Raw genomic sequence first — 115,343 nt, 5'->3', positions numbered from 1 at the left:
GTATATCCATTTCCACCATTTCCACCATTACAGGTAGCAATAGCTCCTAAGTTTATAGTTGCATCGACGCCCATGTTTTCGCCAGCTTCTGCACCAGCACCACCACCACCACCGTATGATCCACTTACGCCGTTTGCACCATTTCCACCTCTTGATGTAACATCTCCGATACAGCCTGCAACACTACCACCGGCACCACCGGCAACGGCATTATCAAGTGCGGTAGTACCACCTTTGGCAAGGAAAGTTGAAGTATCAATAAACCAAGAGTCTCCACCATTAGTAGCATTAGTAGCTCCTAATCCGACATTTACCGTATAAGTTGATCCCGGTACAACAGCGACAGATTTTAAAGCATAAGCGCCACCGCCACCGCCACCGCCAACTTTACCTACGTTCAATCCATCTCCACCTTTTCCACCGCCGCCCCAAGCTTCAACAGTTACCTGGTAAACTCCTGCAGGAACAGTAAAAGTACCTGAAGACGTAAATGTTTGTGAAGTGATTGCCAGCATTTTTGTGGAAATAGTAGAAGAACAAGGAGAACTTCCGGTTGCTGTTAATGTCAATGTAATACCTCCCTGAGTTAAACTGGTTGTAATATCAGCCGCACTTGGAGTATAAGTACAAGCAGTTAATGAAGTAGGATTTGTAAATGTTCCTGTTCCGCTTGATGTCCAAACGATAGAGGTATAATTTGAAGCACTTGAATTGGCTGTTATATTTACTGTACCACAAGTAGAACAAGTAGCAATATCAGAACCAGCATCCACTGATGGAGCAATTGTGAAAGTTAAGGTTTTAGTTGAAGTTACGTTTGGACAGCTCACATTTGAAGCAGTAAGTGTTAAAATTACATTTCCGGCAGTTATATCTGCAATACTTGGCGTATAGGTACAAGTTGTTAAAGAATTTTCATTAGTAAAAGTACCAGTTCCATTAGATGTCCAAGTTACAAGCGTTTGATTAGTAGCACTAGAACCAGTTGTAACTGAAATTGCAGTATTTGCAGAACAAGCGGTAAATGATGGTCCTGCGACAGCAGTCATTATTCTGCTTATATTTAATACTTTAGTATCGGTAACCGCAGCACATGGAGCATTTCCATTAGCCGTAAGCGTTAATGTTACAGTACCGGCAGTAATATCAGCCGCGCTTGGATTGTAAGTACAAGTTGTTAATGAATTGGCATTGGCAAAAGTACCAGTTCCGCTTGATGTCCAAGCCACAGAAGTATAATTTGTAGCACTAGAACCAGCAGTAATGTTTACTGCACCTGCAGTAGCACAAGTGTTAATTGCAATTCCGGCAATTGCTGTTGGAAGTGAGCTGATAGTTAGGATTTTAGTTGAAGTAGCATTAGCACAACCGGCATTTGAAGCAGTAAGTGTAAAAGTTACATTTCCTGTTGTTATATCGGCAGCACTTGGGGTATAAGTACAAGTTGTTAAAGAATTGGCATTAGCCAAAGTACCGGTTCCGTTTGATGTCCAAACCACACTTGTTTGATTAGTCGCACTAGAACCCGCAGTAATACTGATTGCACCCGTTGTATAACAAGTTGAAAAGTTTGCACCTGCTACAGCAGTTGGGCCAACACTAATAACCATGTTTTTTGTTGAAGTAACTGCAGCACATGGAGCATTTCCATTAGCGGTAAGCGTTAATGTTACACTTCCGGCAGTTATGTCGGCCGCACTTGGATTGTAAGTACAAGTTGTTAAAGAATTTGGATTGGCAAAAGTACCCGTTCCGCTTGACGTCCAAGCGATAGAAGTATAGTTGGTCGCACTAGAACCCGCAGTAATGTTTACTGCACCATTGCTAGAACAAGTGTTTACTACAGTTCCGGCAACAGCTGTAGGAAGTATACTAATAGTTACTGTTTTTGTATCGATGGCATTAGCACAACCGGCATTTGAAGCCGTAAGTGTGAAAGTCACACTTCCAGCGGTAATATCGGCCGCGCTTGGCGTATAAGTACAAGTTGTTAACGAATTGGCATTAGCCAAAGTACCGGTTCCGTTTGATGTCCAAATCACACTTGTTTGATTAGCAGCACTAGAACCTGCAGTAATATTGATTGCGCCAGCTGAATAACAAGTTGAAAAACTTGAACCTGCTACAGCTGTTGGTCCTAATTCAATAATCATGTTTTTTGTTGAAGTAACATCGCTACATGGAGCATTTCCGGTCGCTGTAAGCGTTAATACTACACTTCCGGCAGTTATGTCAGCAGCACTTGGAGTATAAGAAGCTAAAGTTAGCGAGTTGGCATCTGTAAAGGTACCAGTTCCGCTTGAAGTCCAGGCAATAGAAGTATAGTTAGTCGCACTAGAACCAGCAGTAATGTTTACTGCACCTGCAGTAGAACAAGTGTTTATCACTGTTCCGGCAACAGCTGTTTGAAGCGGAGCAATAGTCATCGTTTTTGTAGAGATCGCATCGCTACAACCGCTATTTGAAGCAGTAAGTGTAAAAATCACACTTCCGGCTGTTAAATCAGCAGCACTAGGAGTATAAGTACAGGTTGTTATTGAATTGGCATTAGCCAAAGTTCCGGTTCCATTTGAGGTCCAAACAACATTTGTTTGGTTAGTAGCGCTAGCATCTGCACCAATGTTGATTGATCCCGCAGCATGACAAACAGAAAAATCTGCACCAGCTACAGCAGTAGACTGGCTGCTTATTGTCAATGTTTTTGTTGAAATTACATTTGAACACGGAGTGTTTCCGGTTGCTGTCAATGTTAAAATTACGCTTCCTGCTGTAATATCATCGGCACTTGGTGTATAAGTTGCAAATGTTAATGAATCACCATCACTAAAGTCACCTGTTCCATTTGAGCTCCAAGCTATAGATGTATAGTTAGCAGCACTAGAACCTGCAGTAATATTAACCATTCCGTCTGCAGCACAAACGGTTAAAGCAGGTCCTGCAGTAGCAGTTGCGTCAGTTACAAATGTCAATACTTTAGTTGATGTAGCATCTGCACAACCTGAATTTGAAGCGGTAAGTGTCAGAATTACACTTCCGGCTGTTATGTCAGCCGCACTTGGAGTATAGGTGCAAGTTGTTAATGAATCAGCATTAGCGAATGTTCCTGTTCCGTTTGAGGTCCAGGTTACAGTGACATGATTAGTAGCACTTGAACCATCAGTAACATTAATAGCTGTTGCAGTTGAACAAGCAATAAAATCAGCACCGGCAACAGCAGTAGCAGGATTTCTAAAAATTAATCCTTTTTTTGAAGTTACACTTGAACATGGAGCTATTCCATGTGCAGTCAATGATATGGTAACACTTCCGTGTGCAATATCTAAAGCACTTGGAGTATAGGTTGCTAAAGTTAATGAATCAGCATCAGAAAAAGTACCGGTTCCGTTTGATGACCATTCGATTGTGTCGTAATTTGATGCCGAGGCTCCGGCAGTAACGTTAACTGGGTTGGAAGCTACATCAGAGCAAACATTTACAACTGTTCCTGAATTTGCTATAGGATCAACAGCAAATATTAACATTTTGGTTGAAGAAACGCTTGTACATCCTGCATTTGAAGCAGTAAGGGTTAGTATAACACTTCCGGCAGATAAATCTGCTGCGCTCGGTTGATAGGTACAAGTCGTCATTGAATTGGCATCTGTAAAAAATCCTGTTCCGTTTGAGGTCCATGTTACAGTAGTGTAATTTGTAGCTGTTGAATCTCCAACAATGTTGATTGCGCCGGACGAAGAACATACAGTAGTGTTATCACCAGCTGACACGTTCATTGGGCTGCTTATAGTCAATATTTTTGTAGAGGTTGCATTTCCACAAGGAGTGTTTCCTATCGCTGTTAATGTTAAAATTACGCTTCCCGCTGCAATATCAGCTGCACTTGGTGTGTAGGTACAGGTGGTTAATGAACCTGCATTGGCAAAAGTACCGGTACCACTTGAGGTCCAGGCTACAGAGGCATAATTAGCGGCGCTTGAACCCGCTGTAATGTTTTGAGTTCCATTGGTTGCACAAGTTGTTATGGCCGTTCCTGCAACTGCATTAGTCGCTGTAACCAATGTTAAGGTTTTAGATGACATTGCATTGCTACATCCTGGATTGGATGCCGTTAAAGTTAAAGTTACACTTCCTGCAGCTATATCAGCTGCACTTGGATTGTAAGTACACGTTGTTAATGAATTCGCATTGGTAAACGTACCAGTTCCGCTTGAAGTCCATGTAACCGTTGTATAATTTGTAGCACTTGAACCTGCTGTTATTGCAATCGCCGTATTAGAAGAACATGCAGTAACTGCGGTTCCTGAAACAGCTGTAGGTGCTGAGTTGGCAGTAATACTTGTGGTATTAAAAGCACTAATACTATTATTACAGTATGAAGAGGTTAAGTTTGTTATTGTTACCGTTGTGGATCCAAGATTTAATGTTGATGTAGAAAAAGTTCCTGTTCCGGGACTACCAGCGGTAAAGTTCATTGTTGCTGTACTTCCGGTAGCGGTTGTTGCGCCACTAAGGTTATAAGTTACAGTATAAGGTCCGGTAGCTAAAGAAGAAGAGTTAAGAGTAACTGTAGCCGCTGAAGCACCACATAAAGGACTATTCGAAGTAGTAGCACTAGTTAAAGCATAGGTTGAACATGTATAAGTGATTTTAAGATATCCAGGCGCACCATTTCCTCCGGCAGAGTTTTTGGTACCGCCACCACCACCACCACCATAATTGGTAAGTGAAGATGAACCTGCACCACTCGTAGCAGTTGTACCATTACCTCCGGCACCTGCATTACCACCACCAGCTGTTCCACCAGTTGGTACAGAACCAATGCCTCCATTATTTGTAGGACCGGCAGCACCACCGCCACCGCCACTACCAACACCATTCAGTCCGGCACCACCAGCACCACCATTAAAGGTTGAGCCTGTACCACCTGATCCTCCGGCGCCACCATTGGTATAACCAAAACCTCCAACACCACCATAAGCAGTTATTGTTGTTGCACCAAATACAGCAGTAGTATTACCTCCACTTGTACCATTTGGGGTTGCACTCGATGTAGAACCTGCTCCAAGAGCACCTATGGTTATGGTATAAGTTGTTCCTGCAGTTACAGCTACAGCAGTATTTTTAGAGTAGCCACCGCCACCGCCACCGCCACCGCCGTCTTTGTTTGAGGTTCCACCATAACCACCACCACCACCGGCACCATAAGCTTCTACTTGGATTGTAGTTACTCCAGCTGGCGCAGTAAAAGTTCCTGAATTGGTATAGATAATTTGTGATTGTCCATAACCGAGACTAATTACAAAGAATGCAATTAGCGTTATGTATTTTTTTCCTAATTTAATTTGTGCTTTTTCCATGACTTATTTTTTTAAGTATGTGACTTGCTTTATTTTGACATTTCAAATTTAGAGTTATTGTTCAATAAATCGATAAAAAGCACAAAATAATCGATGAAATGCATATTTGTAAATGTATTAAGTATAAAAAACCTACAAAAATTATATTTGCCTTACGTTTTATTTGCAATTGATTAAGAGCCGTTTAGCAAAAAAAGTAAGAGGGAATAGATCTGTTTAAGAGCTGTTTTAAAAAGAATTGAGGGTTTTTTGTCGGATATAAATAAAAAAAACTCCCTGTTATGGGAGTTTCTTTTTGAATATAATTTATTTAACTATTTAATTATGATTTTCTTGCTGGTACTGCCTTTGTCTGTGTTCACTTTTACAATGTAAGCACCGGAATCTAAATCGTTCACCGGTAATTGTAAATTACTTTGATTTTGATTTTCTAATTTCCATTGGGTTACATTTTGTCCAATCAAATTGTATATGGACACAGATTTAACATTCACTTCCAACGATTCATTGTGGATAGTAATCATCTCATTAGATTGAGAATGAATCACAGTAATGTTGTTTTGTAATTCGTTTTGATTTGTTCCTAAAGCATTGGTGTTTAGGAAACGCAGTGAGAATCGACTATCATAAGTTCCCGCAGGCAATTCAATTTCAAAATTCTCTGTTCTGATGTTATGGTATTCATTGGTTACATTGTCATAGATAAAAACGTCCTGACTTTCATCCAAATTCTCTGAGCTGTCAATGCCAAATTTCACAATTCCGGCAGTTGCATTTTTAATCCCAAGCGGATAAATGTTACTCGTATTGAAAAAACCATCACCTTGAATATTCCATCTGGTCTCATTGTTTAAGAAATACATGTCGTTAGTAAGCATCTCAATACTCATTCCGTCGTAACCATTATCATAACCTGAAGTAGCATATTGGTTCATAAATCCAAGCAAAATTTGTCTGTGATAATTATCTGCAGAGTCAAAACCTAAATGCAGCTTGATAAATTGTTCATCAACAGGATTATCATCTCCCGATGCATCAGAATCTGCTACTGCCGGGTTAGAAGTTGATCTGAACAATTGATTAGATCTGGCATGGTCTTCCTTGACAAATACTCTTTGGTTATTTCTAAAGGTAATGGTTCCAGCTGTAGCACTCCCGGTTACAAAGAAACCTTGTCCAACCGGAATGTATCTTTTCGGTACTCTGCTGCTTGAACCTAAACCGCTAACTGATACTGGGGCAGTTCCACCTGTTTTGGTATAAGTTGCATATCCGCCTTGATATTGTGCAGTATTGTGAGTGTTATTCGTAGAGAAATGTTCCCAGAAATATAAAGTTCCTACAATACTTGATGCATTATCATCAATAAATAAGTTTGCATCAATAGAGGAAGGATAAGGATTACCAGCAAGGTTTAGATTGTTTGGAGAAACAGTTGAGGTAATGTTGCCATTATTTGGTTTTCCAACAAAAGTATAGTTCTGTTTTGGTGTAGCAGCTCCCGAACCTTTCAAAGTAAAACCTTGTCCCGGTAAAAGTGATCCACTTTCTCCTACGGCACCCCAATTGGCAACGCCACCACCTAATTCCTGGAAGTTAAAAACCCAATAGCTAGCCAAGGTGATTGGGCTGGTTGGTGATCCGTCTATTCCCGGAGACCAGGTTATATCCTGAGGCGTAGATGTTGTTCCATCTTTCATGACTTCAGCAACAGTAAAAGAAGCATTGTTTTGTGAACTGTTTATACTGCTTACCGGTGATGACCAATAATTATAGTTGTAGATATTAGACTGACCTTGTTGGTCTCTTTCAATAGATCCTGAGCTGGTCTCGTCTAGATCACTTCCGGCAGTTTGAAGCAATTGTGATTTACCGACTAAGTCAATTTTTCCGTCTAATTTTAAATAATGTGATACTTCAATTTTTGAGTCAACAGTAGCTGATAGTGTATTGCTGTCTACAAAAAGGGCTAATAAAGTAGCTCCCAAATTAGAATTTATATTGTGACTGGTTTTTACAATATTCCAAACTATTTTGGTCGATGCACTTACTATAGAAGCATCATTCGGTAAAGGTTGTATCGAACCGTTAGCCCAAGTTGAAGCACTGTTCCAAAGACCATCTGCGACAGATTGATAGGGCATTGGGGCCGTTTGTTGAGAAAAATTAACTTGATTCGTTGATAATAAGCTACCTCTGAAATTGTTAAAGGAATCGTCATTGATTGTCGAACCTATGAAGTTGTTCATCGAATAATAGGCCACAAGACTTTTCCATTTTAAACCTGAAATATCATTTTTGGCTATTGAAGATGGAATAACTGCGCCAATCGTTTCAAGTCCGCTTCCAAGTATCTCCTGATTGATTATAAATCTTAATTGTGATAAATTTAAAGTTTTGTTCCAAAGCCTAAACTCATCCAATTCTCCTTTGAAGTAATTTCTAATGTCCGATTTGCTTCTGTATTCAGCACCCAAAGAAAAGGTATTGGTATTTACAGCAGCAGCAGCAGTAGTAGCCGAAGAATCTAAAACACCATCAATATATAACTTTGTCGAATTTGTATTAGATATAATGGCAATATTATGCCATTCATTATTTGGTAATACGGTTGTTGAAGTCAATGATGCTCCGGTCCAAGTTACATTTAGTTTGTTATTGGCTGATAAAAACACTCTGTATCCTGTTGTCCCATTGTACTTAGATACGATTGTTCTGTCGGTTGCCAACCCATTTTGACCGGTTGGTCTCATCCAAAACATCATAGTGAAATTTGGAGTCAGATTGTTAACAGCATCAAACTTGATAACATCGTCCAATCCGTCTAAAGTAGCGTGTCTTGAGAAAGTACTTTGATGTGCAATTCCAAAAGTGAAAAATTTTGTACCATCAAAATCATAAATAGCCTCTTGTCTTGATCCGTTTACGGAAAGAAATACGGTTTCTACATTTGAAGTAAATGACGCATCATTCGCCACAATCAAAACATAGGCATCATTTCCGGATAAAGCTGGTAAGCCGCTAAAGTCTGTAGTTGGCAAAGACAATTTAGTGCTGGTAACATCACCACCAGTTTCAACTATTTTCCATACTTTGTTTGGAAGATCAACAAGAGTTGTTACACCTGTCCCGCCTGCGAAAGTGATTGTAGCGTCAGTTCCCGAATCATTCATCGAACTTCCGTTATCACCCCAAACGAGGTATCTTCTGTCACCACCAAAAGTATTGGTATTGGCAGCATTGGAAAGGGCAATTGTGCCCAGACCAACATAAGGGTTACTTGTAGTATTTTGCTTTTGGTTTAAGCTAATACTGTCATCTCTACCAATGAAGCGAACACTGTTATTGTAGCCGCTGTTTGTGGTAGCATTCCAAATTACCGTTCCGTTTGAATCGAATAAATCCTGACCAAATGTAATTGACGTTATTAATAACGCAATTAGAACGAAATAGTTTCTGTGTAGGTTAAGTACTGTATTCTTCATAACTTTTTGGGATTAGTTAATGATTGTTAAAATGAAGCTGAACTTCATCTGTTTATTTGACATTTCAAAATTAGGAAAAAACTATACACAATCGACAAAAAGCTTTAAATAATCGATGAAATACACAATATTAAATATATTTAATATAAAAAACTTACAAAATTAAAAATGAAATTAATCTTCCCATTGCTCTTGATTATCAATGGACTTTAAAAAAATGTAAGGTGAATGTTGAGGTGTTTTTGTAATAAACTTAGTTCGGAAGAATAAAAAAGGCTCGGAAATTTCCGAGCCTTTAAATTTTGTAGCGAGAGAGAGATTTGAACTCTCGACCTCAGGGTTATGAATTTGATATTTAAACCAATATAATCCTTTTTTTACTTGATTTGTAGAAAATCGTGTACTGTTTTGTGTACTAAATTAGTTTGCTAATATAATTATTTTTTTAAATTATCCTAATTTCACTTCCTTTCACTTTGAAGTCAAGTAAACTATCCAAATCTCTTAAATCTTCAACGGTTTTCATATTGTTCTTATCTGACAGTATTAATACACAGCGATAAATTTACAATAACAGCACCTAAATATGTAATAAAGTACACCAACGTCTAAACGGTGTTAAATTGTTAATATCTTTCATTGGTTTTCGGGTTGTTAAGTCTTGCTATTAAAAGGATTAACGGTAAAAAGCACAAAAATTTAACATTGTTAAAAACTTATTTGCACCCAATTGCAAGACAATAGAATTTCAATGTAATTTAGTAAAAATCAAAGTTAACATTTTAATACTTAATCATTATGACTGAAAACCTAAAAACATCTCAAACAACTCTGAGTAAGACAGTTCGTCTTGAACAGACAACGGTGCAGGACATTAATAGACTTGCAAAGGAAGAAAATAGGAATTTCAACAATTCAGTGGAAACATTGTTGAAATGGGCTATCGCAAATAGAAAAGTCACGGTTGATATTAATAATAACAATGCAAACAATGTGTCTATGTCATATTAAGTAAAATAAAAAAGAGGTACTCGTAATACCTCTTTTTTTCGGTGGCGCGCCGACTGCGCAAAAAATAATGTTTAATTCTAATTTCTTTAAATTATGCGATCCATAACAAGAACCATTAGAATTCCAGTTAAAATCACAGTTCGTAGAACGGTGACGATAACAAGAACCAGGTAATTACCTGGAGGGTAGACGCAAAAAGCACAAACAGATATGCCGGCTTTGTTTAATACAACCCCCATTAAGTTTGAGAACATAGCCTAAGCGTCGATTGAAAAGGGACAACGGGACGTTGTCCCTTTCTTTTTCAAATGTATGATATTTTTATGCATTTCAAAATTTAGACCGTTTTTCACATATTAACAACTTTATCAACAGTAGTACCTAAAATTGTTCATTAGTAAAAATTTACTGAACATTTAAATCTATAGAATAAAATTTGTGTTGCAAAATAAACACGACAAACGCTCTATAAAATCGTTCAACGTATATCATTAAAACGTAAGTTCTTAAAATTTATTGTTTCAACCCGATCTTTTCGGTTTTTTTATTTAAAACAGTTTTTGCAAAAAGTATGCCTTCTGTCTTTATTAATAAAATACAAAACATTTTTTTTAATATTAATCTCGTTTTTGTTGCTCTATAAATGACTGATTGTCAGTAACTTTTTTGTTATATTTGATAAGTAAAAATAAAATAACAATGGAAGAAGTAATTGTCAAAGACAAAGAAAAATACCTTAACGAGAATCATCCTTGTCAAAGCTTTTTAAACCTTGAAATTGAAGTTGTCTGTATTCATTGTAATACTATTTTCAAAGTAGGTAAATATAAAGTTTTCAAAGATGAAGACGGAGATGAATGGATTTGCTGTGCAAATGCTCCTGATTGTGACGGAACTGCTATTGACTGGATACCGTTAGAGTAAATAAGTTACACAAGTATGTATTGGCATATTTATCTATTAAAAATGTCACGAAACTGATATAGTAAGCGGTGAATTAGTCTTAAATCTTCTGTAACAATATCAGCACTACCACTCATCTCTTGTTGGAAAGCAATTTTCTTTTTATAGGAAGTTTGCAGCCCTTTAGGTAAATCAACATCAATTAATAAATTACCATCTTTGTCTGGGGTTAAAGAAATAGCTTTAATTTTTCCTTCAATTATCCCAAATTCTCTATCTGGATAATTAGCCAATCGGACATTTACTTTTTGTCCAATTTTTATTTTTCCAGAATTTTGTGCCGGTGCTTTAGCTTTTCCAATGTAACCATTCTCATTACTTGGTATAATAGCAAAAACATTATCTCCCTCACCTACAGTTTGATTTTTAGCCCAAAGTTGTAGATAAGAAACTTTACCATCTATTGAGGAGCGTAAAACATAATTTAACTCCCAATCTTTAATTGCTTTTTTAAGTGCATAAAAAGCTTGTATTACATTGCGCTCTAAATTTACAGTCTCTTTATTCTCGTTGATTAGTGTTGTTTTGCTATTCTTATTCAAATCATTTAATGATGATTTTAGCTGAGAGATAGAACTCAATAAACTTTTATAATTTCGTTCGGTTTGTAAATAACTCAATCTATGTTTTTCAATTTCTTGCGCTGCAATTATTCCTTTTTTAAACAAAGTTTCATAGCGGTCTAAATCTAATTTTTGAAGTTCAATCTCGTTTTGATTGATGCTTTTTTGTGATTCCAATAAACTTAAACGTTCCTTTAGCTGTATAGCTTCATAAATTTGAGCAGTTCCCTCAACTTTATAAGGTTGTAGTTTTGTGTTTAATTCAGATACACTATATTCTTTTTGAAATACTGCAAAACTACTTTCAATGTCTCCCAGTTGGACATTGCTTAATTTTTCAAATGGGAAACTATTTTTGTTAATATTAATGCTGTCAACGATACTTTTCAATAGAAACACATCTTTGTAATTGGCTGTGTTTTCAATTATGGCTAATGGTGTGTTATTTAAAATAGTTGCTTTATCTTCTACAAGAATCACTTCTATTTTTCCAGAAGTATTGGCGACTAATTTTTGTGGCGGTACATTAGTTGTGATTACAATTTGAGTTGAAATTGTATCAGGGTATTTAACAAGCCATGATACAAAGAAAAGTAATAGTAGAACACTTAAAATAACCGCTGAACCCCATCGGATTAACCAACTGGGAACACGAGTAAGTATTTCTTGTACTTCCTCACTTCTTAAGTCAAAAGAGATGCTTTTATCTTCCATACTAACTTCCTAGTTGTAATTGATTTTTGACTAATTTAAAATAACTCCCTTTTAATTCCACAAGTTCCTTATGATTACCAATTTCCACAATCTTACCTTTTTCTAAAACTACGATTTGATCGGCATTCATAACAGTACTTAATCGGTGTGCAATAACGACAACAGTCTTGTTTTTAAAGAAAACATCTAGTTTTTCCATTATCTCTTTTTCGTTATTGGCATCTAAGGCAGAAGTAGCCTCGTCAAAGAATAACATTTCTGGATTTTTATACACAGCTCTGGCAATTAACAATCTTTGTTTTTGACCAGTACTCATTCCAATGCCTTCCATACCAATTTTAGTATTATAACCAAGTGGATAATCTTGTATAAACTCTTTTATATTAGCAACGTCAGAAGCATAAACCAATCTCTTTTTATCAATTATGTCAACTCCAATGGCAATATTATTGGCAATGGTATCACTAAAAATATACCCTTCCTGCATAACAGAACCAATATGGTTACGCCAAGATTTTTGTGCAATGTTTTTTAAGGATGTTTTGCCTATAGAAATTTCACCATTAATCGGGTCATAGAACTTCAATAATAATTTCATTAGAGTGGTTTTACCGCTTCCGCTAGTTCCAACAATAGCTGTTATCTTATTGGTAGGAATAGTTAGGTTTAAATTTTCTAAGACCATTGTATCAGAACCAATATATCTAAAGGATAAATCTTTAATTATGATATCACTGTTTTGAGGTATTTCATGGGTTTGATTATATTCTTGTTGGGTTTCATCTTCTTTTTCGTGAATTTCAGATAAACGAGCCAATGATATTTTGGCATCTTGTGCTTCTCTGATAAAACCGATTAATTGCAAGACAGGTGCATTTAAACTCCCTACAATACTGCTAATCGCCATCATCATACCGAGTGTAATTTGACCGTCAATAACTAGTTTGGCAGAGAGAAAGATGATGATAATATTTTTCAATTCATTAATAAAATTGGAGCCGATGCTTTGAGTTTGCTCCAAAACCAAACCTTTCATTGATACTTTGAATAATCTTGCTTGAATGTATTCCCAGCCCCAACGTTTTTGTTTTTCAGCGTTATGCAATTTAATTTCCTGCATGCCATTGATAAGCTCTATTACTTTGCTTTGTTCTTGAGAGACTTCTGAAAAACGCTTATAATCCAGTTCTTTTCGTCTTTTCAAAAATAGGGTAACCCAAATAAAATATAATACACTTCCAATAAAGAAAACAGCAAATATTTTAAGGTTATAATAAGCGAGAACCCCACCCATAATAAACATATTAATAACTGAAAACAATATACTTAAGGAAGAAGTCGTTAGGATTCTTTCAATCCTGTGATGGTCATTGATGCGTTGCATAATATCTCCGGTCATTCTTACATCAAAAAATGAAATAGGTAAGTTCATTAATTTTATAAAGAAATCAGAAATAAGAGAAATATTAATTCGAGTTGATAGATTTAGTAAAATCCAGCTTCTTATTAGTTCCAAAGCTGTACTTCCAAAAAACAAAAATAATTGAGCAAACAATATCAAATAAATAAAATGGATATTTTGATTTTGAATACCAACATCAACTATGCTTTGAGTTAAAAAAGGGAAAACAAGTTGTAATAAGCTACCTGCCAGTAATCCTATTGCTAATTGAATTACATAGGATTTATAAGGGATTAAGTATTTAAACAATAAAGCAAAACCAAATGATTTGTTATCTTCTTTGTCGTATTCTGTTTGATTAAATTTTGCTGTAGGCTCTAATAATAGTGCAATTCCTTCTTCAGTAGTCTCGTTAGCATTATTACCAATCCAAAATTTGATAAATTCCTCTTTTGAGTACTCAATTAACCCAATTGCTGGATCAGAAATATAAAATATTTCTTTTCGTATTTTGTATAGTACTACATAATGATTTTTATTCCAATGTATAATACAAGGTAAAGGCGCTTCGAGTAGTTTATCCAAGTTGACTTTAACTCCTAAAGTTTTAAAGCCTATGGTTTCCGCAGCATCAGAAATATTCATTAACGTACTTCCTTCTCTTGTGGTCTCAGAGAGTTTTCTTAAAGTTTGAATGTTGAGGGTTTTGCCGTAATGCTTTGCAATAATTTTTAGGCTAGTTGCACCACAGTCCTTAGAGTCAGCTTGTATGTAATTAGGAAATTTTTTCAATTAAAATATATCTTCGATTAAATCGTTTATAAAAAACTCTAAATCTCCTCTATCATAAATCTGAGGATATTCATAACCATTTACGAAAATTGTTGGTGTAAATTGAATTTTATTCTCCGAACACCATTTGTGCCAATCATTTAAGGTAGTGTCAATTGGACTAAGTTCAGATTTATTCAAAACATGATGAGATTCTAACCACTTCTGAGTATTTCTAACTTGGTACCAATTTTTTATTGCTTCATTGAATTTTAATTCACCTTCTTGATGATAAATATCTAATAATGTCCTAAATACATTTTTGTTTTCATCAGATTCGAAATTAAAATTAGTTTTAAGAATAATTTGCACACAAATTTTAAACTTGCTTTTTATTAATAATTTTTCAATGTTTTGATGTGCCTCTTTACAATGTCCACAAAAAGGGTTGGAAATTAAAGTAATGATGGTTTTACTCTCAATGTCGCCAAGTTGCATTGCATTATGTGGTAACTCGATTTTCTTTTTTGAAATTAAGTTGGTTTTGAAAAGGTCATAATTTTTTTTAAACCTTAATGCCTTATATTGGAATTCTTTTAATTCTTTAATTTTAAGCAATTGATTTTTAATAAAGAACCAAGTTGTACTTACAAATAAGCCTGTACCTATTAAAACTAATAAATCTTTTATTAATATCTGATTTTCAAAGTCAACAATAAAAAAGTACAATACTTCAAAAATTAATAAAAGCGAAATCGATATGCAAATAGGGCACCATTTTTTTTCAACAAATTTTTGATAATATAGAGATATTAAAATTAGTGGAATACTAATAATTACTAGATTTTTTTGAAGCAACATATATCCTGATTGTTCAGAAAATATTAAAAAAAGAATATTATAGATAAATTGAGATGCAAAAAAAACAATACTCAAATCTGAAAATTTCAAATAGTTGAAAACCTTCCATTTTGATGAATTTATAATTTCTTTACAACTTGTTGAAGTAGTTATATTGCAAAAACTATCTACTAATTTATTATCAATCCCAAATAATTCTTTAAAAACTGACGTTGAAAAGATAATCCCAATAAATGGAATTAAGACGAATAATTTATCTGAGGAGTTTCTTTCCGATAAAATTATACATAAAAAAATTATTGCAAAACTGACAACAGGTATTAGCCACGAAAAAGAATTCCTTTTTTTTATTGGAAAATCATTATTACTGTTTGCTAATAATACTATCCTAGTCCATCTTTCCTCAAGGAAAGATTCAGATTTTGTCTGAGGATTATTTTTATTTAAAATATATCTATCATTTTCAATTTTTTCGATATGATTTAATTCTACTCCTTTTCTCTCTTTATGAAGTAGAGCTAAAAAATTATTAGGTAATTCTTCTAAATTGGAAAAATCAACTCTAGTTACAACATTTTCTATATTGAAGAAATTCAATGCATCAGATATTGCTAAAATGGAGTCAGGCTCTGGATGTGAAAGGATTTGAAATTCTAATTCAACTTCATCAATAATAATATTTTCTTTTTTTAAATAAGATGAGAGTGCGCTAAAAGTTTTGTTCATGAAATTTTAATAGATTATTTTAAATACTCTTTAATTTGAGCGAATGTTTCAATTGAACCTCTGAGGATAATTTTCCCTTTTGAATCGACTAAAATAAAAGTAGGGTAATAAGTAATATTTAATTGGTTTTTGATTGAATATGCACTTTGTTTTCCCATCATTATAAAACCGTTTGTCCAATTCATATCATTTTTAGTAATGTATTTTTGAACAGCTTCTTTATCTCTATCAACAGCAAAACTTAAAATGCTCAATTTATTTGAATTTTGGGTAAAAAGTTCATGTATTTGAGGAGTCATTTTAATACATGGTCCACACCAAGTTCCCCAAAATTCTATTAAGGTATATTTTTTCTTTTTAAATATGTCAATAAGATTTATGTCTTTTTCTTGAATATCTTTGAATTGAATGTTTTTAATATAATTATTAATTGAACTACCATAATTATCTTTTTTCTTTTTGATAAAAGACAGATATAGTTTTGAAATATCATTACTCAGACTATCTATTTTAAAGAGCTTATTGTTTAGGGAAACAGTATCTCCAAATTTATATTGAAATTGGTCATTATATGTGTAATCAGTTAAACTATACATTATTTCGTTTGGTTTAATATAAATTGCACCAAATGTGTTGTCTAATCCATCAAAAATAAAATTAATTTTTTTATTGCCAATTTTAGCTTCACCTTCCCACATGTCTGAAAATCTTATGATAGAAAGATATTCTTGGGCTGTTTTACTATAATTTAAATATTTTTCATTGTATCTATCTGGATACAAAATAAATTCCCTAGTATGCTTTTGCGTTATACCTTTAAGAGTGCTTTCATAAGTATATTTTGAAACTTGTAATTTACTTAATGTTTCTTCAATTGGTTTCTTTCTGAAATCAATATCATATTCATATTTTACATCATCACTAAAATCTTTATTATGGTTTGAATCAGCTATGATGAACTGTTTGTTTTCATTAAAGCCTACAACAACAATCAAACCTCTTTTTTGTTTTATTTTAGAGAGATTTAATGTGTCTATTTTATATTCTTCAATTGCTTTTAAATATTCTTCTTTTGTTAAATCTCCGGATTCATATAAGTCAAAAAACAACAACGAATCATAAAGCTCTCCATAAAACTGAATAGAATCATTAATTGGGATTCCAATAGAATTATCAATTATTTTTTTCTTATACTTTGGATTTTCGTCAAGGCTTCTAAGAATAAACTTGTTGTAACGATTTTTAATTGTTGAATTTTTCTTTGGTATTTGTTTTAATTCAACAATCAAATTTTCATTTACTTTTTTCTGAGAGGATAATGTAAATACGGTGAATATGATTAAGAAAATGCATGTGTGTTTTTTCATATATGATTTATATAAATAAAAGAGAATGCTAAGTTATAACATTCTCTCTTATTCTTCTTTAATTTAACAATCACAAGATTTGTAAGAAGATGTTGGCTGACCTGAGTCTTGGCATACAGTAGTTGCGCAGTAGGACTTTACTCCAGGTCTGTTGCAAGCTGTCCCACAATCCGCATCACTTTGGCAAGTGTCTTCTGTACATGGTCCATAGCCATCGCCAAGCTCAGGAGGTGTTCCACCTGAAACATTTCTCATTTCTGTTCTGCTAAGAGGTGTTCCGATAAATTTAAAATTTCCCATTTTTTTGTTTTAAAAGGTTAATAATTATTAATGAAACGAAAATAAATAAAAAATCATTTGATTTATAAAAAAAAACAAAAAAAATATTACAATTATTGTCAAGTAATAAAATGTAATGTTATCTTTTTAGTGATTTAATTTTGAGACATCAAAAAATGTATTGTAAAATTCAAAGAGGAAAATGCAAGTTTAAAAGAGCTTTTGAAGAAAACTTCTCCTTAAGGTAATAAGCAACTATCTCAATAATAAGAATGATTGTTTACGATGTTATCAAATTTTTCTAATACCATTTCCTTTTTCATCAATTAATTCAAAAGTTTCAACAAGTGAAATTAAACAGGGATTGATTTTTGAAAGTCGTTGAACTTTTTTTTCTGTTTCTGACAAAACTATTTCAGGATTCTTTTCTTTAGAAGCATATTTAATCGCAAAATATATGTCAGCTAAGTCAGTTCCTATCTCAAATTTTGAGTTTTCGATTAGTGAGCTACATTTGATTTTAAAGCCTAGTTGTTTAAGTTCTGTTACTTTATTATTCCACTTTGTAAACTCACCTTTATCAGGATAAATAACTATATTTTCATTTTTTAAGGGTTCTAATAATGGTAGTTTTAGGTTTTGCAATCCTCCACTTGCAAGCCATATATATTCTGGTAAAAATATACTCATAATGATTGCAGTCTTCTCTGATTCCACTATAGCAACAGTATCTATAGGTCTTGCAATACCTTGCAACGGTATTGCAAGTCTAGGATTAACTAAATGCAAACCAAATAAACATTGTTTGAGATTGAAATCAGGTTTCTTAATTTTCTTATGAACCCAATTGATGTGTGGGAATGGATTTTTTACTCGTTTACCGGTATTTTCGTCAAATAAAATTATTTTGCCTGTATGGACTTTTTGAGTTTGATTTATTTGCCAAAAGATAGTTGCACCATCCCAAAGTTTAGAAGTTCCTATTTTATACCTTGTAATGCAATTTTCAACTTCATCTTTAGAAAAATGCTTTTTGAGAAATTTAATAAAATTGTTATTATCATATTTTTTTAAAGATTGTGTTACCAAGAGAGGGTTAATGTAATTGGGAGTAACCATGATCGGTGCAATATTAGGTATTGCAATACACTCATTTTGCTTTGGATTTTTATGATACCCACAACTAGTCTCTCTATCGCATCTACCTATAGTTTCATGCAGATATTCGCCAGTGATTTTATCTATATACCTAACAAATCGTTTTTTACCACAAAGAGGGCAAATAAACTTTTTGCTGGAATTGTCTAATGAATATTTAAATTCACTCATAACTATTCGTAATGTTCGTAATACTCGTAGTCATTACGACCTTTACGAGGATTGCGATTTTAAGTTTTGGGTTTGAAAACTGTAGCCAACAAATACTCAATTGCATCTTGTTTTGTAAATTTTACTTTTTTGGATTTCTTCATCCTGACATCAATAAATACTTTTTTATGATGCTTATCAAGCAGTACAATAAATTTCTCCCTTTCCTCCTGAGGAAGAGCAAGAAAAACATCATATACTGTACTTGCATTCATTATTAAAGATTATTTTTCTTTAAAATGACTCTTACCATACTTTCAGAAATAGCTAATTGATTTCCAATTTGAACGTTTGAAATACCTTGTTTTTTTAGTTCAATCACCTTGTTGTTACGTTCACTTTTATCTTCACCAGTCATTTGACGTAAATGGTCAAATTCACTGCCGAATTCAATAAAACTGAACTGTAAAAAGCTGTTCACTTTTTCAATTCTACAAACAATAATGTTTTCTGAATCATAAATATGTTCACAATTACGCTGTTTGATTTGCTTGATATATCGTAATCCAACTTCCTGATTACTTTCTCCGATTGCAAAGCTACTGTCACAGAAGTTCATAAGCATTTTGCTTCCAGATAAATGGTTTTTGGTTATTGGTTTGCAAGTGTCTATTTTAGGAGTATGTGCTATAACTAAAATTGATAAGCCATATTTGTTTTTCAAATCCTTTAGAAATTTCATCAATGGCAATGCATCTTTTGCTTTTTCATTATCAGTTTTTAAATAGGTAATATTGTCGACTATTAAAACTTTAACACAATAATCAATAATTGATTTTTCAAGAGAATAAAAAAGAAACTCTTCAAAGGTTTTAAATCTTTTATCTTCAAAATAATCTGGATTAATTTCAGCTCGTAGGAAGTTTGAACTAAATGAAAAATGATTTGTAAAATTTTCAGAATATCTGTTTTCAAACTGTTTGTCTGAAAGTTCAAAATCAAAATATATAATTGGAGTGGGAGGACATTCTAACTTTAAACCACAAGTAGAAACACCAGTACTAATACTGTTTGCAATCTGTACCGCCAAAATTGACTTGCCTAAATTAGTGTCGGCAAACAAAATACATATTTCCCCTTCAAACCAAAATTCACCAAATAACATTCTGGGGATTGGTCTATTTTTGGCAATCTCAATAAACTGATTAGCTGATTTGATTTCAAAAATGGAGTTTGAATCAGGAACCAATTCGTTTCTTAACTCTTCCTTGAAAACATCGAGATTATCATTCATAACATTTAGATTTTCTACAAATCTATTTTGTTAAAACGATGTAATACTGTATGCTAAGTTTTTAAAACTTTAATTAAAGTATTTTAAACTTTAATTAAAAAAGGGAAATACGAATTTAAAGTCTCTTTGAATTTTATATATTCTTTGTTTGGTTTTGAAAACCAATTTCCAAATATTGATTGATGGGTTCCAATCTCCCAATTAAAACTATTTTTCATAGCACTATATATCTTGGTTCTGTCTCCGTGAACCAAAGAGATTATTTCAAGTTCATTAAAATATTCAATTAGATATCTTAATTTTTTTCCTTTTTCATTTTGAAATTTTTCTGAAATTATTTTTTCAATTTCTTTGTTTCTTTCGTGGGAAATAAAATCTCTAAAGTATTTTTCTCTCGGTGTTAGATTAACAGAAAACTTCTTAAATACATTTGTTTCATTTACTTCTTGAATAAAATTTTGAGGATTAAAATTTTGAGCTTTTAGACCTGTTATTTTTTCAACTTCTACTAAATGATTATTAAAATTAAAATTTTGGCAATTAAATAATGCTAGTGTTTGAGTGTTTTTAACTGGTGATTTTTTTTGAAAATAAAAAGATAATTGATTTGAAAAATAAGTGTAGGTTTCAACTTCTTTTAGGTATTTTTCAGAGAGGTAATTAAAACTATTACCATCCAAAGACACTTTATATTCAATTAGTTTAAAACAATTATCTTGCAATTTAGTGGATTTTAATAAGAGTGTTGTTAATTCAATACTACTGTTGTTAATCCAATTAAAATCATTATCTATTTGAACTATTTTATCAAGCCAATTATATACAAAATTTGTGTCATCTGCCAAACTTTTAAATTCATTTATATCAAGAATTGACTTGGGTATATAGAAAATAAAGTTTCTAAATACCTCATTTGCTAATTCGTAATATTTTGAACTTAAATCAGACATCTTCAATTATAAAATAGGGTTTGCCATTGATGTTCTACCATTAGAAAATTTGCCTGTTCTATGACAGTATTTTTCGGGATAATCCCAGTTTTCAAAAATCACCCATGATTGATAGGCTTCATAACAAAACGGTCTTGTTGGGTCAAAAGGGATTCTATTTCCTGTTCTTATGCAATAACCTAAATCTGAATTGTTGTTTTTGTTATAGTTTTGATTTCTTCCTTTCGGTTCATTAACTGATTGAAATTCTTCTCTAGTTGGTTTTGTGTCATTTTGAAATAATTCATAGTCAAAATCATTATAAAACTTTTGCTCAAAATTTCTGTTTCTATATAATGCGTTTGTCTCATCAAATAATACCACATGACCGAGATGCTTTTTTGAAAGCCCTAAATTGGTTTTTTTATACAAAGGTCTCTTTACAAAAACGCAAGGATTACTTTTTATAACCTCATTAGTTGAGTTCATCGAATCAGAATACAATTTATCAATTGTCAATTTTGAATTAGGAAATGAAATTCCATATTCAACATTTCCAGTCATTGATTTACCTAGCAAGTTTAACGAAGTCAATAATGCTTCGTTTTCATTGGAATAATACTTTGCATGAAGATTATTGCAATAGATAATGACTATGTTTTCAAAGTCTTTAAAAAACTCCAAATCATCTTGATTTAAGCTTCGTTGAGTTTCTCCCTCATTTTTGCCAAAAACTAATATTATTTCTAGTTCAGGACTGTTTTTAAGTTTGCTAAATATCTTTTTGCAATACTCATCTAATCTTATAAAAGGAGAAAGTATGATAAGTTCTTTATTAGCTTTCCAGATAATATCTGTTAGCTTTTCATCTAATGCTTTTCCTGTAAAAAAATCTGCCATTTTTAATAAACTTCTTTAAATCAATTAATTTTCCAATTGTAGCTTGTTTTCCCACAGCCACACCTAATTGTTTTTAAAACCGGCTCATAATTTTTTAGTGATACTTTGGGTCTTTTGCAATCTGTTTCTTGGCAATAAAATATTTTTTCAAACTCTATAATATCTGACCAGATAGCTCTTAAATCTCCAATTTTTGAGTCAAGTTTATTATCATGTGATAATGTATTCCCGATTTGAGCAGAATTCTCTATTCTATCAATTACTGGAAAACTAACGAGTAAATCTTTATTTGCAATTTTTATTGTGGATTTTAAACTGGTAATTAATTCATAACACATTCTATGTTCATTAATTTCATTGAATTTAAAAACCACTTTGGTTTCTGTATTTAAAGCAATATCCTTTAATTTTTGCTCCATATATCTTCTAATTGGATTCCCCATATTATTAGATACTCCTTGAGATAAATTATGTTCTATGAAATCTTTTAATTCACTTGGTGTTTCGTCAAAATGAGTTCCTTTGTCCTCCGACCATTTTATTTCATTAATATACCAACCGTTCTTTTTTGCCAAAGGTTTAATCATATTGTCAAACCATTCTCTTTCATGCGTTAATACAATAAATTGATAGTCATTAAATTTTTCGATAATCAGATCTGCAAACTTTTTTCTGTGAGTTGAATCAAAACTTGAAATAACATCATCAAGGACTACAAACTTACTTTCTTTATTAAATGCAATTACTGACGCTAAAAAGAATGATAATCCAAAACAATTGAGATGTGATTCACTAAAATATTTTTGAGGTGGAGACACCCAATTTCCTTCATACTTGTATTCAATGGTCAAACCATTTAATTCATCGTCTTCACCAATTGTTACAATTTTTAATTCTTGAAAAGGTTCATTCGGATTCATAAATTGGTAAAATTCATTTATTTTTCCGGAAAATGTAGTGATGAAGTTTTCAAGTCCTTCCTTTTGCTTTTTTATAAATTCATCGTATATTATTTTCAATGAATTTTGTTGATTTTCAAGAATGCTTTTTTGTTTTTCAATTAAACGAATATTCAAAAAAGCTTCTTTAGAAGATGAAATTTCATTGTAAAGTATAGTTGAATTGTTTTTTAGTGCTTCTTTTATTTTAGTTATTCTTTCCGAAATTTTCGCCTGAAAATTGAAATCGTCTTCAATTAGATTAATTTTTTCTGGTTCAGATATTTTTTCTCCAGAAGTTACTTTAATTGTACTAGCAGTTTGGAAAGCACCTATTTTATCTTTGATTTTCTGAATTTCAATTTTTAATGCTTCATTTTCATTACTGTTTATATCTGGATTCTGTAATAAGGTATCTATTCTTTTGGTTCTTTCCAATGTAATTTCAGAAACTAAAGTTTTGGATTTATTAAAATCATTTAGCTTCTTTGAAGATTCCTCAATTTCCTCTAATCTTTTACTTATTTCAGATTGTAACTCTTCAATATTCTTAGGTTGCAAGCATAAAGGACAACTATCTTCTTTATGATATTTTGTGATGACGTTTTTACCAGAATTGAGTAATTCTTTGAAAAATGTTTGCATAATGCTTTGTACATCCAATGCAATTTTTTCAAATTCCAGATAGTACTTGCCATATTCTGAATTAATAAATCCAATTTCAGATTTTAATAGATTCAAGTTATTTTGAATATTTTCTAAAAAAGCTAATTCTAAATTGAGTTTATTGTTTTCTGGACTAGTAAGGTGAGTTAATACTTTATCAATATCCTCTAAAGCTTTTATTTCAAAACCAATATTTAATGGTTTAATTTTTTCATTGAGCTTATCAATGAAATTTTGTTCTTGACTTATTGAAGCTCCAATTTTTTCAATTAAGATTCTTTGCAAATTGCTTTTTTGACCTTCAAAATTTTGCTTTGTTATTTCTGATTTAATTGCATTATAGCATTTTTGTAAAACTTCTTTCTTTTTAGATACTTCTGAGAAGCCAATAATTTCAGAAAGATATTTTAGTTTTTCCGTCTTCGTATTGTCAACAAAATTGGTTAAATTTTTAAACCTTAAAATGAGGTTTTCATTTTTTGTATTGGTATAGAATTTGGTGAAATCTTCGGATGTATTATTAAAATCAGCAACTAGTTTTGTTTTTTTATAATAAATGTTTTTTGTTGCATCAACTTTATTGTTTGTAAAAGACAGGGATACTTCGGATGTTATAGAGTCATCAATCTTTGCATTTCTTAGAGCTTCTTTTAAATCTATCTCAAGACTGTTTAAATGCTCTACTTTATCAGTAAAAAACCATTCCAATGAATCTGAAATGCTGCTTTTCCCTGTTCCATTGTCGCCATACAATAGGGCAGACTTTCCATTTAAAGGAAGTCTTAATGTATCTTTTGTTCCTCGAATCCCCTTTAAATTAATTTCATTAATCTTTGTTGCCATCTTGCTCTCTTAATTTTTGAAGTTCGTTTTTCACATTTATATCGGTCAATTTCCCCTCTTTATAAAGTGTTGCTAACATCTTTGCAATATTTGCATCAACGCCTTTAATTTCTTCAATTGAATTGAAAAAATCATTAACTATCTCTTCACCTGATTTTACATTCTCTTCCATACTTTTTTATTTAAAATATTTCCAATCTATTTTTAAATTACCTGACTGCTTTTTGTCTAAAACTGTTAGTCCAGTTTTATTATTGCAAATAGGGTAAACACCATAATTTTCAACAAAGTTTGAGATAAAATGGCTTTCCAAGTCCTCAATTCTGAATTTCCATACATTTTGCAATATTTCAAAATTTATGTAGGTAAAATATAATGGTTCTATTCTTCTATAATTTGTTAAACCAATGTTCTTCGATTTACCATCAAAATGACTAAGTAATCTACTCCCGATGCTGTTAGTTTTTCTTTCGCTCATGCCAATATATAATAATTTGGATTTTGCAAAAGGGTATTGAATATCAATTGATTCACTAAATATGAAATATAAGCCAGCTAAACCATTTAAAGGTCTAATATTAGATGCTTCAAATTTTTTTGGTTCATCGAAATAAATTGTAATTTCATTTTCCATACTTAATGCTTGAAGGAAATTAAAGCTTTCATAATTTCTCCTCTTTTATAATAAACACGATTACCAATACCGTAGGCTGTAATCTTTCCTTTTTTTGTCCAACTCCATAAAGTTGTCAACTCAACTTTTAAAATCTTTGCAGTTTCAGTTCTTGTTAGTAATTCCTCATTGTTTTGACTAGAAATAAGGGTTGCAATCCTCATTTCTAACTTAGCAACTAATTTTTCCGAAATGATTTCCGTTAACTCTTCAACGGAAACATTTTCAATCTGTATTATCTCTTTTTTAATCATTATCTTAAATTGTAATTAAAAGATTCTGAAAATATCAGAAGTCAAACTTTAATAACTTAGCGTTAATTATTTTTAATTTCAAATCTTCGCTAAATTCATCTTCATAAATAAATGAAGATATAATTTCAAATAACAAATCTCTATCTATTATATTATCAGCTACATCAACAGCAATATTTTCAATTTCCCTCATAAATCGACCTACTATGAAACCTAAACCATTTATTTGAAAAAAGTAAGCAGTTAGAATAATTGAAGACCTTTTATTTCCATCATTAAATGTGTGGTTTTTATTCAGAGCATAGAAAAGGTAGGTTGCTTTTTCCTCAATAGTTGGGTAATAATCATCGCTTTTGACAAAATCTAAAGTTGCCTCTAAATGACCTCTATCTTTTATGCCTTGTAATCCACCTGAGTGTTGGATTATATAATCATGTTGATTAATAGCATGTTCAATATCAAAATATAAATATGCCATTTATCGGTTTTTTAAGCGTTTAAAAACATCAATATTTTCATCTATTCTTTCCTCAATAGTTTTACTTTTTTCTCCTAAAAATCTATCGAAATCAGATTTTGAGACACTATCAATATAATGTTCTAGGTTTTCATGTAAAACTCTCCTGAAACCATAATCTCTACTTGCCATTTTGGTTCTTGCATCTTCAATTAATGGTTTGTATAATGGATGTTTTGAAAAACTTTCTAACAAAGTGTTCATTTCATCTTTAGTAAGTTTTCTGTTTAAGTCATTAGAAAGTCTTTCCATTTCATGAGCCAAACCAGTTTCATAAGATGCAATAAGCTTTAATATTTCTGCATACATTGTATCTCGAACATTTTCTGTTTCTTCAAGATTTAATATTCTTTTGTATTCTACTGCATTTTCATAAAATATACATTTATAGATTTTGTCTGTATAGTATGAATATTTGAAATTTCCTAAATCTAAATACTTATTCAAAGCATTAGTAAACTCTTTTCTGTAATAAGGCTCTTTAAGAATAGAGTTTAAAAAGTCTTCATCTCTTTGATTGATGTATTTAGTTGACCCACCTGATTTATAATTTAAGCTATCAATTACAATGTCTAGGATTTTACTTCTAATGGCTTTTGCCATTTCGCTTTCAACTAATAACATTCCTAAATTTAGAAATGCCCTAAAGTTAAATAGCCCCAATTGTGGAGTTTTACTAGACAGGTTCGTTACTCCACCAAATTGTTCCTTAAATTCTTTTAATGCTTTTCCTTTAATAACTACATAACCATTATGTTTTAGTTCATTTTCATTACCTTCTAAATACCTGTCTATTGTTGCAGTGTCTATTTGATAGAACTCTGAAATTTGATTTTTGGTAAATCTATATTCATCTTTAAAGAGCATACCTGAAATACCTAGATGCTCTTGTATAGTATCTAGTACTTCATTATTGTTTAAAATGTTCTGTCTGTCAATGTTTGACGCTGTCAAATCTTTCATATAACCAAAATTTGTTTATAACTTTATTATGTTTACCGCATTAATGAGGCGAACATCACTTCTTTCTCTCTTAATCTATTGATATATATAGCTTTCTTTATTTATTATTTATTTAATATATATCTAATATGTCTAATATATCTATCTAATATATCTTTAATCTATTTAATATATCTATCTAATATATCTTTAATCTATCTATCTATCTATCTATCTATCTATCTATCTATCTAATCTATCTTTAATCTATCTAATGTATTAAAACTACTCTTTAGATATCTTCTTCTTTAAACTATACATAACTATTACAGAATTCTGAAATATAGGCATTGCAAATAGTTAAGGATTTTAAACTCTAAAAATACTAAAGAATAGTATTATATAAATGGATTTTGTCTTTAATTTTTAACAGTTTGAAAAGTACATTGAGTGTGTTTGCAAAACGTATTGATGCTATTGCAATTGTATTGCAATGATTAATGTGTTGGATTGCAATGCCTATTGTGAAATTGCAATTATATATAATATAGCGTTGCAACGCTAGACTATGCCGTTTACTATAGTTTATAGATGTATTTTAATCCCATAACATAGCACTTCAACGCTATTTCAACGCTACCGTTGAAAAGCGCATTAACGCTTTTGCAACGCTAACAATGCAATTTCTAAATTATTTAAAAAAATACATTCTCTAACCCCTGAAAACAGTGTGCTCCAACGCTATTGCAACGCTAAAAAGTAATATAATATTAATAATAGTGAATCTCAAATATAGCCATACTTGCAAGTATGGTTTACAAGCTTGCAAGTATGACTAAGGCTACTTTAATAAATTTGAATAATCCTCAGGAAGTTCAGCATCAATGTCTCTTAAATATTTTTCTAATGCAGACATTGTAGAATGCCCTGTGATAAGCATCAATTTACTTTTAGTTTCAAACTGTGAGCTACTTTTACGCATTTCTCTATACAATTTAGTAATGAAAGTATGCCTGAAACTATACATTCCGTAATCTTTGTTGAGATTAAAATGTGTTTTTACAACTTCTTTAAATCGTTTTGAGAAGTAATCTCTTTTATTGTTTGGTTCTGTAATCCAGTCTTGACCGAAACCAGTAGGAGTGAAGAGGAAACTATCGGGATTGCATTTAGATAAATCGGGTAAATCATTAATCAATATTTCGGGGATGATTTTGATTTTAACAGCCTTATTTTTAGTTCTCAAATAAATCCTTTTGCCAATTAAATCAATGTCTTTAATCTTCAACTCACAAACTTCTATTGGTCGTAAAAAGTTGTAGGAAACAAATTTTATGAATAGTAAAAGTATCTGGTCGTTTTTTTCAAGAAAAGAATAAATGTCTTTTTGCATTTCAGAGGTATAAGTTTTATTCCTCTCTGGATTGGATTTTAAAACATTTATTTTTTTAGCTATGTTATCTGTAATTATTTCATTGTCCTCTAACACTTGAAATAGTGAACTAAGGTCTGCTCTTGTATTATTTCTATTTCTAGCACTCGAATTAATCAGTACTTCATTCAAATAATCATTCATAACCTTTTTGGTTATGTCAGTTATAGGCTTATTTTCATCTAATGCCTTTCTAAACTTTCTAATTCTCAATTCAAAGTTTTTAAATGAAGTATCTCTAATTGTGTTTTTTTTGATATTTAAAGCAAATTCAAAGGCTTCTTTGATTGATAGAATTTCGGGTATTGGAATATTTGTAGAAGGTTTTGCAATACTAGTATTGCAATGCTCAGAATTGCCAGTTTGTATTTTGTTAAAGAATTGCTCTATATCATTATTACCGTACGGAATCAATTCTTCACTTTCGAGAAGAAACTCAAGTCCACTTCTCATGGTATTTAGGTATGCAATCCTTTCATTTTTTGTTTTTAGCTTATTTGCATCACCTTTTATATTAGGCATTCTTTTGAGTTTGCCTGTCTTTTCATCTCTACAACTGTAGTAAATATACCAACTTTTGGCTAGGGCTTTTTCTTTTTCTTCTTTACTAAGTTTATTCCATTGCAAAACATCTACACCACCGGTAAATATTTTTGGAGAAGAAAAGTTCTTTTTTTTCAACAGTTTAGTGTAGTAAATGGTTTTGAAATCGTGTACTAAATCGTGTACTCTCTGTAAATTTAAAAAAATTTTGGACATAAAAAAACGGTTTAGAGTACACTAAACCGTTGATTTTCCTATTTTTAAATTTTGTAGCGAGAGGGAGATTTGAACTCCCGACCTCAGGGTTATGAATCCTGCGCTCTAACCGACTGAGCTACCTCGCCATGATGAAGCATTCCCTGAATGCGGGTGCAAATATAAAATTAAAATTATTGGCTGCAAACTAATATTAGTTATTTTTTTTATTTTCAAAAAACGTTTTTTTTTTGATTTTATATTCTATATATTTCCAAAAAATTTGTTCACATCATGGATAGTAAAATACGTTATGAGCTTGAGTTTCCTTTGAATTCTTCACCTCAATTATTGTATCAATATATTTCAACTCCTTCAGGATTGCAGGAATGGTTTGCAGATAATGTGAATTCCAGAGGTGAATTCTTTACCTTTATTTGGGATGATGTCGAGGAAAATGCCAGGCTGGCATCTAAAAAAACAGGAGAGAAAGTAAAGTTTAAATGGGTCGATGACAATAAAAAAGATACCGATTATTACTTTGAATTGAGAATTCTGGAAGATGAAATCACCAAAGATGTATCATTAATGGTCGTTGATTATGCCATAGAAGACGAATTGGAAGAGTCTAAACTTTTATGGGAAAATCAGGTGTCCGACTTAAAACATGTGATTGGTTCTATATAAAATCATCTTTTTTAAAGTTATATTTGTCCCGTTTTTTAACGGGATTTTTTTATGATAAATTTTAATGGGGATATACAGGACTCTGAATTGCAATTAACGGTTTCCAATCGGTCATTTCTTTACGGTGACGGCGTTTTTGAAACCTTAAAAGTGGTTGATAACAAGATTTTATTCTTTGAAGATCATTATTTCAGGTTGTTGGCCTCGATGAGAATTATCAGAATGCAAATCCCTATGTCGTTTACTTTTGAGTATCTGGAGAGTCAGATTTTGGGCCTGGTAAACCAGCAAAACATACAAGATTCTGCTCGTGTAAGACTGACCGTTTTTAGAAACGAAGGCGGTTTTTATTCACCTACAGACAATTCGGTTTCCTTTGTTATTCAGGCCAATGCGTTGCAGAATAAAGTATATTCGATTGCAGATAAATCTTTCGAAGTCGATTTGTATAAAGACTTTGTAGTCACCAAACAATTGCTTTCCACGCTGAAAACCAACAATAAAATCATCCAGATTACCGCCAGTATTTTTGCTCAGGAGAATCAACTGGATTCCTGTCTGCTCATCAATGAAGACAAAAATGTCATAGAAGCGACCAATGGAAATCTGTTTATGCTGATGAACAATCAGCTGGTAACTCCGCCAATTGCAGAAGGATGCCTGAATGGTATTATGAGAAAACAAATCCTGAAATTAGCGAAGGATGTTGAGGGTATTGAGTTGATAGAAAAGGAAATTTCGCCTTTTGACCTTCAGAAAGCGGATGAATTGTTTATTACAAATGTGATTATGGGAATCCAGCCGATAACAAAATACCGTAAAAAGGAATTTGAAGCCAAATTGTCTAACGAATTGTTGGAAAAACTAAATCAGGCGATAGCCGTTTAGTTTAAGATAGGATTTTCAGGGGCGTTCGACCAGATAAGGTATTCGCCGCCCAATTCAATGATTTTTTCTTTCCAGAAGTGAACCGAAGCTTTGCCTAAAATTTTATTTTCATAAACATTTTTGGTCAATATCCAGGAGCTGGACTGCATTTCGGTTTCCAATTGTTCCGAATCCCAACCGGTATATCCCAAAAAGAAACGAATGTTTTTCTTCTTGAGTAATCCTTTATTGATTAGGTCTTTGGTCAATTCAAAATCGCCACCCCAAAAAATACCGCTAGATATTTCAATGCTGTTTGGAATCAAATGAGGAACATTGTGGATGAAGTATAAATTGTCCTGTTCCACCGGACCGCCATTGTAGATTTTAAATTTGGCATCAATTTCCGGAAGTAAATCTTTGATGGTGTATTTCAGCGGTTTATTCAAAATAAAACCCACCGAACCTTCATCATTATGATCAGCCAACAAAATTACAGATCTGTTAAAAGACAAATCGCCAATAATAGATGGTTCAGCTATTAATAATTGACCTTTTTGTAATTTTTCCGAAATCATTTTTCAGCTAATTTTTATTAAAACTAAGAAAAAGGATTTAAAAAAGCTAATTTTTTTGGTCTAAAAACAAAAAAACCACATCAAACGATGTGGTTTTTGTATATCAGAAGAACTAATTAATTAGTTTACTGCTCCGTCTAATTCAGCACCAGCTTTGAATTTAACTACATTTTTAGCAGCGATTTTGATAGTTTTTCCTGTTTGAGGATTTCTTCCGTCTCTTGCAGCTCTTTTAGATACTGACCAAGAACCGAAACCTACTAAAGATACTCTTCCACCTTTTTTCAAAGTACCACCTACATTTCCTAAAAATGATTCTAAAGCTAATTTTGCAGCAGCTTTTGTGATTCCAGCGTCAGCTGCAATTGCATCGATTAATTCTGATTTGTTCATAATGTTAGTTATTAATTGTTGGTTAAACATTTTGTTAATGATAACAAATTTAATAGGAATTCCTTACTGTGCAAGCGTTTTCGGGTTTTTTTCAAAAATTTGTTGATAACTTCGGCCATTTGTTGATAAACCTGAGCATTTCATCGATTATTTCAATCCAAAAACGCTCGAGACCTTATTCTGCTTGCGCTCTTTCGGAAAACGTAACGCCATTTAACAACTCGTGAGCCTGCATTTTTTTCTTCCCCGGAAGTTGCAGACTTAGGATTTGTATATAACCATCTTTTACCGCAACTTTAATTTCTTTTTTGGTGGTGATAATTTGGCCAACAGAAAACGGATGAGACTCTGAAATGACTTTTGCCTCATACAATTTGACATTCCATTCTTCACCGTTGTCCTTAAAGAAACACCAAGCCGAAGGATAAGGAGACAAACCGCGAATTAAGTTATGAATCTCCGCTGCCGATTTGGTCCAGTCTACTTTGCAGTTTTCCCTATTGAGTTTATATGCGGTTTTGATTTCTGAATTATCGATTTGAATGGTTGTCGTGACATTTCCCTTTTCAATCAAAGCCAAAGTGTCAACGACAGCTTCGCTTCCCAAAACCATCAATCTGTCGTGTAATTCGCCTGCATTTTCCTCAGGATTGATTCCTATTTCCTGATTCAGGATCATCGCGCCGGTATCTATCTTATCTTCAATAAAGAAAGTAGTCACACCGGTTTTGGTTTCGCCATTGATAATCGCCCAGTTAATAGGAGCAGCACCGCGATAGTTAGGTAACAACGAAGCGTGAAGGTTAAAGGTGCCCAATTTTGGCATACGCCAAACGACTTCCGGCAACATCCTAAACGCCACCACAACTTGTAAATTGGCATTCAAACTTTGCAATTCGGCTAAAAAAGCCTCGTCTTTTAAATTGGATGGCTGCAACAATCTTAGGTTGTGTTCCAAAGCATATTCTTTCACTGCCGAATATTTGATTTTTTGGCCACGACCGGCTGGTTTGTCAACCGCTGTGATCACGCCAACCACTTCATAATTATTTTTGATAATGGTGTCCAAAATGCCAACGGCAAATTCGGGCGTTCCCATGAAAACGATACGTAACTTTTCCATTTCTATTTTAAGGAATATAAATTATTCGATTTGATGCTGATGGTTTTGTCTTCCAACAACTTTTGCAGTGCAAAGATAACATCGTCTTTTGGAAATTTGGTCAGCTTTTGAATATCTCTCGAATTGAAATCCTGCATTTTCAATAATTCAACAATTTTCTCGGAAACAGTATTCGGGTTTTGTGGCTGCCTATTTTTAGTAATACAATAGGAGCAAATGCCACAATTCGTTTTTAGGCTTTCGCCAAAATATTGCATCAGCAATTTATTCTTGCAGGTTTTGGTGTCCTTACTATATAATAGGACAGCCTGAAGTTGCTCTGTTTTTAATTTGTTTTGCGCTTCCAGGTATTTCGAAACGCGGTTAATCGTTCTGTCATCTTCACGAACTTCGTTCAACGTAATTGTAGCGTCATTGTTTTTGGCAGTCAAATCAATGATGTTTTTGGCTGCCAGTTTTTGTAAAAGCGACAACACAGCATTCTCTGTATGATTTGATTTTTTGGCAATCAATTGCAGATTGAAAGCGGTTTGCATATCATAAATTCCGGGATAAGTGCGCAGCATCGTCAAAATGATTTCCTCGTCATTCGGATTCAGGCTCATATAACGTATCACTTCTTTGGATGGAATGATGAACTGCAACGTAATTTTCTCTGAGAATTCCTGTGACAAAGTGATAATGCCTTGTCGGTCGAGAAACTGCAAAGCGTTATAAGTCTTTAAGGTTGGAAAATTGTATTTGGTGCAAAAATGATTCAGGTTGAAACTAAACTGCTCATCAATGCCTTCGCCATAAGCAATTTGGAAATAATTGCACAATTTGGAAAACACCAGATTCAAAAAAGCCTTATCGGGCAAAACCCTGAGAAATTGGGCTTCGGCATGCAAAACATCAGACGGATTGTTCAGCAAAACGGCAAAGGCTTTTTCTCCATTACGACCGGCGCGACCCGATTCCTGGTAATAATTCTCCAGATTCTGCGGCAAATGCAAATGAATTATCGTTTTGACATTCGATTTATCAATGCCCATTCCGAAAGCATTTGTGGCAACCATCACCTGAACGGTTTCATCCATCCAGAGTTTCATGTGTTTTTCTTTGTCTTTGGAAGACAAACCGCCGTGATAAAATGTAGCGGTAAAACCAAGGCTTTCTAATTGGTGGACGGTTTCGTTGCACGCTTTCCTGTTGGTCACATATATAATCGAAGGTTGCGGATTCTTGTGCAGAATCTGCTGCAGCAAATGCAACTTGTCTTCGGTTTCAAAAACCATATAGGCGATATTGTCGCGGTAAAATGATTTCGAGAAAACCTGTGGATTGTTTAATTTTAATTGGGTGATAATATCTTCTTTCACTCTTATTGTAGCCGAAGCGGTCAAAGCCAAAAACGGCACTTTCGGAAAGAATTCCTTGAGCTGTACAATTTTTAAATACGCCGGACGGAAATCATGACCCCATTGCGACACACAATGGGCTTCGTCAATGGCAATAAGATTGATTGGGAGATTTTTGATGCGTTCCAAAATCCAGTCGTTTTGCAAACGTTCCGGAGAAAGATACAGAAATTTGTAATTTCCATACTGACAGTTGTCCAACAAATCGATAATCTCATCCTGATGGATGCCTCCGGTCAATGCGATGGCTTTAATGCCTTTGTTTTGCAAATTCTGAACTTGGTCACGCATCAGCGCAATTAATGGCGAAATCACCAGACAAATGCCTTCCATCATCATACCCGGAACCTGAAAACAAATCGATTTTCCACCGCCGGTCGGCATCAGTGCAAAAGTATCTTTGCCTTCCAGTACAGATGCAATAATAGCTTCCTGAGGTTCACGAAAAGCATCGTGTTTCCAGTATTTGTTTAGGATTTCTAAGGCTGTATTCAAATTGTGAATTATCAATTGTGAATGGTGAATTATAAACTAATTCAAATGTATAAAAAAGAATTGGGTTGCAGTTACAACAAAAGTGTATTAAGAAAGCTGATTAAAGATGAACTGGATTCGCTCTTCAATGGTTCCGCAAGGCACTTCAATCAATTGGTAACCATATTTTTCATAGGTTTCTATCAAATGATCAAAGATGAGTTTGGCCTGTTCGAAGTTTTCATAACGCGCTTCATCGCTTTCGTAAATTTCTTCCCATGGCGGAAGGACAAAAATTTTGGAATACTGGTGCTCTCGGCAGGCATGGTCAAAAAAAGCAGGATAACTGTCGCCAATATAATGCATATAGGCTAAAATATCTGGAATGCCACGATCCATAAACACGATTTCAGACTGGTCAACCATCGCTTGCTGGTGTTGCTTTCTTCTGCCTTCCAATAATAATTCACTGAAAAGTAAAGGCTTTTCCAAAAACAATTGTTCGATGCCTTGTTTTTTGGCTTCCAAAGTAACCTGTCTTGAAATTTCAGGAAAACACGCATGACCTTGCTCGATAAGTGCATCGATTATTGTGGTTTTTCCCGTACCCGGGCCACCGGTTATGACTATGAGTTCCTTTTTCAAAATTTTGGAAATAAGGGGCAAATTTATTGAAACAAATTAGAATATAGAAAGTGTTTGCGCTTTTTATTTTTTGACTGAAAAATTAATTTTTTTAAATCCTATAATCCTAATTCCAAAATCTGAAATCAATACTGTATATTTGCTTTTATTTTTAGATTAATGGATAAGAAAACCCAAGAATTTTATACCCGATTACGAGAAGAGTTGAACAATACTTCAACATGGCCTAGCGAATATTTGTATAAATTTATCGTCCCGACAGATCCTAAAAAAATTGAAGAAGTAGAGAATGCTTTTGATAACTTAGGTGCCGTTATACAAACAACCCAATCCAAAACCGGTAAATACACCAGTCTTTCTGTCAACGTTACGATGGAAAACCCGGAAAGTGTAGTGGAGAAATACATAGAAGTTTCTAATATAGAAGGAATAATTTCATTATAATGGCTGAGAAATATATAAAAGAGAATGCCAATGATGTGGTACACCATTTGGAATACAATGCCGAAAGAGTGCATTTGATTATTCCGGAGTATGGCCGTCATTTGCAAAAATTGATTGATCAGGCAACCTTAATCGCAGATAGGGAAGAGCGCAACAAAGCAGCCAAATACATCATTCAGGTGATGGGAAGTTTGAATCCGCATTTGCGTGATGTGCCCGATTTTCAGCACAAACTATGGGATCAGATTTTTATCATGTCCGATTTTAAGTTGGATGTAGATTCACCTTATCCGATTCCCACACGTGAGGTAATCAATTTGAAACCGGAGCGTTTGCCTTACCCACAAAAAAACCCAAAATACCGTTTTTATGGCAACAACATCAAGTACATGATTGATGTAGCCAACAGTTGGGAAGACGGAGAAATGAAAAATGCTTTGGTTAAAGTAATCGCCAACCACATGAAGAAATCTTATTTGAGTTGGAACAAAGACACTGTAACCGATACCGTGATTTTTGAGCATTTATATGAATTGTCGGCAGGCAAACTGAATTTATTGCAAAGCAGCGAAGAATTGTTGAATACTAACGATTTGATGCGTACCAATAAAAAAATGTCGAACAAAAATATGCCGCCGCAAAACAACAACAAAATCAAGAGCAACAATAAGAACGGAAAGAAACCGTTTCAGAAAAATAACAACAACAATCAGAAATAGTTATGAGTTATGAGTTATAAGTTATGAATTCAATTTCTTAACAGCCAAAACTCATAATTCATAATTTATAATTCATAATTATAAAGAATGGGAACTTTTAAAATTGAAGGTGGAATTTCACTAAAAGGAGATGTACAACCACAAGGCGCAAAAAATGAAGCATTGCAAGTTTTGTGTCCGGCATTATTAACTTCAGAAAAAGTTAGAGTCACCAATATTCCGGATATTATTGACGTTAATAAACTAATCGTTTTATTAGGAAATTTGGGCGTTAAAATTCAAAAAAACGGCGTTGGTGATTATACTTTTCAAGCCGATGAAGTCAATATTGATTATTTAAAAACAGAAGCCTTTAAAAAAGAAGGCGGCAGTTTAAGAGGTTCGATTATGATTGTTGGACCGCTTTTAGCCCGATTTGGTTGTGGATATATTCCAAAGCCAGGTGGAGACAAAATTGGTAGAAGAAGATTAGATACACACTTTGAAGGTTTTATTAATCTTGGAGCGAAATTCCGTTATGAAAGAGAAGACCATTTCTATGGCGTAGAAACCAAAACCCGTTTGAAAGGCGCACACATGTTATTGGACGAAGCTTCGGTAACCGGAACAGCCAATATCGTTATGGCGGCTGTTTTAGCAGAAGGGACAACGACTATATATAACGCAGCCTGCGAACCTTATTTGCAACAATTGTGTAAAATGTTGAATTCAATGGGTGCCAAAATCACCGGAGTTGGTTCTAATTTGTTGACGATTGAAGGTGTTGAAAAATTAGGCGGTTGCGAACACAGAATCCTTCCGGATATGATTGAAATTGGTTCCTGGATTGGATTGGCAGCCATGACACGCAGTGAAATTACCATTAAAAATGTAAGCTGGGAAAACTTAGGGGTTATTCCAAGTGTGTTTAGAAAGTTGGGAATCACCTTAGAAAGAAAAGGAGATGATATCTACATTCCGGCGCATACCAAGGGTTATACCGTGAAAACCGATATCGATGGGTCAATTTTAACCATTGCCGATGCACCATGGCCAGGATTTACACCGGATTTGTTGAGCATCGTTTTGGTGGTAGCTACCCAAGCCAATGGAGATGTTTTAATCCACCAAAAAATGTTTGAAAGCCGTTTGTTCTTTGTGGACAAATTAATCGATATGGGTGCCAAAATCATGCTTTGTGATCCACACCGAGCTGTAGTTATGGGACACAATTTCCAATCGCAATTAAAAGCAACCGTAATGTCTTCACCGGACATTCGTGCGGGAATCTCCTTGTTGATTGCGGCGCTTTCAGCCAAAGGAACTTCAACCATTCAAAACATTGAACAAATTGACAGAGGTTACGAACGCATTGACGAAAGGCTTCGTGCGTTGGGAGCTAATATTGTTAGAGTATAATTAGAAAGATAAAAAAGAGGCGCTGTAAGTGCCTCTTTTTATTTTAAGCCTATGGAAACCTATATCATTGTCCTGCTTTGTATCGCTTCATTTTTTGCCGGTTTTGTCGATGCTATTGTCGGCGGCGGCGGTTTGATACAAACACCGGTCACGATGATATTAATGCCCAATCTATCGGTTGCGAGTATCATCGGTTCACTCAAAATTCCGGCGTTTAGCGGAACCAGTTTTGCCGCTTTCCAGTATTTGAAGAAAGTCGATATGAACTGGAAGCTGCTTTCCATTATGGCGGTTTTGGCTTTTTGTTCCGCTTTTTGTGGTTCGACATTACTTACGTTGGTCAGCAATGATTTTATGAAACCGTTGTTGTTCTTTATCTTGATAGGATTGGCGGTTTATACCTTCAAAAAGAAAAACTTCGGACAACAACAGGAAAAGGACCATTCGCTGAAAAAAGAACTGGCTTATGCGGTTATCATTAGTTTGCTGGTTGGTTTTTATGACGGATTTATTGGTCCGGGAACCGGAAGTTTTTTGGTCCTGGGTTTTGTTTCGATATTGGGTTACGATTTCCTGCATGCTTCCGCCAATGCCAAAATGGTGAATCTGGCAACCAACTTTGGGTCGATTTGCCTTTTCATATTGAAAGGAAAAATCATTTGGGCTTTTGCCATTCCGATGGCTTTCAGTAATGCTTTAGGCGGTTGGATTGGCGCCAAATTGGCCATAAAAAAAGGAAACAACTTTATCAGAAAGTTTTTCCTTTTTGTGGTGATATTGACATTAATCCGCTTTGGATACGATGTGTTTTTGAAATAATTACCATTCGCTGAAAACAATGCTGTCATTAATCAAAAGATGGTGAACACTTTCACTGCCTTTGCCAAATGGTGCCAATGGTGTCCAACTTTTAGTATAATACAAAGTAACCTTTTTACCGGTAAAATCTCTTTTGGATTTCTCCAAGTCAAAGCCGTTTTCTAATCCGCGATTGATATAATAAACAATCTCCTCGTTTTCCAATTCGAAAACCAAATCCTCAACACCACCTTCGCTAATGGATTTTACCGTTCCGGAAACCTTAGTCCAATTCTCATCGGCGGTGCAAATAGGAGCCAAAATGATTATAAAAAGAACAACAATAATTACAATAAAAAAGTAGCCTATTTTCTTCATGATTTCTGTTTTGGTATTAAGAAGAAAACGGATAAAATCACTTTTTATTATTCCAATACATTCAAAAATTTAAGCCCGAATACAACGCCATCGCCCTGATAACCATTTTGATACGAACGAACATAATCCACTCTCAGGAATTTGAATTTACCAAAACCAAGATTGTCCAAACCAACGGAAAACTCCTGGTATGGTTTTCTGTCGGGAACAGCTAAGTTGTGGAAACCAAGAACCAATTGCGATTGCAGGTATTTCAGTAATGGCAGTTTATTCATAAAATAGCCTTTGTCATTGTGCTCAATATGGGTTTCAAAATAACTGTCGTTGGTACTGGCCGAATAGTAAGGCAATAAGTTGAAAACATTGGTATAGCTGTCGCTTTGCCCAATGTGCGTTAGGTTGCCGTTGAAATGTTTGTAATCCACAAATGAAATATTGTCGGCATTAAAGAATTTCCCGGCTTTGAGATTCATTTGCATAAAACCTTTATTGCCTAAAGTAACATCATAAGTCACTCTTCCCATAACCAAATCGTATTCATAATTTTTATCGGTGGCAGCCATGGCTTTTTCATAACCTAAGGAAAGCGCCGGATAATCATCGTTCGGGATGTTGAATTTACCATCAGGTCTCGACCAGTATTTTTGCCCGAAATTAAAACGCATCAACACGTTGGCTTTAACCAGATTGTGTTTTTCAATCGCCGCTGAAGTCTCGTCAGTCGGATTAAGCGGATTATTGGACGTGTATGAATCGGTGTTTTTTATGATGGTAAAATCGGTCGTGTTGTACAACGGTTTTCTTTCTGAATATTCCACATTGGCATTCATATAAAAACCGTTTATTACTTCTCTTCCGAAGAATGCTGAAGCAAAATTCTTTTCATACAACTTCATGAAATTGTTTTTGAAAAACAAAGTGCTTACAGTGTTTACGACATTCGAAATCGGATTGGCCGAATTGAATTGATTCACAGAACTTCCTCCGTTAATCGTAAGGAAGCTGTTATTAATGTTGTTGAATTTATGCGAAAAATTGAATGTAGCCCTGAGTTTTTCTTCCGAAAAACCATAGTCAAATCGGGAACCGATCCGGGTGTAAGTTCGTTTCTCTTCATTGCGTTTGGTATAAGACAAACCGGCATTGATTCTATAGCCTTGAACGGTGTTAAAAGAAGTTGACATCAGCGGTCCATCATAGTCTATTGACCATTTTTTAAACGAATTTCTATAACTGTAACCGCTTAGGATATCCATTATTTTGAATTTGTTCCTTTTGGTATCGATAGAATCCAAATAGGTTTTTGATTTCTTTTTGGTTTGCAAAACGTCTTTTTTTACATAATCGGTAGTTTCCTCTTCGGTCAATGGCACCGGACGTATTGTACTCCAGAAAGTATCTTCTTTTTTATTGGCATTTTCCTCGAAAGACAGGATCTCGTTGGTAAAAGTTCTTTTCTCTATGGTCGGTTCAAATTCAAAATTCGAATACACATACGTAAACTTTCCGTTGACTTTAATGCTCAGCATTCCGGCGACAAAGTCAATGGTTTGGGTGTTTTTGACCCAAATTTTGTTGTTAGAATTATAACTGAAACTTTGTTTCAAACCGAGTTTGTCAATCGCAGGTGTTTGCATCTGACTGCCTTTGATGGACAAATCAACGGCATAAATAGAATAGGAGTCATCAACAATATAGATATAACCTTCCATAGCTGGTTCGGTATCGCGACGCGGAATGACTTTAATTTTGTTGATCTGCTGGCGGTTTTCAGTGAAAAATGAACCTTCAAATTTGTATTTATAATAATTGAAGGCATTATCGGCGATAGGTGAAACCACGTTGACTTCAAACGGCAGGTAGTTTTCATAGAAATCAAAATTGACCGAAGCAGCATTGTTAAAGCTAAAGCCGTTGTCGTTGCCGCTTACTTTGGAAGCCAAAATAACTTCCTTCATTTTATCGGGTTTTTGGAAGGTAATCTTTGAAACCGTTTCTGATAAATACAGAATGCCGCTGCGCGTGGAGTCAAGGACTTCATCAAAGAAATCGAATTTTTGTCCCAAGATGGTTTTTGGCGCATCTTTAATCCTAAAAATTCCGCGGGAATAAAAGTCGGCTTTGTATTTTCCGGTTTTGGCGGAATTCTCTTTTTTGTTCTGTATCGCTTTGCGGATGATTTCATTCGCCGGATTGTCCTTTGGATTGATGACCACTTCGTTTAGGATGAAGTTTTCTTCGGACATTACAATATCGAGTAAAACAGGCGTTTTATCGATGGTAACCGTTTGTCGGTTGGTTTTATAACCCAAATATTGAAAGATGACGGTATGCTTTCCGGGTGTTTTGATGTTCAATTCAAATTTCCCTTGATCGTTAGTGGTTGTTCCGTTATAAGTATTCTCCTGGAAGATGTTGACAAAAGGCAGCGGATTGCCTTTTTCGTCGGTGACTTTGCCTTTTACCTGGGACAAAGAGATTGCAGTAATGAATAGGAATAGGGCAGAAAGTAATTTTTTAACCATCGTTTTAATTTGTTGTTTGGCTGTTATAAAAAAGATTGTAATGCTAATTCGTAACTTTTTAAACCGAAACCGATGATTATTCCTTTTGCATTGGGAGAAATAAAAGATTGGTGTCGGAAAGTCTCTCTGGCAAATGTATTTGAAATGTGCACTTCGATAACCGGCGTTGTGATAGCTTTAACAGCATCACCAATCCCAACAGAAGTATGGGTGTAAGCTGCAGCATTTAATATAATACCATCATAACTAAAGCCAACTTCCTGAATTTTATCAATCAGTTCGCCTTCAATATTGCTTTGAAAATAGTTCAGGTCAAGCGAAGGGTATTTAGTTTTTAAGTTTTCGAAAAAGGATTCGAAAGTGGTGTTTCCGTATACTTCGGGTTCGCGTTTGCCTAATAGATTTAGGTTGGGCCCATTGATGATTGCTATTTTCATTGAAAGGATTTTAAGTAAAAATAAAAAACCGTTGCTGAATGAGCAACGGTTTTAGATTAAAGTTATGATTTTTTAAAATTTATATCCCACAGAGAGTTGAATTACCCTATTGGTAACATCAGCATTCCTTGATGCTTCTGTTAGTCCGGCGATGTAACGTGCCTGGAGAAAAACATGTTTTGTGACGTTTAGGCCTAATCCGCCTGCGACGCCAAAATCAAATGTTTCTCCTTCAAATTGATCTGAGACATCTTCGTTAACTAAAAAAGAAAATTGAGGACCAACATCCAAACTCAGCCTGTCACTGAGTATGTAAAACTTAACCAATACAGGCACCGTGATATAATTGTAATTGATATCGCTAAAGGCGTTGCTATCAATTTTTGTTCCTTGGGAAGAATAGACCACTTCGGGTTGAAGAGACAGGTTTCCCACTAGTTTTAATTCTAAGGTAGCTCCAAAATGGAAGCTGGTATAAGTCGAGCCGTTTAGATTGTCTCCTTCAAGATTAGAGAAGTTCGGACCGGCTTTTAAACCGAACTTTACCAATTGAGCATTCATTGTAGTTACGCTCATCAACAGTATTAATAAACCAATTGCTTTTTTCATAATAGATTTAATTTAGGTTATACATGTTGGAGAGAGATACATAAATAACGCCGTTTTTAGGTGTTTATTGTAACTTTAACTTTGTTTTAGGAAAATGAAGGCAGCGCAGATTGCACCCCATTTTGATGCGAAGGCTTATGTGGTATGGGTTTAAAATAAAAGAAGCCAACATTGCTGTTGACTTCTTTTAAGATTTTTTAAAATTTGTTTTTAAGTTAGTTTTCCCCAAATGCCCGGTAAAGACTTTCCTCTAATTTCGAAAAGTGCCTTAACCCAAAGCGGGAATAGTAACGGAACAATAATGAAACTCAATTTGTTGAATTCCCACGCCTTTTGAAATTCAAAATGGATAAAATGCATTATACCTCGGGTTAAGCCGCATGCGTAGCATTCGTATCCTGCTAACACTTTAGACAAGCAAATACTATTTCCTGTGTCAAAGTAATCAGCCGGCAATAAAATCAATATAAAAGGAGCTAAGATTGTAACCCAAACTCTGGTATAAAAAACAAATTTTTTAATCATTTAGTCTTAAAGGGTTTTGTCGTATCCTCCGTTTTTAGGACCTAAATCACCAGTGATGATTCTTACTAAGTCAATAAGAGCCCAGATACCACAACCACCAAGAGTCAATAACTGAACAATCCCTTGCCAAGTGTATCCTAGGTAAAATCTGTGGATACCTAAACCACCAACTAAAGCACATAAAACTAATGCAATAATTTGGCTTTTACCAGCACCAGCAGCAGCAGGTGAGCTTAATTCTTCCTTGTTTTTTTCAACAGCTGGAGCGTTAACTGAAGCTACAGTTGAAGTGTTTGATTGAACAGGAAAAGATGCATAAGAAGCTGTACCAGATACTAGCAATAATGCGATCATTGAGAGAAATAATTTTAATTTCATAATTAAAAAAGTTAGGGATTAATAAATTATATTTGCCAAATATATAAAAAAAGGGAAATGAAAAACAAATTAGCAGTTTTTTTTATTATGATTTCTATTACATCTTATTCACAAGCCAAATATGAGTTTTTTGGGGCGCTGAAATTGAATGGAGATGACAAAACTGTAATTACGTATCGTCTTGTTTTTACGGATGTTAAGGGAAATGTAAACGGCTATTCCATTACTGATATCGGAGGAGAACACGAAACAAAAAATACTATCGTTGGTCGATATAATTCAAAAACTAAGGAGTTTAGTTTTAATGAAGACCAAATTTCATACACTAAATCTACCTTTCAACGCAACTCATTCTGCTATGTTCACTACAAAGGGAAGCTAAAATTGGTTGAAGGAGTTCGAAAAATTGAAGGCGAATTCAATGGGCTTTTCAAAAATGGGAAGAAATGTATTAATGGTACACTTCTTTTGGTGAATTCAGAAAAAGTAACCCAAACTGCTGAAAAGTATAATAAAAAGATTCAGAAGTCCAATAAAGTTGATACTGCTACCAAAGAGAGTGTCAATTTGGTCAAGATGGTCGACAGTATGAAGGTGAATAATATTTCAAAAGATCAGAACCTAAATGTATTTGTAGGGGCTAACAAAATTCAAATTGAAATATGGGATGCCAAAACGGAAGACGGTGACCGAATCAACCTGTTTAAGAACAATACCGCAATCCTGAATGATTATGAAGTTACCAATAAAAAGAAGGTAATTGAAATCTCAATAGACAATGAAACCGAAGTTATCAAGCTGGAAGCAACCAGCGAAGGTGACAGAAAACCCAATACGGCTATGGTCAGAATTATCGATGGTGACCAAAATATTGATTTTACCACCAACCTCAAGAAGTGGGAAAAGGCCTCAATCATCCTGAATAAGAAATAAATAGAGTCCGACTGAATTTGAAAACAGCTTTTGAATTATAAGCAAAAATAGTTAATAAAGTTGTTAATAAGTGCAGTAAGCCCAATGGTGACGTGAAAAGTAATACTTATAATTTTGTTCATATTAATCTTTAAATTAAACAAACATGAAAAAAATTATTTTAACAGTTGCTGCAGTATTTGCTTTCGGCTTTGCTAACGCTCAAGACAAAAAAGAAAGTAAGGGTTCTGGTTTCTCTGAAGGAAGCATATTTGTTTCTGGTGCTTTTGGGATCAGTTCTTCTTCTCAGGATGAAGACAAAAGTACAAGCTTTGAAATTGAGCCTAAAGTAGGTTTCTTTGTAACGCCAAACATTGCGCTTGGAGCTAAATTAGGTTATGAGTCCTATAAAGCAGAAGATGCTTTTGGTGATACAGATGACGAAAATACTTTGTCAATAGGTGTTTTTGGTAGATATTATGCTACACCATCTAACCAATTCTCAATCTTTGGTCAGTTAGGTTTTGACTATATGTCAACTAACGACAAGATGTCTGAAGTTAAAACTAACGGATTTGGATTAGCATTCAAACCAGGTATTAGTTACTTCGTTTCTGATGCGTTTGCTATTGAAGCTACTTTTGGTGAGTTGTCTTATACTTCTGTTAAAGATGATACAGACGGAGCTGAAGCTAAAAATACATTTAGTTTAGGTCTTGACTTAAGAAGCATTAACTTCGGATTACTTTACAAATTCTAATTTGTAATTAATGAATACAAAACCACGCCTATGGCGTGGTTTTTTTTTGCCTTACATTTCGTTTATTTGTACTATGAATTGGAGTAGTTATATCAGGAGTTTTCAGTCTTACTTAAAAATTGAAAGAGGTTTGTCAAAGAATACCGTAGACAACTATACTTTTGATCTGGAGAGATTGTGTGCTTTTTTAGCTGAAAGCAATATCAATATTGCTCCTGAAAAGATAAACGAAGAAACCATTCAGCAATTTATCTACGCCATTTCCAAAGAAGTCAATGCGCGCTCTCAAGCCCGGATCATTTCCGGATTAAAGAGCTTCTTCTCCTATCTTATATTTGAAGACTTCCGCGCCGACAATCCGATGGAATTGATTGAAGCTCCAAAAATTGGCAGAAAATTACCCGACACACTTTCGGTTGAGGATATTGATCATTTGATTGGCGCCATCGATTTATCAACTCCCGAAGGCGAACGCAACAGAGCCATGCTTGAAACGCTATATGGTTGTGGTCTGCGGGTTTCAGAAATCATCACCTTAAAAATATCAGATTTGTTTTTTGATGAAGGTTTTATCAAAATTACCGGAAAAGGAAACAAACAGCGATTTGTTCCGATTGCCAATGCAACGCAGAGATATATTGAGCTTTATAAAGAGTCGGTTCGCAATCATTTGGCTATTGCCAAAGGATTTGAAGATACTTTGTTCTTAAACCGAAGAGGAAAGCAGCTTACAAGGGCAATGGTTTTTACCATTATAAAGGCTTTAGCAGTCAAAATCAATTTGGCCAAAAATATCAGCCCGCACACCCTAAGGCATTCCTTCGCTACTCATTTATTGGAAAATGGCGCAGATTTGCGTTCGATTCAAATGATGCTGGGCCACGAATCTATTACTACTACGGAGATTTATGTGCATCTCGACAGAAAACATTTAACACAAATCATCAATACATTTCATCCGAGAAAAAAATAGTTTGTCGGTTTTTTTAATTAATTTTGCAGAGTAAAGCAATAATCCCCAAATCTGTTTTAAAATGAAATTCAACAACGTATTTGTTGTAGATGATGACAAAGTGCACCACTTTATCATCAAAAAACTGCTTGAAAAAAACAATATTCAGGTAAACCCGTTTTTTTTTGAGAATGGTTTTGACGCCTTAAATGATTTAAAGACCAAGCTCAACAACGGCGAAAATCCTCCCGATTTAATTCTGTTAGACATTAATATGCCCGTTCTTGACGGCTGGCAATTTTTGGAAGAGTTCAACGAAATGAGAAAAGACATTTCAACAGAAGTGACTATTCATATCATCAGTTCATCAGACAATCAAATGAATATTGATAAGATTGAGGAATTTAAGAATGTCATCAAAGATTACTATGTCAAACCCATGACAAGTGATGCGATAAAAGATATATTTGAAGACTAAAAAAGGCGACCATTTGGTCGCCCTTTTTTATTGTATGCTTTTTTATTTAGCGATATTAACCGCTCTGGTTTCTCTGATTACCGTAATTTTTACTTGTCCCGGATAAGTCATCTCAGTTTGGATTTTTTGTGAAATTTCAAATGATAGGTTAGAAGCCATATCATCACTTACTTTTTCGCTTTCTACGATGACACGCAGTTCACGACCGGCTTGGATAGCATACGCATTTTTCACGCCGTTAAAGCCAAAGGCAATGTTTTCCAAGTCTTTTAATCTTTGGATATAAGAATCCAACACCTGACGTCTGGCACCTGGTCTGGCACCTGAAATCGCATCACACACCTGGATAATCGGAGAGATCAAATATTTCATTTCAATCTCATCGTGGTGCGCTCCAATCGCGTTACATACTTCTTCTTTTTCACCGTATTTCTCAGCCCATTGCATACCTAATAATGCGTGTGGTAAATCACTTTCAGTATCCGGTACTTTTCCGATATCGTGAAGTAAACCGGCACGTTTGGCCAATTTCACATTCAATCCTAATTCGGCCGCCATGATACCACAAAGTTTGGCAACTTCACGTGAGTGTTGCAATAAGTTTTGTCCGTATGACGAACGGTATTTCATTCTACCAACTACTTTGATCAATTCAGGGTGTAAACCGTGAATTCCTAGGTCGATAACCGTACGTTTACCCACTTCAATAATTTCATCGTCAATTTGCTTGGTTGTTTTGGCCACCACTTCTTCAATTCTCGCCGGGTGAATTCTGCCGTCAGTTACCAATTTGTGTAATGACAAACGGGCGATTTCTCTTCTCACCGGGTCAAAGCAAGATAAGATAATGGCTTCAGGCGTATCGTCAACGATGATTTCCACACCGGTGGCGGCTTCCAGCGCACGGATATTTCTTCCTTCACGACCAATGATTCTTCCTTTTACATCATCTGATTCGATGTTGAATACCGATACACAGTTTTCAACAGCTTCTTCAGTACCAACTCTTTGGATGGTATTGATGATTACTTTTTTGGCTTCTTGTTGTGCGGTTAATTTAGCTTCTTCAATAGTATCCTGAATGTGCGACATCGCTTTGGTTTTGGCTTCCGCTTTCAAGCTTTCAACCAATTGTTCGCGCGCATCTTCAGCAGATAAGCCTGAAATCACTTCCAGTTGTTCTACCTGGCTTTTGTGTAATTTTTCAAGCTCTTGTTGCTTTTTGTCTAACAATTCAATTTTACCATTGTATTCGTTAGTTTTAGCTTCGTAATCGTCGTTTATTTTTTTGGCTTTGGCCAATTCACTAGATACTTGTGATTCTTTGTCACGCGTTCTTTTCTCTACTTCAGCTATTTTTTTGTCTTTGTTCAGAATCTCTTTTTCGTGCTCTGATTTTAATTCTAAAAATTTCTCTTTGGCCTGAAGTAACTTGTCTTTTTTGATGTTTTCCGCCTCAATATTGGCATCTCTCAGAATGGTACTGGCTTCTTTTTTTGCATTTTTAACCATGTTGGAGACGTTGCTTTTCTCAAGGAATTTTGCAATTCCAAAACCTCCGCCAACTCCAGCGATTAACGCAATTATAATTAATGTAATTTCCATGTTTTGTTAGGGTTTATATATAAAAAAAGCCTACATTAGGTGAATGCATAAACTCGTAAAGACAAGTTTTGAGCTAACTCGTTGGTCAAGGATCCACGATAGAAGTGGCATGCTTTAGTAACGATGACTGGCTCATTCTAATTTGTTAGTGTTGAGTTTACCAATTAAAATCTAATGTAGGCGGTATTGTAATGTATGTTAAGAACGTTATTTTTTACCTTCGGTCAGTTCGTCTGCGCCTCGGGTGTCGAGATATTCGAACAACAAATCATTAATTTTTTTTAATTTTTCCAGAGTTTCCGAACCATCAATGGCATTGTCAACTTGCTTTTGTTCTACTTGCGAGGCAAACTGTAAAGCACACATGGCCAATACATCCTGTTTGTCGCGAACCGCGTAGTTTTCTTCGAATTGCTTAATCATCGCATCAATTTTTTTGGAAGCACTTCTCAGGCCTTCTTCTTGCGATAGGTCTACCGTCAACGGATAAACTCTGTCGGCTATTGATAACTTTATTTTAAGCTTTTCATCCATATTTTAGTCTGATAACTGTGCAATACAGTAATCTATCTCTCGGATTAATGAATTTATTTTAAGCTTTGTATCTCGTTTGTTTTCTTCACCGCCTAATAATGAATTGGCCATTTTGAGGGATTCACATTCCGATTTCAATGTTGTGATTTCGGCAGTTTGTTTCTGAATCAGGGCTGCAGCTTCTTGTAATTCTGTTCTTAATGCCATAGAATTTTTCTCCAAACTGTCTATTTTCATAAAAAGTTTTTCAATCCTATTTTCAACAGAATCAATTATTTCTGCAATTTCACTCATAAATTACTTTATTCATTACTTACTTTACAAAGTTAGGATTCTATTTTGTTTGCACAATATTTTTGACAATTATTTATTTCTATTTTTAAATGAAACCCTAATAATTTGTTTTTTAACAAGTTATAAATATAAAATTCAACTTGTAAATTTTAACTCACTTTTTCGTACCTTAGCTAAAACAACTTTTTGATGAAATACATTTGGTTTTTTTGCTGTTTCACCATTTTGGTTTTGGGCCAAAATCAGTATCCGAAGGACTATTTTCGTTCTCCTTTGGATATTCCTTTGCTGCTTTCCGGAAACTTTGGCGAAATGAGACCCAATCATTTTCATTCAGGTTTCGATTTTAAAACTCAAAAAAAAGAAGGTTTCAAAGTATATGCCGCTGCCGATGGCTATGTTTCCCGAATTAAAATCGCCGAAAACGGTTATGGTAAAGCCATTTACATCACACATCCAAATGGTTATACTACTGTCTATGGGCATTTGCAATCGGGTTATGGCGAAGTGGAAAAACTGATTAAGAAAGAGCAATACAAAGCCAAATTATATGAAATTGACGTCGCTTTTCCTCCCAATGAATTAAAGATAAAAAAAGATGATGTCATTGCCATTTCCGGAAATACCGGTGGTTCCGATGGTCCGCACCTGCATTTTGAAATTCGGGATACGCAATCTGAGAAAATTATCAATCCGCTGTATTTCGGTTTTGATTCGGTACTTACTGATTCCAAACGACCGGTTTTGAGCAATCTGATGGTTTATCCTTTAGATCAAAATTCAATTGTCAATCAATCCAAAAGACCAATAGTGGTTAGCATTTCTCAACAGGGAGACGGAAGTTACATCGCAGATAAAGTTTTGGCTTCGGGCAAAATTGGTTTCGGAATTACCGCTATCGATTATGATGATGTTTCGTGGAATGCCAATGGGATTTTCCGAGTGCAGACTTTTTTGAATGGGAAAAAGGATTTCAGTTACCAATTTGACACTTTTGCTTTTGATGAAACCCGTTATGTTAATGCATTGATTGACTACCATCGATACAAAAAAATGGGGCAGCGCGTTCAGAAACTGTTTGCGGAAAACCCTTATCCATTAAGCCTGATTCAACCCGGAACAAACAATGGAGTAATTACGGTGACTTCTAATTTAACCCAGAATTATAAAATTGAAATTGCCGATTTCAGTGAAAACCTCACCAGAATTTTTATTCCGGTGGAGTATTCTGCGTTGCCTGCCAAAGTGAATGAAGTGCCGATTACATCTAAATATTTAGTCAAAACCAACAAAGAAAATATTTTCTCATTGGAGAATGTGACTGTTACGATTCCGGCCAATGCTTTCCTCAAGGATTTTTATATGGATTTTGAAGTCAAAAACGGATTGTTGCATCTGCATGACGATTTGGAACCGGCTTTTGCCAATATGACGATCACTTTCGAAGACAGTTCGTCTTTTGAAAAAGACCGGCAGAAAATGTTTATCGGCTCTGTGGAAGGCAAAAAAATATATTATTACAATACTAAACGCAACAAAAATGCGTTTACTGTTTATTCCAAGTATTTGGGAGATTACAAACTGTTCAAAGACAATATGCCGCCGAAAATCAAAATTGATAAAAAAATTGGAGGCAAATGGATTAGCCAGCAAAGCGAATTGACATTCACGATAACCGATGATTTGTCAGGTATCAAAAGTTACGAAGGCACGCTCAACGGTAAATGGATTTTATTGGAATACGAACCGAAAACCAAAAAACTCATTCATCGCTTTTCCGATGGTATCGTAGCCGAAGGGAAAAATGATTTAAAAGTCGTCGTTAGGGATAATGTTGGAAATTCTACTATCTTTGAAACACAATTTTTTAGAAGTCAAAAACCTTAATCATATAGTTTGAGAACAAATAAATACCTTTTCACGCTCTTTTTTTTAGCGTTTAGCATTATCGCTTTTGCTCAAAATCCAACCGCTAAAATTGCAGGAGTCATCCTCGATGAGAACAATCAACCTGTTGAAAATGTTAACGTAAGTTACCAAACCAAAACGGCTGTAACCGATAAAAATGGTTTCTACGAAATAACGGTTCCGGCCAACCAAAAAGTGATCTTGGTGTTTACCCATAAATCCTTAAAAAATATAACCGCCAGTTTTCAGTTGAAACCCAACGAGAATCTGGAATGGCATGTTGTAATGAGTGACAAAGCTGAGCAATTGAGTGATGTGGTGATTACCAGCAGCAAAAGAAGAGTACAGGGAATTACTTCTTTAGAGCCTGAAACAATCCGGAAAAACCCTAGTGCGATGCCTGGTGTTGAAAGTGTTTTGAAGACTTTTGCCGGTGTAAATGCCAATAATGAATTGAGTTCAGGTTATAATGTGCGCGGTGGAAATTATGATGAAAACCTGGTGTATGTCAACGAAATTGAAGTCTATCGTCCGTTCCTGGTTCGCTCCGGGCAACAGGAAGGTTTGAGTTTTACCAATACCGATATGGTACAGAATGTTGACTTTTCTGCTGGTGGATTTCAGGCGAAATATGGCGATAAATTGTCTTCTGTTTTGGATATTACCTATAGAAAACCAACCAAATACGGCGTTGCTTTTGAAGGTAGTTTTCTTGGCGGAAGTTTAACCGGAGAAGGTGTTTCCAAAAATAAAAAATGGTCCGCCATTACCGGAATCCGTTACCGTGACAATTCTCTTTTTGTCAACAGCCAGGAAACATCAACCAACTACAGACCCACTTTTGTTGATGTGCAAACCAATGTGAATTTCAACCTGAACAAGCAATGGCAATTCAGTTTCCTCGGGAATGCCTCGCAGAATAAATACAGTTACCAACCGTTATCACGCCAAACCAATTTTGGTACGATTGACGAACCAATAGCACTTCAGATTTTTTATGAAGGTCAGGAAAAAGACAAATACCAAACACTTTTCGGCGCTTTAAAAACGACATTCGTCAAAGACGAAAACAATAATTACAGATTAATCGGTTCGGTTTATCACACACAGGAGCAAGAGTATTTTGATATTTTCGCCGCTTATTTTTTAGGTGAAGTCGATACCAATATCGGTTCGGAAACGCTGGGAGAAGTAACTTATAATCGCGGCATCGGAACGCAATTGAACCATGCGCGTAACGATTTGGATGCCTTAATCATCAATGCAGAAATCAAAGGAACACACCAAATCAATAACAAAAAACACCAAATCGACTGGGGTTTCAAATACACCCGTGAAAATATCCGCGACAGAATAGTAGAATGGGAAGTGATTGATTCGGCTGGTTTTTCTATCAATCCGCCGGAAGTTGATTTGCCAAATGACCAACCTTATAATCCTTATATCGGACCGCTTGTGCCTTATCAAAATGTTAGAGCCACAAACTTTATTGATATTGATCGTTTTTCAGGTTTTGCACAGTGGAATACCAAAGCCAATTTGGGCAGCAGCCAATTTTGGATTACTGCCGGAGCGCGTTTTCACAATTGGATGGTTTCCGGGGATGGCATTTCAAATGCAAAAAGCCAAACCGTTTTCAGTCCGAGAGCACAATTTGCCCTAAAACCGGATTGGAGAAAGGATATGCTCTTCCGTTTGTCCGCTGGTTTTTACCATCAGCCGCCATTTTACCGCGAGTTGAGAGATATGGATGGCGTAGTGAATCCAAATGTAAAAGCACAACAGTCGATTCATTTTGTATTGAGTAATGATTATAATTTCAAGATGAACAATCGTCCGTTTAAATTGGTTACCGAAGCCTATTACAAGACAATGACCGATGTCAATACGTATACTCTGGAAAACGTCAGGATTCGTTACCGCGCCAACAATGATGCGGAAGCCTATGCTTATGGACTGGATATGAGATTGAACGGCGAATTCGTGCCGGGAACAGAATCATGGTTGAGTTTTGGTTATATGAAAACCGAAGAAAATCAGGATGGCAGAGGTTATATTGCACGTCCAACCGATCAGAGATTGAAATTCGGAATTTTGTTCCAGGATTATATGCCGAATATTCCCAATATGAAATTGTATTTGAATTTGGTTTACAACACCGGTTTGCCTGGTGGTTCGCCTTCTTATGCGGATGCTTATGCTTACCAAACCCGTTTGCGTGATTACCGCCGTGCTGATGTTGGGTTTTCGTATGTGTTGACCGAAAGAAACAACGAAAGACCTGAAGGTCATTGGATCAAAAAATTCCAGGACTTATCCATCGGACTTGAAATCTTCAATTTGTTCAACAACCAAAATGCGATTACCAATACTTGGGTGCGTGATGTATATACCAAAAACCAATATGGTATTCCAAACTATATGACGACTCGTGTTTTCAATGTGAAACTGACTGCGAAATTGTAGAAATAAATCACTATTTTTGGTTGACAAATTAATCTGAGATGAAAAAAATCACTTTTTATATTTCCCTGATATTGACAGTTGCTTTTGTGAGTTGCAAAAAAGAAGAAGCGCCAACGCCCAAAGTGATTTACGAGGATACAACTAAGCCTAAAACCGAAGTTCCTGAAGATACCACTCAAGTGGTTGTTGCCGATTTGCCGATTAATATGGATGGAACCAATTACCTTATCTTCCCGGTGGGCAATGTTACCACGGATAAAAAAGGAAAATCTTCAGCTTCTTATGAGTCGGAAGACAGTTTTGTGGTCTCCAATTACAGCGAATACCAAATCACAGGTTATTTGCAGAATTTGAAGTTTCAGGAAATAGGGAAGGACACCATTTATGCCTTGACAGACAAAAATGTCTTTATAGAAACGGCGACTTATTTGAAAACCACGGCCGACAGGACCAGAAAACAAATGATGGTCTATACGATGGCAGACATGGACACCAATAAAGACAATAAATTAGATACCAACGACATCAATTCGCTTTACCTAAGCGATATCTCAGGGAAAAATTTTATCAAGGTTTCTACCGATTTCCAGGAGTTAATCGATTGGAATGTCATTGATGCCAAAAACAGATTGTACTTCAGAACCATTGAAGACACCAATAAAAATGGGGAATTTGACAAAGAAGACAATGTGCATTATTTCTATCTGAATCTTTTGGATAAGGAAATGAAAGCCACAGAATACAAACCGATTTAAATTAGGATATCGCTTTCTAAATCTGACTTTTCAATCTCGAAGTCAAAGCCGAGTTTAGAAACCAATTCAATCACCAATCTTTTATACCAGTTCTCTGATTTGGGATGAATGTAGATTTTTTCTATCAATAGATCAATGTCAACGTCAATCTTTAAGCCATCATTGATTCTGATATCCCGATCCGATAAATCGGCAATGATTCTCACTTCGCCTTCATACTGAAAACTTTTCCGCTTGAATAAGAAAGGGAAAAACATATCGTCAAACGGAATGTATTCTTTTTTGTAATCGATATAATTGACTTCGCCGATGTATTGTTTGAAATCTGTTTCGGCTTCCAGCGCTTTTTGCAAACGACCAATAGTCGACTGAATCGCCAAACCTTCGCTGTTTTGGGTGAAAATCTGCCACATCGCAAACGATTCATATTCGTTGATGTGCCAACTGCTGACAACTACTTTTTCGCGGTGCGATTTGTAATAGGCTAAGAATTCGGGATTGTTTTCGGAGAGTTTTTTGATTTCTTCGTAAGTCGGTTCGCTGAAAGTGCCTTCATATTGGTCTTCAAATTTATCTGAACGCGACATGAATAACTTTCGGGAAAGCAGCAAATCAAGGAATTTCGACAAGTCCAAATATTTCCAAACCACCGTATTGGGATCTTCAGGTAGTTTGATATTTGGATTAGTTACATACATAAATCACTCAAAAGATTGCATGGTTACCAATTTGGAATAAGTACCATTTTTGGCCAATAATTCGTTATGTGTGCCTTGCTCTACAATTTTACCTTTTTGCATTACCACAATAACGTCGGCTTTTTGAATGGTTGAAAGTCGGTGTGCAATCACAACCGAAGTTCGGTTTTGCATCATATTTTCCAAGGCTTGCTGTACCAATCTTTCGCTTTCGGTATCCAAAGCTGAAGTCGCTTCGTCCAAAATCATAATCGGTGGATTTTTCAACACCGCACGCGCAATCGACAAACGTTGTTTTTGTCCGCCCGAGAGTTTGTTTCCGCTGTCACCAATATTGGTTTCAATACCGTTGGGCAAATCTTTTACAAATTCATAAGCATTGGCAATTTTTAAGGCTTCGATGATTTCTTCATCGGTAGCGTCTAATTTTCCTAAACGAATGTTGTCTTTAATCGTGCCGTTGAACATAATGCTGTCTTGGGTAACCAAACCGGTCAAACTGCGCAGCGATTTCATTGTGACGTCTTTTATGTTGTGATTGTCAATTAAAATTTCTCCGTTATTCACATCATAAAAACGCGTCAGTAAATTGGCAATCGTACTTTTTCCTGAACCCGATTGACCGACTAAAGCCACTGTTTTTCCTTTTGGAATGGTCAGTGAGAAATCTTTCAGAACCGCTTCGTCGTTGTAAGCAAATGTGATGTTTTTTAACTGTATTTCTTCATTGAAATGCTGAATTTCTATGGCATCAGGCTTGTCTGTGATGGTATTTTCTACCTCTAAAACTTCAAAGACACGTTCGGCTGCAGCCAATCCGTTTTTAACCTGATAAGAGGCTTTTGAAATCGCTTTGGCCGGCGTTAAGATGTTATAGGCCAATCCGATGTAGGCAATAAACAAGGAGCCGTCAAGTGATTTATCTACCAAAACCAAATTTCCGCCGTAAAACAATAACACCGAAATCACCACAATTCCCAAAAACTCAGACAATGGTGAAGCCAGATTGTTTTTCTTTCCGATGCTGTTGGTCAATCTGTACAATCGATTAATAGAGTCGTTGAATGTTTTGGAGAAATAGTTTTCGGCATTATAGCTCTTCACGACTTTCAAACCCGATAAAGTTTCTTCTACAACCGAAATTAAGTGGCCATTTTCCTGTTGGGCTCTAACCGATTTTGATTTAAGCGATTTCCCAATTCTGGAAATAATCAATCCTGATATCGGAATAAAAATAAAAACGAAAAGGGTTAATTTCCAGCTTATGTTGATCATGGCAATTAAGGAGAAAATAATGGTAAGAGGTTCTTTTACAATCAGTTCCAATACCATAAAAAACGAGTTTTGCACTTCGTTAATGTCACCAAGCATACGCGCCATCATATCGCCTTTTCTTTTTTCAGAATAGTAGGGCACAGGCAGTTCAATAATTTTTCGGAACATTCTTTCGCGTAGATCCCGAAGCACACCGGTTTTTAATTTGGTTAGATTTTGCAATCCCAAATAGCCAAACAAATTTTTAAATAAAAAGGTAATGACTACTATCGAAACGGTCAGCAACAAGGCATAATTAGGTCCGTGATTTTCTGAAAAGTAATTAACATAGTAGAAGAGCGTATCGTTCAAATATTCGTCTATCGTACTAATGCCTTGGTATGTTGGTAATTGCGTTACTTTTTCTTCGTTGCCAAAAAGTACTTTTAAGACCGGGAAAATCATTACCATTCCTATCGTTCCGAAAAGCGCATACAAAACATTATGAATAACATTCCAAATGGCGTTACTCTTGTATTTTTTGGCAAAAGGAATAATCTTCTTTAAATTATCATCCATTAGTTCAACTGCATTTCAGAAATTATGTTTTGTATTTTAGTGTCCAAATACGCTTCTGCTGCCGGAATTTCTTCCAGATTTTCGATTGCCGTATTGACGCTAAAGTAGAATTTAATTTTAGGTTCGGTGCCGCTTGGGCGTGCACAAATTTTCGATCCGTCTTCCAAATAATAAATCAATACATCCGATTTTGGAATCGTCAAGTTTTCTGTTTCGCCTGATAAAAGATTTTTCGCGGTCGAATTTTGATAATCTTCTACCATAAGCACACGTTGTCCGTTGATTTCAGACACCGGATTGTCGCGCAGGTCAATCATCATCTGTTTGATTTCATTCGCGCCTTCGATTCCTTTTTTGGTAATCGAAATCAAATGTTCTTTGTAGAAACCAAAATCCACATACATCTGTTGTAGGTATTGGTAAACTGAACTGTTATTTTCTTTGGCTTGCGCCGCAATTTCACACATCAATAAGATAGCACCAACGGCATCCTTATCGCGAACGGCATCGCCCACCATAAAACCAAAGCTTTCTTCGCCACCACCGATAAATTTCGATTCGGGGAAATCCTTGATAAACTTGGCAATCCATTTGAAACCGGTCAGGCCGACTTTGATTTCGACCTCATAAGCCGAAGCCAATTCGAGCATCATCGGTGTAGAAACTATCGTTGAACCAATAAATTGTTTGCCATCAAGTTTGCCTGCTTTTTTCCATTGTTCCAATAAATAATTGGTCATCACCACCATCGTCTGATTTCCGTTCAGCAAAATCATCTTGTTGTTATTGTCTCTTACGGCAACGCCCAAACGGTCGCTGTCGGGATCGGTTCCAAAAACAATATCGGCATTGAGTTTTTCTGCCAAAGCCAAAGCCATCGTCAACGCTTCCGGTTCTTCGGGGTTTGGCGATTTTACCGTTGGAAAATCACCATTCGGCTCCGCTTGTTCCGGAACAATATTGACATCGGTATAACCGGCTTTTGCCAAAACACTAGGCACCGATTTGATGGAAGTTCCGTGCAGTGAAGTGTAAACAATTTTTAGATTAGATTTGGCACTTGCCGAAGTATTAAAACTCGCATTCGCCACGGTTGAATCCACAAAGGCATTGTCAATTTCGGTGTCGATATATTGAATCAGGCTGTTGTTGGCTTCGAATTTGATTTCGCTGTATTTCAAATCTTCAATCACCTGGATGATTTCTTCATCTTGTGGCGGAACCAATTGTCCTCCATCTTGCCAATACACTTTGTAACCGTTGTATTCCGGCGGATTGTGAGAAGCAGTTAGTACAATTCCGGCGTGACACTTTAAATATTTTAGCGCAAATGACAATTCAGGTGTTGGTCTCATTTCAGAAAACAAATACACTTTTATGCCGTTAGCAGAAAAAACATCAGCAACCACTTTTCCCAAAGTGTCACTGTTGTGACGACAATCGTAAGCGATTACGACTTTCAGTTCTTCGCCCGGAAATGATTTTTTCAGATAATCGGAAATGCCTTGTGTGTTTTTACCCAACGTATATTTGTTGATGCGATTGGTGCCAACGCCCATGATACCACGCATTCCACCGGTTCCAAATTCTAAGTTCTTATAGAAGCTTTCCTCCAGGTTTTTCGGAGAAGTCGTCATCATTTCCTTGATTTGGTTTTGGGTGTCAACGTCAAAGGTTGGAGTCAACCATTCGTTTACTTTGTCTAAAATATGTTGTTCGATATGCATAATAATTATTTTATTGTGGAAATGAAGTCCTTACAGGTTCACTTCGCTTGAAATTTTATAACGCTCTTCATTGTTCTTGGTTCGCAACACGATTTCACCCAAAAATCCGGCTAGAAACAATTGGGAACCAATAATCATAGAGGTTAAGGCAATATAGAAAAGAGGATTCTGAGCAACTAAAATGGTAGGCTCATGAAATACAAATAATTTCAACAGTTTGATACTGATGATTAAAAAGGTCGAGATAAAACCGATGATAAACATGATGACGCCAAGTGCTCCGAATAAGTGCATTGGGCGTTTGCCATATTTGGAGAGGAACCAAATGGTAATCAAATCGAGAAAGCCATTGATAAATCGGCTCATGCCAAATTTGGATTCGCCATATTTTCGGGCCTGGTGGATCACCACTTTTTCACCGATTTTCCCAAAGCCGGCATTTTTAGCCAAAACAGGAATATAACGGTGCATTTCTCCCGATACTTCAATGTTTTTGATCACCATACTTTTGTAGGCTTTCAAACCACAATTGAAGTCATTCAAATGAACGCCCGAAGTTTTTCTTGCAGCCCAATTGAACAGTTTGGAAGGTAAATTTTTGGATACTACCGAATCGTAGCGTTTCTTTTTCCAGCCCGAAACCAGATCGAAATTTTGGTTCATCACCATATTGTACAAATCCGGGATTTCGTCCGGACTGTCCTGTAAATCGGCATCCATGGTGATGACAACATCGCCCTGGGCTTTGGCAAAACCGGCATGTAAAGCCTGTGATTTTCCAAAGTTTCTCTGGAAACGAATGCCTTTGACATTCGGATTTTCTTTTGATAATCTTTCAATTAATCCCCATGAATCATCGCTACTTCCATCATCGATGAAAATAACTTCATAGGTATAGTTGTGGGCTGTCATAACCTTGACAATCCATTGGTGTAATTCGGGTAAAGATTCCTGCTCGTTTAAAAGCGGAATGACGATGGATAAATTCATTAAATTAGAAACTTTGTGGTCGTTCTTTTTTTACAATGGCACCAACGATTAATGAATAAAGTAACCCAATAAAAGCATACATTACAACCGTGAAAGGTATAGCGATGGCCGGATTCATGAATTTTTTTGTCCAGGATAAAGCCATTTCCATTTGTTCTTGAGGCATGTCAGGATTTTGTTTCATCATAACATCTCTGGTTTTTCTTAAAATTTCTTCTGCAAATTCAGGAAAGATAACATTAAAGATGGCTGTGAATATACCATACAATAAGGCAGCAATAACACAAACAACAACGCCAATTTTGATGCATTCACCAAAAGTGACAAACCCCGAATTGATTTTGTTTTTGTAATTAGTACAAGCCAGCGCTATGAATAAGATTGGCAGTATCAGGAAATTCAATAGATTAAGAAAAATACCGAAGGTTTGATTTGTAGCCGGATCGATATTCAAAACATAGGAAACAACAAATTCAAGCGTCATGATAAGACCAAACAATACACCAAATTGTAAAGCTGATTTTGCAGGTGAAGTAACTTTATCCATAGTATAAATTATTATTTTAAATTAATTAACAAATATAGTAATTCCGCGATTACTTAGCAGTAAGTTTAAAACAATTAAAAAAAGTTACACTTCGCTTTGATTTTTCTAAAAAAGTTGTATTTTTGCACTCTCAATTTAAAAAAGAAATTAATAAAAGTTGTAGCCAGTTTACACCTTTCAAAGTGAAAGCTTCAAAACGAACTACTTCAAAACAATAAAAAGATTTATCATGAAAAAAGGAATTCACCCGGAAAATTACAGATTAGTTGCTTTCAAAGACATGTCAAATGACGATGTTTTTATCACTAAATCTACAGTAGAAACTAAAGAAACTATCACTCACGAAGGTGTTGAATATCCAGTGTACAAAATGGAGATCTCTAGAACTTCTCACCCTTTTTACACAGGTAAATCTAAACTTATCGATACAGCTGGACGTATTGATAAATTCAAAAACAAATACGCGAAACACGCAAAATAGTAGTTTCAGAGTTCAAATTTTATTAAGACCATTCACGAAAGTGAGTGGTTTTTTTATGCAATAAACTTTGTAACTTTGGACTCACAACTCATAACAAACAAAATGAACTACATACTTTTTGACGGAACTGTCCGCAATGCTTTACTTCCGTTTACTTTCACACGTCCGGTTGCCGATATTCGTGTCGGGATTCTAACCATACGCGAAAAATGGGAGAAACATTTGGGTTATACGACAACTACTTTGACCGAAGAATACCTTTCTGAAAAGTTCCCAATGGTGGAAATGGAGGAAAATGTGATGATCAATGCTTCTTTTTTGCCCAATGATGTTTTAGCCGAAATGGTTATCAGCCTGGAAAAAAACCAAGCCATTTTTCAGGGCGAGGAAGTAGTCGCTTTTTTTACTAATGATACACAGGAAGAAGTCGATTTTGATACTTATGAAATCATTGAATACAATGAAGAAGGGTTGAAGATTGAACATACCTGGGATATTTTTGCCAAAAATGATGCAGCACTACGCGAAGATTTTGAATTAATCACCGAAGGAAGACATTCCCAACCGATTCCAAAAAGCGTTAATGTGATTTCACCCGAAAATATATTTATTGAAGAAGGAGCCAAACTCGAGTTTGTGACTTTAAATGCTTCCACCGGACCAATTTACATCGGTACAAATGCCGAAATCATGGAAGGTTCTGTGATTCGCGGACCATTTGCCTTGTGTGAATCGGGTAGAGTGAAACTGGCTTCCAAGGTTTATGGTGCCACTACTGTGGGGCCACATTCTGTGATTGGCGGTGAAGTAAGCAATTCGGTTCTAATGGGTTATTCCAATAAAGGACATGACGGATTCTTGGGGAATTCTGTTTTGGGCGAATGGTGTAATATCGGTGCCGACAGCAACAATTCCAATTTAAAAAACAACTACGAAGAAGTGCGTTTGTGGAGTTATGAAACCGAAGGTTTTGCCCGAACCGGTTTGCAGTTCTGCGGCCTGATGATGGGCGATCACAGCAAATGTGGCATCAACACCATGTTCAACACCGGAACGGTGGTTGGTGTTTCGGCTAATATTTTTGGCTCTGGTTTTCCACGTAATTTTGTACCAAGTTATTCCTGGGGTGGAAGTTCAGGCTTCACCACTTATTTGACTTCCAAAGCCTTTCAAACGGCCAAAATAGTAATGGCAAGACGCCAAGTGGAATTCACCGAAGAAGATGCTAAAATTTTGGAACACGTTTTTGAAATCACCAAGAAATATAGAAAAGAGTAATGTCAATTTGAAGATTTGAAGATGTGTTAATTTGAAGATTGATTCTTAAGAAAGTACATTTTCAAATCTTCATCCGAGCCAGAGGCGAATTGTACGAAGTAAAATTGCTTAATCTTCAAATTTAACTATCTTTGCCCACTCAATTTTTTGACAACGATTTCATCAATTGAGCAAGCTTATGGAACAAAAAAAGAAAGTCGCCTTTTATACTTTAGGGTGCAAATTGAATTTCTCCGAAACGTCTACCATCGCGAGAAACTTCCAGGACGAAGGTTTTGACCGCGTCGATTTTGAAGAAGTAGCCGATATCTATGTGATTAACACTTGTTCGGTTACCGAAAATGCCGATAAACAATTCAAGCAAGTAGTAAAAAAAGCCATGAAGCTCAACGACAAAGCGTTTGTTGCAGCCGTTGGTTGTTATGCCCAATTAAAACCTGAAGAATTAGCTGCGGTTGATGGTGTGGATTTGGTTTTGGGTGCGACAGAAAAATTCAAGATCACCGATTATATCAATGATTTGTCCAAAAATGACATGGGCGAAGTGCATTCGTGCGAAATTGAAGAAGCCGATTTTTATGTTGGCAGTTACTCCATAGGCGACAGAACGCGTGCGTTCCTGAAAGTACAGGACGGTTGTGATTATAAATGTACGTATTGTACGATTCCGTTAGCGCGTGGTATTTCGCGTAGCGATGCGTTGGAGAATGTCTTGAAAAATGCTTTTGAGATTTCGCAACAAGGCATCAAAGAAATCGTGTTGACCGGTGTCAACATTGGGGATTATGGCAAAGGTGAATTCGGCAACAAAAAACACGAACATACTTTTCTGGATTTGGTCAAAGCGTTGGATGAAGTGGAAGGCATCGAAAGATTGCGTATTTCTTCAATTGAACCCAATTTGTTGAAAAATGAAACCATCGAATTTGTATCGCAAAGCCGAACTTTTGTGCCACATTTTCATATTCCATTGCAAAGCGGAAGCAATGATATCCTAAAGAAAATGAAACGCCGTTATCTGCGCGAAGTATATACCGACAGGGTTTCAAAAATTCGTGAAGTGATGCCGCATGCCTGTATTGGTGTGGATGTGATTGTTGGTTTTCCGGGTGAAACCGACGAACATTTCCTGGAAACCTATAATTTCCTTAACGAATTGGATATTTCGTATTTGCATGTGTTTACCTATTCTGAAAGAGACAATACAGAAGCTGCCGAAATGGATGGCGTTGTACCAATGAATGTGCGTTCAAAAAGAAGTAAAATGCTTCGCGGTTTGTCCGTAAAAAAACGCCGTGCGTTTTATGAAAGTCAGATTGGAACCAACAGAACGGTTTTGTTTGAAGGCGAAAACAAAGAAGGTTATATCCACGGTTTTACCGAAAACTACGTCAAAGTAAAAACGCCTTGGAATCCGGAATTGGTCAATACGTTACACGAAATCAATTTGTCAAGAATCGATGAAGATGGTTCAGTGAGAATGGAATTCTTAAACGTAGAAGTTTAAATATAAAAACCCCGAAAGTAATTTTCGGGGTTTCTTTTTGGAATAAAATTTAATTGACCGCTTCGACCAATCGGATGAATTCGGCTTTGTAACCTTCGTCATCATTTTTTAACCCTGATTTGGCCAAACTCTTAATCTCATCAGATGATTTATTCGAAACCAGTTTGGAATCTCTCAGTTTCAGTCCGAACCAGGCCACGGCAGAGCTGAATTTGAAATCGGCAGAAGTGCTTTCCAAAGCAATTGCTTTATCCGCAATCACATCAACCATTTCGATGCTTTTGTCACCATCGGGTTTTTTGTAACGGAATTTGATCGTCGCCAGTTCTTCAGCATAATTGGTTTCAGAATCACTTTTTACTTTGGTGTATTTCAAATCGGAAGGCACATAATCGCTATCCACGCCAACAGGAATAATTTCATACAAAGCTGTCACGGAATGTCCGCTGCCCAATTCGCCTGCGTCAATGGCGTCATTTTTAAAATCTTCAGGTTTTAATCTTCGGTTTTCGTAGCCAATCAAACGATAAGCCTGAACGTGTTTCGGGTTGAACTCAATTTGGATTTTGACATCTTTCGCAATGGCAAACATTGAGCCTTTGAATTCCTTGCCCAAAAAGCGGTTGGCTTCCTGAATGTTATCGATATAAGCATAATTTCCATTGCCTTTATCGGCTAAAATTTCCATCTTACTGTCTTTGTAATTGCCCATTCCATAACCCAAAACAGTCAAAAATACACCCGATTTTCTTTTTTCTTCAATCAGGTCTTCCATGTCATCATCAGAAGAAGCGCCAACATTAAAATCACCATCTGTGGCCAATATTACACGGTTGTTTCCTTCTTTGATGAAGTTTTGCTCTGCCAGTCTGTAAGCCAATTTGATGCCTTCACCGCCAGCCGTGCTTCCGCCAGCCATTAAATCGTCAAAAGCATCTATGATTTTGTCTTTTTCGTCACCTGATGTTGGTTCTAAAACAACTCCTGCTGCGCCGGCATAAACTACGATGGAAACTTTGTCTTTGCTTCGGAGTTCTTTGACCAAAACTTTCATGGATTCTTTGAGCAAAGGCAATTTGTTTTCGTCACTCATCGAACCGGAAACATCAACCAGGAAAACCAAATTGGAAGCCGGCAGATTGTCTGTTGGGATGTTTTTGCCCTGCAAACCGATTTTCAGCAATTTGTGTTTCGGATTCCACGGACTCGTACTGTATTCCGTATTGATGGAAAACGGATGCTCGCTCTGCGGCTGTGGATATTGGTATTTAAAGAAGTTGACCATTTCTTCGATGCGAACGGCGTCTTTTGGAACCGCTTGTCCATTGTTGATGAAACGGCGAATATTGGTATAAGCGGCATTATCAACATCAATTGAAAAAGTGGATAATGGTGCAGTTTTAGGTGATTCGAAAGGATTTTCGATGAGTTCGGCATAGCTTTCCGAATTTTCATTTACTGCGACAGAATCTATCGCATTACCGTTGATGTCTTCAATGTCTGTTACTTCTACAGCAGATGAATCTGTTGCAGCGGCTTCTTGATAGGAATATTGTTTGCACCCGGCAAAAATAAGCATAAGAAGTACCGCTGAAAAAAAATGATTTTTTTTCATTTTAAAAAATGTTTAGAAAATTAATTAATGATTTTGTTTACTCAAATAACCTTCTGAATTCCGGATTTTTGCAGAAGAATGATTTACAATTTTGGTGCATCCAAATTTGATGCCAAAAAATTAAGCTAATCTTAAGATTTGAGCTCATGGCTTGAAAAAACTAGTATTTATAGTGGAATCTTATTTTGGTAATCCTGAAAACGGAGTCGCTATACTGTTCAATAAATTCAAACTTGTGTCTTCCGAGTTGTTCAAAGCTGATGATTCTCACAGCCGAAATTTCATAATACATATTGCTGCCTTCAATCATGAATTTATCTCCGTTTTTGCGATAGGCTGAACGGATCAATTCAAACTCGGATAAATTCCAGGTGGTAAGATTAGCCTCCAATGCTTCCATATCGGTGCATAAACCTTCGGTGATTTCCGTTTTGGAACCGTAATATTTATCGATGTGCTCAAAAAAAGCAATGATATTTTGGAGGAAGTCTTCTGGATTCATGGGATAAATATATATAAAATCCACAAAAAAAAGCCGCCTTGATTGGCGACTTTATAGATTAAGATTATTTTGTGTTAGATTTTTATTCCCGGAGGCAATAAATCTCTGTAGATGGTATTCTTTCTAAAGAAAAGGGCGATTTTTGGTAAAATCGGAACCACTTTTAGTTTACGTTCATAAGCAATTTCCATGATGTTTTTCAGCAAGTCATTGATAAACTCCTCATCATTAAAGCCGTCAAAAGTATTAATTCTCGTCAGGAATATTTTCTTTTCTTGAAAGGAATATTCAACAGAAATCAATTTCCCACCTACCAACGTTTCAAACTGTCGGGCAAAGGTGTTGTCTTTAATTTCCATTTTTTCTGAAATTAATGTCGTGTTCATAATCAAGTGAAATAAAAGGATTATTTTTATGCAAATTTACTAATAATTAACGAGCTTACGGTTAAATAATGTCGAAAATCCATGTTTACTTCATGCCAGGCATGGCAGCCAGTCCCACCATTTTTGAACGAATCCAATTGCCCCAAGATATTTTTGAAATGCATATGCTCGAATGGGAAATCCCTAATCCCGGTGAAAGTTTAAATGCTTATGCAAAGAGAATTGCTGAAAAAATACAACATGAAAGCCCTATTTTGATTGGCGTTTCCTTTGGCGGTGTATTGGTGCAGGAGATGAAACAGTTTCTGACTACAAGGAAAGTCATTATTATTTCAAGTGTAAAATCAAATGCCGAATTCCCGAGACGGTTGAAAATGGCAAAAACCACTAAAGCTTACAAGCTGATGCCGACCAAACTGCTGGAAAACATTCAATTATTGGCCAAATTTACTTTTGGTTCGTCTATTGTTAAGCAAAGATTGGCTTTGTACGATAAGTTTCTGGCCGTTCGCGACAAGCGTTATTTGGATTGGGCTATTGAGCAGATTATCAATTGGGAACGTAAAGAAGCTGATAAAGAAGTCATCCATATCCATGGTGATGCCGATGAAGTTTTTCCGCCAAAATACATCAGGAACTTCATTCCGGTCAAGGGTGGAACACACATTATGATCCTAACTAAATACCGCTGGCTGAACGATAATTTGCCTAAAATTATGTTAGAAGACAAGGCGTAACGGCTCAATTTTTGTAGCTTTACAATATAAAGTTGTAGTTTTACAACATCAAAATGAATGATTATGGAAACGAATAAAGCCCTTTTATCGACCCTTACCGTTGTTTTAATTTCGGGATTCCTGATTTTTGGAATCGCCGGAGAAAATAAGAACAAGAGCATGCGCAATGGCACTGCTATGTATTTCCCGACTGAAGTTGATTTCGCCGGAGAAAAAACACCGCTTCAAATTACTGACGTCAGAGAAAGACTGGACAGAGAGTTGCTGATCAACGCCAACTTGGATGCCACTACCGCCTTAATCATCAAACGTGCCAACAGAGCATTTCCGATTATCGAACCCATTCTGGCCAAATACGGCGTGCCGGATGATTTTAAATATTTAGCCGTAATCGAAAGCGGTTTGGTTAACGCAACTTCTCCATCAGGAGCAAAAGGAATCTGGCAGTTTATGCCTGATACCGCTAAGGAAAAAGGAATGGAAGTAAACGACATCGTCGATGAGCGTTATCATTTGGAAAAATCTACCGAAGCAGCCTGTCGTTATTTATTGGCTGCCAAAGAAAAATTTGGTTCCTGGACCTTAGCTGCGGCTTCCTATAATGGCGGCATGAATGGCATTACCAAAAAAATCGAGGAACAAAAAGTGACCAACTATTATGATTTGGGCTTAACCGAAGAAACATCGCGTTATGTTTTCAGGATTTTGGCCTTAAAAGAAATCATGAGAAATCCACCGCTTTTCGGATTCAATATTTATGAAACCGAATTGTATGCGCCGATTCCGACCAAAAAGGTTGAAGTGGACAGTACCATTAACGACTTAACCGGTTTTGCCATGTCGCAGGGAATCAATTATAAAATTCTGAAAATCCACAATCCGTGGTTGAGAGACAAAAAACTGGTTAATCCAACCAAGAAAAAATACGAAATAGAGATTCCGTTGTCTGGATATTAATCAGACTGCAGAAAGCAGGTCGCAGATTTCAGTTAAAAAAAAACGTCCCGAAATTTACGGGACGTTTTTTTATTTTCTGCTTATCAAAATCTGCATTCTGCGTTCTAGAATCTGTAGTCTTAAATCTTCTTCATCTGCTCTTTCATCATTTTGATCTGATCGTTCAGCATATTTTGTTTGTCGAGTTTTTTGGCTTCGTTTAACAAAGTAGTCGCTTCCATCTTACGTCTTTTAGACATCGCAATTCCGGCTAAGTTCAATTTGGCCACGGCCAAATCCATATCCATGCTCAACCCTAATTCTACTGCTTTTCTGAAGTATTTCTCCGATTGGTGCAAATTGGTTTGCGAAGTCATCAAACCGTGAAGATAATTGTAATAGCCTTGCTGTTTTCTAACCAAAGCCGTTTCAGGGTTTTTGATCTTATCCAGCCAAACTTTGGCTCCGGCAAAATCCTGTTTTCTCAATTTCAGGAACGCCAATAGGATAAATTCGTTTTTGTAATATAAAAAGACAGGAATAGCGGTTAATAAAATCAGGAAAATACCGTTACCGATATTACCTTCCGTAAATTGCCAAATTCCCGCTGCGACCATCAATGCCGCTATAATTAGTTTAATAAATCTGTGAAACATATTGTTGTAATTTTTTGTGGTTGCAAAGGTAGTAAAATGAATTAAAAATATTTTTAAAAAACTACTTGCCAGAAAAAAAAAGGTTTGTATATTTGCACTCGGTTTTAAAACAGCCGTATACCATAGAAATTAATACAAGATTTTAAAGATACACAGCAATGAGCAAAAGAACGTTTCAACCATCGAAAAGAAAAAGAAGAAATAAACACGGATTTATGGACAGAATGGCTTCTGCAAATGGAAGAAAAGTCCTTGCGCGTCGTAGAGCAAAAGGAAGACATAAATTGACTGTATCTTCTGAACCAAGACACAAAAAATAATGATTAGCTACTAATCAATATCAAGCCGTTACTTTTATTAGTAGCGGCTTTTTTTTAAACCTGTTCATAAATATTGATAAGTTGCAGGAGCTATTTCCCGCTGTTCGTTACAATCTTTTTATTTTTAAAAAGAAAAATAAAAAGGATTTTCACTGCCATCGGGGCTAGGATTAAGATTAAAATACAACATACACTTATAACAAACACACAACAACACAACACAATGCCTAAAGACAACTCCATCAAATCGGTTTTAATTATTGGTTCAGGACCAATCGTAATCGGACAAGCCTGCGAATTTGATTACGCCGGTTCCCAATCTGCCCGCTCACTTAGAGAAGAAGGAATCGAAGTCATCCTAATCAATTCCAATCCGGCAACGATTATGACCGATCCTTCCATGGCCGATCATGTTTACCTTTTGCCTTTAACAACCAAATCGATTATCCAGATTTTAAAAAATCACCCGCAAATTGATGCCGTTTTGCCAACGATGGGCGGACAAACCGCTTTGAACCTGTGTTTGGAAGCCGATGAAAAAGGCATCTGGCAAGATTTCGGTGTGCGATTAATCGGTGTGGATATCAACGCCATCAACATTACAGAAGACCGTGAGCAATTCAAACAATTGCTTGAAAAAATAGGCGTGCCAACTGCACCGGCCAAAACCGCAACGTCTTTTCTAAAAGGAAAGGAAATTGCGCAGGAATTTGGCTTTCCATTGGTAATCCGTCCATCGTTTACTTTGGGTGGAACCGGAGCAGCTTTTGTACACAAAAAAGAAGATTTTGACGACTTACTAACCCGTGGTTTAGAAGCGTCACCTATACACGAAGTCTTAATTGACAAGGCTTTATTGGGTTGGAAAGAGTACGAATTAGAATTACTTCGCGATCAAAACGACAACGTGGTAATCATCTGTTCAATCGAAAATATGGATCCAATGGGAATCCATACCGGAGATTCGATTACGGTTGCACCGGCCATGACATTGTCTGATACCACATTCCAAAAAATGCGTGATATGGCCATTCTGATGATGCGCTCTATCGGGAATTTTGCCGGAGGATGTAACGTGCAATTCGCTGTTTCACCAGACGAAAGAGAAGATATCGTAGCGATTGAAATCAATCCGCGTGTATCGCGTTCGTCAGCCTTGGCATCCAAAGCAACTGGCTATCCGATTGCGAAAGTAGCAACAAAATTAGCTTTAGGTTACAACCTAAACGAACTGCAAAACCAAATCACTAAATCGACTTCGGCTTTATTCGAACCCACTTTGGATTACGTAATCGTAAAAATCCCGCGTTGGAACTTCGACAAATTCGAAGGCTCAGACCGAACTTTAGGACTTCAAATGAAATCCGTTGGTGAAGTTATGGGCATCGGGCGTTCGTTCCAGGAAGCGTTGCACAAAGCAACTCAGTCGTTAGAGATTAAGCGAAACGGAATTGGTGCTGACGGAAAAGGCTATAAAAACTACGAACAGATTATCGAGAAACTGACTTTCGCAAGTTGGGACCGTGTTTTTGTGATTTATGATGCGATTGCGATGGGCATTCCATTGAGCAGAATCCACGAAATCACCAAAATCGATATGTGGTTCTTAAAACAATACGAAGAGTTATACTTTTTGGAAAGAGAAATTTCGCAATACAAAGTTGATACTTTACCCAAAGAACTATTACTCGAAGCCAAACAAAAAGGTTATGGTGACCGCCAAATAGCGCACATGATGGGTTGTTTGGAAAGCCAAGTGTACAAATTGCGTGAGGAAATGAATGTGAAAAGAGTGTACAAATTGGTTGACACTTGTGCGGCCGAGTTTAAAGCCTTGACGCCCTATTACTACTCAACATTTGAAGCCGAAATCCAAACGGCCAGTGGAGAAAGATACGTTCACAACGAAAGTATCGTAACTCCGAAAAAGAAAGTGGTGGTTTTAGGTTCGGGACCAAATAGAATCGGGCAGGGAATTGAGTTTGATTATTCTTGTGTACACGGTGTTTTGGCGGCCAAAGAATGTGGCTACGAAACCATCATGATCAACTGTAACCCGGAAACGGTTTCGACTGATTTTGATACAGCAGACAAATTGTACTTCGAGCCTGTATTCTGGGAACACATTTATGACATTATCAGACACGAAAAACCGGAAGGTGTAATCGTTCAGCTGGGCGGACAAACCGCTTTGAAACTAGCTGAAAAATTAGACCGTTACGGCATCAAAATATTAGGGACATCATTCGATGCTTTGGATTTAGCCGAAGACAGAGGTCGTTTCTCCGACTTGTTGACTGAATTAAAAATTCCTTTCCCAAAATTTGGCGTAGCGGAAAATGCGGATCAGGCTTCAGCTTTAGCCGATGTGTTGGATTTTCCGCTATTGGTTCGTCCTTCCTACGTTTTAGGAGGACAAGGCATGAAAATCGTCATCAACAAACAGGAATTGGAAGAACACGTAATCGATTTGCTGAAAAATATCCCAGGCAACAAATTGCTTTTGGATAACTATTTAGACGGCGCAATCGAAGCAGAAGCCGATGCGATTTGCGATGGTGAAAATGTGTACATCATCGGAATCATGGAACATATCGAACCTTGTGGCGTGCACTCGGGAGATTCCAATGCCACTTTGCCACCGTTTAATCTGGGCGAATTTGTAATGCAGCAAATCAAAGACCATACAAAGAAAATTGCTTTGGCCCTGAGAACCGTTGGTTTAATCAACATCCAGTTTGCCATCAAAGACGATATCGTTTACATCATTGAAGCCAATCCGAGAGCATCACGTACAGTACCGTTTATTGCGAAAGCGTATGGCGAACCGTATGTAAATTATGCTACGAAAGTAATGTTGGGCGAAAACAAAGTAACCGATTTCACTTATAATCCACAGTTGAAAGGCTATGCGATCAAGCAACCGGTTTTCTCTTTTAGCAAGTTCCCGAATGTCAACAAAGCACTCGGACCGGAGATGAAATCCACAGGAGAAAGCATCTTGTTCATTGATGATTTGAAAGACGATCAGTTTTATGAATTGTATTCTCGAAGAAAAATGTATCTGAGCAAATAATATAAAATTGAAAAGCCGTCGTAAGACGGCTTTTTTTATGAGTCTTCTTTTACTGGAACAGTTCTTGTGGGATAAAAATGACTGAATTATAATTTGTTATAATTTATTTGTAGAAAAAACTCCTCATATTTGTGTAACCAATACCTAAAAAGCCATGAAAAAAATTATTTATCTTGTTTGTTTTGCCACCTTATTTTTGAGCTCTTGTTCTTCTGATTCCAGTCAATCTACTGCGGCGGAGGATGATGTATTGGTAAAGGAAGTTTGGACGGATAATGATACTAATCCTATACATTTTAATTATGACGGAAAGAAATTTGTCAGTACAAATTATGATGGCGAAGACAGATATTATACATATACAGGTGACCTGATTACAAAAATTCAAACTTATAATAATGGTAATGGTCTTGGCTACGGATTAAGAGTAGAAAGCCTTTTTACTTATGATACAAGCGGGCGGTTGACTGAACATGTTTTTAAATCTATTCCCGATGCCAATAATATTGATTATACCATTACAACAACTTTCGTTTATAATTCCAATAATACGATTTCTGTTGTAAAAACGATTGGATACCCAACATTAGCATTCAGTTACGTTCCAGAAACAAGACTAATTCATTTATCAGGAACGACAATAATCAGTGAAGATACTTCAGTTTATAATACGACAGGTGGTTTTGAATATGGTTACACCACCAGTTACAATTACGATACTAAAAACAATCCATTTAAAAATGTGATAGGTTACAAAGAAATTTATTTAGCGGAAGATTATGTGTTTTGCTTTGATCATCTGAGTTATTTGCATAATATTGTAGCCAGTGATGAAATAACAGTTACTTATACCTATAATAGCCTGAATTTCCCGGTAACAGCTGCAACGACTTCTGTTTCAGAACCTCAGATTCCGCCGTCAATGACACATTATATTTATTATTAAGCGAATACGATAAAATCTCCCAAGTGATAGCTTGGGATTTTTTATGTTTAAATTTTAATCAGTTTATAGTTGGCACTTCCTCGCCAGGTTTGGATTGTTAAAAAATAAAAACCGCTTTGGAAAATACTGAGGTCTATTGGTCTCATATTTTCAATAGCATTGCTTTGAAGCAGTTTTCCGTTGATGTCAAAGATTTTATAGTAGGCATTCATTGGATGCACCATTTCGATAGTTAAATAATCAGCAGCCGGATTCGGGTACAAAATAAAATTATCCTTAATGTTATCAGGAATCTCTAGAGCAACCATTTCCGTGGTAACCGTATTGGTAAGTATAGGTTGATTGTAATCAAAGTAAATATTCGAATTCGAACTCGCTATATCACCAATGGCAAAGTCGCTTTTTGGTTTAATCCTGTATGCCATCCAACCATGACTTGCCGGTTCATTAGCCGATTCATAAGGTAAATCAATATTTGAAAAGGTATAAGTCAAATCATTTCCGTTTTTGAGTTGAATATTGGCTTGATGGCTTGAAGAGATAGGTTCAAAGGTATTCCAATCCAGTTTCGCATCCAGCATTTCTTTGATGACAACCGTTGTGGCATTAGCCGTACCGTTGTTTTGAAAGCGCGTTACATAAGTCAGGTAATTATTGGCTTCGGCAGTAGTGATATACTCACCTTCGATTACTGTTTTGTCATTTGGGTCAAACGAACTTCTCACGGTTTGTTCCCAGGAAAAAGTATTATTGGTCGGAGTATTATCTCCTGCAATTGGATTGGCCACTACAGTAAAGTTCAATAAATCATTGACATTTACAGTTGGTGGCGTTAGGACATTAAAAGTCAAAGCAATATTATGGTGTTCAAAAGGCTGAAGGTTGGTGTAATTCCAGATCAAGGTGTTTGCCGTGGTACTGTTTTGAGCAGGTGATGCATTGTTAAACGTCAATTTACCGTTGTCAAAAGTCAATACGATGCTTCCGCTCAGATTGGTGGTTCCATTGTTCCAAAAGCTAATGTAGTAACCTGCCGTATTTCCCGGAATGGCTTGGTTCACATTGTGCATTGAAACACTCAAATCGGAATAATTGGTTGTTGGACTTAGGCAGAAATCATTGTTGCCATAATTAATTGGGTTGGGAGAGTTATACGTCCAAAAATTTATTGACGCAGGATTACTGGTAAATGCATTATTTAAACCGTTTGTAGCAACAAGGTCGTTGTTGATGCCCATATTGGGAACAATGATTTGGTAATTCCCATTCGTATTGGTGAAAGTAGTGTAAATATCTTGTCCATTATCGTTTGTAACCCTGCGGTAAGGAAAGTTGATTCCTGTTGTGCAATTGTCATTGTTGAGATTGAGTTTTACATTTCCTGTAATGGTGTGTGGGCCTAAGTCATTCAGTTTGGTGATTACATTTGCATAATTGGGATTTGGGCATAAATAACATTGGGATTCATCCGTAAATTCAATGGTATTATTGATTTGACAATAATCTAAATAGGATACGTAAGAATTATTATATACGTAGCCAGAATTGACTTCGTTCTGTGTTATATAATGAATTCCGGAGGCTGTGGTTTCAAAACCTGAATAAGTAATGTTGCTTACAACAGCATTATCGTCATTTATGTCTATTTGGTTGGGATATTCGGAAGAATTCATACTATAGGTATAAAAAACGGCATCACCAACATCAACTATGGAATTGTTGTTTAAATCCTGATAAGTGCCTTGTTGTACTGCAGTAGCATAGGATTGATAGTAGCTTGTGGTATAACTATCATTATAATAGGTACCATATCCCGGGCTGACATAATAATTTGGATCAGCTGATAAATCTGTTATTTCACTGCCTCCGGTTGTCGTCGCATGAACCATTGCCTGACTCACGTCAAAACACGTTGCACCACTGGAGGCTGACAAATTGGTTATTTCCTGGCCTGGAGCCAAAGTAGGAATCGTAGTAAATCCAAATGATAGAGGGTAATTGCCAAAGGTCTGAGTTACATATATATTGGTCAATGGCTCGTCTCCTATGTTTTTAATTTTTAGGGTGTAAGAACCCGGCCAGGGTGAGGTCATAATCAAACCTATTATTGGTGTGGTTACTTCCTTGGATTTAGTTTTGGCAAAGCCGAAGAGAAAGGATAAACAAAATACAAATAAAAGTAATTTTTGTTTCATATGAATGACTATCAGGTTGATTCTGATAAAGATATAAAATTAAGTGTAGGTTTTTTACTTTTTTTTCTCCTCTTCTTCCAAATCACTCAAATGCAGACGCAAAGCGGTTACTGAAATGCTGATTTCCCAGAAAGAAATTCCTAATGAAGTCAATAAACACAATAAACTGGCCGCAAAAAGATAAATCCCTGCCGTTTGTTGTTCGAGAAACAAACACAACATCGCAAACACGGAAAGGAACAAACACAACACGCCAAAAAGCTGCATGTACCGAATCAGTGAAAGCCTCAGGTTGAGGTTTTTGATTTGGAGTAAAATGCTTTTGGTATGTACTTCGTCATAGTGTTTCTTCAAACTGCGGACGATTTGGGCAATCGTCAGGAACCGATTGGTATAGGCCAACAAAATCAAAGAAGTTGCTGAAAAGAGTAGTGCCGGAGTTTCTATGTTGAGTGTCATTATAATTATGGGTTATAGATTATGGTGCCTGTTATTTTTGATTGGTCAATTAAGCCGGTGTAACGGGAATCTTCAACATTATCCCTATTATCACCAAGTACAAAAACCTTTCCTTTCGGAATGGTTAATGGGCCAAAATTGTCTTTATTCCAATCATTGTGGTAAGTCTTTTGGATGTATTTATCAGCTTCGCCTTTTTGAGCAATAATTCTGGAAGATTCAAGATGCAATTCTTTGGCTATTTGGTCACTGATAAAAGCATAAACAGTATCATTATCTTCCATTTGCATCATGATGTGAGATGGAATTTTACTGTAAACCTGATTGTCTTCAAACTTTTTCGAAGGCATTTTGTACCGATGCATCAAACTGAGTTTTTCATCTGCATTTTTATCATTAACATACAAAATACCATCTTTGATTTCCACTTTGTCATTTTCCCGGCCACACAGGCGATGTACTACTGTAAGCGTATCGTTGAGCTTGAGTATAATGAAATCACCAACTTTAGGATTCACAAGATTACTGGATAAAACCCTGGCATTCATCTTGAGATTGGGTTCGCTCGATATGCTACTGATCTTAAAAGTCTTTAATGCTCCTGCAAAACTCAGGATCAGAAAGAAAAGGTAGATTCCCAGCAGTGTAAAGAAGACAATTTTTATGGTTTTGTTCATGTTGGTTTATCGATATAAGCATTACCAAACTTACAAAAAAACCCGTTAGCTTTCACTAACAGGTCTTTACTCTTTATTCTATATTCTTTTCTCTTATTTAATCAACTCAAAACTTCTTTTTACAAAAGCGGTTAGTTCTTCGCCTTTTAATAAACCTTGAGAGATTTTGGCTAAGTCTAACGCTTGCTTTACCAAACCTTCCTGAGCTGCTTTATCCGAAGTGTTCAAAATGGTGTTAGCCAAATCGGAGTTGGTGTTCACCACCAAATTATACATTTCAGGGAAATGGCCCATGCCAAACATTCCGCCACCGCCGGTTTGGCTCATTTCTTTCATTCTTCGCATGAACTCTGGCTGCGTGATAATAAATGGTGCGGCTGAGCTGTCCATTGGTTCCAGTTGTACGGTGTAATTGGCTTTTGGTACAATTTCTTCCACTACGGTTTTTAATTGCGTAGATTCTTCTTCAGACAATTTTGAAATTGGTGTGTCTTCTTTTTGAATCAATTTGTCGATGTGGTCTGAGTCAACACGAACAAAAGTCAGGTTGTCGTTATCGCTTTCCAGTTTCTGGATCAAATGCGAAACAATAGGTGAATCCAATAACAATACTTCATATCCTTTGTCTTTGGCGATTTCCACATAGCTGTGCTGTGCGTCTTTATTCGAAGCATACAAGACCACCAATTTTCCGTTTTTGTCGGTTTGGTTTGCTGTGATGGCTTCTTTTAGTTCGGCCAAAGTGTAATATTTGTCCTCAACTGTCGGATACAAAACAAAATCACCAGCTTTTTCATAGAATTTAGGTTCCGATAACATTCCGTATTCCAATACGATTTTGATATCGTTCCATTTTTGCTCAAAATCCTCGCGGTTTTCGTTGAATAAGGATTTCAGTTTGTCTGCCACTTTTTTGGTGATGTAATTCGAAATTTTCTTCACATTGCCATCAGACTGCAGATAAGAACGCGATACATTCAGCGGAATGTCCGGAGAATCGATTACACCTTTCAGCATACCCAAAAATTCAGGAACGATTCCTTCTACGTTGTCAGTGACATACACCTGATTTTGGTACAATTGGATTTTGTCTTTTTGCAATTGCAAATCGGAAGACATTTTCGGGAAATATAAAATTCCGGTCAGGTTGAACGGATAATCCACATTCAGATGAATATTGAACAATGGTTCTTCAAATTGCATCGGGTACAATTCGCGATAGAAATTTTTATAATCTTCCTCGGTTAAATCCACCGGTTGCTTGGTCCAAGCCGGATTTGGATTGTTGATGATGTTGTCTACTTCAACTTCAGTAAAGATGTTGTCTTTGTTTTCGGCGTCAACTTGTTCACCCTTTTTCTGTTCAATTTTTTCTGTACGGGTTCCGAATTTAATCGGTACCGGCATGAATTTGTTGTATTTGGTCAACAATTCACGGATTCTGTATTCTTCCAAAAATTCTAAAGAATCTTCCGCGATATGCAAAATGATTTCGGTTCCTCTGTCGGTTTTGTCATGCGGTTCCAAAGTAAATTCCGGACTGCCATCACATGTCCAGTGTGCTGCCGGTTCGTCTTTGTATGATTTGGTGATGATTTCTACTTTTTCGGCTACCATAAAGGCAGAATAGAAACCAAGACCAAAGTGACCAATGATGCCTGAATCTTTGGCAGAGTCTTTATATTTCTCAAGGAATTCTTCGGCTCCTGAAAATGCCACCTGGTTGATATATTTTTCAACTTCTTCAGCGGTCATTCCCAAACCTTGGTCGATAAGGTGTAGTTTTTTGCCTTCTTTGTCGATTTTAACTTCTATGATTGGATTGCCATATTCTACTTTGGCTTCACCAATACTCGTTAAGTGTTTTAATTTTAGGGTTGCATCCGTCGCATTGGATACTAATTCACGCAAGAAAATTTCGTGGTCGCTGTATAAAAACTTCTTGATAAGCGGAAAGATGTTTTCAACTGATACATTAATTTTTCCTGTTGTCATAGGGTTATTTTTTTAGATTAAACGATTAGGATTTCTACCACTCAAAACTAATACCAATAGTAATCATTATGACAAATTGACGTAGTAAGAATTCTACAAGCATTTAGTAAAATTATGTAAAGAGGGAATCAAAAATGGATGTATCTTTGTCTTACAAATACATTAACATATAATAAGGATGAAAAAAGTTATTTTACTAAGTTTATTATCGGTTTTGATTTTATCGTGTAAATCGAAATCAGCTACCAACAATGAAGTAGACAACAAAACCGAACGTGTCATAAAAGGCGATTGGGCAATTTCTTCGATAAGTTATCCCGGATCTGATGTCATTAAGGTTACTTCTTTTGATTTGGCCGATTCAAAGTGTTTTATCGGTAGTTCATGGAAATTTATTTCCAACAATAACAAAGGTACTTTATCACTGAAAAACCCAAGCTGTACTTCTTACAGTACACCAATTACTTGGTTCATCAACAAAGACGGTCAGTTTGTTATGAAAATCCTTGATGAAGCTAAAGCCAAAAAAGTTAAGGAAGGTTATATTTTGAGAGTAGCCAACGTAACTGATAATTCTTTCCAATTGATTGACAGAATCAATGTAGGAGGAACTTTAACCGATGTCGTTTATCAATTTCAAAAAAAGTAAATTAAATAAGTATCATGAAAAAAGTCAGTACAATATTATTATCAGGATTACTCCTTATATCAACGGTTTTCACCAGTTGTGAATCTGTAAAAAACACAAATAAAACACAACGTGGTGCCGCGATTGGTGCTGTTGGTGGTGCCGTTATCGGAGGTGTTTTAGGAAACAATTTAGGAAAAGGCGGAAAAGGAGCTTTAGGTGCAGTATTAGGTGGCGTTATTGGTGGCGTTGCCGGAGGTGTTATCGGGAACAAAATGGACAAACAGGCGCGTGAAATCGAAACGGCGTTACCAGGTGCTCAGGTTGAAAGAGTAGGTGAAGGAATCAGATTGGTTTTAGGAGAAAATGCAGTGCGTTTTGATACCAATAAATCAACATTGACTTCAGCGGCAAAAGCCAACTTGGATAAATTGGTTCCGGTATTCAATCAATATCCTGATACCAATATCCAAATTTACGGTTATACAGACAGTACCGGTACGCCGGAATACAATTTGACTTTATCTGAGCAAAGAGCGGCTTCGGTTAAAAGTTATTTGGCCGGAAAAGGAATTTCATCAGGAAGATTTACGACTTCCGGTTTAGGAATCGCTGATCCGATTGCAACCAATGATACAGCAGAAGGAAGAAGCCAAAACCGTCGTGTAGAGTTTGCGATTACCGCTAATGAAAAAATGGTTCAGGACGCTCAGAAAGAAGCCGGAAAATAAGAATCATTACACTATAATTAAAAGCGTTCATCTCAAGTGAGCGCTTTTTTTATTTTCAATTTTTTTGAACAACATTTAACAAAACTTTCTGTTTCGTTTTTTCTTAAAATAGTTCCACAGCCGTAAATTTACACAGCATTTAAAATTAATATTATGGCTACAACAAAACAATCGAAGACAAAAAAAAGTACGGTCAATGACGATCACATTATCAGTTTGTATATGAATGATGTATTGGAGACCAACGAAGAACCAAAAAATGCTTTTGTATTCTGTAGGAAGCATGAAATTGAAGAAAGTGATTTCTATTCTTTCTTTGGTTCATTTGAAGCCTTAAAGCAAGCCATCTGGGTTAAGTTTTTTGACAATGCCATAGCGACGATTGAAAAGGAAAAGGATTTCGACAGTTATTCAGATAAGAATAAATTATTGACACTCTATTTCACTTTGTTTGAAATACTGACATTGAACAGAAGTTATGTGCTGTTTTCACTAAAGGAAAATAAGGAAGGATTAAAAAACCTGAAAAATTTAAAAGTTTTCAGAAACCGATTTAAGGAATATATCGTAGATAAAATAAAGTCAAAACCCTCAGAGCAATTCGGGAAAGTAGCGAAAGTAACCGAACCTGTTTTCTCTGAAGGTGCTTGGCTTCAGTTCTTATTCATATTGAAATTTTGGATGGATGATACGTCAAAAGGATTTGAAAAAACCGATGTGCTGATTGAGAAATCAATCAATACGATAAGCGATTTATTAGATACTAAACCGTTGGAAAGTTTGTTTGATTTGGGCAAATTTCTTTGGAAAGAAAAAATGCAATAACCAATGAAGACATTAGATAAAATTCCAACAGGCAAAATAGAACGTGCCAGTCAATTGGTCAAAACCGGAATCAAAGTAGGAGGAAACTATGTCGCTTATTATGGCGAAAAAATAGTGAACCCAACATTAAACCGTGACAAACTGAACGAAAACAATGCAGAAGATATTTATGACGGATTGAAAAACCTAAAAGGAAGTGCTTTGAAAGTCGCCCAAATGTTGAGCATGGACAAAAGCATTATGCCGCAGGCTTATGTGGATAAGTTTTCACTGTCTCAATTTTCGGTTCCGCCTTTGTCAGCACCATTGGTTAGAAAAACATTCAAAAAATATTTGGGGCAATATCCCGAAGAATTATACGATTCCTTCACGCCGGATGCTATGAATGCCGCGAGTATCGGTCAGGTACACAAGGCAACCAAAGATGGGAAAAAGTTGGCTGTGAAAATCCAATATCCGGGAGTGGCTGATAGTATCAGTTCTGATTTGGCTTTGGTCAAACCGTTTGCGGTCAGAATGTTTAATCTGAAAGGAAAGGATTCTGAGAAGTATTTTCAGGAAGTGGAAAACAAACTGCTTGAAGAAACCGATTATGTTTTGGAATTAAAGCAAAGTATGGAAGTTTCCGATTGGTGCAGCAAAATTGAGAACCTGCGTTTCCCGAAATATTATCCTGAGCTTTCTTCGGAGAAGATTTTGACGATGGAATGGATAGACGGCGAACACCTTTCAGAATTTGCAGCGCACAATAAAGATAGGGCTTTAGGAGACAAAATCGGGCAGGCGTTATGGGATTTTTATATGTACCAAATGCATTATTTGAAACAAGTACACGCCGATCCGCATCCGGGAAATTTCCTGATTGACAAGAATGGCGTTTTGGTAGCGATAGATTTTGGCTGTATCAAGCACGTTCCGGAAGAATTTTATATTCCTTATTTTGAATTGGCAGAACCCAAAGTAATGAACGACCCGAAACAGTTCCGTGAAAAATTGTATGAATTGGAAATTTTGCGCCAGGATGACAGCGCAGCAGAAATTGAATATTTTTCCAAAGTCTTCCATGACCTGCTGAGTTTGTTTACCGGACCATATCACAATGATAGTTTCGATTTTTCAGATGATGAATATTTCAATAACATAGCCCAAATGGGTGAAGAGTTGACCAAAGATACCCAACTCAGAAAAATGAACGGGAACAGAGGTTCTAAACATTTTTTGTACATCAACCGTACTTTCTTCGGATTGTACAATTTGTTACACGATTTAAAAGCGCGAATTGACACCAAGTCATTCGAAAAATATATTTCTTAACTGAAATAAAGGTTATTGGTTAGGTTGGTAAGAGCGACACTCCACGTTTGAGTTCTGTCGCTCTTACTTTTTAATAAACTTCGTATGTTTGCATACACTTTAACAAGATGCTGAAAGTCCAGAACATTTCCTTTTCCTATAAAGAAAAACCAACGCTTCATTCCCTTTCTTTTGAATTGGAAAGAGGCAAAAACCTAGCGGTAATCGGCGAAAGCGGTTGCGGTAAAAGCACCTTGCTCAAATTGGTTTATGGTTTGTATGATTTGGATTCCGGGCAGATTTTCTGGAACGACAATGAAGTTTTGGGACCCAAATTCCATCTGATTCCCGGAATGGAATATATGAAATACCTAGCGCAGGATTTCGATTTGATGCCTTTTATTACCGTGGCCGAAAATGTGGGTAAGTATTTGTCTAACATTTATGCCGATAAAAAGAAAAAGCGCATCGCTGAGTTACTCGAAATCGTCGAGATGAGTGAGTATGCCCATGTGAAAGCCCAATATTTAAGCGGCGGGCAAATGCAACGCGTGGCTTTGGCCAGGGTTTTAGCACTCGAACCCGAAGTGTTGATACTCGACGAACCTTTTAGCCATATCGATAATTTCAGAAAGAACAGTTTGCGCAGAAAATTATTTGCCTACTTAAAGGAAAAACAAATCACAACGATTGTTGCCACGCATGACAGTTCGGATGTGTTGTCATTTTCTGATGCCGTTTTGGTGATGAAAGAAGGTCAAATTATCGCTTCAGCCCAACCCGAAAATCTATATCAAAATCCAACTGACAAATACATAGCCTCACTTTTTGGCGATGTCAATGAAATCGAAATTGAGGGAAAAATGCAATATCTTTATCCACACCAACTCAAAGTAGTATCAAAATCTGAGATGAAAGTTCAGGTTGTCAACAGCTATTACAAAGGCAGTCATTATCTGATTGAAGCCATGTTAGGAAACAACATCATTTTTTTTGAAAACGACCTTGATTTTGAGAAAGATAGTCTGTTGTTTTTGGCGCTTAAATAAACGCTTCTATCACTATTCTTCAAAAAAACAGTATTTCGTGCCCTACTTTTTTAAAAGATACCTAATTTTGAGGTTCTGTTTTTAATAAATTGATAAATATGTTCCACTCCAAAATAACAGGTTTAGGTTTTTACGTTCCGGATAATGTGGTGACCAATGATGATTTGGCCAAAATTATGGATACCAATGACGAATGGATTCAGGAAAGAACCGGAATCAAAGAAAGAAGGCACATCAAAAGAGGCGAAGACACTACGACTTCCATGGGTGTAAAAGCTGCCAAAATTGCCATAGAACGTTCGGGTGTTGCCAATGAAGACATTGATTTTATTGTATTCGCTACGATTTCTCCCGATTTTTATTTTCCGGGACCAGGCGTGGCTTTGCAAAAGGAATTGGATTTAAAAACCATCGGTGCCTTAGACATCCGCAATCAATGTTCGGGCTTTGTCTATGCGCTTTCTGTGGCCGATCAGTTCATCAAAACCGGTATGTATAAAAACATCTTAATCGTCGCTTCGGAGTTGCAATCGTTAGGATTGGACATGACCGACCGAGGCAGAGGTGTTTCGGTGATTTTTGGCGATGGCGCCGGCGCAGCGATGCTGAGCAGGGAAGAAGATTTGACCAAAGGCGTTTTGTCAACCCATTTGCATTCGGAAGGGGAACATGCTAAAGAACTAGCAGTTTTAGCTCCGGGAATGGGCGGCCGATGGGTAACTGAAATTATCGCCGATAACAATCCGAATGATGAGAGTTATTTTCCTTATATGAACGGACAGTTTGTGTTTAAGAATGCGGTGGTTCGTTTCAGCGAGGTGATTAATGAAGGTTTACAGGCCAATAATCTGGAAGTTTCCGATATCGATTTGTTGATTCCGCATCAGGCGAATTTGAGAATTTCCCAGTTTATCCAGCAGAAATTCAAACTAACCGACGATCAGGTGTTCAATAACATACAAAAATACGGTAACACGACTGCGGCTTCCATTCCGATTGCGTTGACGGAAGCTTGGGAACAGGGCAAAATCAAGGAAGGCGATACCATTGTTTTGGCTGCTTTCGGTAGCGGATTTACATGGGCAAGTGCAATTATCAAATGGTAAGACACCAATCATATAAATAAAAAAAGCCAAACTTTACGTTTGGCTTTTTCATAACAACTAACTCAAATAATCTATGTGATATTTATAAAAGGCCACCACTACCTTGTGTCTCATTCTGATCTCTTTGTTTGCGTTGCATAGCAGCGTTTTTGCCACCACCAAACATATAATTGAATCCGATGTAGTAAGTTTGACTTTCCCAGAAAAATGCTCCGGTTTGTCTGTAAGGGATGCTTCCGTCAAAGGCAAAATTCATGGTGTCAAAAACGTCATTCATTCTCGCTGTAATGCTTCCTTTTCCTTTTAGGATGGTATAAGTTGAACCAATATCCATTTTGTACATTGGTTTTCTCTCAAACTGTAAGCCTAAATCTCTTCCTCTGTACATCGCAAATAAATTGAATCTCAATTTTTTTGTCGCAACAAAGTTGTTGTTCATTCTCGCGTTGAAGGTAGTAACATCTGCTTCAGCTCTTTCCTGCTCTTGAGTATTGGCATTTTGAACTGTTCCTCTTACGGTTTTAAAATAAGCATCCGAACTGGCATTTACTGACCACCAAGATGTTAATTTCAAATTCGCTGAAATTTCAGTACCAATAGCATGATTGTTATCAAAATTGTCATAAGAAATGATATCCTGACTGTTATTATCCGGGTTTTTGTAAATCACCCTGCTGATTTCATCATTGATTTGTCTGAAGAATACACCCATGGTAACCGAACCGATTTTAGTGGTTCTGGTATAATTGGTTTCAAACGAATTGGTGAATTGTGGCTCTAATTCAGGATTTCCTCTTGACTCTACCAATGGTGTTGTCCATTCTCTGATTGGGCTGATTTGGCCAATGCTTGGTCGGTCAACACGTCTTGAAAAGTTGAAATTGAAAGAGTCTTTGTCACTCGCTTTGTAATTGAAAAACAAAGATGGATAAACAGAGAAAATATCGTCTTTGATTGTACTTTGATCATTGATGTTTTGCTCCGGATTTGAAGTCGAAGTCACTACATTGGAAAAATCACCATCGATATCATATAACTCTAAACGAACTCCGGCCTGAACACTCCATTTTTTCCATTGTTTCCCGAGATTGGTATAAAACGAATGGATGTTTCTGGTAAATTCAAAATTGGAATTTCCGAATCTGTCGTAAGGTACAGAAGGCTCGCTTACGGTTTCATCAAAATCATTAGTGATTCTTTGAATACGGGTTTCAGCACCGATTTCCAATTTAACCGTTTCCGATAACGGATTTACATAATCCAGGTTGACTTGTAAAGAATTGGTTTCACGCGCAATGTCATTATTGGTTGACCTTGTTGAGGTTGGATTTTGTTGTGTGTAGGCATAGTCAGTATTTTCAGGACTATTGGTATTCGAAAAATTCGCTTGAAAATCTAAAGTTTCTCCTTTTTTGGTAAAGTCATGTTTGTACGCCAGATCATAAGTCTGGGTATGGTTTTCAGTGTCAGAATCAGAAATTTGTCTTGAATCTCTTAGCAATCCGCTGTTGTAATCAACATTGGTATAACCAATTCCGCCACCATTTACAATGTTTTGACTGGTATAAAATGAAAGGCTGTTTTTCTCATTGATGTAATAATCCATTCCTAATTTAATCAGGTGCGATGTATTCATGTTTGAACCACCAAATTCCTGGTCGTTTTCCAATGTTGGCCTAAAACTGTGAATGTAACCGTGGTTTTCATTCTTACCGTGATTGAAACCATAGTTGGTATAGAAATTCACTTTTCCCACTTTGTAGTTTAAATTCAAAGCCGTATTTACTTTCGGAGTTACCCCAAAAGTCACACCCGAATTGAGGCTTCCGTTAAAACCTTCCTGAGAGTTTTTGTGTAAAATGATGTTGATGATACCGCTCATTCCTTCCGGATTGTATTTGGCAGAAGGATTGGTAATCAATTCAATTTGCTTGATAGATGAAGAAGGAATTTGTTGTAGTAATTGCGCCGGATCAATATTCGATGGTTTTCCGTCAATCAAAACCCTAACATTAGAATTTCCTCTTAAGCTCAATTCTTTGGTTTGCGGGTCAACGCTAACCGTTGGGATATTGTTCATGATTTCGGAGGCCGTATTTCCCGAAGCGATTAAATCCTTTCCAACGTTTACTACTTTTCTGTCGATTTTTTGTTCGATGGTTGAACGTTCCTTTACGATTTCAACACCCGATAATTCAACCGCTTCTTCTTCAATGGAAATGGTATTCAGATTGGCTGTTTTATCGTTTTCAGATAAAGTAACGACTTGGGTAACTTTTTTGTATCCCATAAATTGGAATTCTATAGTGTATTTTTTTAAGGCCAAACCTTTAATGGAAAAGCTTCCGTTTTCCTGAGTGATTCCACCGGTAACAATTTTAGAATCATCTAAAACGGATACGTTTACATAAGGAATCGGTTGTTTGCTGTTTTTATCTATTACTTTCCCCGTGATTACACCATTTCCCGGTGAGTTTTGAGCGATTAGAATAGAAAAATTGGTAACGAATAAAAGAAATAATAATTTTAATTTCATTTTGCTTTACTTGATGTTTAATTGTTTTGAGGTTTATTTATTACAGGAATAGACTAAAATTGCGTTTAATTGTTACACTAAAAAGCAAAAAACTCTCAAAATATTTTGAGAGTTTTTTAGGAATATATAGTTAAGGGGTTTTATCGTTTCATCGCAAAGTGCGATCTGAATTCCTGATTGACTTGGTTTTCATCGGTATAACTAACCGTAAACCAATAATCATCTGACGGCATCATGTTGCCATTGTAAGTTCCGTCCCAACCGTATCCGCTTGGTTTGATCTGGGTAATTATTTTTCCGTATCGATCAAAAATGATGATCGTTGCGGTTGGTTGGTTGGCTAAATCTTTAATATTCCAGCTATCGTGAATGCTATCACCATTTGGTGTGAAGTATTTTGGATAGTTGATCACAATCACCTGAATGGTTGTTGAACCACAACCGTTTTTATCTCTTACGGTAACAGTGTGAATACCTGAAGCCACATCTTCAAAAACCGGACTGTCCTGGAAGACACCTTGATCCAATTGGTACTCAAAATTATTGCCTTGTCCTGTAGCAGTAACATGGATTGATTGTGTGTCTGCAAAATCGTCCACTACTTCGCAAGTAACCACGGCCGGTTCAGAAGGCGTAACGTTTACATTTATCGGTTCGGATACACAGCCTGTAGCAGTTCTGGTTACCACCAAGGTATATACTCCCGGTAAAATTGCGGTAAAATTGGCTCCCGTTCCAACAGTTGTTCCGGTTTCATTTGTCCAAACGAAAGTGTGACCAGATGTTGTTAAACCACTATGGATAGTGTAAGGATTCAATAGCGTTTGGGTTTCACTGTCGAAACAGATGATACCGTCAACCGGTGTTGGTCTTGGCAATGCATTTACAATTATTGTTATTGGTTTGATATCAAAACAACTGGTCGCTAATGTATTGCTAACCCTAACATATACTGTCGTAAGTGTAGTGCTGGTAATTGGACTGGATAGGTTTGCGGCATCAGCCATAGTAGCATAATAGGCAATGCTAAATTCGCTTCCGGTTTGAGCACCTAAAACAGTGGCTGACAAATTGGTTAAATTAAACGAAGTCACGCCATCATTGGTTCCGTCTTCATCACAAACAGTTCTTTGAGCAGCCGGAACAGCATTCGCTATCGGTGTGTCAATTATGGTTACGGTGAATGAAGTTTCATCAGTACAACTTGGTGTAAAAGGAGAAACGGCATAAACATAAACGGTTTGAGAAGTTGAAACTGTAGTTCCGGCGTTTAGCATTACGCCAGTACCGTTTGGTCCTGTAAAATATCTTCCGACCGTTAATGCCGGTAAAATATAGCTCTCACAAATGGTCACATTCGGTACATTGTCTACATTGAAAATGGTAACATTGAAACTGATTTGACTTGAACAATCCGGTGAAGTGTTCGTATGGGCATAAACATAGATTGTCTGGCTTGAAGTGATTGCATCACCTGCATTTAGTAAAGTTCCGGTAGCGTTTGGTCCGGTATAGTAATCACCAACAGTCAAAGGTGCCAATGTATAAGAATTACAGGCAGAAATGTTGGCCATGGCCGGAATTACCGGGGTATGGTTAATGGTGACATCAAATGAAGTCTCATCAATACATGAGAAAGAGGTTCTGATTTCAGATTCTTTAAAAATGTAAATGGTCTGAGAAGTCGTTATCACGGTTCCGGGTAAAATTTCTGTTCCGGTTCCGGTTGGTCCACCAGATTGGGTGAAATATCTATTGCTTACGGATAATGTAGGTAAAGTATAACTATCACAGGTTGTTACATCAGCCAGTTCATCGGCAGAAGTAGTAAATATATTGATCTCAAAACTATTTTGTGCAGTACAAACAGGTTCAGTTGTCCCTGAAGTAGCATAAATGTAAATTCTTTGTGAAGTAGTGATAACAGTTCCGCCGGGTAGCATATCACCGGTACCATCAGGTCCTGTGAAATAATTTCCGACTTGTAAAGCAGTCAAAACGTATTGGTCACAAATATCAATGTCAGATCTTGAACTAATCGCCGGTAGCGGATTAATAGTTACTGTAAAGCTCGATTGATTAAAACAATTAGCGTTTAGTCTTTTAAAGATATAAAGCGTTTGCGTAGAAAGGATAACGTCTCCAGGATATAACATCGTTCCTGCGCCGTCAGTTTCTGTATGATATTCACCATTGGTTAATGCCGGTAAAGTATAACTTTCACAAACCGAAACATCGCTTAAAACATCAATATCCGGTTGTGAGATATTCAAAGTAAAGAATAAATTATCGGTACAGTTTGCTCCGCCACTTGTTGTTGGAGCATAAATATATACTGTAGCGCTTGAATTGATTACTGTTCCTCCCGGAATTAATTGCCCTGTTCCCATTGGTCCGGTGTAATAATTTCCAACCGGTAATTGTGGCAAAGTATATCCGTTACATTGCGAAATGTTTTGAGGTTGGGCTATGCCAATCACTACTTCAAAAATATCCTCACTCGTACAAGGAGTAGCGCCTGAAGTTGTGCCAAAAACATAGATGGTTTGTGTTGTGGTAATTTGAGTTCCTGCAGCCAATTGAGTTCCGGTTCCACTTGGTCCGGTGAAATAGTTTCCAATTGTCAATGCCGGTAAAGTATAAGAAGTACAATCAAAAACATTAGGTCTTTCGCCAACTTCAATAGTCGGTAATATTGTAACATCAAAACTTGAATCAACAATACAAACAGGAGGTGTTTCTGTTACAAAATAAAAATAGATGGTTTGTGACGAACTGATTACTGTTCCGGCAGGGATTTCTGTTCCTGTTGCGCCCGGACCGGTATAATATTTTCCTAATTCCAATGCAGGTAAAGTATAGCTTCCACAATTGGTTACGTCATCAGGAGTTAAGTCAGATACATCAATAACGGTAACTTCAAATGAACTGCCATTACCACATGTTCCGGGTCCGCCCGGTTGGTTATAGATATATATGGTTTGTGTTTCCGTAATAATATCACCGGCAAACATTGGTGTTCCAGTTCCGTTTGCCGCTGAGAAATAGTTACCATTGGTAAGTGGAAGCAAAGTATAGCTGTTACAAACTATTACATCTTCCAAAATATCGACATCCGGAATTGGATTGACAATCAAATTAAAGCTGGTAAGGCTATAACAACCCGGATCGATTGTATTATAAACCCTTACATAAATCGTTTGACCGGATGAAAGGAAAGTCCCGGCATTTCCAATAGGGCTAATGTCATTGGTTGCATTGTTTAAAGATGTGTAAAATCTAACGGTATAAATACTGGTTGACTGTCCACCCAAAATAAAAGGTCTTAAACTTGTTAAGTTAAAGCGGGCATCCGTTCCGGTTTCCGGTCTGGCACACATAACCAAATCCTGTGGCTGGTTGGCTGTAGGTGGTGGCGCCACAAGCAAATCAAACGATTTGACCCTGAAACAGCCGTTTGGCAATTGAATTCGGACATAGATGGTCTGATTTCCCGGGCTAACATATTGTAAAGTCAACGGATTAAGATTATTATCCGCATCGTTTTGGGAAACATGATAAGATACTATAGTGGCAGGATCCAATCCTTGTTTTACTCTGTCGGTATTTAAGTCCAGGTTATAGGTGTAATTTGTTGCTGCTGTATCACATTTGTAAAGGTCGAATGGATTCGGTGATGAAATCTCAGAATAGTATTCAATGGTTACCGAATCTGATACCGGTTGGCAAAAATTCGTGTTATTGGTATAATTTACCGTATAAGTTCCCGGTTGATTGATTACTAAATTTGGACTCGTTTCACCAGCAAGGGTTGAACCGTTTCTTTCCCAGGTAAAAGTATAATCTGATGCTGGCAAATTAGTGTTTATAGTGTGTGTAGAACCATAGCACAATGCCGTATTACTTGATGTGGTCAAATCCAATCCTAAAACGTCTTGCCCGATATTAAAAGTATCAGACGATATAAAAATGGCAGAATCCGATTCTGGATCTAACCTGTCAGCGATGACCAATTTAATATGATATGGAACTCCCGGTGTTAAGACAGACGCAGCTGTCAAAACACTGGTCTGGCCGTTGAAGTTAATCGGAGCACCTGCAGCATTTGAACCACCATTAAAACTTCCGAAGTATTGAGGGTTGACCGAAGGACATGAGGAATTATATAAAAAATCCCTGATTGTAATTACAGAAATAGGATTATTGGTATTCGGAACAACCGCCAAGTTGGTTGTTATGCCCGTATTCATATTGGTCAATAAGAAAGCAAATGCATCTGAATACTGACATTGAAAGTTACCATACTCTTCTGAAGCAAAGATAAAGTCAAAACTGAAATTGGGTGAAATAGGCGTAAAGTCAAATTCCAACACTGTTGCATTTTTAGAAACCATTGAAATTCCCGCTGCTGCTAAAGTAGCTTCAAGCGCTGTATCTCCGGGCCAAGATGTTGAACCGTCATTTAACAATGAAGTGTTTGGTCCTGGTGCATTCATTGCATTTCCGGTACTCAATACAACACCACTTTGCATTGGAAAAGTTGGATTGGTATTTTGAAAGAAACCAATCCCGTTAGACGAACCAAAGTTGGTTCCTGTACTCGAGGTTACATTGGTAGCCGAAACACAGGGAGAATTGATCAAAACATTGTTAACCAATTGGGGTACAGTGTAGGTAGTTGAACTCACTGTTATCGGCTGTGAGAAACCGAGCGCGGTGATTAAGAATAGTGCAAATAGTAATAACTTTTTCATGATTTGGGATTTTGACAAAGCAAATATGAATGATATTATCGTTTAAATGCAAAAAAAATCGATGAAACACATAATATTTTATTTTATTTAAGATTAATTCTTACAAATAGATAATTTTAACTTATAAAATATTCGAAATTATAATCCAAAACCAATTCCTGAAATTTATATTCTAATGTTTATCTTTGCCAACCAAAAAGAAATTACAATGAAGCTTTCACAAATTTTAACCAAACACATTCAAGTTGCTATTCAGGAATTATTCAGCGTTACCGTTGACAGGGTTGAGTTCCAATTGACTCGCAAAGATTTTGAAGGTGATATTACGATGGTTATTTTTCCTTTGCTGAAAGTAATCAAAGGAAACCCGATTGAAATAGGGACTAAAATAGGTGATTATCTTGTGACTAATGCGGAAGAAGTCGTTCGTTTTAATGTGGTTTCGGGCTTTTTGAATATTGTCGTTTCTGATGATTATTATTTGAATTTCTTCAACAATATTAAAAGTAATGAGGATTTCGGATTTGTTTCGGCTACGCCAAATGCTAAAGCGGTAATGGTGGAATATTCTTCCCCAAATACTAACAAACCGTTGCATTTAGGTCACGTTCGTAACAACCTTTTGGGTTATTCGGTGGCAGAAATTATCAAAGCCTCAGGCAAAAAAGTATACAAAACCCAAATCATCAATGACCGTGGAATCCACATCTGTAAATCGATGTTGGCCTGGCAGAAATTTGGCGAAGGCCAAACACCTGAATCTGCTGGATTAAAAGGCGATAAGTTGGTTGGGAATTTCTATGTGAAATTTGATCAGGAATATAAAGCCCAAATCAGTGAATTAATTGCTCAGGGAAAAACCGAAGACGAAGCCAAAAAACAGGCGCCGATTATTTTGGAAGCCCAGCAAATGCTATTGGATTGGGAAGCCGGAGATGAAGATACAATAGCACTTTGGAGTATGATGAACCAATGGGTTTATGACGGTTTTGCCCAAACCTATAAAAACTTAGGTGTTGATTTCGACAGTTATTATTACGAAAGCAATACGTATTTATTAGGAAAAGAAGTCGTTCAGTTTGGTTTGGAAAAAGGCATATTCGAAAAAGATCCTGACGGTTCGGTTTGGATTGATTTAACCGAAGATGGATTGGACAGAAAAATCGTGTTGCGTTCTGATGGAACAGCGGTTTATATGACGCAGGATATCGGAACGGCCATCCAGCGTGTGAAAGATTTTCCGGATGTCGGTGGAATGGTTTACACCGTTGGAAACGAACAGGATTATCACTTCAAAGTATTGTTCTTAATCCTGAAAAAACTCGGATTTGACTGGGCGGAAGATTTGTATCACTTGTCATACGGTATGGTGGAATTGCCTTCAGGAAAAATGAAATCACGTGAAGGAACAGTGGTTGATGCCGATGATTTGATGGAAGAAATGACTGAAACCGCCGGAAGAATTGCAACAGAATTGGGAAAATTGGAAGGTTATTCCGCGGATGAAAAAGCCAAACTATTCAAAACGATTGGTCTTGGTGCTTTGAAATATTATATCTTAAAAGTAGATCCAAAGAAACAAATTCTCTTCAACCCGGAAGAATCGGTTGATTTCGCTGGAAACACCGGTCCGTTTATTCAATATACTTATGCACGTATCCAATCGATTTTGCGCAAAGCCAATTTTGATTTGAATGTGAACACAACTGCCATCGAATTACATGAAAAAGAAAAAGAATTGTTGAAACAAATCGAACTTTTCCCTGAAGTGATTCAAAATGCGGCCAACAATCACAGTCCGGCTTTGATTGCCAATTATACGTATGAATTGGTTAAGGAATACAACTCGTTCTACCAATCGGTTTCGATTTTAGGCGAAGAAAATTTAAATAAGAAAACATTCAGGGTTCAACTTTCCAAAAAGGTTGGCGAAACGATAAAATCAGCATTCAGGCTACTGGGAATTGATGTTCCGGAAAGAATGTAAAAAATATAAAGGCTGAATTTTCAGCCTTTTTTTATGCTAAAAACTGAGCTTTACATTAAAGTTCGGCGTCACTTCCAAAGAAAAAGTATCAACGCTTTCGACCGTATTATTGTTAGGATTCACTCTGTAAAAACGATTCAGGCTGTTTTCATGGTCAAATAAGTTGAGTACCGACATTGCCGTTTGTAAAGTCAGTTTGTCGTTTAGTTTCCAATTTTTTGAGGCTGAAAAATTAAACTGAATATAATCCTTTAATTTTGAATTGTTGGGCGAATTGTAAACGATGTTAGGATTGGCATCCGTTACCGTAAAAGAAGTTGGCGTGGTAATCGGTTTTCCGGTATGCCACTTGGTTCCCAAAGCCAATTTAAACTTTTTCCATTCATAAATTCCTGCCCAGGAAATGGCATGGGTAATCGCATAGTTGTTGGGAAAAGTAGTGTCGGATAAAGACTCAAAATCATATCGATTGTCATTATAGGAATAACTCAGCCAAGTGTAAAATCGATTAAGAGTCTTTTGGATTAAGAATTCTGTACCAATTACCTGATAATCACCAATGGTTTTTTCCAACTCAAATTGGTTCTGAAAACCCTGACTGCTGCTGGTGATTCCGGTTATTTTTTTGTAGAAATTATCCAAAGTCAACAACCAATTGTTCTTTTTATAACTAAATCCCAATGATATCTGATTACTCTTTTGTATCGGAATGGTTGAATTGTTGGCCAAAGTCCATCTTCGTTTTTCCACCCCTAAAAAATCCTGTTGCAGGTCAATAATTTGGGAAAGCGTTTGGCTTTTTTGTTCGCCCAAAATTTCCAATCGCAACTCAGAAGTCAACGCCTGATTGAACTGAAGCCGCGGTTCCAAAAGAAAGAAATCAAACTTATCAAAGTAATTCGCCCGCAAACCGGCTTTTAAAAATGTCTTTTTGTTTTCGGTTTCAAAAACACCTTCTGCGATTCCAACATGCGTCAGTAAAACATTGGTAATCGTTCTCGAGAATAGCGGCAGATTGACTTTGTCAAAATTGGTCACGCCGGTTTCATTGAATTGGTAGCCGGAATTAAAAATAATTTGTTTTGAAATTTGATTCGAATGCCCAACTTGAAATCCGGTGTCAAGTACTTTGTTCTTTTGTTGTAAAATCTGATTACTTTCCAAAGTTTCATTAGTCGAATTCAAATCATAACTTGAAAAATAACCTTTGAATTCTGTTCTGTGTTTTGGATTCCAACGGGTTTTCCATTGTATCGTGGCACCAAAATTCTCCTGTTCCAAAGCGCTGTTTCTGTTCAAATCAGTAGAATATTGATTGAACTGTAAAGTGTTTTCAATGGCGATGATGTCAATATTCAAGTCGTTTTCACCTATTTTTTGCTGAAACTGTGCTGTAATATCATAAAAATAAAAGGCTACATTGCTTTTGTAATTCACAATTTCATTGTTATTCAAATCGGTAATCACGGTATTCTGGAAAATACGATTGCTGTAATTTCGATACGTCGGCGATTTAAAAAAATCGGTCAGCGAACGCCTGCCCGACAAAGTCAGATTGGCCTTCTCCGAGACTTTTAATTTGGTATAAAACTCTGAGCTGATGAGGTTGGTGCTGATGCTGCTGTTGGTTTCCTCGACAATATTGGTTCGGGAAGAAATGTCGACCAAACTCGAAACACTTTCACCAAAAAAGGCTGAACTGCCATTCTTAGTAATCGAAATGGTTTGTGCCAAAGAAGGATTAAAAGCAGAAATCAAACCAAAAAAATGCCCGGTTTGAAACATTCGGATGCCGTTCCAAAGAAATAGGTTTTGGTCATGTGTTCCACCACGAACATTGATATTAGAAATCGTTTCGTCTATACTGATGATGCCGGGAACCTGTTGCATGGTTTGCAGGACATCGGGTTCGGTTAAACCCGGTAAAATGCCAAATTTTCTTGGTTTTACTTCAATCGAGCCATCACTTTTTCTGCTGATTCCGGTGGCCAGATACTTCTGCGCCACAACTTCCTCAAGGGTTTGCGTAATCGATTGTAACTTGAACTTCGGGCAGCTGGAAATATATAAATCTTCTGGATTGATGCTAAACGATTGATAACTCTGGTGTTGTACCGTTATCAAATTAGAGGAAACTTTTGGCAATTCAAAATACCCTTTTTCATTCGTAAAAACAGCAACAGCGGTTTTTTCAATTTTGAGTACGGCATTTTCAATGCCACTCCCGGTATCAGCGTCGACCAAAAACCCACAAAGCGGTTTGTCTAATTTTTGGTCGTTGAAAATCGTATAATATTTTTCAATTATCAGTTTGAATCCAAGTTTGGTTTCCTTTTTTAAGTAGTCAATTTTTTGTTCCAATGTCCAGGTTGCATCCGGGATAATAACGGAATAAACTGCAATTTCATCTTCAATATAACTGAATTTCACGTCATGTTGCTGAGTGATTTGGGCCAAAATATTTTTCAATGGAATGGCCTTCTTTTCTCCTTGCGCCAAACATTGGACCAACGAAAAAAGTAAAACAAAAAAGGAATAGACTAATCTATTTTTGAGCATCAACCGATTTTAAGATGATTCTGTTTTTACTCACTTTAGTAGGTTTCAAATGATAAGTTGTGGCCAAAATCTGCAAGGCAATATCAATATTTTCTGCCGGAATGGTTCCGGTGAATAATTGGGAATTGTCACTCGATTCTAATTCCAAAGTTACATTAAAACGACGCTCAAATTCACCTATGATTGATTTTAAATCTTCCTGATAAAAAACCATTTCATTATTGAGCCATTCCGGACTTTGAACTAAATTCTCCGGAATCGAAATGGATTTCCCATCTTCAAAAACAACGCTCATGCCTCTGGTAATCAATACTTCTTTGTCTTGATAATTCACTTTGACTTTTCCTTCATAACAAGTCACGTCAAATCGATTGTCGCGTTGTTTTACGTTGAACTGTGTTCCGAGAACAGTCACTTTCCCGAGCGATGTATGGACTTCGAATTTTTTGCCTTTGGCGACTTTAAAATAAGCTTCACCATTCAATTCAAGTCTTCGGTGGTTGTCCCAATTCCATTTATTATATTCAATTTTGGAACCGGAATTTAAAACTACTTCCGAATCATCGGGTAAAGTAAAAGTATTTTGAATGCCATTTTCAGCATATTCGGTTGAAGTGGCGAAGTTTTGGTAACCCAAAAACAATCCCAGACCAAGCACTAAAACCGCGGCAATTCTGAAAAACCAATTTTGGGTAAGCGAAATGGTTTTGATTTCTTTCTTTGGAGCAGCCAAAACTACAGCCAAAGATTTATCCTCATCAAAATGGGATGTTTCCAATTTCGATGAGTACTTTTTGATGTTTTCGTAAATGGCAAAGTCGGGCTGAGCACGGAATTCGGCCAATTCTTCCTCGGTCATTTCACCGGCAAGCCACTTTGCTAATTTGTAATCTTCTTCCATAATCTTCTGCATTTCAATACTGAAACAACTTTATTTAATTTTACCCTACTTAAAATGATCAAACTCTTTGCGCAATTCCAACAAAGCGACATGAATCCTTTTTTCCACCGCTTTGACCGAAATATCTAATTCGGCAGCGATTTCAGCATATTTTTTTCCATCGATTCGATGCATCAAAAAAGCCACGCGTTGGGTTTCGTTTAGTTTTTCAATGGCTTTTAATAGTTTCGACTTGAATTCGTCTTCTTCTAAGATAAACTCCGGACTTTCATTGGTAGTGTCTTTGTTTGGAACACTTTTGGCATAATTTAAAACCACTTTTTGGTGTGCAATCACATTCAGTGAAGCATTATTGGCAATGGTATATACATAAGATTTGGCTTTTTCCAGAGGAACATCGGCGCAGTTTTGCCACAATTTGATAAACGCTTCCTGGGTAATGTCTTCGGCTTGGTCTTCGTTGCCAAATTTGTAATAGAGATAATTCCGCAATGCTTTGGCATGACTTTTAAAAAAGTTGGAAAAAATAATTTCCTTGCAAATTCCTGATAATTCCTCTTTTGACATACAATTTTGTGGCTAAGTCTTTGGTAAAAATAATTATTTTTTTCAACTAAAGTAGGGTAATTTTACGATTGCTTGTTTTACTTTCAAACCAACCCGAACCAATAGGCAAACGGAGCGGAACTAAACCTTTATTCTTATGAAAACATTGCGATACATAATCTTTGGCTTTATACTTCTCTCTCTCGGCAGTTGCCAAAAAGAAGAAGAAACCATTATTCAGGACGATACCCAAACTTTTGTGAACGATTCTCCGATAGCGGGTTTGTTGTCGAGAACTTCCCAAAATCCAACGTCAATTGATAATGTATTAGACAATTCGAGTTGTTTCAGCGTTCAATTACCCGTGACGGTAATTGTAAACGGACAACAGATTACGGTAACTAACGAAGCCGATTATCAAACGGTTCAAACCGCAATTGACGAATTTTCAAATGATGATGATTTGGTGAATTTTGTGTATCCGATAACGATTCAATACCAAAATTTCCAAACACAAGTACTCTATGATGCAGATGATTTAGATGAGGCGCTGGACGAATGTGGCGAAGATGACGGTTTTGATGAAATTGACTGTATTGCTTTGGTTTATCCAATAACCATCAATGTTTATGATAGTAATAATCAGTTGGCCGATACCGTAACGATAACAAGCAATAGTAACCTATTTAATTTTTTAGCCAATTTGGGCAATAACATTTACGTAGCTATTAATTATCCGATTTCTGCTGTGAATTCAAATGGAGATACGGTTGTGATTAATTCAAACAGCGACCTCGAAAATTTTATTGACGATTCCATTGATGATTGTGATGATGATAATTCAGGAAGCGGAAACGCCGAATCAACCCTGGCACAAATCATCATAGACGGAAGTTGGAATATTTCGTATGCTGAGTATGATAATCAAATTGATACCAATTATTACAACGGTTATAATTTCACCTTCAATAACAATGAAACCGTTTTGGCTCAAAGAAATAGCTCAACAGTTGAAGGTGATTGGGATATCAACGACGAAAATGGTTATCTGAGACTGAGCCTCAATTTTGACGGTTCTTCATTGGAAAATTTAGAAACCAATTGGCGCGTAATTGAATTTACACCAACCATTATCCGATTAAAAGACCAAAACAGCGATAGTACAGACTATCTGACTTTTACTAAAAACTAAATACTAACCTATTAAATTTAAAACAATGAAAAAGTTAATTTTAATTCCGGCCTTATTTTGCCTGTTCATGCTAAACGTTGCCTCAATGTGCAGCTCCGATGATGATAATTCTTCTTCCCAGGATCCGACACCGGTAATCAATACAGCAACCGATGGAACCTGGAGAGTGACCAGTTATGTAGATTCAGGAAATGATGAAACCAATCATTTTACAGGATACAATTTTACTTTTGCTTCAGGCAATGTATTAAGTGCTACCAATGGTACCAATACGTACACAGGAACTTGGTCGGTTACTTCTGATGATAGTGACGATGATAATCCAAGCAGTGATTTAGATTTTAATATTGCTTTTGCTTCTCCGGCAGACTTCGCTGATCTTAGCGATGATTGGGACATAGTATCTTATTCAGCCACGACGATTTCATTAATTGATATCAGTGGTGGAAATGGTGGAACCGACACCCTAGTTTTCACAAAGAATTGATTTGTTATTGAGATTAATTTATTGAATGAAGCCATCCTTATAAAAAGGGTGGTTTTTTTATTTGGTCAGGCATAGAAGTTCTAAATCAAATCCTTAAATTTGCACTTCATAAAAACAAAGCTTGCCATTATGTTCAATAATTTAAGTGAGAAACTAGATAAAGCATTACATGTCTTAAAAGGACATGGAAAAATCACCGAAGTCAATGTAGCCGAAACTTTAAAGGAAGTACGTCGCGCACTACTTGATGCCGACGTTAATTTTAAAATTGCCAAGGATTTTACCACTAGAGTTAAAGACAAAGCCATTGGTGAAAATGTATTGACAACATTACAACCGGGACAATTGATGGTCAAAATCGTAAAAGATGAATTGACCGAATTGATGGGTGGAGATGCAACCGGAATCAATTTGTCCGGAACGCCATCGGTTGTTTTGATGTCAGGTTTGCAAGGTTCGGGTAAAACGACTTTCTCAGGAAAGTTGGCCAATTACCTCAAAACCAAAAAAGGAAAGAAACCATTATTGGTAGCCTGTGATATCTACCGTCCGGCGGCAATTAACCAGTTGCATGTAGTAGGTGACCAAATCGGCGTTGAAGTATATTCTGAACCTGAGAATAAAAATCCGGTACAAATTGCACAGAACGCGATTCAGCATGCTAAATCAAATGGATATAATGTAGTGATTGTCGATACGGCTGGTCGTTTGGCTATCGATGAGGAAATGATGAACGAAATTGCCAATGTGCATGCGGCAATCAAGCCACAGGAAACTTTGTTTGTAGTGGATTCGATGACTGGTCAGGATGCCGTGAATACAGCAAAAGCGTTTAACGACAGATTGAATTTTGACGGGGTTATTTTAACCAAGTTAGACGGCGATACCCGTGGCGGAGCTGCGATTTCGATTAAATCGGTGGTGGATAAACCAATCAAATTCATCGGAACCGGTGAAAAAATGGAAGCCATTGATGTGTTCTATCCTTCGCGTATGGCGGAAAGAATCCTTGGAATGGGTGATGTTGTTTCCTTAGTGGAAAGAGCACAAGAACAATACGACGAAGAAGAAGCGAGAAAACTCCAAAAGAAAATCGCCAAAAACGAATTTGGTTTTGATGATTTCTTATCCCAAATCCAACAAGTGAAAAAAATGGGTAACATGAAAGACTTGGTGGGTATGATTCCAGGAGCCGGAAAAGCATTGAAAGATGTAGAAATTGAAGACGATGCGTTCAAACATATAGAAGCAATCATCCACTCGATGACACCCTTGGAAAGAACCAAACCGGCTGTTATTGACATGAAAAGAAAAAACAGAATCGCCAAAGGTTCGGGAACGAAAATAGAACAAGTAAACCAATTGCTGAAGCAATTCGACCAAATGAGTAAAATGATGAAGATGATGCAAGGTGGCGGAGGCAAGAACTTGATGCGCATGATGGGCGGCATGAAGGGCATGAGATAACAAGGTAAAGACGCGATTCATCGCGTCTTATTTTTTTATAATATAACACAACATTATAACTACATGGAATTATTAGACGGAAAGAAAATCTCCAACGACATCAAGATGGAAATCACGGCTGAAGTGAATAAAATGAAAGCCAATGGTGAAAAAGTACCTCATTTGGCGGCAGTCATTGTAGGGAATGACGGTGCGAGTTTGACGTATGTTGGGAGTAAGGTAAAAGCCTGTGAATTGGTTGGTTTTGAATCGACTTTAATCAAAATGCCAAGTACCACTTCAGAAACCGAATTGCTGAAAAAAATTATAGAACTCAATGAAAATGACGATATCGATGGTTTCATCGTACAGTTGCCTTTGCCAAAACAAATTGATACCCAGAGAGTGTTAATGGCGATTGATCCAAGTAAAGATGTTGATGGTTTCCATCCGGAAAACTTTGGGAAAATGGCGTTGGATATGACGACTTTTATTCCGGCGACACCTTTCGGGATTTTGGAATTGTTAGAAAGATACAATGTGGAAACCAAAGGAAAACACACGGTTGTAATTGGAAGAAGCCATATCGTTGGCCGTCCAATGAGTATTTTGATGGGCAGAAAAGGTTTTCCCGGAAATTCAACAGTTACCTTAACACACAGTTACACCAAAAATATAGCGCAAATCACCACACAAGCCGATATCATTATCACTGCTTTGGGTGTGCCCAATTATCTGAAAGCCGAAATGATCAAAGATGATGCGGTGGTAATTGACGTAGGAATCACACGTGTAGCCGATGATACTGATCCAAGAGGTTACCGAATTACCGGTGATGTTGATTTTGAATTTGTGTCCAAAAAAGCATCATTCATTACGCCGGTTCCCGGTGGCGTAGGGCCAATGACGATTGCGATGTTGTTGAAAAACACGCTACTCGCCCGAGAACAGAAACGATTAAGATTAGAATAAAAAAATCCTGAGTGACAACTCAGGATTTTTTATTTTTACCGTTTTTATATTGGACTTTTTCCACCACTTGGACTTTCGGCGCTTGCTTCTTTTTGTCTTTTGGATTAAAAGGTTTTTTCTTCGAATCTGTATTAGGCTTTGGCTTAAAGTCAGACTTAGTCTTAAATTCCGCTTTAGGCTTTTCAGCAATGTTTTTCTTTACCGCTTCCTGATTTTGTTTAATCACATCCATCGCGTTTTTCGGTGCTTCTTTGGTACCACGCAAATAAATCACCAATCCGTTTAAAAAGTTACGCAAAACCTGGTCACCACATTCTACATATTTTGGATGATCGGCATTGCGAAAAAAATTTCCGATTTCACCTTTCGACATGCGAAAATCAACCAATTTCAAGATGTCTTCGATTTGGTCATCTCTTAATTGTAATGCGACACGGAGTTTTTTGAATATATCGTTGTTGTTCATTTGTCTGAAATTAGAAAAGCCAAAGGTACGCCTTTTTAAAATTCTCCCGCCACAATTTTTCGTTGTGTTGTCCGCCTTTGATGATAACTTTCTTATTGAGTTTTTTGCATTCGCAACGCTTGGTGTTGACCCATTTCTCCACATTTTCCATATCGGGAATGACATCGGCATCGCCTTCATTATCGCCACAGAGAAAATAAACTTTGGTTTTGAAATTTTCAGTTTTGGCCATTAATTCATTCAGGTCTTTTCGGCAAAACCAAAATGAAGGCGAGAAGCAACCCACTTTTCCAAAGATTTCAGGATATTTTAGCGCTGCATAAAACGAAACCAATCCGCCAAGCGAACTTCCCATGATGGCGGTGTTTTTTGCATTGGTTTTAGTTCGGTAAATGGCGTCAACTTTTGGTTTTAGCGTATTGACAATAAAATCTAAATAGTCATTGGCTTTGCCACCGGCATATTTTGGATGCGGATAAGGCGTCAGTTCTTCAATACGCTTGTCTCCGCCGTGTTCAATACCTATCACAATGACTTGGGCGTTGATGCTGTCCAAAGTTTCATCCACATTCCATTCGCCTACATAAGAAGTTTTGGCGTCGAATAGGTTTTGGGCATCATGCATATAAATGACAGGATACTTTTTGGCGGAAGCCAAATAATCTTTGGGTAAATAGACCCAAATTTTTTTGGTAGTTTTAAGTTGTGGCGCATCCAGAGTAAAAGTCGATACTTGTTTACTGGCGGTGCTTTCCTGAGCAAAAGTATTACCAAAAAGAAAACAAAAAAGTAAAAGGTAAACGGTTTTCAAATCACTTAGTTGTTGGTTTCTGTCTTGGTCTCAGTTTCTTTGTTCTCTTCTGGATTGTCTCGATTCTTTTTCCTCTTTTTTTCGTCCTTTTTTTCCGGTTTTTGGATTTTTAGCAATTGGTATTTTTCCTTTTGTGCAGGGTTCAGATAACTCATGAGCGTTTTCTCTAATTTTTCCTGTATGGATCTCATTTCAGCGTTTTTTTCATCGTCTGAATAGTCACTTTTTGACACTATATCCATTCTTTTGCTTGTTGAAATCAACTCATTTTTAAAGGCGATATATTGTAGTTCATCAAGTGATAAGTCACTTTTCAAATGTGACATATAAATCTCGATTTTTTCAACCCTGTTTTTTTCGATTTCCGCCGGCGATGGCTCTTTGGGCGTTTGTTCTGTAGTTGGTGTTCTGTTATCCCTGATTACTCCCGGTCCGGCACTGGTTCTGTAACCATTTCCATAACCATATTGAGCATTAACATCAATGGCAAAAAAGAGAAACAAAAGGAATATTATTTTAACGATTTTCATTGTTTAAATTTTAAAAAGTAAAATTAACTAAAATTATGCCATACCAATGTTAAAAAATAAATGTTTATGGTTTCTCAAAAAATTATATTTTAGCATAAAAATTATCTAATTGATGGACAAACACGAAGAAAAATTGACCTTATTGGCTGAAATGATTGCTTTTTCAGTGGTTGACGGAAAACTTCACGAGAGAGAATATCTTTTTCTGACGATGATTGCCGAGGAGCTTCAGGTAACTGATGAAGATTTCAAAGCTTTGTTTCATCAGGAAAATTACCCGGTGGTAATCAAATCAGAATTTGAACGCATCCAACAATTCTATCGTCTGGCATTGTTGATGCACTGTGATGGTGTATTGCACGAACGCGAACAGATTAAGATTCATGAAATCGGAATCAATATGGGATTGAATCCTCATGCCATTAAGCGCGTATTGAAAGCCATGGAAACTTCTCCGGACAAAATGATATCGGCAGAATTTTTACTCGAGGTTTTTCAGGAACAGTTGAATTAAACTACTGTTACATTCTTACCCAGCGTTTTGAATCGGACTCCGTTTTCTTGTTCAACAGTGATGGTAATGTGACCTGTTTTGCTGGTGTTAATATCCCGAACCGTACCCGATTTTCCGATATGTGTTCCTCCGATTACTTTACAGTGGTCACCGTCTTTTAAATTTTCTGTTTTCATAAAAGCATTATTTAGACAATTCCTTCTCAAAAGCCTTTCGGATTCCACCTCTAAAAGTCACTTCTCCGCAATAGGCATATCCTAACTTTTCTAAAATTTTAAGCATCGGAATGTTGTCAAAATTAGTATCTACTTTGATGCTAAAGATATTGTTGGCTATGGCTAAATCCTCCGTAGAAAGAAAAATTTTCTGAGCCAAGCCTTTGCCTAAAAAGTCATCTGAAATGGCCACTCTGTGCAATACCACAAAATCTCCATTGGTCAGCCAGGTTCCTTTGAGATGTTCATACGCAGGTTCATCATTGAAAAGGATCGCGGCATAACCGGCAACGGTGTCGTTATCCATTAAAACATAACCAATGCCTTTGGCAATATCCTGCTGAATGACAATCTCATTAGGGTAACCATCCTGCCATTGTTGACTTCCGTCTTTTTTTCTGCGTATAATGGCCTGCTGGAGGATTTTCCATACCTGTGGTATTTCTGAAATGGTTGCTTTTCTAAAATTGTAATTCATTTTTTAATGTAAGGTTATTGAGCCAGCAACTATATCCTTTCCTGCAACGCCTGAATCTCATCTCTCAATTTCGCTGCCTGCATAAAGTCTAAGTCCTTGGCCGCTTTTTCCATCGCTTTGCGTGTTTCCCTGATTTTCTTTTCTATTTCGGGTTTGGATAAGTACAAACTTTCAGGTTCGGCTGCTTTGGCAATTTTGTCTTCAAAATATTGTGTAGAAACCGAATTGTTGCTCAAGGCATTGCCCAAACTTTTGTTCAGCGCTTTGGGTTCCAAATTGTGTTCGGTGTTGTAGGCCATTTGCTTGCCACGACGGTAATTGGTTTCGTCTATGGTTTTCTGCATGCTGTTGGTGATTTTATCTGCATACATAATCGCTTTGCCGTTGACGTTTCGCGCTGCGCGGCCTACGGTTTGTGTCAACGAACGATGGCTGCGCAGAAAGCCTTCTTTATCGGCATCCAAAATCGCTACCAAAGACACTTCGGGTAAATCCAAACCTTCACGGAGTAAGTTCACGCCAATCAAAACATCAAACAAACCTTTGCGCAAATCCTGCATGATTTCCACCCGTTCCAAAGTATCCACATCGGAATGAATGTACCGACAACGAATCGAAACTTTGGTCAGGTATTTGGTGAGTTCTTCCGCCATTCTTTTGGTTAAGGTAGTGACCAAAACACGTTCGTCGGCTTCACATCTTACTTGAATTTCTTCTATCAAATCATCTATCTGGTTCAAACTCGGACGCACTTCAATCACCGGATCCAATAATCCCGTTGGGCGAATGACCTGTTCGACATAAATCCCTTCCGATTTTTGCAATTCATAATCCGCCGGTGTTGCCGAAACATAAACCACTTGGTTTTGCATGCTTTCGAATTCCTCAAACTTTAACGGACGGTTGTCCATCGCGGCCGGCAATCGGAAACCGTATTCCACTAGGTTTTCTTTTCGGCTTCGGTCACCGCCATACATCGCATGAACCTGCGAAATCGTCACATGGCTTTCATCGACCACCATCAGATAATCATCCGGGAAATAATCGAGCAAACAGAAAGGACGCGTTCCGGGAAGTCGTCGGTCTAAGTATCTTGAATAATTCTCAATTCCGGAGCAATAGCCCAATTCACGTATCATTTCCAAATCGAAATTGGTGCGCTCTTCCAAACGTTTGGCTTCGAGATGTTTTCCGATTTCCTTAAAATAATCGACTTGTTTGACCAAGTCTTGTTGGATATCCCAAATCGCAGCCTGTAAAACATCGGGAGATGTCACAAACATATTGGCTGGATAAATATTAAGTTTTTCGTATCGCTCAAAAACTTTGGCAGTTTTTGGGTCAAAAGCTTCAATTTCTTCAATTTCATCGCCAAAGAAATGCACGCGGAACGGTTCGTCTGCATAGCTCGGGAAAATTTCCACCGTGTCACCTTTGATGCGGAATGTTCCGGGAGTGAATTCGGCTTCGGTTCTCGAGTATAGACTTTGCACGAGACGGTGTAACAGTTTGGTTCGCGAAATCATTTGGTTTTTCTCAATCGAAATCACATTCTTTTGGAACTCGACCGGATTTCCGATACCGTACAAACAAGAAACGGAAGCCACAACCAAAACGTCTCTTCGTCCCGATAATAGGGCAGAAGTGGTACTCAAACGCAGTTTCTCCAATTCGTCATTGATGGACAAATCCTTTTCTATAAAAACGCCGGTCACCGGTATATAAGCTTCGGGTTGGTAATAGTCGTAATACGACACAAAATATTGTACCGAATTGTTTGGGAAAAACTGCTTGAACTCGGAATACAACTGCGCCGCCAGGGTTTTATTGTGTGCCAAAACCAAGGTCGGTTTTTCCACTTCCTGAATCACATTGGCCATTGTAAAGGTTTTTCCGGAACCGGTAACCCCTAAAAGCGTTTGGTATTTTTCACCATTGGTTATTCCGGCGACTAATTTGTCAATTGCCTGTGGTTGATCACCAGTGGGTTTGTATTCTGATACGACTTGGAATTTCATTTTTTGAAGTTATGGAGTCGCTAAGTTACAAAGTTAAAAGCAGAATATTTATACTTTTAACTTTGAACTTAATGAAAAACTCCGCTTACTTAAACTGGAATGCCAAGGTAACAATATGCGAACTCAGGCCATTATTTCTGGTGTAATAACCATATCGCAATTCTAAACTATGGATTCTTTTAATGTTAAAAACACCTTTATCACTGTCGGTTAAATGATAGCCTAATCCAATCATATGACTGCTAAATTTAGACAAGTCATAATCACTGGTGTAAAATTCATCGTTCAACTGATGCTGGTAAATCGGTTTAAAGTATTTGGCCGAATTTTGCGCATAAAAGCGATAGGGTAATGACAGTGAAGAAAAAGGAGTGAGTTTAATACTCGGTTCAATACTAACGGTATGTGCACTAATGTTCCAATTGTCATAATAGTAGCGGTAATAGGTGCGTAATATAATCCTATCGGTTAAATAGTAATTCGCTCTTACACCCAACGGAATCTTGAATCGGGTAGAAGGCAATTTTTCGGAACGCACAGAGCTGTCTTCAAAATAAACCCTATTGAATTTTGTGGCCAATAATCCTTCCTGATAACCAAGATCTGCCAAAAATGCCATTTGGAAGTTTTTATTGACGACTTGTGATAAGGTCAATCCTAAATTATAAGAAGTCCTTGGTTTCGAATCCAAATGATTGGCTTCGTCATCGGATGGATTGTCTCTTAATTCGATAGGCAAAATAACCTTCCAGGTATCAAAAAAAGCCATTCCCTTTACGGAGAATTCTCGATTATTGTCTTTGGATGTTTTGGTAAATCCAAGATTGGCTCCGATAGAAGTATAATCAAATTCTGCAGAGAATGAAACCCCGGCATTCAAGACATATTTCTTTTCCGTATTGGTGTAATTGTAATTGGCGGAAGGATAAATCCTGATGTCCTGATACGAAGCAGAGGAAACGGTACTTGGGTCAATGTTGTCGGATGAGGCAGAAGTATAACTGTCGATGCCTAAATTCAAATCCAATCCGTGAATGTTATTTTTTTTGTCTTTTTTGGATAAAATAACTTCAAAGTTAGTGGCGATGTCGGTTAGTTTTTCTGTTCCAACACCTCCGGTAACGGCTGAATTGTCACCGTCCTGTTTATAGTAACTCGAAATAAAATTAATCTCTTCCAGTTTTAATTTTTGCTTTTTATAGGTCGTGGGAATCGTATCTTTTTGAGATTGCGCTTTTCCCTGAAAAGAAAATAAAAAGGCTAATAATGCGGCAGATATGACTCTTTTTTTCATTGGAATAAATATTAATTACAACCGCATCCACCACCGGTTTTGCCACCATTGGCACCGGAACCGGCTTCTCGATAAAGTTGAAAAGTGTTTTCGAATTTTTCGGTTTTTTTGGAGGTCAATACCATTTCAGCATCGTTGATTTTAGATTTTTGATACTCTTTAACTGATTCACAGGAAGAGAGTAAACAGGTTAGGGCAATAATGGTGAGCAGTTTTTTCATGAGTTATTCGTTTAAGTGATGGTAATGTTTTTGGAAAAATAGGCCTTATCGTTATCGTCAATAAGAATGCAGCCAATGGTTTTTAACTGATTGATAAAATCGAGCCCAACTTCAATTCCCATAACCGTGACCGGAGTGGCCAAAGCATCGGCAATTTCGGCGTTATCGGCAATGATGGTTACGCTTTTGATGCCGGAGACCGGGAAACCCGTTTTAGGATCGATGGTATGTGAATATCGCTTATTGTCAATAACGACAAATTTTTCATAATTTCCCGAGGTTGCTACCGCTTTGTCGGTGATTTTAAAAGTAGAAAAGATTGATTTTCTTTGGTTTGGATCAGCAACACCAATCGTCCATGGTTTTCCATTTTCCTGATAACCCCAGGCGGATAAATCTCCTGAAGCATTTACAATCCCGCTTTTGACATTGCTTTCCAATAATTTTCTTTTGGCCATTTCGGCAGCATATCCTTTTCCAATTCCGCCAAAACCAATCCGCATACCTTTGTTTTTCAAGAAAACGGTTTGATTGTTTTCATCCAGAATAATGTTCTCATAATTGATCAAAGCCACCGATTTTTTGGCAGTTTCAGCATCGGGTAATGAAGTCATGTTCAAATCAAAATTCCAAAATCGTTTGTCAATGCTGCCATAGCTTAAATCAAAAGCGCCTTGTGTGATTTTAGAAATAAACTGGCTTCTTTTGATCAGCTGAAACACTTCTTCATTCACGGCAACAGGCTGAATACCTGCATTCTGGTTTATGGCGTAGGTAACGCTTTCTTCTGAAAAAGTAGTCAACAGCGCTTCTATTCTTTTAATTTCATTAATCGCTATTTCAAAAAGCTCCTGAGCCACAGCTTCATTTTGCTCAATCAAAGTGAACTCAAACTGATTTCCCATTAACCTGGTTTGCTTTTGGAATTGCATTTTAAATGGACTAATTTAATTTATTGATAAATTCGGCAACCGTTTCTGTTGGCAATCCTTCCCATTTTTGGACTGTTTTTCCATTTTCATCTAATATGATGATATAAGGGAATAATCCGTTTGGATTGTATTTTTCAGCCAATTTTTCATTTTCTGTGGTTTGCTCTTTGGATAAAGCATTTTTCTTCTGTCTCGGAAAATCGGCGTTGAATACAATAAGGTTTGATTCGGCGAATGCTTTAAAATCCGCTGATTCTATAAAGTTTTTTTTGAATTTTACACAGGGTGAACACCAATCAGAACCGGAAAAAAAGAACAATACTTTTTTGTGTTCCTGTTTGGCTTTTGCCAATGAGTTTTGCAGCGTGTTAGCTTCCTGGGAAAAGGTAAAAAGACTGATGCATAAAAAGGAAATCGTTATGATGCGCTTCATTGTTCTCAAGTTTTAGTAGAATAAAAGTAGTTTTAAATGGAATAAAATATTTCAAAAAAAAACTTAACATTTGATTAATTATACTGAAAACAATCAAGCATTACTTTTACCCTACCATACCATATTAATTTTAGCGTATTGCAAAAGCATAATGGTTTTGGCATCTTTGATTTCGCCTGAGGCAATCATGTTGTAGGCTTGGTCAAAATCGAGTTCCAGAACTTCTATATTTTCCTGTTCTTCCTGAATGCCACCGCCATCGTTGATTTTCATGTCTTTGGTATATTCGGCTGCGAAGAAATGGACAATTTCGGTTACGGAACCGGGCGACATATAGACTTCAAACAGCTTTTCTACAGCCGAAATCTGGTAACCGGTTTCCTCTTCGGTTTCCCTGCGAATGCATTCTTCGGCGTTGTCTTTGTCCAATAATCCGGCACAGGCCTCAATCATCATTCCGGTTTCGTTGCCGTTGACATAAGTTGGTAACCGAAATTGACGCGTTAGGATTACGGTTTTAGAATTTTTATTGTACAGCAAAATCGTGGCACCATTGCCACGGTCATAGGCTTCGCGAATTTGTTTTTCCCATTGTCCGTCTTTTTTGAGATAGTTATAGGTTATTTTTCGAAGGATGTACCAGTTATCGGAAAGAATTTCAGATTCAAGGATTTGTATTTTTGGGTTACTCATAGTTCTAAAGCATTAAAGAAATCATTTTGTTGTTTGGGCGATTGGAAAGTCCAGGCAACCATGCGGCTTATCTTTTGGCCCTGCGCCATATCAATGGTTTTAATTTCGGCAGCGCCAACTTTCCCCAGCGTTTTATAGATGCTTTTCAGATTGTCCTTTTTGGAAACCAAAGTGGTAAACCACAAGCATTGCATTGGGTATTTGGCACTTTCATAAATCATTTGGGTGATGAATCCGATTTCGCCGCCTTTGCACCACAATTCCGCATTTTGGCCACCAAAGTTTAAGACCGGTTTAGTCGTTTTTGTAGTTGATAAAGTATTGATTTTTCGCAACGCACTTTTCGAGGCTTCTTCAGCCGAAGAATGAAACGGTGGATTGCAAATGGTAAAGGCAAATCGGTCTTCCGGGAGTACAATGTTTTTGAAAATAAATCGGGGTTCTATCTGCAATTGCAAGCTGATGACGTCAATCAGTTTTGGATTGTCAGCGATTATTTTTTTGCAGTTCTGAAGCGCATTTTCGTCGATATCGGTACCCACAAAACTCCAGCCATAAGCACTATTGCCGATAATCGGATAAATGCAATTGGCACCGATACCAATGTCTAAACCGGCTATGTTTTCCCCTTCGGGAATGACGCCATTGTTGGTACTTGCCAATAAATCGGCGATGTAATGAATATAATCAGATCTTCCGGGAATCGGCGGACAAAGATAATGCTCCGGAATATCCCAGTTTTGGATATCATAATGGGAAATCAGCAAGGCTTTATTGAGTGCTTTGACCGCTTCCGGATTACTGAAATCAATGGTCTGCTTCGCCTGTTCGCTGACGCTCGAGCCTATTTTGTGTTCGTTGACGTGTACAAAGTTTTGCAACTCTGCATGTGCTTTTATCAATGCCTCAAAGTCGTATCGAAACCGATGTGGATTTCTGGGATGCAGGCTTGTTTTTTCAGTATTATTTTGAGTTTTCAAGAGTTGTTTTTTTAATTAATCCCAGCATTCCATTAGTAATAAATCACCGTCGGCATGCCTGATGGAAACCATTCCGTCTACCGTAACATGATTGCTGCTGCCGGTGCGATAGCCGATGGTTAAATCTTCATTCTGTAAGGAATAAAAAAGATTCTGTGTGGTAATGCCGGTTACTTTTCCAATTGGAATCAGTGAAAGAATGGTGTCGGCAGTGTACCATTTTTCAAAAGTATTGGGCAACAAAAACACTTTAGAATGGTCATCGAGAATCACCACTTTTAGTTTATTCCGATACGCCACTATATTGGTCAGATTGGTAATCGTATGATCGGCGCGTCTTCCGGTAGCCCAAATGACATTGGCCGCTTTATGCCCTTTTTCGATTAAATAATCAAAAGCTTTTTCCAAATCGGTTTTGTCCTGATTGGGTGCGTAAACAATTTCAATCGGATATTGCTTTTCCTTGTAATATTCGGGGTCAAAACCACGGTCAAAATCACCTAACAATACATCGACTTTGATGCCCAATTCCAGCACTCTTTCGATGGCAGAATCCAGAACAATCACCAGTGGAGACCATTCGAGCAATTGTCCTAATAATTCGGAGCTGCAGGCTTCGCCATTGGCAATGATTAAAGCAGGTTCCTGATCGTCGCGAACGATGTGGTGTGATGACATTTAAAGTCGAAGTTAAAAGTTTGAGTTACGAAGTTACTATTATAAAAGTAAATAAAAAACTTCGGACTTCGGACTTTGCATTTCGTGCTTTTTACTGAATGATATATTCAGAGACTTCTGTTTTACTCAATCGGAAATAACCCAACGCAAAATTGTTGAAATCAGTCTGATTGACAATATTTCCCCTTACTGTTGCTGTCGGCGTTGAGAATGGTCCCATGCTATTGGTTCCGGTTTGTTCCAACAAGATATCCATATAGTTATAATAGTTTAAAGTCACGCCATTCAGAGTGAATCTCAAAGTATCACCGGCTTGCAGATCTTCGCTAAAATACAATCCAAACATTTCATTGTTTTCGAAAAAACGATCTTCGATAACACCAAATTCGGGAATCACTTTATACGGATCATTGATCATTACCATATAAAAATTGGTTTCATTGACCAAATCATTGAAAAAGAACTTCACTTCGATTTCATCGCCTAAAATGCCACCTTCATTGTCTTGCTCGATTCTGGTTACCGTAGGCGTGTCCAGCAATTTTTCAGTTGCCGTGTAAGTTTGCCCCTGATGGATAACGGTTAGTGTATAAGTCTCATTGACCACCGGATTAAAATTGACGCATTTATAAATTCCGGGATCGGTGTCTTCAATAAAGTCAAAAACTTCGTTCGCGCTGTTGGTGATAAAAACTATGGCTCCTGAAACCGGAGGAATTTCATTGGTAAAATAATCAGTTGTGGTGGAAAGTTTTACAACTTGTTCATTTCCGGGCGTTCCGTTAAGCCATTGAATGGAGGCTTCGATGACCAATTTTGGTTCCGATGTCGGTAAACCTATATCAACTACTTTTTCACACGCAGTAAAGGAGAAAAGCATTATTGCTAAACAAAAATATATTGCTCTCATAATCTAAAATTTAATGTTGTAAGTCGCACTTGGAACCAGGCCGAAAATCGACAATCGGATGGCTTCATTAGTTCCGGTTTCTTGGTTTTGCCTGAATGTAATTGAAGCCGAATTTTGCCTGTTATAGAGGTTGTAAATTCCGAAAACCCATTCGCTTTGCCATTTTCTTCCGATGTTTTTTTTCGGGGTTAATGTGGCTGAAACGTCTAAATGATGATAGGTAGGCAGATTGTTTTCATTTCGTGTACTAAAAATGGGAACGGTTACGCCTTGGTATTGATATTGTCCTGTCGGAAAGGTAACAGGTTGCCCGGTTTGCAACGTAAAATTGGCACTAAAACGCCATTTGTCGTTGTATTTATAATTGGCAACAACCGCCAGATTGTGGAGTTTGTCAAAACCGGTTCGGTACCATCGGCCGTTGTTGATTCCGGTTTCTTCGGGTGTTCTGCCTTCTACTTTTTGTTCTGTTCTGGATAAGGTATAGGAAACCCAGCCTTTGAATCGTCCCGAGTTTTTTCGGAACAGGACTTCCAACCCATAAGCTCTTGCTTTCCCGTTTAGGACTACGCGTTCAATCGCTTCATTGGCAATTAAATTGGCACCATCGATATAATCCACACGGTTTTTAATTTCCTTATAAAAAGTTTCGACCTCAAGAGAATACAAGTCATTTTTAAAATTTCTGAAATAACCCAAAGCCGTTTGATCCAGATGCTGTGGCTTTAAATATTGATCACTTGGCGCCCAAACATCCAATGGTGTTGGCGATTGCGTATTCGAAATCAGATGCAGGTATTGTGTCATTCGGTTATAGCCTAATTTTACCGACTGATTGTCATCCAACGTGTAGGAAACTGAAAATCTTGGTTCCAGATTGTCAAACTTGGCAATCGTGGCATTGTTTCCGTAATAAATCGCTCCGGTAGGTTCGGCACTTTCATAAATCTGGAATTCGGTATTAAAAGTTACCGGTTCATTGTTGGCATAAGTGTTCATCTTCTGTTGGCCTAAACGCAGGAATGAGCTAAATCGAAGGCCATAAGAAATGGCAATGTCCTTAGTAATCTGAGATTCTGCATCTAAATACAAAGCAGTTTCCAAAGCATATTTTTTGTCCAATTGGTCAGGGTTGATTCCCGAATCTTCACCGGTTGGTTCAATTTTTCCCGGATTAAAATCGTAGTAATTGCTTTGTATCCCGTAGGTGAGTTTGAATTTATCGGTCAGATAATGTTTGAAATCGTATTTTAAATTGTAGTTTTTGATGCCGCTGTCCCAATTAAAGCCAATGATGTCGAGCTGCAGGCCATAATAATAATCAGAATAAATAAGCGACAAATTGGAGAAAAGCTTGTCGGAAAACAAATGATTCCATCTGAAATTGATCACGGCATTGCCATAAGTATTGACAAAACTGTTGTTCAGCTGAAATACATCGCGGCCAAAATAACCCGAAAGATAAATGTTGTTTTTTTCATTTAAGGAATAACTCAATTTGGTATTCAAATCATAAAAATAGGCCAAATTTGGGTTGTCAACCAGCTTGAGAAAGAGATGTGCATAAGAACCTCTTCCGGCAAAAACAAACGAACCTTTGCCTTTTACAATCGGACCTTCGGCCAGAATTCTGCTGGAAATCAAACCGATTCCACCATTCATGTGAAAAGAATCTTTGTTTCCTTCCTTTTGGTAAATATCCAATATGGAAGACAATCTGCCGCCGTATCTCGCCGGAATTCCACCTTTGTACAATTTCAAATCTTTAATCGCATCGGGATTAAAAACCGAAAACAAACCAAACAGGTGCGAAGAATTATAAATAGTCGCTTCGTCTAACAGCACCAAATTTTGATCGGCGCCACCGCCGCGAACATTAAATCCCGATTGTCCTTCGCCGGCATTGGTCACGCCCGGAAGTGTCAGGATTGATTTGATAACATCAACTTCACCAAAAATTACAGGCATTTCTTTAATCTCCTGAATAGTCAGTTTGTTGACGCTCATTTCCGGCTTTCTGACGTCAACGCGCTTATTGTTCTGAATGATTACGACTTCATCTAGCTGTTGGCTGGTTTCCGTAATTAAAAAGTTTCTTCGGGTGTCTTTTGTGAGCTCTATCTTTTCCTGTATGGTTTGGTAACCCACATAACTGATGGATAAAGTGTAAGTTCCTTTGGGGAGCGTAATGGAGTAAAAACCATACTCATTGGTCATCAAACCTGTTTTTGTTTCCTCAATGAACAAGGAAACTCCAATCAACGTTTCTTTATTTTTACCATCTGAAACTAAGCCACTGATAGTATACTTTTGTTGCGAATAAAGCTGAAACGTTAATAATAAAAAAAAGATAGGAGTGTAAATGTATTTTGGCATAAATTTGGCTCTTGATATTACAAAATTCTTAATAAAATTGGTTATTTCTTCATAATCATTTGTTAAGGTTTGGTTAATTGGAAACATTATTTTTCCGATAATTGATATTTTTCACACCTCAAACAGAAGTTGTATGAAAGCGGTTTTTGCTGTTTTATTTTTACTGATTTTCAGCCTTAAAGGGTTTTCTCAATTTGAGTCACCTAATAAGACTTTGAAAATGGCTCCGGTTCCCAAAAAATCAGGAACAATTGCTCCTGCATCAACTTCGACTCCTAAATCAATTACTTATCCCAGTATTTTTGATAAAAAAGACAAACTTTTAGAAAGTGTTTCTCTGCTCAATAAAAAGCCGGAACAGGAAAAGAGCATTATGGAAAAAGAACAGTTTGAAAATCCTTCCAAAATGTACACAGAAAAAATGAATCGCAAGGGCAGTGATGGTGAAATTTTGGAAAAATTCAGAAGCGATACATTTTTAGGTGAATTTAAGATTGGAACCAAAACCATGCGAATGGCCTGTCGTGATCATGAGGCACCGGATGGAGACGTGGTTCGGGTTTGGCTCAATGATAAAGTAGTAATTGACGCCATTTTGCTCGACGTTGCTTTTAGGGAAGTATTTATGGAACTAAAGGAAGGAATAAATAAAATTGAAATTGAGGCTATGAATCAGGGTGAATCTGGTCCAAATACTGCTCAATTTGTAATCTATGACGCAAATGGTGGCATGGTTACTACTAATAAATGGAATCTTACAACCGGCGTCAGAGCAAAACTGGTTATACTCAAGCAAGACGGACTAATAAAGAAAAAAGAATAAAAAAAGCGACCCGATTAGGTCGCTTTTTTATTGAATATAAAATTGAGCATTACGCTAATTTTGATAGAATCGTATTGAAGGTCTGGCTTGGACGCATCGCGCTTGCAGTCAGTTCTTCAGAAGGTTGGTAATAACCGCCAATGTTTTGTGGTTTTCCTTGTGCTCTGATTAACTCCGCATCGATTTTAGATTCGTTTTCGGTCAATTCAGCGGCAATTGATTTGAATTTATTCTGCAATTCTGTGTCATTGGTTTGTGACGCCAAAGCTTGTGCCCAATATAAAGCCAAATAGAAGTGTGAACCTCTGTTGTCAATTTCGCCTACTTTACGTGCCGGAGATTTATCGGTTGCCAGGAATTTAGCGTTGGCTTCGTCCAAAGTATCGGCTAAAATCTGAGCTTTCGGATTGTTTTGTGTTTGTGCCA

The 115,343-nt window shown here is 36.6% G+C and carries 102 protein-coding genes, 1 tRNA gene and 1 other RNA gene (2 of these 104 cut by a window edge); 35 read left to right on the top strand and 69 right to left on the bottom strand.

Annotated features, from left to right (window positions below):
• Both P1K33_RS02855 and P1K33_RS02850 read right to left on the bottom strand, forming a co-directional pair.
• On the bottom strand, nucleotides 1-5,354 hold the 5' portion of the coding sequence (locus tag P1K33_RS02855; protein ID WP_284651351.1) for a DUF8202 domain-containing protein. 4,096 nt of this gene lie to the left of the window's left edge; only the first 5,354 of its 9,450 coding nucleotides appear in the window; it begins with the start codon at nucleotides 5,352-5,354; its stop codon lies off the left edge, out of view.
• Between the two features lie 314 nt (nucleotides 5,355-5,668).
• Nucleotides 5,669-8,839: a T9SS type A sorting domain-containing protein gene (locus tag P1K33_RS02850; protein WP_284651350.1), complete on the bottom strand. Its 3,171-nt coding sequence runs from the start codon at nucleotides 8,837-8,839 to the stop codon at nucleotides 5,669-5,671.
• Nucleotides 8,840-10,549: 1,710 nt separating this feature from the next.
• Between P1K33_RS02850 and P1K33_RS02845 the strand changes: the two genes are divergently transcribed.
• A complete protein-coding gene (locus tag P1K33_RS02845; RefSeq protein WP_284651349.1) occupies nucleotides 10,550-10,774 on the top strand; it encodes a hypothetical protein in 225 nt (74 codons plus the stop codon).
• 29 nt (nucleotides 10,775-10,803) lie between these two features.
• Here P1K33_RS02845 and P1K33_RS02840 read toward each other — a convergent pair whose 3' ends face one another.
• From P1K33_RS02840 to P1K33_RS02755, 18 genes are all read right to left on the bottom strand, one after another.
• Complete coding sequence (locus tag P1K33_RS02840; protein WP_284651348.1) at nucleotides 10,804-12,090, bottom strand: HlyD family secretion protein; 1,287 nt, start codon at nucleotides 12,088-12,090, stop codon at nucleotides 10,804-10,806.
• 1 nt (nucleotide 12,091) lies between these two features.
• Nucleotides 12,092-14,284, bottom strand: a complete 2,193-nt coding sequence (locus P1K33_RS02835; protein ID WP_284651347.1) for a peptidase domain-containing ABC transporter — start codon at nucleotides 14,282-14,284, stop codon at nucleotides 12,092-12,094.
• Nucleotides 14,285-15,850 (bottom strand): vitamin K epoxide reductase family protein, encoded by a 1,566-nt coding sequence (locus P1K33_RS02830; RefSeq protein ID WP_284651346.1) that lies wholly within the window; start codon nucleotides 15,848-15,850, stop codon nucleotides 14,285-14,287.
• A gap of 14 nt (nucleotides 15,851-15,864) precedes the next feature.
• A complete protein-coding gene (locus P1K33_RS02825) occupies nucleotides 15,865-17,217 on the bottom strand; it encodes a TlpA family protein disulfide reductase (RefSeq protein ID WP_284651345.1) in 1,353 nt (450 codons plus the stop codon).
• A 63-nt stretch (nucleotides 17,218-17,280) separates the two neighbouring features.
• On the bottom strand, nucleotides 17,281-17,517 hold the full coding sequence (locus P1K33_RS02820; protein WP_284651344.1) for a hypothetical protein: 237 nt from the start codon (nucleotides 17,515-17,517) through the stop codon (nucleotides 17,281-17,283).
• A gap of 270 nt (nucleotides 17,518-17,787) precedes the next feature.
• The gene (locus P1K33_RS02815) at nucleotides 17,788-18,825 is read right to left on the bottom strand and encodes a DUF6371 domain-containing protein (RefSeq protein WP_284651343.1); all 1,038 of its coding nucleotides are present in this window, start codon (nucleotides 18,823-18,825) and stop codon (nucleotides 17,788-17,790) included.
• A 59-nt stretch (nucleotides 18,826-18,884) separates the two neighbouring features.
• Nucleotides 18,885-19,079, bottom strand: coding sequence for a hypothetical protein (locus tag P1K33_RS02810; RefSeq protein ID WP_284651342.1), 195 nt, complete (start codon nucleotides 19,077-19,079; stop codon nucleotides 18,885-18,887).
• Nucleotides 19,080-19,081: 2 nt separating this feature from the next.
• A complete protein-coding gene (locus P1K33_RS02805; RefSeq protein WP_284651341.1) occupies nucleotides 19,082-20,098 on the bottom strand; it encodes an AAA family ATPase in 1,017 nt (338 codons plus the stop codon).
• Between the two features lie 83 nt (nucleotides 20,099-20,181).
• Nucleotides 20,182-21,048, bottom strand: a complete 867-nt coding sequence (locus P1K33_RS02800; protein ID WP_284651340.1) for a hypothetical protein — start codon at nucleotides 21,046-21,048, stop codon at nucleotides 20,182-20,184.
• Nucleotides 21,049-21,054: 6 nt separating this feature from the next.
• Entirely contained in the window at nucleotides 21,055-21,927 is an 873-nt protein-coding gene (locus tag P1K33_RS02795; protein ID WP_284651339.1) for a phospholipase D-like domain-containing protein, read from the bottom strand.
• Between the two features lie 20 nt (nucleotides 21,928-21,947).
• On the bottom strand, nucleotides 21,948-24,374 hold the full coding sequence (locus P1K33_RS02790) for an AAA family ATPase (protein ID WP_284651338.1): 2,427 nt from the start codon (nucleotides 24,372-24,374) through the stop codon (nucleotides 21,948-21,950).
• Complete coding sequence (locus P1K33_RS02785; RefSeq protein ID WP_284651337.1) at nucleotides 24,358-24,546, bottom strand: hypothetical protein; 189 nt, start codon at nucleotides 24,544-24,546, stop codon at nucleotides 24,358-24,360. The genes P1K33_RS02790 and P1K33_RS02785 overlap by 17 nt, the downstream gene beginning before the upstream one ends.
• 6 nt (nucleotides 24,547-24,552) lie before the next feature.
• The gene (locus P1K33_RS02780) at nucleotides 24,553-25,008 is read right to left on the bottom strand and encodes a hypothetical protein (RefSeq protein ID WP_284651336.1); all 456 of its coding nucleotides are present in this window, start codon (nucleotides 25,006-25,008) and stop codon (nucleotides 24,553-24,555) included.
• 2 nt (nucleotides 25,009-25,010) lie between these two features.
• The gene (locus P1K33_RS02775; protein WP_284651335.1) at nucleotides 25,011-25,301 is read right to left on the bottom strand and encodes a helix-turn-helix domain-containing protein; all 291 of its coding nucleotides are present in this window, start codon (nucleotides 25,299-25,301) and stop codon (nucleotides 25,011-25,013) included.
• Nucleotides 25,302-25,335: 34 nt separating this feature from the next.
• Entirely contained in the window at nucleotides 25,336-25,779 is a 444-nt protein-coding gene (locus P1K33_RS02770; RefSeq protein ID WP_284651333.1) for a type II toxin-antitoxin system death-on-curing family toxin, read from the bottom strand.
• Nucleotides 25,780-26,781 carry a DNA-binding protein gene (locus tag P1K33_RS02765; protein ID WP_284651332.1) on the bottom strand — a complete coding sequence of 334 codons (1,002 nt, stop codon included), beginning with the start codon at nucleotides 26,779-26,781 and terminating at the stop codon, nucleotides 25,780-25,782.
• Between the two features lie 820 nt (nucleotides 26,782-27,601).
• A complete protein-coding gene (locus P1K33_RS02760; protein ID WP_284651331.1) occupies nucleotides 27,602-28,951 on the bottom strand; it encodes a tyrosine-type recombinase/integrase in 1,350 nt (449 codons plus the stop codon).
• Nucleotides 28,952-29,005: 54 nt separating this feature from the next.
• A tRNA-Met gene (locus tag P1K33_RS02755) sits at nucleotides 29,006-29,079 on the bottom strand.
• A gap of 145 nt (nucleotides 29,080-29,224) precedes the next feature.
• Here P1K33_RS02755 and P1K33_RS02750 point away from each other — a divergent pair.
• Together P1K33_RS02750 and P1K33_RS02745 are read left to right on the top strand one after the other, a co-directional pair.
• Nucleotides 29,225-29,617 (top strand): START-like domain-containing protein, encoded by a 393-nt coding sequence (locus P1K33_RS02750; protein WP_284651330.1) that lies wholly within the window; start codon nucleotides 29,225-29,227, stop codon nucleotides 29,615-29,617.
• Between the two features lie 51 nt (nucleotides 29,618-29,668).
• Nucleotides 29,669-30,505 (top strand): aminotransferase class IV, encoded by an 837-nt coding sequence (locus P1K33_RS02745; RefSeq protein ID WP_284651329.1) that lies wholly within the window; start codon nucleotides 29,669-29,671, stop codon nucleotides 30,503-30,505.
• On the opposite strand, the gene P1K33_RS02740 is transcribed toward P1K33_RS02745, so the two are convergent.
• The 5 genes from P1K33_RS02740 to P1K33_RS02720 all read right to left on the bottom strand — a co-directional run bounded on the left by P1K33_RS02740 (nucleotide 30,502) and on the right by P1K33_RS02720 (nucleotide 35,097).
• Nucleotides 30,502-31,062, bottom strand: coding sequence for a YqgE/AlgH family protein (locus P1K33_RS02740; protein ID WP_284651328.1), 561 nt, complete (start codon nucleotides 31,060-31,062; stop codon nucleotides 30,502-30,504). The genes P1K33_RS02745 and P1K33_RS02740 overlap by 4 nt on opposite strands.
• A gap of 120 nt (nucleotides 31,063-31,182) precedes the next feature.
• On the bottom strand, nucleotides 31,183-31,485 hold the full coding sequence (locus P1K33_RS02735; RefSeq protein WP_158592531.1) for an HU family DNA-binding protein: 303 nt from the start codon (nucleotides 31,483-31,485) through the stop codon (nucleotides 31,183-31,185).
• A gap of 145 nt (nucleotides 31,486-31,630) precedes the next feature.
• Nucleotides 31,631-32,578: a methionyl-tRNA formyltransferase gene (gene fmt / locus P1K33_RS02730; RefSeq protein ID WP_284651327.1), complete on the bottom strand. Its 948-nt coding sequence runs from the start codon at nucleotides 32,576-32,578 to the stop codon at nucleotides 31,631-31,633.
• A gap of 2 nt (nucleotides 32,579-32,580) precedes the next feature.
• Complete coding sequence (locus P1K33_RS02725) at nucleotides 32,581-34,473, bottom strand: RecQ family ATP-dependent DNA helicase (RefSeq protein ID WP_284651326.1); 1,893 nt, start codon at nucleotides 34,471-34,473, stop codon at nucleotides 32,581-32,583.
• An 87-nt stretch (nucleotides 34,474-34,560) separates the two neighbouring features.
• A complete protein-coding gene (locus P1K33_RS02720; protein WP_284651325.1) occupies nucleotides 34,561-35,097 on the bottom strand; it encodes an AAA family ATPase in 537 nt (178 codons plus the stop codon).
• Between the two features lie 159 nt (nucleotides 35,098-35,256).
• Between P1K33_RS02720 and P1K33_RS02715 the strand changes: the two genes are divergently transcribed.
• The 4 genes from P1K33_RS02715 (at nucleotide 35,257) to P1K33_RS02700 (ending at nucleotide 38,477) form a co-directional block, all read left to right on the top strand.
• Nucleotides 35,257-35,541 carry a DUF493 family protein gene (locus P1K33_RS02715; protein ID WP_284651324.1) on the top strand — a complete coding sequence of 95 codons (285 nt, stop codon included), beginning with the start codon at nucleotides 35,257-35,259 and terminating at the stop codon, nucleotides 35,539-35,541.
• The gene (locus tag P1K33_RS02710) at nucleotides 35,541-36,260 is read left to right on the top strand and encodes a DUF4290 domain-containing protein (RefSeq protein ID WP_284651323.1); all 720 of its coding nucleotides are present in this window, start codon (nucleotides 35,541-35,543) and stop codon (nucleotides 36,258-36,260) included. Before P1K33_RS02715 ends, P1K33_RS02710 begins: the two co-directional genes overlap by 1 nt.
• Before the next feature lie 87 nt (nucleotides 36,261-36,347).
• Nucleotides 36,348-37,658 (top strand): UDP-N-acetylglucosamine 1-carboxyvinyltransferase, encoded by a 1,311-nt coding sequence (gene murA / locus P1K33_RS02705; protein ID WP_284651322.1) that lies wholly within the window; start codon nucleotides 36,348-36,350, stop codon nucleotides 37,656-37,658.
• A gap of 51 nt (nucleotides 37,659-37,709) precedes the next feature.
• Complete coding sequence (locus P1K33_RS02700) at nucleotides 37,710-38,477, top strand: sulfite exporter TauE/SafE family protein (RefSeq protein ID WP_284651321.1); 768 nt, start codon at nucleotides 37,710-37,712, stop codon at nucleotides 38,475-38,477.
• Here the strand turns inward: P1K33_RS02700 and P1K33_RS02695 are convergent, their stop codons facing one another.
• The 6 genes from P1K33_RS02695 to P1K33_RS02675 form a co-directional block, all read right to left on the bottom strand.
• Nucleotides 38,478-38,834: a hypothetical protein gene (locus P1K33_RS02695; protein ID WP_284651320.1), complete on the bottom strand. Its 357-nt coding sequence runs from the start codon at nucleotides 38,832-38,834 to the stop codon at nucleotides 38,478-38,480. It abuts the gene before it with no gap.
• A 47-nt stretch (nucleotides 38,835-38,881) separates the two neighbouring features.
• Nucleotides 38,882-41,359, bottom strand: coding sequence for a DUF5686 and carboxypeptidase regulatory-like domain-containing protein (locus P1K33_RS02690; protein WP_284651319.1), 2,478 nt, complete (start codon nucleotides 41,357-41,359; stop codon nucleotides 38,882-38,884).
• Between the two features lie 23 nt (nucleotides 41,360-41,382).
• The gene (aroQ, locus tag P1K33_RS02685; RefSeq protein WP_284651318.1) at nucleotides 41,383-41,796 is read right to left on the bottom strand and encodes a type II 3-dehydroquinate dehydratase; all 414 of its coding nucleotides are present in this window, start codon (nucleotides 41,794-41,796) and stop codon (nucleotides 41,383-41,385) included.
• 72 nt (nucleotides 41,797-41,868) lie between these two features.
• Entirely contained in the window at nucleotides 41,869-42,405 is a 537-nt protein-coding gene (locus P1K33_RS02680) for a porin family protein (protein ID WP_284651317.1), read from the bottom strand.
• Nucleotides 42,406-42,615: 210 nt separating this feature from the next.
• Nucleotides 42,616-42,930 (bottom strand): DUF2752 domain-containing protein, encoded by a 315-nt coding sequence (locus P1K33_RS15350; protein ID WP_350028972.1) that lies wholly within the window; start codon nucleotides 42,928-42,930, stop codon nucleotides 42,616-42,618.
• Nucleotides 42,931-42,936: 6 nt separating this feature from the next.
• Nucleotides 42,937-43,308, bottom strand: a complete 372-nt coding sequence (locus P1K33_RS02675) for a TM2 domain-containing protein (RefSeq protein ID WP_284651316.1) — start codon at nucleotides 43,306-43,308, stop codon at nucleotides 42,937-42,939.
• A gap of 57 nt (nucleotides 43,309-43,365) precedes the next feature.
• Here P1K33_RS02675 and P1K33_RS02670 point away from each other — a divergent pair, with 57 nt between their 5' ends.
• From P1K33_RS02670 to P1K33_RS02655, 4 genes are all read left to right on the top strand, one after another.
• Nucleotides 43,366-44,241 carry a hypothetical protein gene (locus P1K33_RS02670; protein ID WP_284651314.1) on the top strand — a complete coding sequence of 292 codons (876 nt, stop codon included), beginning with the start codon at nucleotides 43,366-43,368 and terminating at the stop codon, nucleotides 44,239-44,241.
• A 145-nt stretch (nucleotides 44,242-44,386) separates the two neighbouring features.
• Entirely contained in the window at nucleotides 44,387-44,980 is a 594-nt protein-coding gene (locus P1K33_RS02665) for an outer membrane beta-barrel protein (RefSeq protein ID WP_284651313.1), read from the top strand.
• A gap of 73 nt (nucleotides 44,981-45,053) precedes the next feature.
• Nucleotides 45,054-45,953 (top strand): site-specific tyrosine recombinase XerD, encoded by a 900-nt coding sequence (gene xerD, locus P1K33_RS02660; protein WP_284651616.1) that lies wholly within the window; start codon nucleotides 45,054-45,056, stop codon nucleotides 45,951-45,953.
• Nucleotides 45,954-46,014: 61 nt separating this feature from the next.
• Complete coding sequence (locus P1K33_RS02655; protein WP_284651312.1) at nucleotides 46,015-46,410, top strand: response regulator; 396 nt, start codon at nucleotides 46,015-46,017, stop codon at nucleotides 46,408-46,410.
• A gap of 42 nt (nucleotides 46,411-46,452) precedes the next feature.
• On the opposite strand, the gene rny is transcribed toward P1K33_RS02655, so the two are convergent.
• The 4 genes from rny to P1K33_RS02635 form a co-directional block, all read right to left on the bottom strand.
• Nucleotides 46,453-48,015, bottom strand: coding sequence for a ribonuclease Y (gene rny / locus P1K33_RS02650; protein WP_284651311.1), 1,563 nt, complete (start codon nucleotides 48,013-48,015; stop codon nucleotides 46,453-46,455).
• A gap of 49 nt (nucleotides 48,016-48,064) precedes the next feature.
• Nucleotides 48,065-48,172: non-coding RNA, 6S RNA (gene ssrS, locus P1K33_RS02645), on the bottom strand.
• 50 nt (nucleotides 48,173-48,222) lie between these two features.
• A complete protein-coding gene (locus P1K33_RS02640; protein WP_284651310.1) occupies nucleotides 48,223-48,549 on the bottom strand; it encodes a cell division protein ZapA in 327 nt (108 codons plus the stop codon).
• Nucleotides 48,550-48,552: 3 nt separating this feature from the next.
• A complete protein-coding gene (locus P1K33_RS02635; protein WP_284651309.1) occupies nucleotides 48,553-48,843 on the bottom strand; it encodes a coiled-coil domain-containing protein in 291 nt (96 codons plus the stop codon).
• A gap of 189 nt (nucleotides 48,844-49,032) precedes the next feature.
• Between P1K33_RS02635 and P1K33_RS02630 the strand changes: the two genes are divergently transcribed.
• Genes P1K33_RS02630 through P1K33_RS02620 form a run of 3 tightly spaced genes read left to right on the top strand, consistent with a single transcriptional unit; the run spans nucleotide 49,033 to nucleotide 53,972 of the window.
• The gene (locus tag P1K33_RS02630) at nucleotides 49,033-50,730 is read left to right on the top strand and encodes a M23 family metallopeptidase (RefSeq protein ID WP_284651308.1); all 1,698 of its coding nucleotides are present in this window, start codon (nucleotides 49,033-49,035) and stop codon (nucleotides 50,728-50,730) included.
• Nucleotides 50,731-50,739: 9 nt separating this feature from the next.
• Nucleotides 50,740-53,217, top strand: coding sequence for a TonB-dependent receptor (locus P1K33_RS02625; RefSeq protein ID WP_284651307.1), 2,478 nt, complete (start codon nucleotides 50,740-50,742; stop codon nucleotides 53,215-53,217).
• A 38-nt stretch (nucleotides 53,218-53,255) separates the two neighbouring features.
• On the top strand, nucleotides 53,256-53,972 hold the full coding sequence (locus P1K33_RS02620; protein ID WP_284651306.1) for a hypothetical protein: 717 nt from the start codon (nucleotides 53,256-53,258) through the stop codon (nucleotides 53,970-53,972).
• On the opposite strand, the gene P1K33_RS02615 is transcribed toward P1K33_RS02620, so the two are convergent.
• Genes P1K33_RS02615 through P1K33_RS02595 form a run of 5 tightly spaced genes read right to left on the bottom strand, consistent with a single transcriptional unit; the run spans nucleotide 53,969 to nucleotide 59,767 of the window.
• Nucleotides 53,969-54,670 (bottom strand): hypothetical protein, encoded by a 702-nt coding sequence (locus tag P1K33_RS02615; protein ID WP_284651305.1) that lies wholly within the window; start codon nucleotides 54,668-54,670, stop codon nucleotides 53,969-53,971. The genes P1K33_RS02620 and P1K33_RS02615 overlap by 4 nt on opposite strands.
• A 3-nt stretch (nucleotides 54,671-54,673) precedes the next feature.
• Complete coding sequence (locus P1K33_RS02610; protein WP_284651303.1) at nucleotides 54,674-56,503, bottom strand: ABC transporter ATP-binding protein; 1,830 nt, start codon at nucleotides 56,501-56,503, stop codon at nucleotides 54,674-54,676.
• The gene (locus P1K33_RS02605) at nucleotides 56,503-58,230 is read right to left on the bottom strand and encodes a phospho-sugar mutase (protein ID WP_284651302.1); all 1,728 of its coding nucleotides are present in this window, start codon (nucleotides 58,228-58,230) and stop codon (nucleotides 56,503-56,505) included. Before P1K33_RS02605 ends, P1K33_RS02610 begins: the two co-directional genes overlap by 1 nt.
• A gap of 30 nt (nucleotides 58,231-58,260) precedes the next feature.
• Nucleotides 58,261-59,220 (bottom strand): glycosyltransferase family 2 protein, encoded by a 960-nt coding sequence (locus P1K33_RS02600; protein ID WP_284651301.1) that lies wholly within the window; start codon nucleotides 59,218-59,220, stop codon nucleotides 58,261-58,263.
• Between the two features lie 4 nt (nucleotides 59,221-59,224).
• Nucleotides 59,225-59,767: a DUF4199 domain-containing protein gene (locus P1K33_RS02595; protein WP_284651300.1), complete on the bottom strand. Its 543-nt coding sequence runs from the start codon at nucleotides 59,765-59,767 to the stop codon at nucleotides 59,225-59,227.
• Between the two features lie 229 nt (nucleotides 59,768-59,996).
• Between P1K33_RS02595 and P1K33_RS02590 the strand changes: the two genes are divergently transcribed.
• The 3 genes from P1K33_RS02590 to mtaB all read left to right on the top strand — a co-directional run bounded on the left by P1K33_RS02590 (nucleotide 59,997) and on the right by mtaB (nucleotide 63,033).
• Nucleotides 59,997-60,248: a type B 50S ribosomal protein L31 gene (locus tag P1K33_RS02590; protein WP_284651299.1), complete on the top strand. Its 252-nt coding sequence runs from the start codon at nucleotides 59,997-59,999 to the stop codon at nucleotides 60,246-60,248.
• Nucleotides 60,249-60,350: 102 nt separating this feature from the next.
• Nucleotides 60,351-61,526, top strand: coding sequence for a GlmU family protein (locus tag P1K33_RS02585; RefSeq protein WP_284651297.1), 1,176 nt, complete (start codon nucleotides 60,351-60,353; stop codon nucleotides 61,524-61,526).
• Between the two features lie 178 nt (nucleotides 61,527-61,704).
• Nucleotides 61,705-63,033 (top strand): tRNA (N(6)-L-threonylcarbamoyladenosine(37)-C(2))-methylthiotransferase MtaB, encoded by a 1,329-nt coding sequence (gene mtaB / locus P1K33_RS02580; RefSeq protein ID WP_284651296.1) that lies wholly within the window; start codon nucleotides 61,705-61,707, stop codon nucleotides 63,031-63,033.
• Between the two features lie 49 nt (nucleotides 63,034-63,082).
• Here mtaB and P1K33_RS02575 read toward each other — a convergent pair whose 3' ends face one another.
• The 3 genes from P1K33_RS02575 to P1K33_RS02565 form a co-directional block, all read right to left on the bottom strand.
• A complete protein-coding gene (locus P1K33_RS02575) occupies nucleotides 63,083-64,648 on the bottom strand; it encodes a vWA domain-containing protein (RefSeq protein ID WP_350028971.1) in 1,566 nt (521 codons plus the stop codon).
• 160 nt (nucleotides 64,649-64,808) lie between these two features.
• Nucleotides 64,809-65,150 carry a hypothetical protein gene (locus tag P1K33_RS02570; RefSeq protein ID WP_284651295.1) on the bottom strand — a complete coding sequence of 114 codons (342 nt, stop codon included), beginning with the start codon at nucleotides 65,148-65,150 and terminating at the stop codon, nucleotides 64,809-64,811.
• 74 nt (nucleotides 65,151-65,224) lie between these two features.
• The gene (locus tag P1K33_RS02565) at nucleotides 65,225-65,509 is read right to left on the bottom strand and encodes a GNAT family N-acetyltransferase (RefSeq protein WP_284651615.1); all 285 of its coding nucleotides are present in this window, start codon (nucleotides 65,507-65,509) and stop codon (nucleotides 65,225-65,227) included.
• Nucleotides 65,510-65,604: 95 nt separating this feature from the next.
• On the opposite strand from P1K33_RS02565, the gene P1K33_RS02560 reads away from it, so the two are divergent.
• A complete protein-coding gene (locus tag P1K33_RS02560) occupies nucleotides 65,605-66,273 on the top strand; it encodes a YqiA/YcfP family alpha/beta fold hydrolase (protein WP_284651294.1) in 669 nt (222 codons plus the stop codon).
• Between the two features lie 63 nt (nucleotides 66,274-66,336).
• On the top strand, nucleotides 66,337-67,230 hold the full coding sequence (locus P1K33_RS02555) for a lytic transglycosylase domain-containing protein (protein ID WP_284651293.1): 894 nt from the start codon (nucleotides 66,337-66,339) through the stop codon (nucleotides 67,228-67,230).
• A gap of 119 nt (nucleotides 67,231-67,349) precedes the next feature.
• On the opposite strand, the gene P1K33_RS02550 is transcribed toward P1K33_RS02555, so the two are convergent.
• The gene (locus tag P1K33_RS02550; protein WP_284651292.1) at nucleotides 67,350-67,865 is read right to left on the bottom strand and encodes a DUF2892 domain-containing protein; all 516 of its coding nucleotides are present in this window, start codon (nucleotides 67,863-67,865) and stop codon (nucleotides 67,350-67,352) included.
• 158 nt (nucleotides 67,866-68,023) lie between these two features.
• On the opposite strand from P1K33_RS02550, the gene rpmH reads away from it, so the two are divergent.
• From rpmH to P1K33_RS02535, 3 genes are all read left to right on the top strand, one after another.
• Nucleotides 68,024-68,185, top strand: a complete 162-nt coding sequence (gene rpmH / locus P1K33_RS02545) for a 50S ribosomal protein L34 (protein WP_008464848.1) — start codon at nucleotides 68,024-68,026, stop codon at nucleotides 68,183-68,185.
• Nucleotides 68,186-68,408: 223 nt separating this feature from the next.
• Entirely contained in the window at nucleotides 68,409-71,261 is a 2,853-nt protein-coding gene (carB, locus tag P1K33_RS02540; protein WP_284651289.1) for a carbamoyl-phosphate synthase large subunit, read from the top strand.
• 154 nt (nucleotides 71,262-71,415) lie between these two features.
• Entirely contained in the window at nucleotides 71,416-72,207 is a 792-nt protein-coding gene (locus P1K33_RS02535; RefSeq protein WP_284651288.1) for a hypothetical protein, read from the top strand.
• A 47-nt stretch (nucleotides 72,208-72,254) separates the two neighbouring features.
• Here the strand turns inward: P1K33_RS02535 and P1K33_RS02530 are convergent, their stop codons facing one another.
• The 4 genes from P1K33_RS02530 to htpG form a co-directional block, all read right to left on the bottom strand.
• Nucleotides 72,255-74,402, bottom strand: a complete 2,148-nt coding sequence (locus P1K33_RS02530; protein WP_284651287.1) for a T9SS type A sorting domain-containing protein — start codon at nucleotides 74,400-74,402, stop codon at nucleotides 72,255-72,257.
• Between the two features lie 54 nt (nucleotides 74,403-74,456).
• Nucleotides 74,457-74,861 (bottom strand): DUF2721 domain-containing protein, encoded by a 405-nt coding sequence (locus tag P1K33_RS02525; RefSeq protein WP_284651286.1) that lies wholly within the window; start codon nucleotides 74,859-74,861, stop codon nucleotides 74,457-74,459.
• A 5-nt stretch (nucleotides 74,862-74,866) separates the two neighbouring features.
• Complete coding sequence (lepB, locus tag P1K33_RS02520; RefSeq protein WP_284651285.1) at nucleotides 74,867-75,538, bottom strand: signal peptidase I; 672 nt, start codon at nucleotides 75,536-75,538, stop codon at nucleotides 74,867-74,869.
• Between the two features lie 93 nt (nucleotides 75,539-75,631).
• Nucleotides 75,632-77,533 carry a molecular chaperone HtpG gene (gene htpG, locus P1K33_RS02515; RefSeq protein ID WP_284651284.1) on the bottom strand — a complete coding sequence of 634 codons (1,902 nt, stop codon included), beginning with the start codon at nucleotides 77,531-77,533 and terminating at the stop codon, nucleotides 75,632-75,634.
• Nucleotides 77,534-77,711: 178 nt separating this feature from the next.
• Between htpG and P1K33_RS02510 the strand changes: the two genes are divergently transcribed.
• The 6 genes from P1K33_RS02510 to P1K33_RS02485 all read left to right on the top strand — a co-directional run bounded on the left by P1K33_RS02510 (nucleotide 77,712) and on the right by P1K33_RS02485 (nucleotide 83,165).
• The gene (locus P1K33_RS02510) at nucleotides 77,712-78,182 is read left to right on the top strand and encodes a lipocalin family protein (RefSeq protein WP_284651283.1); all 471 of its coding nucleotides are present in this window, start codon (nucleotides 77,712-77,714) and stop codon (nucleotides 78,180-78,182) included.
• 14 nt (nucleotides 78,183-78,196) lie between these two features.
• Nucleotides 78,197-78,892: a YiaD family glycine zipper/OmpA-like lipoprotein gene (locus P1K33_RS02505; protein WP_284651282.1), complete on the top strand. Its 696-nt coding sequence runs from the start codon at nucleotides 78,197-78,199 to the stop codon at nucleotides 78,890-78,892.
• Between the two features lie 153 nt (nucleotides 78,893-79,045).
• The gene (locus P1K33_RS02500; RefSeq protein ID WP_284651281.1) at nucleotides 79,046-79,717 is read left to right on the top strand and encodes a TetR family transcriptional regulator C-terminal domain-containing protein; all 672 of its coding nucleotides are present in this window, start codon (nucleotides 79,046-79,048) and stop codon (nucleotides 79,715-79,717) included.
• 3 nt (nucleotides 79,718-79,720) lie between these two features.
• Nucleotides 79,721-81,031, top strand: coding sequence for an ABC1 kinase family protein (locus P1K33_RS02495; protein ID WP_284651280.1), 1,311 nt, complete (start codon nucleotides 79,721-79,723; stop codon nucleotides 81,029-81,031).
• Nucleotides 81,032-81,138: 107 nt separating this feature from the next.
• Nucleotides 81,139-82,059: an ABC transporter ATP-binding protein gene (locus tag P1K33_RS02490; protein ID WP_284651279.1), complete on the top strand. Its 921-nt coding sequence runs from the start codon at nucleotides 81,139-81,141 to the stop codon at nucleotides 82,057-82,059.
• A gap of 98 nt (nucleotides 82,060-82,157) precedes the next feature.
• On the top strand, nucleotides 82,158-83,165 hold the full coding sequence (locus P1K33_RS02485; protein WP_284651278.1) for a 3-oxoacyl-ACP synthase III family protein: 1,008 nt from the start codon (nucleotides 82,158-82,160) through the stop codon (nucleotides 83,163-83,165).
• 82 nt (nucleotides 83,166-83,247) lie between these two features.
• Here P1K33_RS02485 and P1K33_RS02480 read toward each other — a convergent pair whose 3' ends face one another.
• Together P1K33_RS02480 and P1K33_RS02475 are read right to left on the bottom strand one after the other, a co-directional pair.
• Nucleotides 83,248-85,701 carry a TonB-dependent receptor gene (locus P1K33_RS02480; RefSeq protein WP_284651277.1) on the bottom strand — a complete coding sequence of 818 codons (2,454 nt, stop codon included), beginning with the start codon at nucleotides 85,699-85,701 and terminating at the stop codon, nucleotides 83,248-83,250.
• 140 nt (nucleotides 85,702-85,841) lie between these two features.
• Complete coding sequence (locus P1K33_RS02475; protein WP_284651276.1) at nucleotides 85,842-90,455, bottom strand: T9SS type B sorting domain-containing protein; 4,614 nt, start codon at nucleotides 90,453-90,455, stop codon at nucleotides 85,842-85,844.
• A 208-nt stretch (nucleotides 90,456-90,663) separates the two neighbouring features.
• On the opposite strand from P1K33_RS02475, the gene argS reads away from it, so the two are divergent.
• Nucleotides 90,664-92,442, top strand: coding sequence for an arginine--tRNA ligase (argS, locus tag P1K33_RS02470; protein WP_284651275.1), 1,779 nt, complete (start codon nucleotides 90,664-90,666; stop codon nucleotides 92,440-92,442).
• A 36-nt stretch (nucleotides 92,443-92,478) separates the two neighbouring features.
• Here argS and P1K33_RS02465 read toward each other — a convergent pair whose 3' ends face one another.
• The 3 genes from P1K33_RS02465 to P1K33_RS02455 are packed head-to-tail and all read right to left on the bottom strand — an operon-like array spanning nucleotide 92,479 to nucleotide 96,469.
• Entirely contained in the window at nucleotides 92,479-95,001 is a 2,523-nt protein-coding gene (locus P1K33_RS02465; protein WP_284651274.1) for a TonB-dependent receptor, read from the bottom strand.
• Complete coding sequence (locus P1K33_RS02460) at nucleotides 94,988-95,902, bottom strand: FecR family protein (protein WP_284651273.1); 915 nt, start codon at nucleotides 95,900-95,902, stop codon at nucleotides 94,988-94,990. The genes P1K33_RS02465 and P1K33_RS02460 overlap by 14 nt, the downstream gene beginning before the upstream one ends.
• Nucleotides 95,903-95,947: 45 nt before the next feature.
• Nucleotides 95,948-96,469, bottom strand: coding sequence for an RNA polymerase sigma factor (locus P1K33_RS02455; protein WP_284651272.1), 522 nt, complete (start codon nucleotides 96,467-96,469; stop codon nucleotides 95,948-95,950).
• 136 nt (nucleotides 96,470-96,605) lie between these two features.
• Between P1K33_RS02455 and P1K33_RS02450 the strand changes: the two genes are divergently transcribed.
• The 4 genes from P1K33_RS02450 to P1K33_RS02435 all read left to right on the top strand — a co-directional run bounded on the left by P1K33_RS02450 (nucleotide 96,606) and on the right by P1K33_RS02435 (nucleotide 100,545).
• Nucleotides 96,606-97,640 (top strand): hypothetical protein, encoded by a 1,035-nt coding sequence (locus P1K33_RS02450; protein WP_284651271.1) that lies wholly within the window; start codon nucleotides 96,606-96,608, stop codon nucleotides 97,638-97,640.
• A 25-nt stretch (nucleotides 97,641-97,665) separates the two neighbouring features.
• The gene (locus P1K33_RS02445) at nucleotides 97,666-98,127 is read left to right on the top strand and encodes a hypothetical protein (RefSeq protein WP_284651270.1); all 462 of its coding nucleotides are present in this window, start codon (nucleotides 97,666-97,668) and stop codon (nucleotides 98,125-98,127) included.
• A 129-nt stretch (nucleotides 98,128-98,256) separates the two neighbouring features.
• Nucleotides 98,257-99,594: a signal recognition particle protein gene (gene ffh / locus P1K33_RS02440; protein ID WP_284651269.1), complete on the top strand. Its 1,338-nt coding sequence runs from the start codon at nucleotides 98,257-98,259 to the stop codon at nucleotides 99,592-99,594.
• 63 nt (nucleotides 99,595-99,657) lie between these two features.
• The gene (locus P1K33_RS02435) at nucleotides 99,658-100,545 is read left to right on the top strand and encodes a bifunctional 5,10-methylenetetrahydrofolate dehydrogenase/5,10-methenyltetrahydrofolate cyclohydrolase (RefSeq protein ID WP_284651268.1); all 888 of its coding nucleotides are present in this window, start codon (nucleotides 99,658-99,660) and stop codon (nucleotides 100,543-100,545) included.
• Between the two features lie 19 nt (nucleotides 100,546-100,564).
• Here the strand turns inward: P1K33_RS02435 and P1K33_RS02430 are convergent, their stop codons facing one another.
• From P1K33_RS02430 to P1K33_RS02420, 3 genes are read right to left on the bottom strand one after another with little or no spacing between them, the layout of a single operon-like run.
• Nucleotides 100,565-101,011 (bottom strand): DUF1456 family protein, encoded by a 447-nt coding sequence (locus tag P1K33_RS02430; RefSeq protein ID WP_284651267.1) that lies wholly within the window; start codon nucleotides 101,009-101,011, stop codon nucleotides 100,565-100,567.
• Between the two features lie 10 nt (nucleotides 101,012-101,021).
• Nucleotides 101,022-101,822: an alpha/beta hydrolase gene (locus tag P1K33_RS02425; protein WP_284651266.1), complete on the bottom strand. Its 801-nt coding sequence runs from the start codon at nucleotides 101,820-101,822 to the stop codon at nucleotides 101,022-101,024.
• A 5-nt stretch (nucleotides 101,823-101,827) separates the two neighbouring features.
• Nucleotides 101,828-102,352 (bottom strand): hypothetical protein, encoded by a 525-nt coding sequence (locus P1K33_RS02420; RefSeq protein WP_284651265.1) that lies wholly within the window; start codon nucleotides 102,350-102,352, stop codon nucleotides 101,828-101,830.
• Nucleotides 102,353-102,464: 112 nt separating this feature from the next.
• Here P1K33_RS02420 and P1K33_RS02415 point away from each other — a divergent pair, with 112 nt between their 5' ends.
• The gene (locus P1K33_RS02415) at nucleotides 102,465-102,866 is read left to right on the top strand and encodes an excinuclease ABC subunit B (RefSeq protein WP_284651264.1); all 402 of its coding nucleotides are present in this window, start codon (nucleotides 102,465-102,467) and stop codon (nucleotides 102,864-102,866) included.
• On the opposite strand, the gene P1K33_RS02410 is transcribed toward P1K33_RS02415, so the two are convergent.
• The 12 genes from P1K33_RS02410 to P1K33_RS02355 form a co-directional block, all read right to left on the bottom strand.
• On the bottom strand, nucleotides 102,863-103,042 hold the full coding sequence (locus P1K33_RS02410; RefSeq protein ID WP_284651263.1) for a KOW motif-containing protein: 180 nt from the start codon (nucleotides 103,040-103,042) through the stop codon (nucleotides 102,863-102,865). The genes P1K33_RS02415 and P1K33_RS02410 overlap by 4 nt on opposite strands.
• A gap of 7 nt (nucleotides 103,043-103,049) precedes the next feature.
• The gene (locus P1K33_RS02405) at nucleotides 103,050-103,559 is read right to left on the bottom strand and encodes a GNAT family N-acetyltransferase (protein WP_284651262.1); all 510 of its coding nucleotides are present in this window, start codon (nucleotides 103,557-103,559) and stop codon (nucleotides 103,050-103,052) included.
• A gap of 29 nt (nucleotides 103,560-103,588) precedes the next feature.
• Nucleotides 103,589-105,577, bottom strand: coding sequence for an excinuclease ABC subunit UvrB (uvrB, locus tag P1K33_RS02400; protein WP_284651261.1), 1,989 nt, complete (start codon nucleotides 105,575-105,577; stop codon nucleotides 103,589-103,591).
• Between the two features lie 85 nt (nucleotides 105,578-105,662).
• Nucleotides 105,663-106,871, bottom strand: coding sequence for a DUF3570 domain-containing protein (locus tag P1K33_RS02395; protein WP_284651260.1), 1,209 nt, complete (start codon nucleotides 106,869-106,871; stop codon nucleotides 105,663-105,665).
• An 11-nt stretch (nucleotides 106,872-106,882) separates the two neighbouring features.
• Nucleotides 106,883-107,092, bottom strand: coding sequence for a DUF4266 domain-containing protein (locus tag P1K33_RS02390; protein ID WP_284651259.1), 210 nt, complete (start codon nucleotides 107,090-107,092; stop codon nucleotides 106,883-106,885).
• Between the two features lie 11 nt (nucleotides 107,093-107,103).
• Nucleotides 107,104-107,997, bottom strand: coding sequence for an FAD:protein FMN transferase (locus P1K33_RS02385; RefSeq protein ID WP_284651258.1), 894 nt, complete (start codon nucleotides 107,995-107,997; stop codon nucleotides 107,104-107,106).
• A gap of 37 nt (nucleotides 107,998-108,034) precedes the next feature.
• Complete coding sequence (locus tag P1K33_RS02380; RefSeq protein ID WP_284651257.1) at nucleotides 108,035-108,457, bottom strand: thioredoxin family protein; 423 nt, start codon at nucleotides 108,455-108,457, stop codon at nucleotides 108,035-108,037.
• A gap of 111 nt (nucleotides 108,458-108,568) precedes the next feature.
• Nucleotides 108,569-109,150 (bottom strand): GDP-mannose pyrophosphatase NudK, encoded by a 582-nt coding sequence (gene nudK / locus P1K33_RS02375; RefSeq protein ID WP_284651256.1) that lies wholly within the window; start codon nucleotides 109,148-109,150, stop codon nucleotides 108,569-108,571.
• Nucleotides 109,147-110,130 carry a 23S rRNA (adenine(1618)-N(6))-methyltransferase RlmF gene (rlmF, locus tag P1K33_RS02370; protein WP_284651255.1) on the bottom strand — a complete coding sequence of 328 codons (984 nt, stop codon included), beginning with the start codon at nucleotides 110,128-110,130 and terminating at the stop codon, nucleotides 109,147-109,149. The genes nudK and rlmF overlap by 4 nt, the downstream gene beginning before the upstream one ends.
• Nucleotides 110,131-110,145: 15 nt before the next feature.
• Nucleotides 110,146-110,808 carry a thiamine diphosphokinase gene (locus P1K33_RS02365; RefSeq protein ID WP_284651254.1) on the bottom strand — a complete coding sequence of 221 codons (663 nt, stop codon included), beginning with the start codon at nucleotides 110,806-110,808 and terminating at the stop codon, nucleotides 110,146-110,148.
• A 91-nt stretch (nucleotides 110,809-110,899) separates the two neighbouring features.
• Nucleotides 110,900-111,718, bottom strand: a complete 819-nt coding sequence (locus P1K33_RS02360) for a DUF4249 family protein (protein ID WP_284651253.1) — start codon at nucleotides 111,716-111,718, stop codon at nucleotides 110,900-110,902.
• Nucleotides 111,719-111,721: 3 nt separating this feature from the next.
• Nucleotides 111,722-114,094: a TonB-dependent receptor gene (locus P1K33_RS02355; RefSeq protein ID WP_284651252.1), complete on the bottom strand. Its 2,373-nt coding sequence runs from the start codon at nucleotides 114,092-114,094 to the stop codon at nucleotides 111,722-111,724.
• Nucleotides 114,095-114,227: 133 nt separating this feature from the next.
• On the opposite strand from P1K33_RS02355, the gene P1K33_RS02350 reads away from it, so the two are divergent.
• The gene (locus tag P1K33_RS02350; RefSeq protein WP_284651251.1) at nucleotides 114,228-114,917 is read left to right on the top strand and encodes a hypothetical protein; all 690 of its coding nucleotides are present in this window, start codon (nucleotides 114,228-114,230) and stop codon (nucleotides 114,915-114,917) included.
• Between the two features lie 49 nt (nucleotides 114,918-114,966).
• Here P1K33_RS02350 and P1K33_RS02345 read toward each other — a convergent pair whose 3' ends face one another.
• Nucleotides 114,967-115,343, bottom strand: the 3' portion of a protein-coding gene (locus tag P1K33_RS02345) for an NADP-dependent isocitrate dehydrogenase (protein WP_284651250.1). It continues 1,846 nt past the right edge of the window; the window shows 377 of its 2,223 coding nt (coding positions 1,847-2,223); its start codon lies beyond the right edge, outside the window; it ends in the stop codon at nucleotides 114,967-114,969.

It is taken from the genome of Flavobacterium terrisoli, assembly GCF_030167905.1.
Lineage (GTDB): Bacteria > Bacteroidota > Bacteroidia > Flavobacteriales > Flavobacteriaceae > Flavobacterium > Flavobacterium terrisoli.
This window is presented reverse-complemented; position numbering and strand designations above follow the sequence as displayed.

Excerpts from the sequence above, each read along its gene's own strand:
- P1K33_RS02850 (WP_284651350.1), bottom strand. The coding sequence starts at position 8,839 with ATGAAGAATACAGTACTTAACCTACACAGAAACTATTTCGTTCTAATT.
- P1K33_RS02845 (WP_284651349.1), top strand. The coding sequence starts at position 10,550 with ATGGAAGAAGTAATTGTCAAAGACAAAGAAAAATACCTTAACGAGAAT.
- P1K33_RS02840 (WP_284651348.1), bottom strand. The coding sequence starts at position 12,090 with ATGGAAGATAAAAGCATCTCTTTTGACTTAAGAAGTGAGGAAGTACAA.
- P1K33_RS02830 (WP_284651346.1), bottom strand. The coding sequence starts at position 15,850 with ATGAACAAAACTTTTAGCGCACTCTCATCTTATTTAAAAAAAGAAAAT.
- P1K33_RS02825 (WP_284651345.1), bottom strand. The coding sequence starts at position 17,217 with ATGAAAAAACACACATGCATTTTCTTAATCATATTCACCGTATTTACA.
- P1K33_RS02820 (WP_284651344.1), bottom strand. The coding sequence starts at position 17,517 with ATGGGAAATTTTAAATTTATCGGAACACCTCTTAGCAGAACAGAAATG.
- P1K33_RS02815 (WP_284651343.1), bottom strand. The coding sequence starts at position 18,825 with ATGAGTGAATTTAAATATTCATTAGACAATTCCAGCAAAAAGTTTATT.
- P1K33_RS02810 (WP_284651342.1), bottom strand. The coding sequence starts at position 19,079 with ATGAATGCAAGTACAGTATATGATGTTTTTCTTGCTCTTCCTCAGGAG.
- P1K33_RS02805 (WP_284651341.1), bottom strand. The coding sequence starts at position 20,098 with ATGAATGATAATCTCGATGTTTTCAAGGAAGAGTTAAGAAACGAATTG.
- P1K33_RS02800 (WP_284651340.1), bottom strand. The coding sequence starts at position 21,048 with ATGTCTGATTTAAGTTCAAAATATTACGAATTAGCAAATGAGGTATTT.
- P1K33_RS02795 (WP_284651339.1), bottom strand. The coding sequence starts at position 21,927 with ATGGCAGATTTTTTTACAGGAAAAGCATTAGATGAAAAGCTAACAGAT.
- P1K33_RS02790 (WP_284651338.1), bottom strand. The coding sequence starts at position 24,374 with ATGGCAACAAAGATTAATGAAATTAATTTAAAGGGGATTCGAGGAACA.
- P1K33_RS02785 (WP_284651337.1), bottom strand. The coding sequence starts at position 24,546 with ATGGAAGAGAATGTAAAATCAGGTGAAGAGATAGTTAATGATTTTTTC.
- P1K33_RS02780 (WP_284651336.1), bottom strand. The coding sequence starts at position 25,008 with ATGGAAAATGAAATTACAATTTATTTCGATGAACCAAAAAAATTTGAA.
- P1K33_RS02775 (WP_284651335.1), bottom strand. The coding sequence starts at position 25,301 with ATGATTAAAAAAGAGATAATACAGATTGAAAATGTTTCCGTTGAAGAG.
- P1K33_RS02770 (WP_284651333.1), bottom strand. The coding sequence starts at position 25,779 with ATGGCATATTTATATTTTGATATTGAACATGCTATTAATCAACATGAT.
- P1K33_RS02765 (WP_284651332.1), bottom strand. The coding sequence starts at position 26,781 with ATGAAAGATTTGACAGCGTCAAACATTGACAGACAGAACATTTTAAAC.
- P1K33_RS02760 (WP_284651331.1), bottom strand. The coding sequence starts at position 28,951 with ATGTCCAAAATTTTTTTAAATTTACAGAGAGTACACGATTTAGTACAC.
- P1K33_RS02750 (WP_284651330.1), top strand. The coding sequence starts at position 29,225 with ATGGATAGTAAAATACGTTATGAGCTTGAGTTTCCTTTGAATTCTTCA.
- P1K33_RS02745 (WP_284651329.1), top strand. The coding sequence starts at position 29,669 with ATGATAAATTTTAATGGGGATATACAGGACTCTGAATTGCAATTAACG.
- P1K33_RS02740 (WP_284651328.1), bottom strand. The coding sequence starts at position 31,062 with ATGATTTCGGAAAAATTACAAAAAGGTCAATTATTAATAGCTGAACCA.
- P1K33_RS02735 (WP_158592531.1), bottom strand. The coding sequence starts at position 31,485 with ATGTTTAACCAACAATTAATAACTAACATTATGAACAAATCAGAATTA.
- fmt (WP_284651327.1), bottom strand. The coding sequence starts at position 32,578 with ATGGAAAAGTTACGTATCGTTTTCATGGGAACGCCCGAATTTGCCGTT.
- P1K33_RS02715 (WP_284651324.1), top strand. The coding sequence starts at position 35,257 with ATGGATAAGAAAACCCAAGAATTTTATACCCGATTACGAGAAGAGTTG.
- P1K33_RS02710 (WP_284651323.1), top strand. The coding sequence starts at position 35,541 with ATGGCTGAGAAATATATAAAAGAGAATGCCAATGATGTGGTACACCAT.
- murA (WP_284651322.1), top strand. The coding sequence starts at position 36,348 with ATGGGAACTTTTAAAATTGAAGGTGGAATTTCACTAAAAGGAGATGTA.
- P1K33_RS02700 (WP_284651321.1), top strand. The coding sequence starts at position 37,710 with ATGGAAACCTATATCATTGTCCTGCTTTGTATCGCTTCATTTTTTGCC.
- P1K33_RS02695 (WP_284651320.1), bottom strand. The coding sequence starts at position 38,834 with ATGAAGAAAATAGGCTACTTTTTTATTGTAATTATTGTTGTTCTTTTT.
- P1K33_RS02690 (WP_284651319.1), bottom strand. The coding sequence starts at position 41,359 with ATGGTTAAAAAATTACTTTCTGCCCTATTCCTATTCATTACTGCAATC.
- aroQ (WP_284651318.1), bottom strand. The coding sequence starts at position 41,796 with ATGAAAATAGCAATCATCAATGGGCCCAACCTAAATCTATTAGGCAAA.
- P1K33_RS02680 (WP_284651317.1), bottom strand. The coding sequence starts at position 42,405 with ATGAAAAAAGCAATTGGTTTATTAATACTGTTGATGAGCGTAACTACA.
- P1K33_RS15350 (WP_350028972.1), bottom strand. The coding sequence starts at position 42,930 with ATGATTAAAAAATTTGTTTTTTATACCAGAGTTTGGGTTACAATCTTA.
- P1K33_RS02675 (WP_284651316.1), bottom strand. The coding sequence starts at position 43,308 with ATGAAATTAAAATTATTTCTCTCAATGATCGCATTATTGCTAGTATCT.
- P1K33_RS02670 (WP_284651314.1), top strand. The coding sequence starts at position 43,366 with ATGAAAAACAAATTAGCAGTTTTTTTTATTATGATTTCTATTACATCT.
- P1K33_RS02665 (WP_284651313.1), top strand. The coding sequence starts at position 44,387 with ATGAAAAAAATTATTTTAACAGTTGCTGCAGTATTTGCTTTCGGCTTT.
- xerD (WP_284651616.1), top strand. The coding sequence starts at position 45,054 with ATGAATTGGAGTAGTTATATCAGGAGTTTTCAGTCTTACTTAAAAATT.
- P1K33_RS02655 (WP_284651312.1), top strand. The coding sequence starts at position 46,015 with ATGAAATTCAACAACGTATTTGTTGTAGATGATGACAAAGTGCACCAC.
- rny (WP_284651311.1), bottom strand. The coding sequence starts at position 48,015 with ATGGAAATTACATTAATTATAATTGCGTTAATCGCTGGAGTTGGCGGA.
- P1K33_RS02640 (WP_284651310.1), bottom strand. The coding sequence starts at position 48,549 with ATGGATGAAAAGCTTAAAATAAAGTTATCAATAGCCGACAGAGTTTAT.
- P1K33_RS02635 (WP_284651309.1), bottom strand. The coding sequence starts at position 48,843 with ATGAGTGAAATTGCAGAAATAATTGATTCTGTTGAAAATAGGATTGAA.
- P1K33_RS02630 (WP_284651308.1), top strand. The coding sequence starts at position 49,033 with ATGAAATACATTTGGTTTTTTTGCTGTTTCACCATTTTGGTTTTGGGC.
- P1K33_RS02620 (WP_284651306.1), top strand. The coding sequence starts at position 53,256 with ATGAAAAAAATCACTTTTTATATTTCCCTGATATTGACAGTTGCTTTT.
- P1K33_RS02615 (WP_284651305.1), bottom strand. The coding sequence starts at position 54,670 with ATGTATGTAACTAATCCAAATATCAAACTACCTGAAGATCCCAATACG.
- P1K33_RS02610 (WP_284651303.1), bottom strand. The coding sequence starts at position 56,503 with ATGGATGATAATTTAAAGAAGATTATTCCTTTTGCCAAAAAATACAAG.
- P1K33_RS02605 (WP_284651302.1), bottom strand. The coding sequence starts at position 58,230 with ATGCATATCGAACAACATATTTTAGACAAAGTAAACGAATGGTTGACT.
- P1K33_RS02600 (WP_284651301.1), bottom strand. The coding sequence starts at position 59,220 with ATGAATTTATCCATCGTCATTCCGCTTTTAAACGAGCAGGAATCTTTA.
- P1K33_RS02595 (WP_284651300.1), bottom strand. The coding sequence starts at position 59,767 with ATGGATAAAGTTACTTCACCTGCAAAATCAGCTTTACAATTTGGTGTA.
- P1K33_RS02590 (WP_284651299.1), top strand. The coding sequence starts at position 59,997 with ATGAAAAAAGGAATTCACCCGGAAAATTACAGATTAGTTGCTTTCAAA.
- P1K33_RS02585 (WP_284651297.1), top strand. The coding sequence starts at position 60,351 with ATGAACTACATACTTTTTGACGGAACTGTCCGCAATGCTTTACTTCCG.
- mtaB (WP_284651296.1), top strand. The coding sequence starts at position 61,705 with ATGGAACAAAAAAAGAAAGTCGCCTTTTATACTTTAGGGTGCAAATTG.
- P1K33_RS02575 (WP_350028971.1), bottom strand. The coding sequence starts at position 64,648 with ATGAAAAAAAATCATTTTTTTTCAGCGGTACTTCTTATGCTTATTTTT.
- P1K33_RS02570 (WP_284651295.1), bottom strand. The coding sequence starts at position 65,150 with ATGAATCCAGAAGACTTCCTCCAAAATATCATTGCTTTTTTTGAGCAC.
- P1K33_RS02565 (WP_284651615.1), bottom strand. The coding sequence starts at position 65,509 with ATGGAAATTAAAGACAACACCTTTGCCCGACAGTTTGAAACGTTGGTA.
- P1K33_RS02560 (WP_284651294.1), top strand. The coding sequence starts at position 65,605 with ATGTCGAAAATCCATGTTTACTTCATGCCAGGCATGGCAGCCAGTCCC.
- P1K33_RS02555 (WP_284651293.1), top strand. The coding sequence starts at position 66,337 with ATGGAAACGAATAAAGCCCTTTTATCGACCCTTACCGTTGTTTTAATT.
- P1K33_RS02550 (WP_284651292.1), bottom strand. The coding sequence starts at position 67,865 with ATGTTTCACAGATTTATTAAACTAATTATAGCGGCATTGATGGTCGCA.
- rpmH (WP_008464848.1), top strand. The coding sequence starts at position 68,024 with ATGAGCAAAAGAACGTTTCAACCATCGAAAAGAAAAAGAAGAAATAAA.
- carB (WP_284651289.1), top strand. The coding sequence starts at position 68,409 with ATGCCTAAAGACAACTCCATCAAATCGGTTTTAATTATTGGTTCAGGA.
- P1K33_RS02535 (WP_284651288.1), top strand. The coding sequence starts at position 71,416 with ATGAAAAAAATTATTTATCTTGTTTGTTTTGCCACCTTATTTTTGAGC.
- P1K33_RS02530 (WP_284651287.1), bottom strand. The coding sequence starts at position 74,402 with ATGAAACAAAAATTACTTTTATTTGTATTTTGTTTATCCTTTCTCTTC.
- P1K33_RS02525 (WP_284651286.1), bottom strand. The coding sequence starts at position 74,861 with ATGACACTCAACATAGAAACTCCGGCACTACTCTTTTCAGCAACTTCT.
- lepB (WP_284651285.1), bottom strand. The coding sequence starts at position 75,538 with ATGAACAAAACCATAAAAATTGTCTTCTTTACACTGCTGGGAATCTAC.
- htpG (WP_284651284.1), bottom strand. The coding sequence starts at position 77,533 with ATGACAACAGGAAAAATTAATGTATCAGTTGAAAACATCTTTCCGCTT.
- P1K33_RS02510 (WP_284651283.1), top strand. The coding sequence starts at position 77,712 with ATGAAAAAAGTTATTTTACTAAGTTTATTATCGGTTTTGATTTTATCG.
- P1K33_RS02505 (WP_284651282.1), top strand. The coding sequence starts at position 78,197 with ATGAAAAAAGTCAGTACAATATTATTATCAGGATTACTCCTTATATCA.
- P1K33_RS02500 (WP_284651281.1), top strand. The coding sequence starts at position 79,046 with ATGGCTACAACAAAACAATCGAAGACAAAAAAAAGTACGGTCAATGAC.
- P1K33_RS02495 (WP_284651280.1), top strand. The coding sequence starts at position 79,721 with ATGAAGACATTAGATAAAATTCCAACAGGCAAAATAGAACGTGCCAGT.
- P1K33_RS02490 (WP_284651279.1), top strand. The coding sequence starts at position 81,139 with ATGCTGAAAGTCCAGAACATTTCCTTTTCCTATAAAGAAAAACCAACG.
- P1K33_RS02485 (WP_284651278.1), top strand. The coding sequence starts at position 82,158 with ATGTTCCACTCCAAAATAACAGGTTTAGGTTTTTACGTTCCGGATAAT.
- P1K33_RS02480 (WP_284651277.1), bottom strand. The coding sequence starts at position 85,701 with ATGAAATTAAAATTATTATTTCTTTTATTCGTTACCAATTTTTCTATT.
- P1K33_RS02475 (WP_284651276.1), bottom strand. The coding sequence starts at position 90,455 with ATGAAAAAGTTATTACTATTTGCACTATTCTTAATCACCGCGCTCGGT.
- argS (WP_284651275.1), top strand. The coding sequence starts at position 90,664 with ATGAAGCTTTCACAAATTTTAACCAAACACATTCAAGTTGCTATTCAG.
- P1K33_RS02465 (WP_284651274.1), bottom strand. The coding sequence starts at position 95,001 with ATGCTCAAAAATAGATTAGTCTATTCCTTTTTTGTTTTACTTTTTTCG.
- P1K33_RS02460 (WP_284651273.1), bottom strand. The coding sequence starts at position 95,902 with ATGGAAGAAGATTACAAATTAGCAAAGTGGCTTGCCGGTGAAATGACC.
- P1K33_RS02455 (WP_284651272.1), bottom strand. The coding sequence starts at position 96,469 with ATGTCAAAAGAGGAATTATCAGGAATTTGCAAGGAAATTATTTTTTCC.
- P1K33_RS02450 (WP_284651271.1), top strand. The coding sequence starts at position 96,606 with ATGAAAACATTGCGATACATAATCTTTGGCTTTATACTTCTCTCTCTC.
- P1K33_RS02445 (WP_284651270.1), top strand. The coding sequence starts at position 97,666 with ATGAAAAAGTTAATTTTAATTCCGGCCTTATTTTGCCTGTTCATGCTA.
- ffh (WP_284651269.1), top strand. The coding sequence starts at position 98,257 with ATGTTCAATAATTTAAGTGAGAAACTAGATAAAGCATTACATGTCTTA.
- P1K33_RS02435 (WP_284651268.1), top strand. The coding sequence starts at position 99,658 with ATGGAATTATTAGACGGAAAGAAAATCTCCAACGACATCAAGATGGAA.
- P1K33_RS02430 (WP_284651267.1), bottom strand. The coding sequence starts at position 101,011 with ATGAACAACAACGATATATTCAAAAAACTCCGTGTCGCATTACAATTA.
- P1K33_RS02420 (WP_284651265.1), bottom strand. The coding sequence starts at position 102,352 with ATGAAAATCGTTAAAATAATATTCCTTTTGTTTCTCTTTTTTGCCATT.
- P1K33_RS02415 (WP_284651264.1), top strand. The coding sequence starts at position 102,465 with ATGGACAAACACGAAGAAAAATTGACCTTATTGGCTGAAATGATTGCT.
- P1K33_RS02410 (WP_284651263.1), bottom strand. The coding sequence starts at position 103,042 with ATGAAAACAGAAAATTTAAAAGACGGTGACCACTGTAAAGTAATCGGA.
- P1K33_RS02405 (WP_284651262.1), bottom strand. The coding sequence starts at position 103,559 with ATGAATTACAATTTTAGAAAAGCAACCATTTCAGAAATACCACAGGTA.
- uvrB (WP_284651261.1), bottom strand. The coding sequence starts at position 105,577 with ATGAAATTCCAAGTCGTATCAGAATACAAACCCACTGGTGATCAACCA.
- P1K33_RS02395 (WP_284651260.1), bottom strand. The coding sequence starts at position 106,871 with ATGAAAAAAAGAGTCATATCTGCCGCATTATTAGCCTTTTTATTTTCT.
- P1K33_RS02390 (WP_284651259.1), bottom strand. The coding sequence starts at position 107,092 with ATGAAAAAACTGCTCACCATTATTGCCCTAACCTGTTTACTCTCTTCC.
- P1K33_RS02385 (WP_284651258.1), bottom strand. The coding sequence starts at position 107,997 with ATGGGAAATCAGTTTGAGTTCACTTTGATTGAGCAAAATGAAGCTGTG.
- P1K33_RS02380 (WP_284651257.1), bottom strand. The coding sequence starts at position 108,457 with ATGAAGCGCATCATAACGATTTCCTTTTTATGCATCAGTCTTTTTACC.
- nudK (WP_284651256.1), bottom strand. The coding sequence starts at position 109,150 with ATGAGTAACCCAAAAATACAAATCCTTGAATCTGAAATTCTTTCCGAT.
- P1K33_RS02365 (WP_284651254.1), bottom strand. The coding sequence starts at position 110,808 with ATGTCATCACACCACATCGTTCGCGACGATCAGGAACCTGCTTTAATC.
- P1K33_RS02360 (WP_284651253.1), bottom strand. The coding sequence starts at position 111,718 with ATGAGAGCAATATATTTTTGTTTAGCAATAATGCTTTTCTCCTTTACT.
- P1K33_RS02355 (WP_284651252.1), bottom strand. The coding sequence starts at position 114,094 with ATGCCAAAATACATTTACACTCCTATCTTTTTTTTATTATTAACGTTT.
- P1K33_RS02350 (WP_284651251.1), top strand. The coding sequence starts at position 114,228 with ATGAAAGCGGTTTTTGCTGTTTTATTTTTACTGATTTTCAGCCTTAAA.